The organism is Pseudomonas sp. 2957 (assembly GCF_031456345.1).
Taxonomy (GTDB): domain Bacteria; phylum Pseudomonadota; class Gammaproteobacteria; order Pseudomonadales; family Pseudomonadaceae; genus Aquipseudomonas; species Aquipseudomonas siliginis.
Genome location: NZ_JAVDUL010000004.1, coordinates 401,495 through 513,111 on the forward strand (window position 1 = coordinate 401,495; position 111,617 = coordinate 513,111).

General features: G+C 60.9%; 107 protein-coding genes, 1 other RNA gene and 2 pseudogenes (2 of these 110 running past the window's edge). 68 read left to right on the plus strand and 42 right to left on the minus strand.

Features of this window, described 5'->3' with window-relative positions:
• The 3 genes in view from dapF to lptM are tightly spaced (at most 9 nt apart) and all read right to left on the minus strand, a layout consistent with a single transcriptional unit that may run on beyond the window.
• Positions 1–609, minus strand: partial view of a diaminopimelate epimerase gene (gene dapF / locus J2Y39_RS16455; protein WP_056791632.1) — the 5' portion only. 222 nt of this gene lie to the left of the window's left edge; 609 of the gene's 831 nt are visible here — the first part of the coding sequence; the start codon lies at positions 607–609; the stop codon falls past the left edge of the window.
• A gap of 3 nt (positions 610–612) precedes the next feature.
• Positions 613–1,860 (minus strand): diaminopimelate decarboxylase, encoded by a 1,248-nt coding sequence (gene lysA / locus J2Y39_RS16460; RefSeq protein ID WP_056791636.1) that lies wholly within the window; start codon positions 1,858–1,860, stop codon positions 613–615.
• Positions 1,861–1,869: 9 nt separating this feature from the next.
• The gene (lptM, locus tag J2Y39_RS16465) at positions 1,870–2,040 is read right to left on the minus strand and encodes an LPS translocon maturation chaperone LptM (protein ID WP_016772589.1); all 171 of its coding nucleotides are present in this window, start codon (positions 2,038–2,040) and stop codon (positions 1,870–1,872) included.
• Between the two features lie 314 nt (positions 2,041–2,354).
• Between lptM and cyaY the strand changes: the two genes are divergently transcribed.
• The 3 genes from cyaY (at position 2,355) to rnk (ending at position 3,586) form a co-directional block, all read left to right on the plus strand.
• Complete coding sequence (cyaY, locus tag J2Y39_RS16470; RefSeq protein WP_056791639.1) at positions 2,355–2,687, plus strand: iron donor protein CyaY; 333 nt, start codon at positions 2,355–2,357, stop codon at positions 2,685–2,687.
• Positions 2,688–2,690: 3 nt separating this feature from the next.
• Positions 2,691–2,912 (plus strand): DUF1289 domain-containing protein, encoded by a 222-nt coding sequence (locus J2Y39_RS16475; protein WP_076564524.1) that lies wholly within the window; start codon positions 2,691–2,693, stop codon positions 2,910–2,912.
• A 254-nt stretch (positions 2,913–3,166) separates the two neighbouring features.
• Positions 3,167–3,586: a nucleoside diphosphate kinase regulator gene (gene rnk, locus J2Y39_RS16480; protein WP_024014769.1), complete on the plus strand. Its 420-nt coding sequence runs from the start codon at positions 3,167–3,169 to the stop codon at positions 3,584–3,586.
• A gap of 9 nt (positions 3,587–3,595) precedes the next feature.
• On the opposite strand, the gene J2Y39_RS16485 is transcribed toward rnk, so the two are convergent.
• From J2Y39_RS16485 to J2Y39_RS16495, 3 genes are all read right to left on the minus strand, one after another.
• Complete coding sequence (locus J2Y39_RS16485) at positions 3,596–6,439, minus strand: class I adenylate cyclase (protein WP_310218785.1); 2,844 nt, start codon at positions 6,437–6,439, stop codon at positions 3,596–3,598.
• Positions 6,440–6,621: 182 nt separating this feature from the next.
• The gene (locus tag J2Y39_RS16490; protein ID WP_003229392.1) at positions 6,622–6,867 is read right to left on the minus strand and encodes a TIGR02647 family protein; all 246 of its coding nucleotides are present in this window, start codon (positions 6,865–6,867) and stop codon (positions 6,622–6,624) included.
• A gap of 200 nt (positions 6,868–7,067) precedes the next feature.
• A complete protein-coding gene (locus tag J2Y39_RS16495) occupies positions 7,068–7,355 on the minus strand; it encodes a hypothetical protein (protein ID WP_310218787.1) in 288 nt (95 codons plus the stop codon).
• A gap of 123 nt (positions 7,356–7,478) precedes the next feature.
• On the opposite strand from J2Y39_RS16495, the gene J2Y39_RS16500 reads away from it, so the two are divergent.
• Positions 7,479–8,138 carry a glutathione S-transferase gene (locus J2Y39_RS16500; RefSeq protein WP_150742927.1) on the plus strand — a complete coding sequence of 220 codons (660 nt, stop codon included), beginning with the start codon at positions 7,479–7,481 and terminating at the stop codon, positions 8,136–8,138.
• 119 nt (positions 8,139–8,257) lie between these two features.
• On the opposite strand, the gene argH is transcribed toward J2Y39_RS16500, so the two are convergent.
• A complete protein-coding gene (gene argH / locus J2Y39_RS16505; RefSeq protein ID WP_039757402.1) occupies positions 8,258–9,652 on the minus strand; it encodes an argininosuccinate lyase in 1,395 nt (464 codons plus the stop codon).
• A gap of 317 nt (positions 9,653–9,969) precedes the next feature.
• Here argH and J2Y39_RS16510 point away from each other — a divergent pair.
• The 8 genes and pseudogenes from J2Y39_RS16510 to rsd form a co-directional block, all read left to right on the plus strand.
• Positions 9,970–10,125, plus strand: a pseudogene (locus tag J2Y39_RS16510) (sensor histidine kinase); the annotation flags it as partial.
• Positions 10,122–10,868, plus strand: coding sequence for a LytTR family DNA-binding domain-containing protein (locus J2Y39_RS16515; protein ID WP_016772598.1), 747 nt, complete (start codon positions 10,122–10,124; stop codon positions 10,866–10,868). The pseudogene J2Y39_RS16510 and the gene J2Y39_RS16515, both read left to right, overlap by 4 nt.
• A gap of 137 nt (positions 10,869–11,005) precedes the next feature.
• Positions 11,006–11,947 carry a hydroxymethylbilane synthase gene (gene hemC, locus J2Y39_RS16520; RefSeq protein ID WP_252882855.1) on the plus strand — a complete coding sequence of 314 codons (942 nt, stop codon included), beginning with the start codon at positions 11,006–11,008 and terminating at the stop codon, positions 11,945–11,947.
• Positions 11,944–12,690, plus strand: a pseudogene (locus J2Y39_RS16525) (uroporphyrinogen-III synthase); the annotation flags it as partial. The gene hemC and the pseudogene J2Y39_RS16525, both read left to right, overlap by 4 nt.
• Positions 12,691–12,726: 36 nt before the next feature.
• Positions 12,727–13,869: a uroporphyrinogen-III C-methyltransferase gene (locus J2Y39_RS16530; protein WP_056791721.1), complete on the plus strand. Its 1,143-nt coding sequence runs from the start codon at positions 12,727–12,729 to the stop codon at positions 13,867–13,869.
• The gene (locus tag J2Y39_RS16535; protein ID WP_041476923.1) at positions 13,866–15,104 is read left to right on the plus strand and encodes a heme biosynthesis protein HemY; all 1,239 of its coding nucleotides are present in this window, start codon (positions 13,866–13,868) and stop codon (positions 15,102–15,104) included. The genes J2Y39_RS16530 and J2Y39_RS16535 overlap by 4 nt, the downstream gene beginning before the upstream one ends.
• A 216-nt stretch (positions 15,105–15,320) precedes the next feature.
• A complete protein-coding gene (locus tag J2Y39_RS16540; protein WP_150637090.1) occupies positions 15,321–15,872 on the plus strand; it encodes a disulfide bond formation protein B in 552 nt (183 codons plus the stop codon).
• A 181-nt stretch (positions 15,873–16,053) separates the two neighbouring features.
• Entirely contained in the window at positions 16,054–16,512 is a 459-nt protein-coding gene (gene rsd, locus J2Y39_RS16545) for a sigma D regulator (protein WP_150637088.1), read from the plus strand.
• Between the two features lie 57 nt (positions 16,513–16,569).
• Here the strand turns inward: rsd and J2Y39_RS16550 are convergent, their stop codons facing one another.
• Entirely contained in the window at positions 16,570–17,235 is a 666-nt protein-coding gene (locus J2Y39_RS16550) for an FKBP-type peptidyl-prolyl cis-trans isomerase (protein WP_310218792.1), read from the minus strand.
• A gap of 192 nt (positions 17,236–17,427) precedes the next feature.
• Between J2Y39_RS16550 and J2Y39_RS16555 the strand changes: the two genes are divergently transcribed.
• Positions 17,428–18,606, plus strand: coding sequence for an AlgP family protein (locus tag J2Y39_RS16555; protein WP_310218794.1), 1,179 nt, complete (start codon positions 17,428–17,430; stop codon positions 18,604–18,606).
• Here J2Y39_RS16555 and J2Y39_RS16560 read toward each other — a convergent pair.
• On the minus strand, positions 18,603–19,064 hold the full coding sequence (locus J2Y39_RS16560; RefSeq protein ID WP_095181264.1) for a TIGR02444 family protein: 462 nt from the start codon (positions 19,062–19,064) through the stop codon (positions 18,603–18,605). The two genes, J2Y39_RS16555 and J2Y39_RS16560, sit on opposite strands and share 4 nt — an antisense overlap.
• Before the next feature lie 50 nt (positions 19,065–19,114).
• Between J2Y39_RS16560 and J2Y39_RS16565 the strand changes: the two genes are divergently transcribed.
• The 3 genes from J2Y39_RS16565 (at position 19,115) to J2Y39_RS16575 (ending at position 22,393) form a co-directional block, all read left to right on the plus strand.
• Positions 19,115–21,025, plus strand: coding sequence for an ATP-binding cassette domain-containing protein (locus J2Y39_RS16565; protein WP_016772606.1), 1,911 nt, complete (start codon positions 19,115–19,117; stop codon positions 21,023–21,025).
• Complete coding sequence (locus J2Y39_RS16570) at positions 21,025–21,606, plus strand: mechanosensitive ion channel family protein (RefSeq protein ID WP_056791670.1); 582 nt, start codon at positions 21,025–21,027, stop codon at positions 21,604–21,606. Before J2Y39_RS16565 ends, J2Y39_RS16570 begins: the two co-directional genes overlap by 1 nt.
• Before the next feature lie 154 nt (positions 21,607–21,760).
• On the plus strand, positions 21,761–22,393 hold the full coding sequence (locus tag J2Y39_RS16575; protein WP_076564511.1) for a LysE family transporter: 633 nt from the start codon (positions 21,761–21,763) through the stop codon (positions 22,391–22,393).
• A gap of 217 nt (positions 22,394–22,610) precedes the next feature.
• Here J2Y39_RS16575 and J2Y39_RS16580 read toward each other — a convergent pair whose 3' ends face one another.
• The 5 genes from J2Y39_RS16580 to J2Y39_RS16600 form a co-directional block, all read right to left on the minus strand.
• Positions 22,611–23,357, minus strand: coding sequence for a hypothetical protein (locus J2Y39_RS16580; RefSeq protein ID WP_016772609.1), 747 nt, complete (start codon positions 23,355–23,357; stop codon positions 22,611–22,613).
• Positions 23,358–23,360: 3 nt separating this feature from the next.
• Positions 23,361–23,948, minus strand: a complete 588-nt coding sequence (gene lpoB, locus J2Y39_RS16585) for a penicillin-binding protein activator LpoB (RefSeq protein ID WP_016772610.1) — start codon at positions 23,946–23,948, stop codon at positions 23,361–23,363.
• A 36-nt stretch (positions 23,949–23,984) separates the two neighbouring features.
• Entirely contained in the window at positions 23,985–24,356 is a 372-nt protein-coding gene (locus J2Y39_RS16590; protein WP_016772611.1) for a YcfL family protein, read from the minus strand.
• A gap of 16 nt (positions 24,357–24,372) precedes the next feature.
• Positions 24,373–25,767: a COG3014 family protein gene (locus tag J2Y39_RS16595; RefSeq protein WP_056791673.1), complete on the minus strand. Its 1,395-nt coding sequence runs from the start codon at positions 25,765–25,767 to the stop codon at positions 24,373–24,375.
• A 206-nt stretch (positions 25,768–25,973) separates the two neighbouring features.
• Entirely contained in the window at positions 25,974–27,380 is a 1,407-nt protein-coding gene (locus J2Y39_RS16600) for a hypothetical protein (RefSeq protein WP_310218800.1), read from the minus strand.
• 242 nt (positions 27,381–27,622) lie between these two features.
• Between J2Y39_RS16600 and J2Y39_RS16605 the strand changes: the two genes are divergently transcribed.
• Both J2Y39_RS16605 and J2Y39_RS16610 read left to right on the plus strand, forming a co-directional pair.
• Positions 27,623–29,521: an FTR1 family protein gene (locus J2Y39_RS16605; RefSeq protein WP_310218801.1), complete on the plus strand. Its 1,899-nt coding sequence runs from the start codon at positions 27,623–27,625 to the stop codon at positions 29,519–29,521.
• Positions 29,522–29,623: 102 nt separating this feature from the next.
• A complete protein-coding gene (locus J2Y39_RS16610; RefSeq protein WP_041476910.1) occupies positions 29,624–30,079 on the plus strand; it encodes a YaiI/YqxD family protein in 456 nt (151 codons plus the stop codon).
• A 104-nt stretch (positions 30,080–30,183) separates the two neighbouring features.
• Here the strand turns inward: J2Y39_RS16610 and elbB are convergent, their stop codons facing one another.
• Together elbB and J2Y39_RS16620 are read right to left on the minus strand one after the other, a co-directional pair.
• A complete protein-coding gene (gene elbB / locus J2Y39_RS16615; RefSeq protein ID WP_016772616.1) occupies positions 30,184–30,852 on the minus strand; it encodes an isoprenoid biosynthesis glyoxalase ElbB in 669 nt (222 codons plus the stop codon).
• Between the two features lie 167 nt (positions 30,853–31,019).
• Entirely contained in the window at positions 31,020–31,679 is a 660-nt protein-coding gene (locus J2Y39_RS16620; protein WP_095181269.1) for a DedA family protein, read from the minus strand.
• Between the two features lie 207 nt (positions 31,680–31,886).
• On the opposite strand from J2Y39_RS16620, the gene hemB reads away from it, so the two are divergent.
• A complete protein-coding gene (gene hemB / locus J2Y39_RS16625) occupies positions 31,887–32,900 on the plus strand; it encodes a porphobilinogen synthase (RefSeq protein WP_041476908.1) in 1,014 nt (337 codons plus the stop codon).
• 18 nt (positions 32,901–32,918) lie between these two features.
• Positions 32,919–35,144: a polyphosphate kinase 1 gene (ppk1, locus tag J2Y39_RS16630; protein WP_310218808.1), complete on the plus strand. Its 2,226-nt coding sequence runs from the start codon at positions 32,919–32,921 to the stop codon at positions 35,142–35,144.
• Between the two features lie 245 nt (positions 35,145–35,389).
• On the opposite strand, the gene ppx is transcribed toward ppk1, so the two are convergent.
• From ppx to J2Y39_RS16655, 5 genes are all read right to left on the minus strand, one after another.
• Positions 35,390–36,892, minus strand: coding sequence for an exopolyphosphatase (gene ppx, locus J2Y39_RS16635; RefSeq protein WP_041476907.1), 1,503 nt, complete (start codon positions 36,890–36,892; stop codon positions 35,390–35,392).
• Positions 36,893–37,099: 207 nt separating this feature from the next.
• Positions 37,100–37,837, minus strand: a complete 738-nt coding sequence (locus tag J2Y39_RS16640; RefSeq protein WP_310218810.1) for an amino acid ABC transporter ATP-binding protein — start codon at positions 37,835–37,837, stop codon at positions 37,100–37,102.
• The gene (locus tag J2Y39_RS16645; RefSeq protein ID WP_016772621.1) at positions 37,824–38,474 is read right to left on the minus strand and encodes an amino acid ABC transporter permease; all 651 of its coding nucleotides are present in this window, start codon (positions 38,472–38,474) and stop codon (positions 37,824–37,826) included. Before J2Y39_RS16645 ends, J2Y39_RS16640 begins: the two co-directional genes overlap by 14 nt.
• Entirely contained in the window at positions 38,471–39,139 is a 669-nt protein-coding gene (locus J2Y39_RS16650; RefSeq protein ID WP_024014752.1) for an amino acid ABC transporter permease, read from the minus strand. Before J2Y39_RS16650 ends, J2Y39_RS16645 begins: the two co-directional genes overlap by 4 nt.
• Positions 39,140–39,160: 21 nt before the next feature.
• Positions 39,161–39,946: a transporter substrate-binding domain-containing protein gene (locus tag J2Y39_RS16655; protein ID WP_016772623.1), complete on the minus strand. Its 786-nt coding sequence runs from the start codon at positions 39,944–39,946 to the stop codon at positions 39,161–39,163.
• A gap of 256 nt (positions 39,947–40,202) precedes the next feature.
• Between J2Y39_RS16655 and J2Y39_RS16660 the strand changes: the two genes are divergently transcribed.
• The 6 genes from J2Y39_RS16660 to J2Y39_RS16685 all read left to right on the plus strand — a co-directional run bounded on the left by J2Y39_RS16660 (position 40,203) and on the right by J2Y39_RS16685 (position 46,395).
• Positions 40,203–40,910, plus strand: a complete 708-nt coding sequence (locus J2Y39_RS16660) for an FCD domain-containing protein (RefSeq protein ID WP_310218812.1) — start codon at positions 40,203–40,205, stop codon at positions 40,908–40,910.
• A gap of 120 nt (positions 40,911–41,030) precedes the next feature.
• Entirely contained in the window at positions 41,031–41,360 is a 330-nt protein-coding gene (gene trxA / locus J2Y39_RS16665) for a thioredoxin TrxA (protein WP_003206727.1), read from the plus strand.
• 248 nt (positions 41,361–41,608) lie between these two features.
• A complete protein-coding gene (gene rho, locus J2Y39_RS16670) occupies positions 41,609–42,868 on the plus strand; it encodes a transcription termination factor Rho (RefSeq protein WP_003229334.1) in 1,260 nt (419 codons plus the stop codon).
• 239 nt (positions 42,869–43,107) lie between these two features.
• Positions 43,108–44,574, plus strand: coding sequence for a 4-hydroxy-3-polyprenylbenzoate decarboxylase (gene ubiD, locus J2Y39_RS16675; protein WP_039757427.1), 1,467 nt, complete (start codon positions 43,108–43,110; stop codon positions 44,572–44,574).
• Complete coding sequence (locus J2Y39_RS16680) at positions 44,574–45,542, plus strand: CDP-6-deoxy-delta-3,4-glucoseen reductase (RefSeq protein ID WP_056791686.1); 969 nt, start codon at positions 44,574–44,576, stop codon at positions 45,540–45,542. The genes ubiD and J2Y39_RS16680 overlap by 1 nt, the downstream gene beginning before the upstream one ends.
• 184 nt (positions 45,543–45,726) lie before the next feature.
• Positions 45,727–46,395 carry a gamma-glutamylcyclotransferase gene (locus J2Y39_RS16685; protein WP_024014748.1) on the plus strand — a complete coding sequence of 223 codons (669 nt, stop codon included), beginning with the start codon at positions 45,727–45,729 and terminating at the stop codon, positions 46,393–46,395.
• Here J2Y39_RS16685 and glpT read toward each other — a convergent pair.
• Together glpT and J2Y39_RS16695 are read right to left on the minus strand one after the other, a co-directional pair.
• A complete protein-coding gene (gene glpT, locus J2Y39_RS16690; protein ID WP_024014747.1) occupies positions 46,371–47,720 on the minus strand; it encodes a glycerol-3-phosphate transporter in 1,350 nt (449 codons plus the stop codon). The two genes, J2Y39_RS16685 and glpT, sit on opposite strands and share 25 nt — an antisense overlap.
• 257 nt (positions 47,721–47,977) lie before the next feature.
• Positions 47,978–48,955, minus strand: coding sequence for an NADPH:quinone oxidoreductase family protein (locus tag J2Y39_RS16695; RefSeq protein ID WP_056791691.1), 978 nt, complete (start codon positions 48,953–48,955; stop codon positions 47,978–47,980).
• A 150-nt stretch (positions 48,956–49,105) separates the two neighbouring features.
• On the opposite strand from J2Y39_RS16695, the gene J2Y39_RS16700 reads away from it, so the two are divergent.
• On the plus strand, positions 49,106–49,513 hold the full coding sequence (locus tag J2Y39_RS16700; protein ID WP_056791694.1) for a flagellar basal body-associated protein FliL: 408 nt from the start codon (positions 49,106–49,108) through the stop codon (positions 49,511–49,513).
• A 141-nt stretch (positions 49,514–49,654) separates the two neighbouring features.
• Here the strand turns inward: J2Y39_RS16700 and J2Y39_RS16705 are convergent, their stop codons facing one another.
• Positions 49,655–50,107: an EVE domain-containing protein gene (locus J2Y39_RS16705; protein WP_252868452.1), complete on the minus strand. Its 453-nt coding sequence runs from the start codon at positions 50,105–50,107 to the stop codon at positions 49,655–49,657.
• A 197-nt stretch (positions 50,108–50,304) separates the two neighbouring features.
• Here J2Y39_RS16705 and J2Y39_RS16710 point away from each other — a divergent pair, with 197 nt between their 5' ends.
• Complete coding sequence (locus tag J2Y39_RS16710; RefSeq protein WP_024014743.1) at positions 50,305–50,460, plus strand: hypothetical protein; 156 nt, start codon at positions 50,305–50,307, stop codon at positions 50,458–50,460.
• Positions 50,461–50,495: 35 nt separating this feature from the next.
• Here the strand turns inward: J2Y39_RS16710 and J2Y39_RS16715 are convergent, their stop codons facing one another.
• From J2Y39_RS16715 to J2Y39_RS16730, 4 genes are all read right to left on the minus strand, one after another.
• Positions 50,496–51,101, minus strand: coding sequence for a 5-formyltetrahydrofolate cyclo-ligase (locus J2Y39_RS16715; protein ID WP_024014742.1), 606 nt, complete (start codon positions 51,099–51,101; stop codon positions 50,496–50,498).
• An 80-nt stretch (positions 51,102–51,181) separates the two neighbouring features.
• Positions 51,182–51,360: non-coding RNA, 6S RNA (gene ssrS / locus J2Y39_RS16720), on the minus strand.
• Positions 51,361–51,390: 30 nt separating this feature from the next.
• Positions 51,391–51,708 (minus strand): cell division protein ZapA, encoded by a 318-nt coding sequence (locus tag J2Y39_RS16725; protein ID WP_016772632.1) that lies wholly within the window; start codon positions 51,706–51,708, stop codon positions 51,391–51,393.
• Positions 51,705–51,914 carry a TIGR02449 family protein gene (locus J2Y39_RS16730; RefSeq protein WP_007911197.1) on the minus strand — a complete coding sequence of 70 codons (210 nt, stop codon included), beginning with the start codon at positions 51,912–51,914 and terminating at the stop codon, positions 51,705–51,707. The genes J2Y39_RS16725 and J2Y39_RS16730 overlap by 4 nt, the downstream gene beginning before the upstream one ends.
• A 125-nt stretch (positions 51,915–52,039) precedes the next feature.
• Between J2Y39_RS16730 and J2Y39_RS16735 the strand changes: the two genes are divergently transcribed.
• From J2Y39_RS16735 to gcvP, 10 genes are all read left to right on the plus strand, one after another.
• Positions 52,040–52,600 (plus strand): YecA family protein, encoded by a 561-nt coding sequence (locus J2Y39_RS16735; RefSeq protein WP_041476897.1) that lies wholly within the window; start codon positions 52,040–52,042, stop codon positions 52,598–52,600.
• A 27-nt stretch (positions 52,601–52,627) separates the two neighbouring features.
• Positions 52,628–53,962 (plus strand): Xaa-Pro aminopeptidase, encoded by a 1,335-nt coding sequence (gene pepP, locus J2Y39_RS16740; protein WP_041476895.1) that lies wholly within the window; start codon positions 52,628–52,630, stop codon positions 53,960–53,962.
• Positions 53,959–55,146 (plus strand): 2-octaprenyl-6-methoxyphenyl hydroxylase, encoded by a 1,188-nt coding sequence (gene ubiH, locus J2Y39_RS16745; protein ID WP_095181278.1) that lies wholly within the window; start codon positions 53,959–53,961, stop codon positions 55,144–55,146. Before pepP ends, ubiH begins: the two co-directional genes overlap by 4 nt.
• Complete coding sequence (locus J2Y39_RS16750; protein ID WP_041476891.1) at positions 55,139–55,624, plus strand: DUF4442 domain-containing protein; 486 nt, start codon at positions 55,139–55,141, stop codon at positions 55,622–55,624. Before ubiH ends, J2Y39_RS16750 begins: the two co-directional genes overlap by 8 nt.
• A gap of 9 nt (positions 55,625–55,633) precedes the next feature.
• Complete coding sequence (locus tag J2Y39_RS16755; RefSeq protein WP_310219051.1) at positions 55,634–56,851, plus strand: 2-octaprenyl-3-methyl-6-methoxy-1,4-benzoquinol hydroxylase; 1,218 nt, start codon at positions 55,634–55,636, stop codon at positions 56,849–56,851.
• 220 nt (positions 56,852–57,071) lie between these two features.
• Positions 57,072–58,076 carry an extracellular solute-binding protein gene (locus tag J2Y39_RS16760; RefSeq protein ID WP_310218821.1) on the plus strand — a complete coding sequence of 335 codons (1,005 nt, stop codon included), beginning with the start codon at positions 57,072–57,074 and terminating at the stop codon, positions 58,074–58,076.
• A gap of 245 nt (positions 58,077–58,321) precedes the next feature.
• Positions 58,322–59,938: an iron ABC transporter permease gene (locus tag J2Y39_RS16765; protein WP_310218823.1), complete on the plus strand. Its 1,617-nt coding sequence runs from the start codon at positions 58,322–58,324 to the stop codon at positions 59,936–59,938.
• Between the two features lie 155 nt (positions 59,939–60,093).
• Entirely contained in the window at positions 60,094–61,176 is a 1,083-nt protein-coding gene (gcvT, locus tag J2Y39_RS16770) for a glycine cleavage system aminomethyltransferase GcvT (protein ID WP_310218825.1), read from the plus strand.
• Positions 61,177–61,223: 47 nt separating this feature from the next.
• The gene (gcvH, locus tag J2Y39_RS16775) at positions 61,224–61,607 is read left to right on the plus strand and encodes a glycine cleavage system protein GcvH (RefSeq protein WP_150742944.1); all 384 of its coding nucleotides are present in this window, start codon (positions 61,224–61,226) and stop codon (positions 61,605–61,607) included.
• A 236-nt stretch (positions 61,608–61,843) separates the two neighbouring features.
• Entirely contained in the window at positions 61,844–64,717 is a 2,874-nt protein-coding gene (gcvP, locus tag J2Y39_RS16780) for an aminomethyl-transferring glycine dehydrogenase (protein ID WP_310218827.1), read from the plus strand.
• Positions 64,718–64,903: 186 nt separating this feature from the next.
• Here the strand turns inward: gcvP and J2Y39_RS16785 are convergent, their stop codons facing one another.
• From J2Y39_RS16785 to J2Y39_RS16795, 3 genes are all read right to left on the minus strand, one after another.
• Positions 64,904–65,224, minus strand: coding sequence for a DUF2388 domain-containing protein (locus J2Y39_RS16785; RefSeq protein ID WP_172667868.1), 321 nt, complete (start codon positions 65,222–65,224; stop codon positions 64,904–64,906).
• A 65-nt stretch (positions 65,225–65,289) separates the two neighbouring features.
• A complete protein-coding gene (locus J2Y39_RS16790) occupies positions 65,290–67,074 on the minus strand; it encodes a GspE/PulE family protein (RefSeq protein ID WP_024014732.1) in 1,785 nt (594 codons plus the stop codon).
• 92 nt (positions 67,075–67,166) lie between these two features.
• Positions 67,167–67,505 (minus strand): hypothetical protein, encoded by a 339-nt coding sequence (locus J2Y39_RS16795; protein ID WP_310218830.1) that lies wholly within the window; start codon positions 67,503–67,505, stop codon positions 67,167–67,169.
• 125 nt (positions 67,506–67,630) lie between these two features.
• Here J2Y39_RS16795 and J2Y39_RS16800 point away from each other — a divergent pair, with 125 nt between their 5' ends.
• Positions 67,631–68,095: an Lrp/AsnC family transcriptional regulator gene (locus tag J2Y39_RS16800; protein ID WP_024014730.1), complete on the plus strand. Its 465-nt coding sequence runs from the start codon at positions 67,631–67,633 to the stop codon at positions 68,093–68,095.
• Between the two features lie 106 nt (positions 68,096–68,201).
• Here the strand turns inward: J2Y39_RS16800 and J2Y39_RS16805 are convergent, their stop codons facing one another.
• Complete coding sequence (locus J2Y39_RS16805; protein ID WP_236167740.1) at positions 68,202–69,572, minus strand: inorganic triphosphatase; 1,371 nt, start codon at positions 69,570–69,572, stop codon at positions 68,202–68,204.
• Positions 69,573–69,728: 156 nt separating this feature from the next.
• Between J2Y39_RS16805 and argE the strand changes: the two genes are divergently transcribed.
• Both argE and argA read left to right on the plus strand, forming a co-directional pair.
• Complete coding sequence (gene argE / locus J2Y39_RS16810; protein WP_095181289.1) at positions 69,729–70,883, plus strand: acetylornithine deacetylase; 1,155 nt, start codon at positions 69,729–69,731, stop codon at positions 70,881–70,883.
• 262 nt (positions 70,884–71,145) lie between these two features.
• Positions 71,146–72,447 carry an amino-acid N-acetyltransferase gene (argA, locus tag J2Y39_RS16815; RefSeq protein ID WP_016772647.1) on the plus strand — a complete coding sequence of 434 codons (1,302 nt, stop codon included), beginning with the start codon at positions 71,146–71,148 and terminating at the stop codon, positions 72,445–72,447.
• A 133-nt stretch (positions 72,448–72,580) separates the two neighbouring features.
• On the opposite strand, the gene tauA is transcribed toward argA, so the two are convergent.
• A complete protein-coding gene (tauA, locus tag J2Y39_RS16820) occupies positions 72,581–73,570 on the minus strand; it encodes a taurine ABC transporter substrate-binding protein (RefSeq protein ID WP_236167916.1) in 990 nt (329 codons plus the stop codon).
• Positions 73,571–73,934: 364 nt separating this feature from the next.
• Here tauA and J2Y39_RS16825 point away from each other — a divergent pair, with 364 nt between their 5' ends.
• From J2Y39_RS16825 to J2Y39_RS16860, 8 genes are all read left to right on the plus strand, one after another.
• On the plus strand, positions 73,935–75,308 hold the full coding sequence (locus J2Y39_RS16825) for an OprD family porin (protein WP_150637056.1): 1,374 nt from the start codon (positions 73,935–73,937) through the stop codon (positions 75,306–75,308).
• Positions 75,309–75,601: 293 nt separating this feature from the next.
• Positions 75,602–76,240, plus strand: coding sequence for a peroxiredoxin (locus J2Y39_RS16830; RefSeq protein ID WP_041476878.1), 639 nt, complete (start codon positions 75,602–75,604; stop codon positions 76,238–76,240).
• 315 nt (positions 76,241–76,555) lie between these two features.
• Complete coding sequence (gene ssuE / locus J2Y39_RS16835) at positions 76,556–77,149, plus strand: NADPH-dependent FMN reductase (RefSeq protein WP_016772651.1); 594 nt, start codon at positions 76,556–76,558, stop codon at positions 77,147–77,149.
• Between the two features lie 89 nt (positions 77,150–77,238).
• Positions 77,239–78,213, plus strand: coding sequence for a sulfonate ABC transporter substrate-binding protein (locus J2Y39_RS16840; RefSeq protein ID WP_041476876.1), 975 nt, complete (start codon positions 77,239–77,241; stop codon positions 78,211–78,213).
• 25 nt (positions 78,214–78,238) lie between these two features.
• Positions 78,239–79,387 carry an FMNH2-dependent alkanesulfonate monooxygenase gene (ssuD, locus tag J2Y39_RS16845; protein WP_133335804.1) on the plus strand — a complete coding sequence of 383 codons (1,149 nt, stop codon included), beginning with the start codon at positions 78,239–78,241 and terminating at the stop codon, positions 79,385–79,387.
• Positions 79,388–79,396: 9 nt separating this feature from the next.
• The gene (ssuC, locus tag J2Y39_RS16850) at positions 79,397–80,179 is read left to right on the plus strand and encodes an aliphatic sulfonate ABC transporter permease SsuC (RefSeq protein ID WP_027610511.1); all 783 of its coding nucleotides are present in this window, start codon (positions 79,397–79,399) and stop codon (positions 80,177–80,179) included.
• Complete coding sequence (gene ssuB / locus J2Y39_RS16855; protein ID WP_310218835.1) at positions 80,176–80,982, plus strand: aliphatic sulfonates ABC transporter ATP-binding protein; 807 nt, start codon at positions 80,176–80,178, stop codon at positions 80,980–80,982. The genes ssuC and ssuB overlap by 4 nt, the downstream gene beginning before the upstream one ends.
• 29 nt (positions 80,983–81,011) lie before the next feature.
• Positions 81,012–81,227, plus strand: a complete 216-nt coding sequence (locus J2Y39_RS16860) for a molybdopterin-binding protein (RefSeq protein ID WP_003229256.1) — start codon at positions 81,012–81,014, stop codon at positions 81,225–81,227.
• Positions 81,228–81,388: 161 nt separating this feature from the next.
• On the opposite strand, the gene J2Y39_RS16865 is transcribed toward J2Y39_RS16860, so the two are convergent.
• Positions 81,389–82,021: a TetR/AcrR family transcriptional regulator gene (locus J2Y39_RS16865; RefSeq protein WP_095181294.1), complete on the minus strand. Its 633-nt coding sequence runs from the start codon at positions 82,019–82,021 to the stop codon at positions 81,389–81,391.
• 282 nt (positions 82,022–82,303) lie between these two features.
• Positions 82,304–83,680: a glutamine synthetase family protein gene (locus tag J2Y39_RS16870; RefSeq protein ID WP_016772657.1), complete on the minus strand. Its 1,377-nt coding sequence runs from the start codon at positions 83,678–83,680 to the stop codon at positions 82,304–82,306.
• A 728-nt stretch (positions 83,681–84,408) separates the two neighbouring features.
• Here J2Y39_RS16870 and J2Y39_RS16875 point away from each other — a divergent pair.
• From J2Y39_RS16875 to J2Y39_RS16905, 7 genes are all read left to right on the plus strand, one after another.
• On the plus strand, positions 84,409–85,767 hold the full coding sequence (locus J2Y39_RS16875) for a glutamine synthetase family protein (RefSeq protein ID WP_016772658.1): 1,359 nt from the start codon (positions 84,409–84,411) through the stop codon (positions 85,765–85,767).
• Between the two features lie 56 nt (positions 85,768–85,823).
• A complete protein-coding gene (locus tag J2Y39_RS16880) occupies positions 85,824–87,188 on the plus strand; it encodes an aspartate aminotransferase family protein (protein ID WP_150637053.1) in 1,365 nt (454 codons plus the stop codon).
• A 171-nt stretch (positions 87,189–87,359) separates the two neighbouring features.
• The gene (locus J2Y39_RS16885; protein WP_039757472.1) at positions 87,360–88,472 is read left to right on the plus strand and encodes a polyamine ABC transporter substrate-binding protein; all 1,113 of its coding nucleotides are present in this window, start codon (positions 87,360–87,362) and stop codon (positions 88,470–88,472) included.
• A gap of 186 nt (positions 88,473–88,658) precedes the next feature.
• Positions 88,659–89,756, plus strand: a complete 1,098-nt coding sequence (locus J2Y39_RS16890) for a polyamine ABC transporter substrate-binding protein (RefSeq protein ID WP_150637051.1) — start codon at positions 88,659–88,661, stop codon at positions 89,754–89,756.
• 63 nt (positions 89,757–89,819) lie between these two features.
• Positions 89,820–90,962 (plus strand): ABC transporter ATP-binding protein, encoded by a 1,143-nt coding sequence (locus J2Y39_RS16895; protein WP_016772662.1) that lies wholly within the window; start codon positions 89,820–89,822, stop codon positions 90,960–90,962.
• A gap of 35 nt (positions 90,963–90,997) precedes the next feature.
• Positions 90,998–91,879, plus strand: a complete 882-nt coding sequence (locus J2Y39_RS16900) for an ABC transporter permease subunit (protein ID WP_177327003.1) — start codon at positions 90,998–91,000, stop codon at positions 91,877–91,879.
• Positions 91,876–92,766 carry an ABC transporter permease subunit gene (locus J2Y39_RS16905; RefSeq protein ID WP_041476870.1) on the plus strand — a complete coding sequence of 297 codons (891 nt, stop codon included), beginning with the start codon at positions 91,876–91,878 and terminating at the stop codon, positions 92,764–92,766. The genes J2Y39_RS16900 and J2Y39_RS16905 overlap by 4 nt, the downstream gene beginning before the upstream one ends.
• A 200-nt stretch (positions 92,767–92,966) precedes the next feature.
• On the opposite strand, the gene J2Y39_RS16910 is transcribed toward J2Y39_RS16905, so the two are convergent.
• The gene (locus J2Y39_RS16910; RefSeq protein ID WP_310218841.1) at positions 92,967–95,378 is read right to left on the minus strand and encodes a penicillin acylase family protein; all 2,412 of its coding nucleotides are present in this window, start codon (positions 95,376–95,378) and stop codon (positions 92,967–92,969) included.
• A gap of 102 nt (positions 95,379–95,480) precedes the next feature.
• Positions 95,481–96,059, minus strand: coding sequence for a DUF6436 domain-containing protein (locus J2Y39_RS16915; protein ID WP_056786241.1), 579 nt, complete (start codon positions 96,057–96,059; stop codon positions 95,481–95,483).
• A gap of 99 nt (positions 96,060–96,158) precedes the next feature.
• On the opposite strand from J2Y39_RS16915, the gene J2Y39_RS16920 reads away from it, so the two are divergent.
• Positions 96,159–97,106 carry an alpha/beta hydrolase gene (locus tag J2Y39_RS16920; protein ID WP_256807875.1) on the plus strand — a complete coding sequence of 316 codons (948 nt, stop codon included), beginning with the start codon at positions 96,159–96,161 and terminating at the stop codon, positions 97,104–97,106.
• A 132-nt stretch (positions 97,107–97,238) separates the two neighbouring features.
• On the opposite strand, the gene J2Y39_RS16925 is transcribed toward J2Y39_RS16920, so the two are convergent.
• The gene (locus J2Y39_RS16925; protein ID WP_024014712.1) at positions 97,239–97,970 is read right to left on the minus strand and encodes a DUF2059 domain-containing protein; all 732 of its coding nucleotides are present in this window, start codon (positions 97,968–97,970) and stop codon (positions 97,239–97,241) included.
• 108 nt (positions 97,971–98,078) lie between these two features.
• Between J2Y39_RS16925 and J2Y39_RS16930 the strand changes: the two genes are divergently transcribed.
• Both J2Y39_RS16930 and J2Y39_RS16935 read left to right on the plus strand, forming a co-directional pair.
• On the plus strand, positions 98,079–98,711 hold the full coding sequence (locus J2Y39_RS16930; protein WP_076564478.1) for a 2OG-Fe(II) oxygenase: 633 nt from the start codon (positions 98,079–98,081) through the stop codon (positions 98,709–98,711).
• A 2-nt stretch (positions 98,712–98,713) separates the two neighbouring features.
• Positions 98,714–99,199 carry a DUF523 domain-containing protein gene (locus tag J2Y39_RS16935; RefSeq protein WP_236167736.1) on the plus strand — a complete coding sequence of 162 codons (486 nt, stop codon included), beginning with the start codon at positions 98,714–98,716 and terminating at the stop codon, positions 99,197–99,199.
• 223 nt (positions 99,200–99,422) lie between these two features.
• On the opposite strand, the gene J2Y39_RS16940 is transcribed toward J2Y39_RS16935, so the two are convergent.
• Positions 99,423–99,986 carry a transporter substrate-binding domain-containing protein gene (locus J2Y39_RS16940; protein WP_125925409.1) on the minus strand — a complete coding sequence of 188 codons (564 nt, stop codon included), beginning with the start codon at positions 99,984–99,986 and terminating at the stop codon, positions 99,423–99,425.
• A 135-nt stretch (positions 99,987–100,121) separates the two neighbouring features.
• On the opposite strand from J2Y39_RS16940, the gene J2Y39_RS16945 reads away from it, so the two are divergent.
• Positions 100,122–100,547 (plus strand): DUF4399 domain-containing protein, encoded by a 426-nt coding sequence (locus tag J2Y39_RS16945; RefSeq protein ID WP_039757489.1) that lies wholly within the window; start codon positions 100,122–100,124, stop codon positions 100,545–100,547.
• A gap of 104 nt (positions 100,548–100,651) precedes the next feature.
• On the opposite strand, the gene serA is transcribed toward J2Y39_RS16945, so the two are convergent.
• A complete protein-coding gene (gene serA / locus J2Y39_RS16950) occupies positions 100,652–101,881 on the minus strand; it encodes a phosphoglycerate dehydrogenase (protein WP_024014707.1) in 1,230 nt (409 codons plus the stop codon).
• 205 nt (positions 101,882–102,086) lie between these two features.
• Between serA and J2Y39_RS16955 the strand changes: the two genes are divergently transcribed.
• From J2Y39_RS16955 to J2Y39_RS16970, 4 genes are all read left to right on the plus strand, one after another.
• Complete coding sequence (locus tag J2Y39_RS16955) at positions 102,087–103,481, plus strand: FAD-binding oxidoreductase (protein ID WP_024014706.1); 1,395 nt, start codon at positions 102,087–102,089, stop codon at positions 103,479–103,481.
• Positions 103,482–103,522: 41 nt separating this feature from the next.
• Positions 103,523–104,188, plus strand: coding sequence for a fumarylacetoacetate hydrolase family protein (locus J2Y39_RS16960; protein WP_310218846.1), 666 nt, complete (start codon positions 103,523–103,525; stop codon positions 104,186–104,188).
• Positions 104,189–104,486: 298 nt separating this feature from the next.
• On the plus strand, positions 104,487–105,410 hold the full coding sequence (locus tag J2Y39_RS16965) for an SdiA-regulated domain-containing protein (RefSeq protein ID WP_310218848.1): 924 nt from the start codon (positions 104,487–104,489) through the stop codon (positions 105,408–105,410).
• Positions 105,411–105,593: 183 nt separating this feature from the next.
• On the plus strand, positions 105,594–106,511 hold the full coding sequence (locus J2Y39_RS16970; protein ID WP_056786260.1) for an SdiA-regulated domain-containing protein: 918 nt from the start codon (positions 105,594–105,596) through the stop codon (positions 106,509–106,511).
• A gap of 142 nt (positions 106,512–106,653) precedes the next feature.
• Here the strand turns inward: J2Y39_RS16970 and rpiA are convergent, their stop codons facing one another.
• Positions 106,654–107,328, minus strand: coding sequence for a ribose-5-phosphate isomerase RpiA (gene rpiA / locus J2Y39_RS16975; RefSeq protein WP_007913886.1), 675 nt, complete (start codon positions 107,326–107,328; stop codon positions 106,654–106,656).
• A gap of 317 nt (positions 107,329–107,645) precedes the next feature.
• On the opposite strand from rpiA, the gene ilvA reads away from it, so the two are divergent.
• Both ilvA and J2Y39_RS16985 read left to right on the plus strand, forming a co-directional pair.
• Positions 107,646–109,160 carry a threonine ammonia-lyase, biosynthetic gene (gene ilvA / locus J2Y39_RS16980; protein WP_016772678.1) on the plus strand — a complete coding sequence of 505 codons (1,515 nt, stop codon included), beginning with the start codon at positions 107,646–107,648 and terminating at the stop codon, positions 109,158–109,160.
• Positions 109,161–109,201: 41 nt separating this feature from the next.
• Positions 109,202–109,615, plus strand: coding sequence for a DUF2269 family protein (locus J2Y39_RS16985; protein ID WP_076564472.1), 414 nt, complete (start codon positions 109,202–109,204; stop codon positions 109,613–109,615).
• 105 nt (positions 109,616–109,720) lie between these two features.
• Here the strand turns inward: J2Y39_RS16985 and J2Y39_RS16990 are convergent, their stop codons facing one another.
• The gene (locus J2Y39_RS16990) at positions 109,721–110,377 is read right to left on the minus strand and encodes an HAD family phosphatase (protein WP_150742961.1); all 657 of its coding nucleotides are present in this window, start codon (positions 110,375–110,377) and stop codon (positions 109,721–109,723) included.
• A 143-nt stretch (positions 110,378–110,520) separates the two neighbouring features.
• Here J2Y39_RS16990 and J2Y39_RS16995 point away from each other — a divergent pair, with 143 nt between their 5' ends.
• Both J2Y39_RS16995 and ptsP read left to right on the plus strand, forming a co-directional pair.
• A complete protein-coding gene (locus J2Y39_RS16995) occupies positions 110,521–111,000 on the plus strand; it encodes an RNA pyrophosphohydrolase (RefSeq protein ID WP_003229203.1) in 480 nt (159 codons plus the stop codon).
• Between the two features lie 22 nt (positions 111,001–111,022).
• On the plus strand, positions 111,023–111,617 hold the 5' end (the start) of the coding sequence (gene ptsP / locus J2Y39_RS17000; RefSeq protein WP_041476855.1) for a phosphoenolpyruvate--protein phosphotransferase. It continues 1,685 nt past the right edge of the window; 595 of the gene's 2,280 nt are visible here — the first part of the coding sequence; its start codon is at positions 111,023–111,025; the stop codon falls past the right edge of the window.

Sequence of the window (111,617 nt, forward strand, 5' to 3'; positions counted from 1 at the left end):
GCGATGGCGGTCGATGACCTGAAGGAAGCCGACATTGACCCGCGCCGGAAAGCGCGGGTGGTGTTCGATCTTCGGCCCCAGTTCATGCACCGGTGCGCTGTTGATGTCGTCCACGCGAATGACCGCATGGGGATTGCCCATCGACACGGCGGCCAGTTCGACCGTGGTGCCATCGACTTCCAGCGGATAGCTGCTGGCCTGGGCCGGCGCCTGGAATGGAATGTCTGCCGGCACCAGGCGCGGCGCGCCCATGTTCACGCCGATCTGGCCGTCGTTACGCACGTCCAGTTCAATGATGCCGCCCTTGGTCTCGACGCGGATCTGCCGTTTGGCGGTCAGACGCTTGTCGAGCACGAAGCGGGCGAAGCAGCGCGCACCGTTGCCGCACTGCTCCACTTCCGAACCGTCGGAGTTGAAGATCCGGTAGCGGAAATCCACATCCGGGTTGCTCGGCGCTTCGACGATCAGCAACTGGTCGAAACCGATACCGGTGTGGCGGTCGCCCCATTGCTTGGCGTGTTTGGGCTGAATGTGCGCGTGCTGGCTGACCAGGTCGAGGACCATGAAGTCGTTGCCCAGGCCGTGCATTTTGGTAAAACGCAGCAGCATGGGTTACTCCGGCAGCAGGCTTTCGCCGGCAAACAGCTCGGCCACGGTTTCGCGGCGACGCACTTCAAAAACCTGATCACCATCCACCAGCACCTCGGCGGCACGGCCACGGGTGTTGTAGTTGGAGCTCATCACAAAACCGTAGGCGCCGGCCGAATGCACCGCCAGCAGATCGCCTTCTTCCAGCGCCAGCTCGCGGTCCTTGGCGAGGAAGTCGCCGGTTTCGCAGATCGGGCCGACGATGTCGTACTTGCGTGCAGCGCTGTCGCGCGGTTTCACCGCCGTGACGTCCATCCACGCCTGATACAGCGCCGGACGGATCAGGTCGTTCATCGCCGCGTCGACGATGGCGAAATCCTTGTGCTCGGTGTGCTTGAGGTATTCGACCTGCGTCAGCAACACGCCGCCATTGGCAACGATGAAGCGACCCGGTTCGAACACCAGCGCCAGATCACGCCCGTCGAGACGCTCGCGCACGGCTTTGATGTAGTCGGCAGCCAGCGGCGGCTCCTCATCGCGGTAACGCACGCCCAGGCCGCCACCGAGATCGATGTGGCGCAGGTGAATGCCGCAATCGCCCAGACGGTCGACCAGATCGAGCAAGCGATCGAGGGCGTCAATGAATGGCGGCAGGGTGGTCAGTTGCGAACCGATGTGGCAGTCGACACCGACTACTTCCAGGTTCGGCAGATGCGCGGCGCGCACGTACACGTCTTCGGCATCGGCAATGGCGATGCCGAACTTGTTCTCTTTCAGACCGGTGGAAATGTACGGATGGGTGCCGGCATCGACGTCCGGGTTCACGCGCAGCGAAACCGGGGCGCGAACACCCAGCTCGGCGGCGACTACTTGCAGGCGCTCGAGCTCGTCGGTGGATTCGACGTTGAAGCAGTGCACGCCGACTTCGAGGGCGCGGCGCATGTCGTCACGGGTCTTGCCGACGCCGGAGAAAACGATCTTGTCGGCGCTGCCACCAGCGGCCAGTACACGTTCCAGCTCGCCACGGGAAACGATGTCGAAACCGGCGCCGAGACGGGCCAGGACATTCAGTACACCGAGGTTGGAGTTGGCTTTGACCGCGAAGCAGACCAGATGCGGCATGCCGGCCAGCGCATCGGCGTAGGCCAGATACTGCGCTTCGATGTGCGCGCGCGAGTAGACATAGGTGGGCGTGCCGAAGCGGTCGGCGATGGCGGACAGCGCCACACCTTCCGCGAACAGCTCCCCGCCACGGTAGTTAAAAGCGTCCATGGCGATCCCTTAGTAAACGTCGTGCTTGTGAGCCTTGGATGGCTGCTTCTGCGAAGACTGGGCTTGTTCGGCCGGGTCCTGATCGTCATCCGGCAGGTACAGCGGGCCTTTTTGACCACAGGCCGAAACGAGGCAGGCAACCGCGACGAGCGCAGCAAGGGAAGAGATCAGGCGCTTCATGGCGAAATCCTTGAAAATGCGTTAATTGCGCCGGAGTATACCGGCCACCCGGCAGCTTGCCTATGCGAGGGGGTTCCCGTCCGGCGGGGCTCCTGTGATGCGCATCATCCCTGTGGGAGCGAGCCTGCTCGCGAAGGCGTCGGCAAATTCAACAGGCTCGTTGCCTGACACACCGCTTTCGCGAGCAGGCTCGCTCCCACGGGGGCGGTGCTGGATGGGCCGACAGGTGCTTGGTCGTTAATCTTTGCAATCGGTCGGCAGCGTCCGTATCTTTCGGCGCTTGAGCCTGATCAGACATTTTTGAGGTTGCCGCAATGAGTTTGTCCGAAGCCCGTTTCCACGATCTGGTCGATGCTACCCAGCAGACGCTGGAAGATATCTTTGATGACAGCGACCTGGATATCGACCTGGAGAGCTCGGCAGGTGTCTTGACCGTCAAGTTCGAAAATGGCTCGCAGCTGATCTTCAGCCGCCAGGAGCCGTTGCGTCAGCTGTGGCTGGCGGCCGTGTCCGGTGGTTTCCACTTCGACTACGACGAAGAAAGCGAGCGCTGGATGTGCGACAAGAGCGAAGAGCAATTGGGCGAAATGCTTCAGCGCCTCGTAAAGCAGCAGGCTGGCGCCGAATTCGATTTCGAAGGTCTGTGATTCGTGACGGATGCCGCGCCTGTTCGCCCGCCGAAACCGCTCTACAGCAACGTCAGCCCGGCGGTGCCTTCGCCCTGCACGGGTGTGTGTCGACTGGACGAGCAGAAAGTCTGTCTCGGCTGTGCGCGCCACGTCGAGGACATTCGCGAGTGGCGCTCGGCGGATGATCAGCGGCGCCGGGTGATTTGCCAGCAGGCTACCGCACGAAAGTCCCAAGCCTGTTGATATTGTGGCGAGGGGATTTATCCCCGTTGGGTCGCGTAGCGGCCCCAAAATCTATACGGCTGCTGCGCAGCCGAACGGGGATAAATCCCCTCGCCACAAGGGTTTCACCCAGGCAAAAAAGGGCGTGACTTGTATATTTTTTGAGCTGTGATAGTGTCCGCGAACGCCTCAAACCACCGAGGCACGGTGAAAACCCCGTCTTTTTTGGCGGGGTTTTGCTTTTTTTGTGCAGAAGAAAGGAGTCTGCCTGGATCATGACCGCACCTTCCATCACCCTTACCCGTCTGGACGTGCAACGTCTGGAGCGCCTGATCGACAGCCTGAGCGACAAAGACCAGGCTGCGCCGGGCGTGATTGCGCTGCAAACCGAGCTGGACCGCGCCGATACCGTGGTCGGCCACGATGAAGTGCCCGCCGATGTCGTGACCATGAATTCCCGCGTGCATTGCCGCGAAGAAGGCAGTGGCAAGGATTACCACCTGACGCTGGTCTATCCCAAGGACGCCAACGCCGATGAAGGCAAGATTTCCATTCTCGCTCCGGTTGGCAGTGCGCTGCTGGGCCTGAAGGTCGGTCAGCACATCGATTGGCCGGCGCCGGGCGGCAAGTCGCTGAAACTGACCTTGCTGGAAGTGGAATCGCAACCGGTCAACGGCGGCGCCTTTCCCGAATAAATTCCTGCTTCAAACCTGTTCGAGCGCTTCATTCAACGAGCGCTCCAGGTCTGCCTTGTAGCGCAGATACAGATTGCTTGAACTGTGCCCGTCACCGAGCAGACCCGACAGGTCGAGGTCGGTGATGTAGCAGCGATAACGATCGGTCTCGCGACGCTGCTCGACGATCTCCCGGGCGACCACGCTGAACAACTGGTCGCCATGCTCCAGCTCGCTGAATTCCCGCTGATTGCAGTACAAGGTGACCTGCACTTCGCCGGGTGCGGCTTTGCCGATGATTGCCTGCACGTCGTAGAACGGTTTGTTCACCGGGGTCTGCGGTGCTGGTCGGGTTTCGACCCTGCGCGAGCGCCCCGGGCCTGACGGCAACAGCTGGTAATACAAAGTCTCGGGGCTGCCCGCAGGGCCACCGTCCATCGGCAATTGCGCTTCACGGCGGTACTGGATCGATTGCAGAAAACGTTGCAGCGGCACCAGCAGACTCTGCTCGTCGTGGTACGGCAGATGTTGTTGCCACAGCGCATTGAATTCATCCAGCACGTACAGCTCCGCCTGCTGTTCGCTGATGCGATAGAACACCTGAATGCACTCCGGCTGACCCATCGGCAGGATCAGCGCCAGATCGTGATCTTCCAGCGCCATCGGGTCGAGGTGCAGCGGGCTGTAGCGCGGTTGTTCTTCGCCCAGATAATCGAGCAGCGCCGGCAGGGTGGCGAGGGCGACATGGTTGACCTGACCCGGCACCAGCTCCAGCACGTGATAGTGCTGCTGCACCTGAATCAGGTAGCGATGATTCAAATCACTGAGCAACAGGGTCTGCGCGGTGTCGACGATTTCTTCGACGCGGCGGGCAATGAATTGCGCGCGGTTGTGGCAGAAGCAGCGCACTTTCAGCGACGGCTGCACAGGGCCGCGCGGCAGGTTGTTGAGGTAATCGCGCAGGCAGTCGAGCAGCGCATGCGGGCCGTCGAAACGATTGACCAGCACTTCGTTCCAGCTGTTGAGCGTGACCTGATCGAGGGTCAGCACCAGGTTCTCGCGCACGCCGGCATAGCTCAGCGAGTCGGTGCGTTCGGTGGTCATCAAAATATTCAGATCACGGTGATGCTTGAGCGGATCGACGCCGACGTTGATCAGCAGCAGCACTTCGCTGGGCACGGCGGCGCGCAGCAAGGGCTCTTCGGCGACGGTGGACAAGGGCAGGGCGATGCACTGCTGCAGGCTGCCGAGCAGGTTGAACAGCTCGAACTCGCTCAAGTCGCTGGTGCCCGGATGCAGGGCCAGGCGGGTGCTGCTGTCGATCACGCCGTTGCGGTGGCACCAGGTCAGCAGTTCGAGCAGTTCGCGACTGCGCTTGATCGGCGCGAAATGTTCCCACTCCAGCGCCGTCAGGCTGCCGTTGTACAAACCCCACTGGGTCTGCCCCGGCTCCTTTTTGTTCGGCGACTGCACAAGGGTCAGGGTGTCTTCGGCCAGATCCGGGGCGATGCCCGGATTGATGAACTCGACCTTGTCGGCCTTGCGCTCGAATGCCGCGTAGAGTCGACGGCCAAGCACATTGAGGTCGCGCTTGTTGATCAGGCTGACAGTCTGTTCGCTGCGGGCGAACTGGGTCAGGAAGCGATAGCTGTAGTTGAGTTCGTTGACCAGCGCGCGGCGCTCGGCGCTGACCTGGCGGACTTTCCACTGACTGCGGCTGTCGAGCAGCGCCAGTTGCCGCTGATCCCAGTGCCACTCGCCGGCCAGGCGTTCGAGCAGTGCGCGTTGCCAACCCTGACTGCGGCTGTTGCCGGTGAGCTTGCGGTTGACCTTCAGATACAGCGCGCGGCGCACCAGCTCAAGACGTTCCGGCTCGTTGCGGGCGATCAGGTATTCCTCGATACGCCGGTACACGACCATGTACGGGTCAAGCTCATCGAGATCGAGCTGATTGGCGAACACGGCTTTCTTGAAGCGCAGGCTCAGGCACTGCACCTGCGGATGTTCGCTGGCGTACACCTCGGTCAGCAGCAGTTTGAGCACCGACTTGTAGGGCGACTCGATGCCTTTGAACAACTGCCACAATCCGGCACCGATGAATTCCCCGGGCGGAATGGTCGCCATCGGCCCGAGATCCAGGGTTTCGTCGGCGCGAATAAAGCGTTTGGACAGCAGGGTGTGGGTGTAAGCGTCGTAGGCTGTTTCTTCATAGACTGGCACCAGCCACCAGATCGGCGTGCGCCCGGCCAGCCAGATCGCCGTGCGATAAAACTCGTCGAGCAGCAGATAGTGCTGGGTGCTGCCGCAGTTTTCCGAACTGAGCTGAGCATCACGTTCGCCTTTGACGAAGCGCGCCGGGTCGATCAGGAAGAAATGCGCCTCGGCACCCTGGCTCGCGGCCCAGGTTTCCAGCAACTGGCATTTCTTCCGTAGCTCGGCGAGTTCGCTTTCGCTCAGATCTGGGGCATGGCAGACCCACACATCCATGTCGCTCTGATCGGCCTGTGCCAGCGTGCCGAGGCTGCCCATCAGGAACAAACCGTGAATCGGTCGCGGCGGGTTGCTGCCATGGCGCGGTTTGTAAGAAAACGAGCGGGTCAGGCGCTGCGCCTCGGTCAGCGCATTGGCGTCCGGCTCATAATTCGAGAGACCGGCCGGCGTACTGCCCGAGACATAGCCGGGCAGCAACGGATGATTGACGTGAAAGAACAGCGGCAACAGCGTCAGCACGCTTTGCTGGCGCGTCGACAAACCTTCGAGGGCGCGGCCGAGGCGGCCTTCATTGAGTTTGAGAAAACGGGCGCGCAGTTGGCTGAGTACCTTGCGGTCGATGCCTTCGTCCAGGTCGGGGCGGATTTCGTGGGTGCGCGTCATGTCAGCTCAAACCGGCTTGCAGGCTCGGACGTAGAGGGTCTCGGAATGGCCGCAGTTTAGCCTCTGCGCAGCAGGAGGTTTAAGCTGAATTTGTTTTTTGACGTCAGATTTTCATCGGCAGTGATCAGGCTGGCCCGCGGAAATCCCGTGGCAGGAGTTTCCGTGGGCAAAGTCGGAAAAAGTCAGGCGGTTTCCTGCTCTCTCAGAATCGTCAGTACGGTCTGCACGTTTTGCGCGGCATCGCGGCCGAGGCTGGTCAGATAACCGCCATCGGGCTGGTCGGTTAGTTCTTTTTCGAAGAGGCGTTTGGCGGCGGCTATGTGTTTCGGGGCAGCGGTCTGATGAATTTTCAGACCTTCCTGGGAACTGTCCAGGTTGAAGAGTGCAAGGACTTCCAGTTCGGCAACCAACTCAGGGGTAAGCGACATAAGGACTCCAGACTTTCTAGGAATTGGACGACAGCGCCCCTAAGGTGAACCCGCTGGTGCAGCATGTCCAGTGCTCGGATCAGGGGATTTTGTCTTGAGGCGAATTCCAGTGTAGTCCGCATAAAAAAGATCGCAGCCTTCGGCAGCTCCTACAGGAGATTGGTGCAGGAGCTGCCGAAGGCTGCGATCTTTTGATTTTATTATTTTTCCGGTGGCAGCTCTGGCAGCTTGCGCAATGCCGTTTCGTACCATTCGGTGTCGAACGGGCGATCTTCATCGAGCATCGCGTCAATCTCATAGGCAAGCACGTGAGCCATGAGGTTGAGGATATCTTCGCGCTCCATACCGACCAGAGTCAGCTTGTTCAATGTCGCCTTGGCCGCTGGGGGGGTGTCGCTTTCGATCTGGTTCTCGATGGCTTCGATCAGCGTCGCTTCGGTGAATGCTTCTTCGTCGTCATCGTTGACGATATCTGTCGGCTCGCTCATGGCAGGCTCCTCAGGGAAAGGCGCCAGTTTACCCGCATTCAGCGGCGTGATGCTGCTGGCGGGAAACGTCGCGGCGATCTATAAACAGGCACTGCCCACCCCGCACGGCCTGGAGGCTCTGTGATGTTCAAGCTCTACGGATTTGCTGTCAGCAACTACTACAACATGGTCAAACTGGCGCTGCTGGAAAAAGGCCTGCCCTTCGAAGAGGTGACGTTCTACCCGGCGCAAACCCCGGAGTCACTGGCGATCAGCCCGCGCGGCAAGGTCCCGGTGCTGGGTGTCGACGCCGGTTATATCAACGAAACCGCGATCATTCTCGAATACCTCGAACAATCACAAAAGGGCACGCCGCTCCTGCCCAGCGATCCGTTCGAGCGCGCGCAGGTATTGGCGATTGCCAAGGAGATCGAGTTGTACATCGAGTTGCCGGGGCGTGCCTGCTATGGCGAGGCGTTTTTCGGTATGACATTGCCGGAGCCGATCAAAGAGAAAACCCGGACCGAGCTGCTGCTGGGCTTCGCCGCGCTGGGCCGTCATGGCCAGTTCGCCCCGTATGTGGCGGGTGACAGCCTGAGCATTGCCGATTTGTATTTCCTCTACAGCGTGCCGCTGGCCTGTGCGGTCGGGCAGAAGCTGTTCGGGATTGATCTGCTGGCCGAGATGCCGCAGGCGAAAGCGCTGCTGGAGCGGTTAGAGCAGAATCCGCATGTGCAGAAGATTGCGGCGGATAAAGACGCGGCCATGCCGGCGTTTTTGGCGATGATTGCTGCCAAGAAGTGAATTTTGTAGCGCTCAGAAGTCAGTCATCGCTGGCAAGCCAGCTCCCACAGGGCTATGGGTCGAACGCAAAATTGTGTTCCACGAAGAACCCTGTGGGAGCGGGCTTGCCCGCGATGCTTCTAGCGGCTGGCGATTAGGGCCTGACCGCGCGCCACCGCAGCCTTGACCTGCGCCGGCGCAGTCCCGCCGATATGATCGCGGGCATTCACCGAGCCTTCCAGGGTCAGCACGGCAAACACGTCCTGCTCGATCTGATCGCTGAACTGACGCAGTTCTTCGAGGCTCATCTCGGCCAGATCCTTGCCGGTGTCGACGCCGTATTTCACCGCGTGGCCAACGATTTCATGGCAATCACGGAACGGCAGGCCACGGCGCACCAGATAATCCGCTAAGTCAGTCGCAGTGGAGAAACCGCGCAGTGCCGCTTCACGCATGATCGCGTGTTTCGGCTTGATCGCCGGGATCATGTCGGCAAACGCGCGCAGCGAATCGCGCAGGGTGTCGGCGGCGTCGAACAGCGGCTCCTTGTCTTCCTGATTGTCCTTGTTGTAGGCCAGCGGCTGGCCCTTCATCAGGGTCAGCAGGCCCATCAGCGCGCCGAAGACGCGGCCGGTCTTGCCGCGTACCAGTTCGGGCACGTCAGGGTTTTTCTTCTGCGGCATGATCGAGCTGCCAGTGCAGAAACGATCCGGCAGATCGATGAACTGGAACTGCGCGCTGGTCCACAGCACCAGCTCTTCGGAGAAGCGCGACAGGTGCATCATCGCGATGCTCGCGGCCGAGCAGAATTCGATGGCGAAGTCGCGATCGGAAACGTTGTCCAGCGAGTTGCCGCCGACGGCGTCGAAGCCGAGCAGTTGCGCGGTGTATTCGCGGTCGATCGGGTAGGTGGTGCCGGCCAGCGCGGCGCTGCCCAATGGCATGCGGTTGGTGCGCTTGCGGCAGTCGACCAGACGCTCGTAGTCGCGGCTGAGCATTTCGAACCAGGCCAGCATGTGGTGCCCGAAAGTTACCGGCTGCGCGGTCTGCAAGTGGGTGAAGCCCGGCATGATGCTTGCGGCCTCACGCTCGGCTTGCTCCAGCAGGCCTTTTTGCAGGCGGGTGATCTCGGCGAGGATCAGGTCGATTTCATCGCGCAGCCACAGGCGGATGTCGGTGGCGACCTGGTCGTTGCGGCTGCGCCCGGTGTGGAGCTTTTTACCGGTGACGCCGATGCGGTCGGTCAGGCGTGCTTCGATGTTCATGTGCACGTCTTCGAGGTCGACGCGCCAGTCGAACTGGCCGGCCTCGATTTCGCCCTGAATGGTCTTCAGGCCATCGATGATGCTGTCGCGCTCGGCATCGGTCAGCACGCCGACCTTGGCCAGCATGGTGGCGTGGGCGATCGAGCCCATGATGTCGTGGCGATACAGGCGCTGGTCGAAAGTGACGGAGGCGGTGAAGCGGGCGACGAAGGCGTCGACGGGTTCACTGAAGCGGCCGCCCCAGGACTGATTGGTCTTGTCAGTGCTCATGAATTCGCTCGTATCGGCTTGAAGAAATGGCGTGAAACGCTGGCGCGGATAATAACAGGGTTGCCAATCCTGTCGCTGACACCGGTCGATACGTTTTTTCGCGGATGTGTCAGGCATGTCCGGCGCGGTCTGCAAGGAATTTACAAAAGGATATTTTTTGATTGAGCAATATCGTTCCGACGAACGTCTACAGTGGACATAAGGGTCGGTGCGAATGCGGATCATGCAAAGGTCCGGCCACTGGCTATAAGAAGAGGGGGCGGGTGAGTTGTACAACGGTCACCCTCCGCGAGAAACGCAGGAAACACTGGGCTCTGAGCCGTTCGACCCGGACGCTGGCAAATATTGCTGGCCGACGTACGGCACTTTTTGGCGCTCGGGCTAGTCTTAGCGTGGATCGCGGTGACGGAGGTCACTACACCTGTCTACGCTATCCTTGTGCGAGACTCACGCAGGAATCCAGCGCAATATGAATGTCCTGATCGTTGATGACGAACCCCTGGCTCGCGAGCGCCTAAGCCGTATGGTGAGCGAGCTCGAGGGTTACACAGTCCTGGAGCCCAGTGCCACGAATGGCGAGGAGGCGTTAGCGCTGATCGACAGCCACAAGCCGGATATCGTGCTGCTCGATATCCGCATGCCGGGCCTCGATGGCCTGCAGGTTGCTGCCCGACTGTGCGAACGAGAGACGCCGCCGGCCGTGGTGTTTTGCACCAGTCCCGATGAATTTGCCGTGGAAGCCCTGCAGGCCAGCGCCGTGGGCTATGTGGTGAAACCTGTGCGAACCGAACACTTGAATGAAGCCCTGAAGCGGGCTGAACGTCCCAACCGGGCGCAACTCTCGGCCCTGACCCGTCCCGCTGCCGAAAGTGGCAACGGCCCACGCAGCCACATCAGCGCACGGACCCGTAAAGGCATCGAGCTGATTCCGCTGGATCAGGTGGTCTACTTCATCGCCGACCACAAATACGTGACCCTGCGTCATGAAGCCGGCGAGGTGCTGCTCGACGAACCCCTCAAAGCCCTCGAAGACGAATTCGGCGAACGCTTTGTGCGTATCCACCGCAACGCGCTGGTCGCTCGCGACCGCATCGAGCGCTTGCAACGCACACCACTGGGACATTTCCAGTTGTTCCTCAAAGGCCTCAATGGCGATGCGCTGATTGTCAGTCGGCGGCATGTTGCCGGTGTGCGCAAGATGATGCAGGGGCTGTGACCCGGTCTTCGCCGGGCCTTTCGAGTTCTTTTACCCGGCATGGCAGGCCAGGGAGGCCGCGCCGGTTCTGATTCAGGTCAAAGTGAAATTGGCTGAGCTGTTATTATCCGCCGTATCTATTCAGTACGGATTGTTCCATGTCCCCTCGCGAAATCCGCATCGCCACCCGTAAAAGTGCGCTGGCCCTCTGGCAGGCCGAATACGTCAAAGCCCGTCTCGAGGCGGCCCACCCGGGCCTGCTGGTGACGCTGGTGCCCATGGTCAGTCGCGGTGACAAGCTGCTCGACTCGCCACTGTCGAAGATCGGCGGCAAGGGCCTGTTCGTCAAGGAACTGGAAACCGCGCTGCTGGAAAACGAAGCTGATATCGCCGTGCATTCGATGAAAGACGTGCCGATGGACTTCCCGCAAGGCTTGGGTCTGTTTTGCATCTGCGAGCGTGAAGACCCGCGCGATGCTTTCGTCTCCAACACCTACGCCAGTCTTGAAGGGCTGCCTGCCGGTGCCATCGTCGGCACCTCGAGCCTGCGTCGGCAGACGCAATTGCTGGCGCGTCGCCCGGATCTGCAGATCCGGTTCCTGCGTGGCAACGTCAACACCCGTCTGGCCAAGCTCGACGCCGGCGAGTACGACGCGATCATCCTCGCCGCTGCCGGCCTGATCCGCCTGGGTTTCGAAGAGCGCATCACATCGGCGATCAGTGTCGATGACAGCCTGCCGGCCGGTGGCCAGGGCGCGGTCGGCATCGAATGCCGCAGCGCCGACCACGAAATCCACGCCTTGCTCGCGCCTTTGCATCACGCCGATACCGCTTCGCGGGTGAATGCGGAACGCGCCCTCAACAAACATTTGAACGGCGGCTGCCAAGTGCCGATCGCCTGCTACGCCGTGCTTGAAGGCGAGCAGTTGTGGTTGCGCGGTCTGGTCGGTGAGCCGAGCGGTGGCAAGCTTCTCAGTGCCCAAGCCCGGGCGCCGCGTGCCGACGCGGAAACCTTGGGTGTGCAGGTCGCTGAAGACTTGCTCAAGCAAGGCGCTGACGACATTCTCAAAGCTGTCTACGGCGAGGCGGGTCACGAGTGACAGCCTGGCGCCTGCTGCTGACGCGCCCGGCAGACGACTGCGCGGCGCTGGCCGAACAGCTGGCCGGGCACGGGATTTTCAGCAGTTGTCTGCCGCTTTTGGACATTGCTCCGCTGCCGGTCTCTGACACTATTCGCCAAGCGATTTCGCGATTGCCCGCTTGCAGCGCAGTGATCGTGGTCAGCAAACCGGCGGCGCGGATCGCGGTGGACTTGCTCAAGTCTGAAGGCGCGCCGCCATTGAGCATGCCGTGGTTCAGCGTCGGCGCGGCGACCGCAGGCATTCTTCGCGAACACGGTCTCGATGTGAGCTTTCCGGTTGACGGCGATGACAGTGAAGCCTTGCTGCAATTGCCGCGTCTGCGCGAGGCGCTCGACCAGTCTGGTGCGCAGGTGATGATCCTGCGCGGCGAGGGCGGTCGTGAACTGCTCGCCGAGCGCCTGCGCGCGCTTGGTGCTAGTGTCGAGTATCTGGAGTTGTATCGCCGCGATCTGCCAGTCTACCCGCCAAACGAGCTGCCACGGCGGATCGAAGCGGAACGCTTGAACGGGCTGGTGGTCAGCAGTGGACAGGGTTTCGAGCACCTGCGGCAGATGGCCGGCGATGCCTGGCCGAGGATCGCGCAGTTGCCGTTGTTTGTTCCAAGCCCGAGGGTCGCCGAGCTGGCACGTGCCGCCGGGGCTCAAACAGTTGTGGATTGCCGCGGCGCGAGTGCCGCGGCTTTGCTGACGGCGTTACGGGAATTTCCCGTGCCGTTTTCTAATGCAAAGGATGGATACGTGAGCGAAACAGCCTTGCCAAAAGATGACGTCCAGCCTGCGCTTGATGCCCAGGTTGAAACTCCACCACCGGCCAAAGAGCCGCGCCGAGGCAATGGACTGGCAATTGTCGCCCTGCTGCTCGGCGCCGCCGGTGTCGCCATCGGTGGTTGGGGTGTCTGGCAGGTGCGCCACCTGCAGAACAACACGCAGCAACAGTCGAGTCAGGTGCAGGCGTTGAACGATCAGGCGCAGAGTCTGAAGCTCAACGAACAGCGTCTGACCGAACGACTGGCGCAGTTGCCCGGTGCGGACGAACTCGCCGAGCGCCAGCGTCTGGTCACGCAACTGCAGGGCGATCAGCAGCGCCTCAATCAACGTCTGGAAACCGTCCTCGGCGCCAGCCGAAAGGACTGGCGTCTGGCCGAGGCCGAGCACTTGCTGCGTCTGGCCAGCCTGCGCCTTTCAGCGTTGCAGGACATCAGCAGCGCCCAGGCGCTGGTGCAGGGCGCCGATGAAATCCTCCGTGAACAGAACGATCCGGGTTCCTTCGCCGCGCGCGAGCAAGTGGCGAAAACCCTGGTCGCCTTGCGCAGCACTGAACAGCCGGATCGTACCGGGCTGTTCCTGCGCCTTGGCGCTTTGCGCGATCAGGTCATCGACCTCACCGAGCTGGCGCCGGAGTACAAGGATCGCGGCGAGTCGCTGCTGGGGCTGACCGCCGACGGCGATGGCGCCGGTCGCTGGGCGCAGTGGTGGGACAAGGTGTCGCGCTATATCCGCATCGATTTCAACGCTGACAAAAACGTCAAACCGCTACTCGCCGGACAGAGCCTGAGCCAGGTGCGCCTGGCCCTGAGTCTGGCGCTGGAGCAGGCGCAGTGGGCGGCGCTCAACGGTCAGGCGGCGGTGTACACCCAGGCGCTGGCCGAGGCACGCGATGTGCTCAAGGGCAATTTCAACCCGGACAATCCGCAAAGCAAAGTCATGCTGGAACAGGTCTCTGAGCTGAGCAAGGAACCGGTCACCGTCAAGACGCCGGATCTGACTGGCACCTTGAGTGCGGTGCAGGGGTATCTGGAGCGGCGTAACGTCAATGCCGAGGAATCGGTGAAACCGTTTGCCAAACCGGCCGCCAATGCTGCGCAGGAGGCGACCCCATGAAGCGCCTCTATGTAATCGTGTTTCTGGTCATCGCCGCGACGGCAGCGCTGGGCCTGGCGATTGCCGAGCATTCCGGTTACGTGCTGGTGGCGTACAAGAGCTTCCGCTACGAATCGAGCCTGTGGGCGACCTTGGCGGTGATAGCGGTGCTGTGGCTGCTGTTCTGGGGCATCAAGGTGCTGGTCGAGCTGGTGATGACCTCCACCGGCGTGGTCAATCCGTGGTCGCGACGCAATCGCAGCCGCCGCGTGCAAGTGGCGATCGAGCACGGGCAGCTGGATCTGGCTGAAGGTCGCTGGGCCAGTGCGCAACGGCATCTGACCCGCGCGGCGGAAGCCGAGCGCCAACCATTGCTTTATTACCTCGGCGCCGCACGTGCGGCGAACGAGCAGGGCCAGTACGAAGAAAGTGATCGTTTGCTCGAACGCGCGCTGGAGCGTCAGCCGCAAGCCGAATTGGCAATTGCCCTCAGTCACGCCCAACTGCAAACCGACCGTGGCGACACCGACGGTGCGCTGGTGACCTTGCAGGCAATGCATGAACGGCATCCGCGCAGCGCGCAGACGTTGCGTCAATTGCAACGTCTGCATCAGCAGCGTGGCGAATGGTCGGCGGTGATTCGTTTGCTGCCTGAGTTGCGCAAGGACAAAGTGCTGCCGCCGGCAGAACTGGCCGAGCTCGAACGGCGCGCCTGGGGTGAGAATCTCTCGCTGGCAGCGCATCGTGAAGAAGACGGTACGGTGGGTCTGCAATCGCTCAAGCGGGCGTGGGAACAGCTGACTTCGGCGCAGCGTCAGGAAGCACCTTTGGTACTGGCCTATGCCGAGCAATTGCGCCAGCTGGGCGCTCAGGTCGAGGCCGAAGAGGTCCTGCGAGCAGCGCTCAAGCGCAAATACGACAGCCATCTGGCGCGGCTTTATGGTCTGGTTCGTGGCAGTGATCCTGCGCGTCAGTTGCAGACGGCCGAAGGCTGGCTCAAGGAGCACCCGGCCGATCCGAGCCTGCTGCTGACCCTTGGACGCCTGTGTCTGCAAACCAGCCTTTGGGGCAAGGCCCGTGACTATCTGGAAAGCAGTCTGCGCGTGCAGCGCAATCCGGAGACCTGTGCGGAGTTGGCCCGTCTGCTTGCACAGCTTGGCGATACCGAGCGCAGCAATCAGTTGTTCCAGGAAGGTCTGGGGCTGCTTGATGAGCGCCTGCTGGCGGCGCCTCTGCCAGTCCCGGCGAAGGTCTGAAAAGCGAGGGAGGATGCTCCCTCGTGAACTTCGATGACCGAAAATTCCCCTTCTTTGCGCTCGAGAGACAAAGTCCTACAAAGCGCTTCACCGTTTCCTATCGAGCCTGTCGGGTTTTCCCTACACCTGTGGTGAACTGTCGGCAGGCCCTTGCCTTGAAAGGCTGACACGCTTTCCTCTACCGTAACCGTCTGTCTCTACTGTTACGGAAAAGCCATGTCGTTGGCCTGCTCACGCTCCTTGTTCTTCATGGCTTTCATTGCGGGGGCCTTTGCTCTGGGAGCTTCCTATTACCTCGAATACGCGGTCGGACTGACGCCTTGCAGTCTGTGCCTGGTGCAGCGGTTGTTCCTCACATTGCTGTGCATCGGCTGCGGCGTGGCGGCGGTGCATGGCCCCCGGCGCGTTGGCTTATGGTGGTACTGGCTGTTTGCGCTCGGCGCCAGTCTGGGTGGAACCACCGCCGCGTGGCGGCAGGTGTTGATCCAGAGTGATTCGATGCTGCAACTGGTCAAATGCTCGCCAACCGTGGAGTCAATGTTCAGCGACCTGCCGTGGATCTGCGCCCTGCAACGGATGTTCAACGGCGGCGCCGATTGTGCGGACATCTCCTGGACGCTGTTCGATCTGAGCATCCCCGAATGGAGCCTGCTGTTTTTTGTCGGTGTGTCGATCCTTGCGGTTTATCAGTTGTTGCGTCTGATCTGGAGCGCTCTGCAACGACCGGTCAGCGACGAAGCGTCGCACCACCTGCTGGTCAGGGATTAAACACTTGTATGAACTTTATCTCCTGCGTACCTTGAAGCCATAGGCGTGCGGGCATAATCTGGCCGGCACGTGTCATTGGATTTATGTTGCTCGATGACGCTCTGCCCGATCGTCCACCAGTCAAATCAGAACAGGGGCGCGGGTGTAGAGCAGCATGACCCACAAGGGAAGAGAGATCGCCATGCTCGAAAGTTGTCAGAATGCTCAGGAACGTTGGGGTGGAGTTCATCTGCTGATCGACCGCTGGTTGCAGGAGCGTGAAGAGCTGATTGGCGCCTACGACAAGCTCGGTGCTAAGCCTGATTCGCTGTCCGAGAGCCGCAAGCCTTTGCAGGAGTTCTGCGGAGTGCTGGTCGATTACGTATCGGCGGGGCACTTCGAAATCTATGAACAGCTGACTGGCGAAGCCAAGGCGTTCAACGACAAGCGCGGTCTGGAACTCGCCGAGACCATCTACCCGCGCATCGACGTCATTACCGAGAAGCTGCTGGCCTTCAATGATCTGTGCGATGAAGGCAAATGCGTTGCGGAGAAATTCAAGGAATTGGGCGGCTTGCTGCATGAGCGCTTTGAACTTGAGGATTGCCTGATCGAAGTGCTGCACACGGCACACAAGGAAGAATATTCGGTTCAGGCCTGATCCACGTCCTTCATGAAAAACGGTGCGCCCGCAAGCGCACCGTTTTTTTATGCCTGATCAGCTCGTCGCACCACGCAACTCCACTTCAAAGACCAGTGGTGTGAATGGCGCAATCAGGTCGCCGGCACCGTCGGCGCCATAGGCTTGATCCGATGGAATCACCAGCCGCCATTTCGCCCCCACCGGCATGTTCTGCAAGGCGGTGCGCCAACCGGCAATCACGCTGTCGAGGTTGAACCATTGCGGCTGGGTGTTCTGATCGAACACAGTGCCGTCCGGCAGCTTGCCGACATACAGCACTTGCACTTTGCCGTCAGGGCCGGCCTTGGCACCGTTGCCTGGAACCAGTTCAGTCAGGAGGATGCCATCGGCCAGTTCCTTCACCCCCGGTTTGGCTTTTTCTGTGCTGAGAAAGCGTTGCTCGTTTTCCATCGCAGCATCGCTCGACTGCCGTGAAGCCTGCTCGGCATTTTGCGATTCATGGTCGGCCAGAATCTGTTCAATGCGCGCTTCACTCAACGCCAGTGGCTTGCCCTGATACGCCTGTTGCAGACCTTCGATCAGCGCCTGGATCTGCAACTGCGGCACCTCCTGGCGCAGTCGTTCGCCGAGGCTGGCACCGAGGCTGTAAGCCAGATCATGAGCATCGTTCGCCGTGTTTTTTTCATCGGCATACGCCGTCGAAAAAAACACGCAGAGGGACAAAATAAAGTAGCGCGACATGGGCACTCTCCGACCTGAGATGCGGGGGATTATGCCAGTGCAAACGTCTGCATCGGTGAACTGCTTTTTCCTCGGCGCAGAACATTTCGGCTGCGGTGCAACGCAACGGTGCAGATACTGTCAACATGCCCTAGCGGCGGTATCAGCAGAGGTCTAGTATGAGCCGCACTCACGTCAGCCAGGAGGTAAACCATGTCGGCCACCAAGAAGCCTGTAAATACTCCGTTGCACTTACTCCAACAATTGTCGGGCAGCCTGCTCGAGCATTTGGAAAACGCTTGCTCGCAAGCCTTGGCTGATGCTGAAAAACTGCTCGCCAAGCTGGAAAAACAGCGTGGCAAGGCGCAGGAAAAACTGCACAAATCGCGCACCAAGTTGCAGGACGCCGCCACTGCCGGCAAAGCCAAGGCTCAGAACAAAGCCAAGTCTTCCGTGAAAGAGCTCGAAGACTTGCTGGACGCTTTGAAAGATCGTCAGTCCGAAACCCGCAGCTACATTCTGCAGCTCAAGCGCGATGCCCAGGAAAGCCTGAAACTGGCCCAGGGTGTTGGCCGCGTTCAGGAAGCAGTGGGCAAAGTTCTGTCGTCGCGTTCGGCCAAACCGGCAGCAGCACCAGTGAAGAAAGTCGCTGCTAAACCTGCTGCAAGCAAAGCCCCGGCGAAGACCGCTGCGGCGAAACCTGCTGTTGCGAAAACCGCCACCAAACCTGCGGCCAAGGCGCCAGTGAAAGCGGCTGCCAAACCAGCGGCGAAAACTGCAGCGAAGAAGCCGGCGGCGAGCGCGGCAAAACCGGCGGCTAAAACCACCGCAGCCAAACCTGCTGCAGCCAGGCCAGCAGTGAAAGCCACCCCTGCCAAAGCCGCTGCAAAACCGGCCGCGAGCAAAGCTGCACCGGCGAAAACCGCAGCCGCCAAACCTGCTGCCAAAGCAGCAGCGAAACCAGCAGCAAAACCTGCTGCCAAGACTGCCGCTGCGAAGCCTGCTGCCAGGACTGCGGCCAAGCCGGCCGCCGCCAAACCTGCTGCGAAAGTGGCGGTAAAACCGGCTGCCAAACCAGCCGCAACATCGGCAGCAAAACCTGCGGCAAAAACCGCTGTGAAACCGGCCGCCAAGCCTGCTGCCAAGCCTGCGACCGCTGCTGCAAAACCGGCCGCCAAGCCAGCCGCAAAACCAGCGGTGAAAAAGCCTGCAGCTGCCAAGCCAGCCGCGACCAAACCGGCCACCGCTCCAGCGGCCAAGCCTGCCACTGCCGCTACCCCGGCTGCTCCAGCTGCGTCGGCACCGTCGTCCGCCGCCCACTCGACCCCTTCGACTGCGCCAGCACCAGCCGCTTCGTCGAACGTCAGCAGCACCCCGACCAGCGCTTCCTAAGTGCCGGTTGCCGCGACGCGCAGCACTTGCAGCGCGTCGCGGTTCAGGCTGGCGGCATTGCCGGCCAGGTCTTCAAGCCAGGTCACCGAACCTGCATCGTTGCGCGTCCACTCCTGCGCCACACCTTCAAGGCGTGAAAGCAAGGTGCGCTCAGCTTCAAGCTCCAGTGATTTGATCTGCTCGCGCATGCCGGCCACCACCGCATCGTCGACGGCCCGCGCTTTCCATTGCAGGCGCAGGGTTCGCAGCGGCTGCACCACTTCGATATCCCATGGCGCGGTCAAGGCCTTGAGCAAGCGTACGCGCGGCTGATCGCAGGCCACCGCGCGCTGCTCCAGCCACAAACCGCACAGCAGCAGGCAGACATTGGCGCCCGCCGTTTGCAATTGCAGGCAGGCATCTTCCACACCCGGGCGGGCGTAGACATCAAGGGCAAAGCTCCACAGGTCAGAGGACATCGTGCTACTCGCGCCAGTTGTGAGCGAAGCTGGTAGACTCCGCCGCCATTATGATCCGACTTCAGAACCTGACTTTACAGCGTGGCCCGCAACGTCTGCTAGAAGACGCCGAGCTGACCCTGCACGCCGGCCACAAAGCCGGCCTCATCGGCGCCAACGGTGCCGGCAAATCCAGCCTGTTCGCCCTGCTGCGCGGCGAGTTGCACCCGGATTCGGGCGACTGCCTGCTGCCGGCCGACTGGCGCATCGCGCACATGCGTCAGGAGGTCGACACCCTCGAGCGCCTGGCGGTCGATTATGTGCTCGATGGCGACCTGCGTCTGCGCGAGGTGCAACGCGAGCTTGCCGCCGCCGAGGAGGCCCATGACGGCACCGCACTGGCGCGCCTGCACGCTGAACTCGACAGCGCCGACGGTTACACCGCCGATGCGCGGGCGCGCAAGCTGCTCGCCGGTCTTGGGTTCACCAATGAGCAGATGGATCGTCAGGTAGGAGATTTCTCCGGTGGCTGGCGGATGCGTCTGAATCTGGCGCAGGCACTGATGTGCCCGTCGGATCTGCTGCTGCTCGATGAACCGACCAACCACTTGGATCTCGACGCGATCATCTGGCTCGAAGAGTGGCTGAAGAGTTATCCGGGCACCTTGCTGCTGATTTCCCACGACCGGGATTTCCTCGACGAAGTGGTCGATCACGTCGCCCATGTCGATCAGCGCAAACTGACCCTCTACCGGGGCGGCTACACCGCGTTTGAGCGCGCCCGCGCCGAGCGTCTGGCCCAGCAACAACAGGCCTACGAGAAGCAGCAGGCGCAGCGTGCGCACATGGAAAGCTACATAGCCCGCTTCAAGGCGCAAGCGACCAAGGCCCGTCAGGCGCAGAGCCGGATCAAGGCGCTGGAGCGCATGGAAGAATTGTCGGCGGCCCACGTCGATTCGCCGTTCGACTTCGTCTTCCGCGAGTCGACCAAGATCTCCAGTCCGCTGATCGACCTGTCCGATGCACGCCTGGGTTATGGCGACAAGACCATCCTCGAGAAGGTCAAGCTGCAACTGACCCCGGGTGCGCGGATCGGTCTGCTTGGGCCGAACGGTGCGGGTAAATCGACGCTGATCAAGAACCTCGCCGGCGAGCTCGAACCGCTGGCCGGGCGCCTGACCCGTGGCGAAAACACCGTGGTCGGCTACTTCGCCCAGCATCAGCTCGACTCGCTGGACTCCAAGGCCAGCCCGTTGCTGCATTTGCAGCGCCTCGCGCCGGGTGAGCGCGAGCAGACCTTGCGCGATTTCCTCGGCGGCTTCGACTTCCGGGGCGCGCGCATTGATGAGCCGGTGCTGAATTTCTCCGGTGGCGAGAAGGCCCGTCTGGCCCTCGCGCTGATCGCCTGGGAGCGGCCGAACCTGCTGCTGCTCGACGAACCGACCAACCACCTCGATCTGGAAATGCGTCTGGCGCTGACCATGGCCCTGCAGGAATTCAGCGGTGCGGTGCTGGTGGTCTCTCACGATCGGCACTTGCTCAAGAGCACCACCGACAACTTCTATCTGGTCGCCGACGGCAAGGTCGAAGAGTTCGATGGCGATCTCGAAGACTACGCGCGCTGGCTGGTGGAATACCGTCAGCGCAATGCGCCGGTCAGCAACACGCCGGTCAACCCGGACAAGACCGACAAGAAGGCTCAGCGCCAGGCGGCGGCAGCGTTGCGTCAGCAACTGGCGCCGCACAAGCGCGAGGCCGACAAGCTTGAAGCCGAGCTGGGCAAGCTCCACGAGAAACTGGCCAAGGTCGATGCCAGCCTCGGTGACAGCGATATCTACGAGCCGGCGCGCAAGAATGAATTGCGTGATCTGCTCGCCGAACAGGCCAAGTTGAAGGTGCGTGAAGCCGAGCTGGAAGAAGCCTGGATGGAAGCGCTGGAAACCCTGGAAAGCATGCAGGCGGAGCTGGAGGCGTTGTCCTGATGGAAGCCTTCAAGCTGCCTTTCTCGGCGGTGTGGGTCGAACCGTTGTGGTTCACCGCGCAGATTCTGCTGATTCTGCTGGCCGGTTACCTGACCCAGCGTTTCGTCGCCAAAGGCCTCACTCGCCTGGGTGAGCGCTATCCGTTTCCGCCGCAGTTGCTGATGCCGCTACGCGGCGTGTTGCGCTGGCTGATCATGGGCAGCGCGCTGCTTTTCGTGCTTGAGCGCCTCGGCGTTTCGGCCACGGTGCTGTGGACGGCGCTGTCGGGATTTGTCGCGGTGGCGGCGGTGGCGTTCTTCGCCATGTGGAGCGTGCTGTCGAACCTGCTCTGCGCGATTCTCATCTTCACCGTCGGGCCGTTCCGCCTCGGCGACGTAGTCGAGCTGGTGGATACCACCGACAAGCCTGGCGTCAAAGGCCGGGTGATCGCGATCAATCTGCTCTACACCACGCTGGTCGAGGCCGAAGAGTTGGGCACCGGCAGCGCCATGGTGCAGGTGCCGAACAGCCTGTTCTTCCAGCGTTCGGTGCGGCGTTGGCGCGGGACAGATGTGTTTCCGTCGAGTGGCTTTGAGAAGTAGCTTTTCCAGCAAGATCAAAAGATCGCAGCCTTCGGCAGCTCCTACATTTGGAATACGATCCCTGTAGGAGCTGCCGAAGGCTGCGATCTTTTGCTTTTAGCCCCAAACAGCATTAGTTTTGACGACTTGTCACAAGCATCAGCCGAGGTGTGCGATGGAGCTTCAAACATGGCTGGCATTTTTTGCCGCCTGCTGGGTGATCAGCCTGTCCCCGGGCGCGGGCGCCATCGCGTCGATGTCCAGTGGTCTGCAATACGGGTTCTGGCGCGGTTATTGGAACGCGCTTGGCCTGCAGATCGGTCTGGCGATGCAGATCGCGATTGTCGGCGCGGGTGTTGGCGCTGTGCTCACCGCTTCGGCCACAGCATTCCATGCGATCAAATGGTTCGGTGTCGCCTATCTGGTCTACCTGGCGATCAAGCAATGGCGGGCGCTGCCCATGGACATGAGTGATGACGCCGCGGTGCGACCGATCGGCAAGCCGCTGGCCCTGGTGTTCCGTGGCTTTCTGGTGAACATCAGCAACCCCAAGGCGTTGGTGTTCATGCTCGCGGTGTTGCCGCAGTTCATCAATCCCCATGCACCGCTGCTGATTCAGTATGTGGTGATCGGCGTGACCATGGTGTTCGTCGATCTGATTGTCATGGCCGGCTACACCGGACTGGCGTCGAAGGTGCTGCGCCTGTTGCGCACGCCCAAGCAGCAGAAGCGCATGAACCGCACCTTTGCCGGATTGTTCATTGGCGCGGCGGCGTTCATGGCGACGTTGCGCAAAGCGGCGGCGTAAACCGTCCGGGGAGAAAAAAGGCGACCTCAAGAGGTCGCCTTTTTCATTTCTACCGAGACATCGGGGCAAGCGAGCTTTTGTGGCGAGGGGATTTATCCCCGTTGGACTGCGCAGCAGTCCCAATCGTCTTGAATCAATAGCGAGGGCCGCTTCGCGACCCAACGGGGATAAATCCCCTCGCCACAGAGCCCTTCGCCACAAAAGTCCTCAGATCGGCTCAGCGTAAAATCACCGGCGCCGTATCACGCGGCAGATTATTGCGCTGCGGCGCTTCACGCGGCTGCTCATAACCGTCACCGCCACCGAGTTGCATGCTCAGTTGCCCGGCCACGTCTTCGCCCAAGGCCTTCGACACCTCACGCACCACCCGCGGACGGTTCAGCGAGATCTTGATGTCGCGATGGTTCACCAGTTTGGTGTCCTGCGCTTCGCCCATCGCCGTGAAGGCCGAGGTGATCTCGTAGGTCTTGGTGTTGATCAGGCTGAAATCCGCCACCAGCGTCAGGCCCAGCACTGCCGAGTAGCTGTCGGTGTGCGCCAGCTCGTTGATGTCCTGGGTGAAATCGATGTCGGACACGGTGCCGAACAGCACGTAGTCGGCGCCTTTGAAGTTGCCGGCCTTGATGCGCTTGATCACGTCATACACGTCGCCTTTGGATGAGGCGGTATACGGCGTGCCCTGCACCAGCTGGAACATGCCGGTACGCAGGATTTCACCCTTGATGTCGCCGGTGAATTTGCGCAACTCGCCCTGTTCGATATAGCTGGTGGTCGCTTCGATCTCGTTGTAGCTCGAAGAACCGCTGGCGCTGTAGTAACTCTCACGATGATTGCTCTGCGCCGAAACGATGTGGATGTATTGCTCCACGCGCTCCTGATACGCCAGATCCGTCACCGCCACTTTCGGGGCCGCCTGCGCGCTGAACGCGCAAGCCAGGGCCATCATGCCAATCCATGTGCGCATCGATTAACGCTCCGTGGTTTTGCGGATCTCTTTTTCGTCCATCCACTCGGCCAGACCGCTTTCGACGTCGATCAACTGCAGGCTGAATTTGTAGAAGACGTCCTTGTAGTCGCTGCTGCGCTTGACGATCGAGCTGATCGAGCCTTCGATGCGGTACTTGGCGGCAACCATGTTGCCGGTCTTGGCCACGGTGCTTTTCTTGTACAGGCCGCTCTGGTTTTGCAGCTTGAGCTGGTCGACCTGGCTCTGCATTGCATTGTTGTCGCTGGCGAAGCGCGCGACACCGGTCTTCATCAGCTGGGTCTTGATGCTGGTGGTGATTTCGCGGGTGTCGATGTACTCGCTGGTCTTGTTCTTCACATCGTAGACCTGAACCACCGGACGGCCCTGCAGAATGCCGGACTGCGCCAGCGAGCGGGTCATCGACTCGGCGATCATTTGCAGGTCGGTCGAACCGAATTCGTTGGTCACGGTTTCAACAGCCTTGGTGTCGCCGTAGCTGATGTTCTTGCTGCCCAGGGTCGGCGAGGTGTTGGCGCAACCGGAGGCGAGCAGGGCGATGACGGCGATGCAGGAAAAGCGTGCAAACATGAGAAAGCTCTCTCAATCAGAAATAGGGTGGCGGGTTTACGGCGTCTTGATTTCCAGACGGAAATCCACGGCTTTCGGGGTCGGGGCGATGGCCTGAATGAAGCTGGTCTGGGCGCCGTACATCATCTGGCTTTTCCACACTTCTTCTTCGGCAACCGGGAAACCTTCGGCGCCGAGCCAGGCGAAGCGGTAGTAGAAAATCTTGTTGCTGTTGAGGGTGTTGCTCAACTGCACGTTGACGGTCATGAAGCCGTTTTCACGAGCCACGCGCATGGCGCCGACGACGATGTGTTTCTGCGGGCCCATGGCCACGACTTTGCTCGCGGCGCTGCCCGGCTCAGGTGGTGGCGGGGTGGCGCAGCCTGCCAGCAAGGCGAGGGCGGCGACGGCGATGATCTTCAAGCGCATTGCAAAGACTCCGTTCTTAAGGTTGTTTGAGGCTGGCGACGTTGGTCGCGGCAGCGCTCGGCATTACGTGAGCAGCGATGCCGCCAGCGAATACCTGGTTGCCCACGGCACGCAGGCTGATCACTTGGTAGCGCTGGTCGACAGTGACCTTGACCACCGAGCCGCCGACGGCGCTCGGCAGGGTAACCTGATGCTCACCTTTTTTCAGGCGCAGACGCACCACTTGGGTGTTGTCCGGCAGGGTGCGCCATGTACGGGTATCGGCACCTTCGAGCACTGCTGAAGAAATACCCACAGCGAGACCGGCCAGCGGATTGGTTTCGTTGATCTGCTTCTGCGCCACGCCTTTGGTGATCGCGCGCACGGTGGTGCGCACGATGATCCCCGGCATGTCATCGCGCAGGGCGCGGCGGGACATGGCGGTGGTGCTGTTCAGTGCGGTCAGGTCGACCTGCTTGCCGTCGACGCCGATCTGCGCAAAAGGCGCGGTGGAGGTGTCCGGTTTGATGATCGGGAACGACAACGGGGTGATCACCACGTTGTTGGAAATCGGCAGCGGCAGCGGTACGCGAATCGAGTCACGGGCCGGGGCCAGACCGCTCTGCACGACGATGAGAATGTCGCTGTCATCGGATTTGGAAGGCTTGTCGAGGTTGACCAGCGCCTGCTCGAGCAGCGGCGTGTTCGGGCGCAGTTCGGCAGCCTTGCGATAACCCGGCGCGGCCAGATCCTTCTCGCCCAGGGCTTCGTAAACGAAACCGGCCAGGTAATGGCTGAACGCACTCTGGTAGCTGTTTTTCAGGCCGACCACTTCCGGCGCGTCGAGGCTGGCCACCGGATAACCCTGCAGATCCTTGTACTGGGTCTTGATGCCTTCTTTCTCGGCCTGTTCTTCGCTCTTGAGGTATTCCTTGTCGCGCAGGTCAGCGATCACCGCTTCGCGTTCGTGGGTCTTTTTGATCGCAGTGCGGGCGCCATCGAAATCGTTGACCGCCAACAGGTTCAAGGCCATCTGCGTGGTCAGCATGACTTTCTCGTAGTCATAGCCTTCGTAGCGACGCACCTTGTCGTTGACGATGAAGCTGCCGAACTGCGCCAGGTACTTGGCCGAGTCGAGCTTGACCGCGTCTTCCCACTGGCCGACCACCTGATCGGCGCTGCCCCAGGCGTTCTGGCTGCCCGACAGGTCGCCCTTGGCGCGCAGCAGTTCGCCTTTCTCGAAGTAATAGAGCAGGTCTTTGTCGGTACCGGTGTTGTTCTTTTCCAGCAGGGTCAGCGCCGCGTCGACGTTGCCGGATGCCAGTTGCTGATTGGTCTGGGCCAGTTCGGAATCGTAGTTGCGAAACGCTGCGCAGCCGGACAACAGCGTGACGGCGCTGAGCGCGAGCAGCATGGGAGCGCGGAATGCCATGGGTACTTCTTCCCTGAGTAACAAAACTTGCAGCCGCGTGTGCTGGTCGGGCTGGTGTGACCTATCGACGGTGGCGCTGGCCTCCTGCCAATTCCTCATGGGTGAGGAGCTTTTGATGCCGGCTCGCTGGGCGAGGGCGCGGCATTATAAACGTGGGGTGATGGCTATGTAATAGCTTTTTGGGTGCATTTCTAGATGTTGTGCCATCACTTCTCCGCAGAAGCGGGTTTATCCGACGCGGGTTTTTGATTCGGTACAAAGGCTGATCCGACGGTATAGACCTGATCCCGGAATACCCGCAGGTGCAGAATCTGGCGGTCCTGGTCGACGCGCATTTCAAAAGGGTGGTCGATGGACGCAGGCGCAAAACGGAAGGTATGCAGGCCTTTCTTCAAGCGCAGGCGGGCGACCAGCGTCTTGTCCGGCAACGCTCGCCAGGTGCGGGTGTCGGCTTCTTCGAACGGATCATGCTGAGTGACGATCAACGAGGCTTTCGCCGGGTTGCGCTCGTTTTCCTGCGCTTGGCCGATGGCGGCCATGTTGGCGCGGAACATCGCCCGCGAGATGATTTGCGGCATGTCGTCGCGCAGTGTGCGCATGGACATATCGGTCACGCTGTTGATCACTACCAACGGCTGTTTGCGACCGTCTACGGTGATATGGCTGAAGTTGGGCGTGACCGCGTCCGGCACCATCACCGGGAATGAAATGGGCGCGATGATGACCAGCGTTTCGTTCAGACGAACCGGGATCGGCACTTGCACTGAGCTGCGAGCCGGGGCCAGGCCACTCTGGATAATCAGCAACACATCGCTTTCATCGGCTTTCGCTGGCGGTTTGTCGAGATTGCGCAGGGCCTTTTGCAGCAAGGGCATATCCGGCCGCAGTTCGATCGCCTGACGATAACCGGCCGCCGCGAGGGCGCGTTCGCCGAGGGCTTCATAGGTGAATCCGGCCAGATAGTGGCTGAACGCACTCTGATAGCCGTTTTTCAGCTCAACGACCTGCGGCGCATCAAGCAAGGCGACCGGGTAGCCTTCCAGTTCCTTGTAATGGAGAACTTTGCCTTGAGCTTTTGCCTGTTCCTCGGCCGCTTCGTATTGCTTTTCACGCTGGCGGGCGATCAATGCTTCGCGTTCGTGGGTTTTCCTGATGTCTGCGCGGGCGCCGGCAAAGTCATTGACGGATAGCTGGTTCAAGGCCATTTGCGTAGTCAACATGACCTTTTCGTAATCGTAGCCTTCATAGCGCCGCAGCTTGTCGTTGACCAGCATCGTGCCCATTTCATCACCGAAACGGGCCAGTAATTTCATCGCGCCGGACGGGTTGGCTTCCTCGCGCTGGAAGATCATGCGGTCGGCATTGCGCCAGGCGTCCTGGCTGTCGGGCAGGGCACTGCCAGCGCTGAGGATCGCGCCTTTTTCCAGGTAATACAGCAGATCCTTGTCTTCCCACGGGTTGTTCATTTCCACCAGTGCCAGAGCCCCGGTCAGATTGCCCCGGGTCATTTGCTCGGTGGTCTGCTGCATTTCAAGATCGTAGTTGCGATAGGCGGCACAACCGCTCAACTGAACAGCGACGCAAAGCAGCAAAACGAACGGAAGACTCCGCATTGAGGTTGATTCCTTGCGCGCAAATGCTCTGGGGCGGGCAGTATAAAGTGGATGGTGGCAAATGGCTGCGATCTTGATCGAGCGTCAATCGGCAGCGGGCAGTGCGGCAATACTCGGCGACAAACGCTGCTGCCGTCTGCCGGGTATTTCCTGCCAATCAAAGCGAAACGCCGACAAAGCTTGAGAGAAATGTCTTCGAAGTGAACAATATGTAACTTCGCATTTCCATTTGAGATTCGTTCATGACTGCCTCGTCCCGATTGCTGGCCTGGCTGCTGTTCCCGTTATTGTCCCTGAGCAGCCTGCCGCTGCTGGCCGATACCGTGGAAGGCGCGCCGCAAGCGTTGCACCTGCTCGATTACATCAGTGCCGATTACCCGCCGACGGTCGCGGCAGGCAAAGTCATCGACGATGGCGAATACCGCGAGCAGCTGGAATTCACCCAGGTTCTGCAAGGCTTGATCACTGCATTGCCAGCCAAACCGGAAAAAGCCGCGCTGGAACAGGGCGTCGAATCTTTGCACGCCGCCATCACTGCGAAGCAGGACGGTGCTGATGTCGCCCGTCAGGCCCGACAGCTGGGGGCGAAACTGGCGGTGGCTTATGAAGTCAGCCAGGCACCGATCATCACTCCGGACCCGACACGCGGTGCGCCGCTGTATGCGCAAAATTGCTCGGTGTGCCACGGCGACACTGGTGCTGGCGACGGCCCGGCCGGTGTCGGTCTGACCCCTGAGCCAGCCAACCTGCGCGACGCTGCGCGGATGGATCACCTGAGTCTGTACGCGATCTACAGCACCCTCGGCCAGGGCGTCGAAGGCACCGACATGCCGGCGTTTGCCGATCAGCTCGATGATCGCCAGCGCTGGGATCTGGCCACCTACATCGCCGGCTTCAGTGCCGATGCGGCGGCCGCCAAGTCCGACAAGGTCTACAACATCGCTGACCTGGCCCGGCAGACCCCGGCCGAGGTGCAGGCTGCCGAGGGCGCAGAGGTCGCGGCGACGTTCCGTGCCCAGCGCGCACAACCGCCGCAGGTCAAGCGCGGGCCGGCGCAGTTGCTTGATTACACTGCCGCCACGCTGGACAAGAGCCTCGCGGCCTACCGCGCCGGGGAACATGATCAGGCCTATGACCTGTCGGTGGCGGCGTATCTGGAAGGCTTCGAACTGGTCGAAAGCTCGCTGGACAACGTCGATGCCAACGTGCGCAAGGACACCGAAAAATCGCTGATGGCGTATCGGCAGTCATTGCAGGATGGTCTGCCGGTCGAGCAGGCCGAGCAGCGTCTGGATGCGGCCAAGGCCAAGCTCAAGGAATCCGCCGGCCTGCTGGGCAGCGACGGCCTGAGCTGGTCGCTGAGCTACATCTCCGGCCTGCTGATTCTGCTGCGCGAAGGCCTGGAAGCGATTCTGGTGCTGGCGGCGATTCTTGCCTTCCTGCGTAATACCGGTCAGCAATCGGCAGTACGCAGTGTCAACGTTGGCTGGGGTTTGGCGTTGCTGGCGGGGCTGGGCACTTGGGCACTGGCGGCGTACGTCATCGACGTCAGCGGTTCGCAGCGTGAGTTGCTGGAAGGCGCCACCGCGCTGTTTGCCAGCGTCATGGTGTTGTGGCTCGGCGTGTGGATGCATGACCGCCGTCATGCGGCGGCCTGGCAGGATTACATCAAAAGCAGTCTGGTCGGCGGCGGTGGACGTTTCGGCTTTGCGATCCTGGCGTTCTTCTCGGTCTATCGCGAGTTGTTTGAAGTGATCCTGTTCTACGAAACCCTGTGGCTGCAGGCCGGTCCTGCCGGGCACAACGCCGTGCTGGCTGGCGGTGCCACGGCGCTGGTGCTGCTGGTCGGCCTGGCGTGGGTGATTCTGCGCGGCTCGGCGAAACTGCCGCTGACCTTGTTCTTCAGCATTAACGCCGCGCTGTTGTGCGCGTTGTCGGTGGTATTTGCCGGGCATGGCGTCAAGGCCTTGCAGGAAGCCGGGATCTTCGGCACACGGCCGGTCGCGTTCTTTGAATTCGACTGGCTGGGGATCCATGCCGATGCCTATTCGCTGACCGCGCAGGTGGTGGCGATTGTGGCGATTGCTGTGCTGTATGGGCGTAGTTGGGTGGCGGAGAAGCGTCGGGTTTCGGCTGCATAAAGGCATTCGCTGCGCTCATATTCGCGAGCAGGCTCGCTCCCACAGGTTCGGTATGTATCCTGTGGGAGCGAGCCTGCTCGCGAATTTTTTGGAGGCAAGAACATGCGTGTATGGATCGATGCCGACGCCTGTCCACGGGCGGCGAAGGATCTTGTAGTGAAATTCGCCCTCAAGCGCCAGTTCGAAGTGGTGCTGGTAGCCGGGCAGCCGCAGACCAAGCCGGGGCTGGCCATCGTCAAACTGATCGTGGTGCCGAGCGGGCCGGATGCGGCGGATGATTATCTGGTCGAGCACGCCGTGCCGGGCGAGCTGGTGATCTGCAGCGATATTCCGCTGGCCGATCGGCTGGTCAAGAAGGGCGTGGCGGCACTGGATCCGCGCGGCAAGGAGTTCGATGCGCAGAACATGGGCGAGCGGCTGGCGGTGCGGAATCTGTTCACCGATCTCAGGGAGCAGGGCCAGATGAGCGGCGGCCCGGCGCCGTTTGGCGAGCGCGAGAAGCAGGCGTTTGCCAATGCGCTGGATCGGATTCTCACCCGGCTCACCCGCAAGCCCTGAAAAGATCGCAGCCTGCGGCAACTCCTACAGGGGCGGTGTATGCCGCAATATCACGGCGCGACACGAAACCTGTAGGAGCTGCCGAAGGCTGCGATCTTTTGATTTCAAGCGTCGTTTTCGTGAGTCAGTTCGAGCACGCGGTCGACCAGTTTGTTGATCCCCGAAGCCGCTTCACTGATGGTCTGCGCCAGCATGTACGCCGGGGTGGTGACCAGTTTGCGCGCCTTGTCTTCGACGATTTCCGTCACGGCGCACTCTTCGTGGGTGGCGCCCATTTTGTTCATGGCCGCAGCGGTGTCGGCGTCGTTGCCGATGGTGCAAGTCACCCCCGGGCCATAGATTTTCGCCGCCAGCGCCGGTGAGATGCAGATCAGCCCGACCGGTTTGCCCGCTTCGGCAAATGCTTCGGCCAGGGCTAGCACTTCAGGTTGTACGGTGCAGCCGGCGCCTTCGATGGCGAAGTTCGACAGGTTCTTTGCCGCGCCGAAACCGCCGGGCACGATCAGTGCGTCGAAATCCTCGACATCGGCGTCGCGGATATCCTTGACGTTGCCCCGGGCAATCCGCGCCGATTCCACCAGTACGTTGCGCGATTCCGGCATTTCTTCGCCGGTCAGGTGGTTGATCACATGCAATTGCGCGATGTTTGGCGCGAAGCACTGCACCTGTGCGCCGCGCTGGTCGAGGCGCAGCAGGGTGATGACACTTTCCTGGATTTCGGCGCCGTCGTACACGCCACTGCCGGACAGGATCACTGCAACTTTTTTGCTCATGGGCTTCTCTCCAGATTCATGGCGCTCAATGTCCCTTAAATCGTCGCGCGTGGCCATAGGGGCATGGCTGGCGCGCGCGGGAACAGAGCGCTCTCTCAATGGATCGCAACGGCGGCGGGGTGTTCATTATTTGCCTGGAATGCGCGTGGCAGCCGCCAGCGAATGGCTTATTCGGCTGGCGTTTTCGGCCCGGCAGGAGGGGGCGCTTCGGCCTGGCGCAACTGCTCTGCCTCGGCGGCCTTGGCGAGCTGCTCGTCCTGATAGATTTTCTTTGCCAGTTGCGCATTCTTGAAGCGGCGCCGCAGCCACAGGCCCAGCCCGAGGATCAGCAAGGCGCCGAGCACCCATAGCTCGTACTTCTTGATGCTGCCGAGCATGCCTTCCAGCACTGCGCCGAAGTGGTAAGCCGCCGCAGCCAGTGCGGTGGCCCAGATCGCCGCGCCGATACCGTTGAGCAGCAGGTAACGTCCCGGTGGATAACCGGACAGGCCGATCGCCACCGGCATCACGGTGCGCAGGCCATAAACGAAGCGGAAGCTCAGGACCCAGATGTCCGGATGTTTGCGGATGTGCTCCAGCGCGCGGTCGCCCATCATCTGCCAGCGCGGCTTGCGCGCAAGCAATTTGCGCCCGTGCTTGCGCCCCAGGAAGTACCACAGCTGATCGCCGGCATAGCTGCCGAAGAACGCCACAACCACCACCAGGTTGATGTCCATGTATCCACGGAACGCAAGGAAGCCTGCGAGCACCAGAATGGTTTCGCCTTCGAAGAACGTGCCGAGGAACAAGGCAAAGTAGCCAAAGTCGTGCAGAAATTGTTGGAGCATTGTCTGGGTGCTGGCGAAATGAACGCGCAGCCTAACCCTTCGGGCACATTCATGAAAGTGTCCAAATGTGTCTCGACGTGAACATTTCCTACATCGACAATGGATTGCGGCTACCTGTCACAGAGCACACATAACTGTCATCTGTTAGTCATAATGGCCGTCTATAACTGTCACGCTCGCCCGTTTGCCCGGGCTCAGGAGTCTGCCGTGAGCTTTACCCCCGCCAATCGTCTGTTCCCAGCCACTCGTCTGCGTCGCAATCGTCGTGATGATTTTTCGCGGCGGCTGGTGCGTGAAAACGTATTGACGGTCGATGACCTGATCCTGCCGGTGTTCGTGCTCGACGGTGAAAACCGCCGCGAAGCCGTGGCCTCGATGCCGGGCGTCGAGCGACTGACCATTGATCTGCTGCTTGAAGAAGCGGCGAAATGGGTCGAGCTGGGCATTCCGGCGCTGGCGCTGTTCCCGGTCACGCCGCCTGAACTGAAATCCCTCGATGCTGCCGAAGCGTGGAATCCCGAAGGCATCGCCCAGCGCGCCACTCGCGCCCTGCGTGAGCGGTTCCCGGAGCTGGGCGTGATCACTGACGTGGCGCTGGACCCGTTCACCACCCACGGTCAGGACGGCATTCTCGACGAAGACGGCTACGTGCAGAACGACATCACCGTCGATGCGCTGGTGCGTCAGGCGCTGTCCCATGCTGAAGCCGGCGCGCAGGTGGTGGCGCCATCGGACATGATGGACGGCCGCATCCAGGCGATTCGTGAGGCGCTGGAAATTGCCGGTCACGTCAACGTGCGCATCATGGCCTACTCGGCCAAATACGCCAGCGCCTACTACGGCCCTTTCCGCGATGCCGTGGGTTCGGCGTCGAACCTCGGCAAGGCCAACAAGGCCTCTTATCAGATGGACCCGGCCAACAGCGACGAAGCGCTGCACGAAGTCGGTGCCGACTTGTCCGAAGGCGCGGACATGGTCATGGTCAAGCCGGGCATGCCCTACCTGGACATTCTTTTTCGCGTCAAAGATGCCTTCAAGGTGCCGACCTTCGTCTATCAGGTCAGTGGCGAATACGCCATGCACATGGCCGCTATCCAGAATGGCTGGTTGAGCGAAGCGGTGATCCTCGAGTCACTGACCGCCTTTAAACGTGCCGGTGCAGATGGCATCCTGACTTACTTTGCCGTTCGTGCCGCTCAATTGTTACGAGAGCAGAAATAGCCCTCCCAGGAACATTCCATGAATACCGAAGGACTCACTGAAGTTGCCGTAAAAGAAGCTCAGCCGGTGGTCGAGCAAATCACCGAGACCCCGCCGGAACTGGAGCCTGCGCCACCCGCGCCGGTTGCCGAAACCGCTGCGGCGGTGCCGGCGATCGCCATCCCCGGCCTGGATGACAGCAGCCTGTACATCCACCGCGAGCTTTCGCAATTGCAGTTCAACATCCGCGTGCTGGAACAGGCGCTGGACGAGTCCTACCCGTTGCTGGAGCGGCTGAAGTTCCTGCTGATCTTCTCCAGCAACCTCGACGAATTCTTCGAGATCCGCGTCGCCGGGCTGAAAAAACAGATCACCTTCGCCCGTGAACAGGCCGGTGCTGACGGCTTGCAGCCGCATCAGGCGCTGGCGCGGATCAGCGAGCTGGTCCACGGTCACGTCGACCGCCAGTACGCGATCCTTAACGATATTCTGCTGCCCGAGCTGGAAAAGCATCAGGTGCGCTTCATCCGTCGGCGCAACTGGACAACCAAGCTCAAGACTTGGGTACGCCGCTATTTCCGCGACGAGATCGCGCCGATCATCACCCCGATCGGCCTCGACCCGACGCACCCGTTTCCGCTGCTGGTGAACAAGAGCCTGAACTTCATCGTCGAGCTCGAAGGTATCGACGCCTTCGGTCGCGACTCCGGTCTGGCGATCATTCCGGCCCCGCGTCTGCTGCCCCGGATCATCAAGGTCCCGGAAGAAGTCGGCGGTGCCGGCGACAACTATGTGTTCCTGTCGTCGATGATCCACGCCCACGCCGATGACCTGTTCCAGGGCATGAAGGTCAAAGGCTGCTACCAGTTCCGTCTGACCCGAAACGCCGACCTGGCGCTCGACTCCGAAGACGTCGAAGACCTCGCCCGCGCCCTGCGTGGCGAGTTGTTCTCGCGGCGCTACGGTGACGCGGTGCGTCTGGAAGTTGCCGACACCTGCCCGAAACACCTCTCGGACTATCTGCTCAAGCAGTTCAACCTGAGCGAGACCGAGCTGTATCAGGTCAACGGCCCGGTCAACCTGACTCGCCTGTTCAGCATCACCGGTCTGGACAGCCATCCAGAGCTGCAATACACGCCGTTCACCCCGCAGATCCCGAAACTGCTGCAGAACAGCGAAAACATCTTCAGTGTGGTCAGCAAGCAGGACATCCTCTTGCTGCACCCGTTCGAGTCGTTCACGCCGGTGGTCGACCTGCTGCGTCAGGCCGCGAAAGACCCGCATGTATTGGCCGTACGGCAAACGCTGTACCGCTCCGGCGCCAACTCGGAGATCGTCGATGCGCTGGTCGACGCCGCGCGTAACGGCAAGGAGGTCACCGCCGTGATCGAGCTGCGCGCGCGCTTCGACGAAGAATCCAACCTGCAACTGGCCAGCCGTCTGCAAGCGGCGGGCGCAGTGGTGATCTACGGCGTGGTCGGCTTCAAGACCCACGCCAAGATGATGCTGATCCTGCGCCGTGAGGCTGGCGAAATCGTCCGTTATGCGCACCTCGGCACCGGCAACTATCACGCCGGCAACGCCAAGCTCTACACCGACTACAGCCTGCTCACCTCCGACGACGCCTTGTGCGAGGACGTCGGCAAACTGTTCAGCCAGTTGATCGGCATGGGCAAGACGCTGCGCATGAAAAAGCTGCTGCATGCGCCGTTCACCCTGAAGAAGGGCATGCTCGACATGATTGCCCGCGAAACCCAGTTTGCCCTCGAAGGCAAACCGGCGCACATCATCGCCAAGTTCAACTCGCTGACCGATCCGAAGATCATCCGCGCGCTGTACAAGGCCAGCCAGTCCGGCGTGCGCATCGATCTGGTGGTGCGCGGCATGTGCTGCCTGCGTCCGGGCATCGCCGGGGTCTCGCACAACATTCATGTGCGCTCGATCATTGGCCGCTTCCTTGAGCACACGCGGGTGTTCTACTTCCTCAACGGCGGCGACGAGCAGATGTTCCTCTCCAGCGCCGACTGGATGGAGCGCAACCTCGACAAGCGCGTCGAGACCTGCTTCCCGGTGGAAGGCAAGAAACTGCTGACTCGGGTCAAGAAGGAGCTGGAGCTGTACCTGACCGACAACACCCACAGCTGGAGTTTGCAGTCGGACGGCCGCTACATCCGCAACACACCCACCGGCAACCAGAACCCGCGCAGTGCCCAGGCGGCGTTGCTGGAGCGGCTGGGCAGCCCGATATTGCCGGTGAGCAGCTGAGAGCTGAAAGTCAAAAGCCCCTCACCCTAACCCTCTCCCGGAGGGAGAGGGGACTGACCGAGGTGTCTTGCGTCATACACTGACCTGAAATACCTGATCGAACTCTGGCCTCAACGCTAGTACAAATCGGCTCCCTCTCCCTCGGGAGAGGGCTGGGGTGAGGGGAGAGCTACACCGCCGCTCTCAAGCCAAACCCAATAAAAAGGCGATCCTAACGGATCGCCTTTTTTGTGCCAGCCAGTTACTCAGTGCACCGTGAGGACAATTCCAACCCGCGTCAGCCAATCCGCTTCCAGGCCGAAATCCGCCTGAGTCAGCTGATTTTCATCCAGCCAGTTCTCCGGGAATTCCACATCGAGATGGTCGCCATTGGCATGCAGCGCCACCTGCGGCATCGCCTGGGTTCCGCGAATGTGATGGAACAGAATGGCAAACCGCAGCAGCACGCACAGGCGAATCAGTTTGATGCCGTCATCGCCGAATTCGGCAAACTTGTCCTTGGGAATATTGCGCCGGTGCCCGCGCACCAATAGCGCGAGCATCTGCTGGTCTTCTCGCGAGAAGCCTGCCAGGTCGGAGTGCTCGATGAGGTAGGCGCCATGCTTGTGGTAGTGATAGTGAGCGATGTCGAGGCCGACTTCGTGGACCTTCGCCGCCCAGCCGAGCAGTTCGCGCCAGATGCCGTCATCCAGTTCCCAGTCGACAGCAACCTGATCGAACGCGTGCAGGGCCTTGCGCTCGACCCGCGCTGCCTGTTCCAGGTCGACGTGATAGCGCTCCATCAGCGAGGTCAGGGTGCGTTCGCGCACGTCTTCATGGTGATGACGGCCGAGCAGGTCGTAGAGCACGCCTTCACGCAGTGCGCCTTCGCAATGGTCCATGCGTTGCAGTTCAAGGGCGTCGAAGATCGCTTCGAGAATCGCCAGGCCCGCCGGGAAGATCGCCCGACGGTCAGGCTTGATGCCTTCGAAATCGATCTTGTCGGCGTCGCCCAGCTTGAACAATTTGCGCTTGAGCCACGCCAGGCCTTCGGCGTTGACCTCGCCGCTGCCGTGGCCGCCAGCCTTCAGGGCCAGGCCGATGGCGCGAATCGTACCGGAGGAGCCGATGGCTTCATCCCAGGTCAGGCGATGCAGGGCGTGCTCGATGCTCATGATTTCCAGGCGCGCCGCCGTGTAGGCCTGGGCGTAGCGGGCCGGGGTGATCTTGCCGTCCTTGAAATAACGCTGAGTGAAACTCACGCAGCCCATTTGCAGGCTTTCGCGCAATAAAGGCTCGAAGCGCTGGCCGATGATGAATTCGGTACTGCCGCCGCCGATGTCGGCGACCAAACGTTTGCCCGGGGTGTCGGCGAGTGTGTGCGAAACGCCGAGATAGATCAGGCGCGCTTCTTCACGGCCGGAGATGACTTCAACCGTGTGGCCGAGGATTTCCTCGGCGCGGCGGATGAACTCGCCACGGTTGCGCGCTTCACGCAGGGCGTTGGTGCCGACGATGCGCACGGCGCCGAGCGGCATACCGTTGATCAGTTGGGCAAAGCGCTTGAGGCAATCGAGGCCGCGCTGCATCGATTCTTCGTTGAGCTGGCGCGCGTCGTCGATGCCGGCGGCCAGTTGCACCTTCTCGCCGAGGCGCTCGAGGATGCGGATTTCGCCGTTCTGGGCCTTGGCCACGACCATGTGAAAGCTGTTGGAGCCCAGGTCGATTGCGGCGATCAGGGACAGATTCTTGGCTTGGGATTGCGGCATGGTCAGGGGGTCTCGGTCGATAACCCCGACATCGTGCCACGATCAAACGCTGGCGCCAACGCGCATGGTTCAAACCGTTGATTCAGCGCAGAAAGTCTGGGGATCGCGACGCGGCCATTCGCGAGCAGGCTCGCTCCCACAGGTGAACGCATTCCCATGTGGGAGCGAGCCTGCTCGCGAAGAGGGCATCACTGCTTCAGAAAATCTTCAGGCTGTCGCTTCCACCGTGCCAATAAAGTTCGTCAGCTCGGCCGTCTGCGGATTGGCAAACAACACCTTTGGATCGCCCACCTCATGCACCTTGCCATGGTGCATGAACACCAGTTTGTCGCCGACTTCCCGGGCAAAGCGCATCTCGTGGGTGACCATGATCAGCGTCATGCCTTCCTTGGCCAATTGCCGCACCACGCTGAGCACTTCATTGACCAGCTCAGGGTCCAGCGCCGAGGTGATTTCATCGCACAGCAGCACCTTCGGCGACATCGCCAAAGCCCGGGCGATCGCCACCCGTTGCTGCTGACCACCGGACAAACGGTCCGGGAAGGCATCGAATTTCTCCCCGAGCCCGACTCGCTCGAGCATTTCGCGCGCCAGTTCGGCTGCCTTGGCCTTGGGTACTTTCTGCACCACTTGCGGCGCGAGCATGACGTTTTCGCCGACGGTCAGGTGCGGGAACAGGTTGAACTGCTGGAAGACCATGCCGACCTTCTGTCGCAGGCTGCGCAGATCGGCGCGGGCGGCGTCGAGGTATTCGCCGTCGACTTCGATCACGCCGTCGTTGATCGACTCCAGGCCGTTGAGTGTGCGCAATAGAGTCGATTTGCCCGAGCCGCTGCGGCCGATGATCGCCACGACCTGGCCTTCCTCGACGCTGAGGTCGATGCCTTTGAGTACGTGGTGATCGCCGTAGTATTTATGCAGGGCGGAAATTCTAAGCAGAGGCATGCAGTCTCCTTTCCAGGTAGCGCGCACTGAGGGACAAGGGGTAGCAGAGCAGGAAGTAGCCGAGGGCGACGAGGCCGTAGACCATGAACGGTTCGAACGTGGCATTGGCGAGCATGCCGCCGGTCTTGGTCAGTTCGGTGAAGCCGATGATCGAAGTCACCGCTGTGCCTTTGACCACTTGCACCGAGAAGCCCACGGTCGGCGCCACGGCGATGCGCAGCGCTTGCGGCAGGATCACGTAGCGCAACTGCTCAAGCGGATTGAGCGCCAGGCTCGACGAGGCTTCCCACTGACCGTGGGGAATGGCCTCGACGCAACCGCGCCAGATCTCCGCCAGATAGGCGCTGGTGAACAAGGTCAAAGCGATCGCCGCGGCCATCCACGGCGAAATCTCGATCCCGGCCAGCGCCACGCCGAAGAACACCAGAAACAGTTGCATCAACAGTGGCGTGCCCTGAAACAGCTCGATCCAGGTGCGGGCGATGCTGCTTGGCAGCGTGTTCTTGGAGATGCGCATCACCAGAATCAGCAGGCCGACGAGGCCGCCGCCAATGAACGCCACCAGTGACAGCGCCAGGGTCCATTGCAGGCCGGTGAGCAGGTTGCGCAGGATGTCCCAGAAAGTGAAATCGCTCATTGGCTGCTCCTCGCAATGAACCGACGCCCGAACCAGTTGAGCAACTGGCGGATCAGCAGCGCCATGCACAGATAGATCAGGGTGGTCAGCGCATAGGTTTCAAAGGCGCGGAAGTTGCGCGACTGAATGAAGTTGGCGGCGAAGCTCAATTCTTCCGTGGCGATCTGCGAACACACCGCCGAACCGAGCATGACGATGATGATCTGGCTGCTCAGCGCCGGCCAGACCTTGCCCAGCGCGGGCAGCAGGACGACGTGGCGGAACGCTTCGAAGCGCGTCATCGCCAATGCCGCAGCCGCTTCCAGCTGCCCGCGCGGAATCGCCTGGATGCCGGCGCGGATGATCTCGGTCGAATAGGCGCCAAGGTTGATCACCATCGCCAGCACTGCCGCCTGCCACTCGGAAATCTGCACGCCGAGCGACGGCAGGCCGAAGAAGATGAAGAACAGTTGCACCAGAAACGGCGTGTTGCGGATCAACTCGACGTAGACGCCGAAGATCGCTGAGAACGGGCGGATCTGCCACGCTCGCACCAGCGCGCCGACAATGCCCACGCCGACCCCGAGCAGCGCGCCGATGGCGGTCAGCTCCAGCGTGAACAGTGCGCCGCGCAGCAGCAGGTCGGTGTTTTCCACCACCGGCATAAAATCGAACTGATAAGCCATGAACGTCTCCCGCGCAGTCGATCAGAGATCGGCCGGCAGCGGCTCTTTCAGCCAGGTCTGCGAGTTCTTTTCCAGTGCGCCGTCAGCCTTGGCGGTGTTGAGGATGTCGTTGACCTTGGCCAGCAACGCCGCTTCGTTCTTGTTCACGCCCACGTAGACCGGGGAATCCTTGAGCTTCACCTTCAGCGCCGGCACGCGCTTGGGGTTCTTCTCGCTGATGGCCACCATCACCACGTTGCCGCTGGCAATCAGATCGACCTGGCCTGCCAGATAAGCAGCGATGGTCGAGTTGTTGTCTTCGAAACGTTTGATGGTCACGCCTTCGGGGGCGACTTTGCTCAGCTCGATGTCTTCGATGGCGCCCCGGGTTACGCTGATGGTCTTGCCCTTGAGGTCGTCGAGGCTGGTGATCGCGGCGTCTGGCGGACCGAACACGGCGAGGTAGAACGGCGCATAGGCGCGGGAGAAGTCGATGACTTTCTCACGCTCGGCGTTTTTGCCGAGGCTGGAGATCACCAGATCGACTTTGCCGGTGGTGAGGAACGGGATGCGGTTGGTGCTGTTGACCGGGGTCAGTTCGAGTTTGACCTTGAGTTGGTCAGCGAGCAGCTTCGCCGTGTCGATATCCAGGCCGCGCGGCTTCATGTCCGGGCCGACCGAGCCGAACGGCGGGAAGTCCTGGGGCACGGCGACTTTCAGCGTGCCGCGTTTGACCACGTCGTCCAGACCGTCGGCGTGAGCGGGGGCCTGGCACAGCAGCAGGCCGGCAAACAGGGAAGCGAGGAGGGCGCTGTAACGCTGGGTCATGGACAATCTCCGGATCGGCGGGAAGTGGTTGCTGCGATCGGACAGAGCATGGGCCGTGCCAACAGGCGGATTTCGCCCCGGCAGGCCGCGGCATCAGCGGCTTGGTTCGGTCTTACTGGTCTGAACAGTCAACTCGGTTTTCGCACTGCGATGGCGCATCGGCAGTGCGCGCCGAACCCCGCTGGGGCACGACTTGCCGGACTCGACGAATAGCTTTACAACTAGCCGCACCTTGGCCCTGACGCGTCCGCACATCATGAATTCGATCTCCCGCGCCGTACCCGAAGTGGCGCTGCAAGCGATCCGCAAACTGATCACCGAACAGGGCTTCGGTGCCGGCGACGCGTTGCCTTCGCAACGGGATCTGGCGCTGCAACTGGGCGTCAGTCGGGCATCGTTGCGTGAAGCGCTGTCGTCGCTCAGTGCACTGGGCGTGGTCAGCATTCAGCCGGGCAAGGGCGTGTTCGTGCAGTCGCCGGTCGAATTGTCGCGCGGCGACAACGCGCCAGGCTGGTCGTTTGCGGCGCAGGCATCGCCGCTGGATATCTTTCAATTGCGCTATGCGCTCGAAGGGTTTGCAGCAGGGCTGGCGGCGGTGACGTTGAGCACGTTCGATCTGGATGCGCTGGAAGACAACGTTGCGGCCATGCGCGAGCAATTGAAGTTCGGCGACTTTGAGGCGGCGGCGAAACTCGACTTCGAATTCCACCGGCGCATCCTTCTCGCCAGCGGCAATCAGGCGATGCTGAGCATCCTCACCGCCAGCGCCGAGATCTTTCTCGAGAGCCAGAAACTGCCGTTCATCCGCGCCGAGCGCGCCATGGAAACCTGGCAGGAACACCGCAAGATCCTCCGCGCACTGGCGCGCCGCGCCTCGGCGGCGGCGCAGAAAGCCATGCAGGAACACGTGCGCAACGCCGCCCTGCGCACTGGAATCGCCTTCATCGCTCCCGCCACGGCGTGACTTGAGCTATACCCAAACTCATCAAGGGCCATAGCAACACTCAATCATCTGCGGCTTCCTGAACAAGGGAAGGGCGGCTATGATGGGCCACGTTTTTTTGCTTACAACCTGGAGAATTCCATGAGCAGCGATCTGATCAAACACGTTAGCGACGCTAGTTTCGAAGCCGACGTACTCAAGGCCGAAGGCGCTGTCCTGGTCGACTACTGGGCTGAATGGTGCGGCCCTTGCAAAATGATCGCACCGGTTCTGGACGAGATTGCCGAGACTTACAAAGGCAAGCTGACCGTCGCCAAACTGAACATCGACGAAAACCAGGAAACCCCGGCCAAGCATGGCGTGCGTGGTATCCCGACGCTGATGCTGTTCAAGAACGGCAACGTTGAAGCGACCAAGGTCGGCGCACTGTCGAAGTCGCAGCTGGCGGCTTTCCTCGACGCCAACATCTGAGCGTCGCAGTAAAACGCTAAAAAAAAGCCCCGCAAATCGCGGGGCTTTTTGCGTATTCAGGGCTAGACGCTCCGAAACTCAGGTGGTACATTCGGCCCCGCACTGGTTTCTCCAATGCCCCCTGCTAGCCGTCGCCGACGCACTCCTTTTCGAATTAGTTCGCGATCCTGTCGCCTTCTCCGCGGCGCGGCCTCATTAAGCCAAAAGCTTAATTTCCCCCCCTCCATAAATGATTACGTCATTCCTATATGAATCTGACTGAACTCAAGCAAAAGCCGATTACCGAACTGCTCGAATTGGCCGAACAGATGGGCATAGAAAATATGGCCCGTTCGCGCAAGCAGGACGTGATTTTCTCCCTGCTGAAAAAGCACGCGAAAAGCGGCGAGGAAATCTCCGGTGATGGCGTGCTGGAGATTCTCCAGGACGGCTTCGGCTTCCTGCGCTCCGCAGACGCTTCCTACCTCGCCGGCCCTGACGACATCTACGTCTCGCCGAGCCAGATCCGCCGCTTCAACTTGCGCACCGGTGACACCATCGTTGGCAAGATCCGCCCTCCGAAGGAAGGCGAGCGGTACTTCGCCCTGCTCAAGGTCGACACGATCAACTTCGATCGTCCGGAGAACGCGAAAAACAAGATTCTCTTCGAGAACCTGACGCCGCTGTTCCCGACGGTGCGCATGAAGATGGAAGCCGGCAACGGTTCCACCGAAGACCTCACCGGTCGCGTGATCGACCTGTGTGCACCGATCGGCAAAGGCCAGCGTGGTCTGATCGTCGCACCGCCGAAAGCCGGTAAAACGATCATGCTGCAGAACATCGCAGCGAACATCGCCCGTAACAATCCTGAAGTTCACCTGATCGTGCTGTTGATCGACGAGCGTCCGGAAGAAGTGACCGAAATGCAGCGCACCGTGCGCGGCGAAGTGGTTGCCTCGACCTTCGACGAGCCGCCGACCCGTCACGTGCAGGTTGCTGAAATGGTGATCGAGAAGGCCAAGCGCCTGGTCGAGCACAAGAAAGACGTGGTGATCCTGCTCGACTCCATCACCCGTCTGGCCCGTGCCTACAACACCGTGATCCCGAGCTCCGGCAAGGTATTGACCGGTGGTGTCGATGCCCACGCCCTGGAGAAGCCGAAGCGTTTCTTCGGTGCCGCGCGTAACATCGAAGAAGGCGGCTCGCTGACCATTATCGCCACCGCGCTGGTTGAAACCGGCTCGAAGATGGACGAAGTGATCTACGAAGAGTTCAAGGGTACCGGCAACATGGAACTGCCTCTGGATCGCAAGATCGCCGAGAAGCGTGTGTTCCCGGCCATCAACATCAACCGCTCCGGCACCCGCCGCGAAGAGTTGCTGACCGCCGACGACGAACTGCAGCGCATGTGGATTCTGCGCAAGCTGCTGCACCCGATGGACGAAGTCGCCGCCATCGAGTTCCTGGTCGACAAGCTGAAAACGACCAAGACCAACGACGAGTTCTTCTTGTCGATGAAACGCAAGTAATACGCTGGCGTTTCAGCAAAGGACGCTCCCGCGAGGGGGCGTTTTTTTTTGCCCCGAAAAATCTCGCGGCCATCACAGATATCTGTTGATGGGCCGATATTGCGGCGTCGGCAGCGCACTCCCGAGTTCGAGGCCTGCGCCTTCGCCGCAGCGCGGGGACCACAATCGAGCAATGACGGGCTGCTGTTTGCCCCTCAGAGCAGGTAGGATGTACGCCTATTTTGAGGGTGCCATCGTCAATGAAATTCAAGGATCTTCGGGATTTCGTGCAGCAGCTTGAGCAGCGCGGAGAGTTGAAACGCATCCAGATTCCCGTCTCGCCGGTGCTGGAGATGACTGAGGTGTGCGACCGCACGTTGCGGGCCAAAGGCCCGGCACTGCTGTTCGAGAAGCCTACCGGTTACGACATTCCGGTGCTCGGCAACCTGTTCGGCACCCCCGAGCGCGTGGCCATGGGCATGGGCGCCGAGTCGGTCAGCGAGCTGCGCGAAATCGGCAAGCTGCTGGCCTTCCTCAAGGAGCCGGAGCCGCCGAAGGGCTTGAAGGACGCGTGGTCGAAACTGCCGATCTTCCGCAAGATCATTTCGATGGCGCCGAAAGTCGTCAAAGACGCGGTATGCCAGGAAGTGGTCATCGAAGGCGACGATGTCGATCTGGCGATGTTGCCGGTGCAGACCTGCTGGCCCGGCGACGTCGGCCCGCTGATCACTTGGGGCCTGACGGTCACCAAAGGCCCGAACAAGGAACGCCAGAACCTCGGTATCTACCGCCAGCAAGTGATCGGCCGCAACAAGGTGATCATGCGCTGGCTCAGCCATCGTGGCGGCGCTCTCGACTTCCGCGAGTGGTGCGAGAAGCACCCGGGCCAGCCGTTCCCGGTGTCCGTGGCCCTTGGCGCCGATCCGGCGACGATTCTCGGTGCCGTAACGCCGGTGCCGGACAGCCTCTCCGAATATGCTTTCGCAGGGCTCTTGCGCGGCAACCGTACCGAACTGGTCAAGTGCCGTGGCAACGATCTGCAAGTACCGGCCACCGCCGAAATCATCCTTGAAGGCGTGATTCATCCGGGCGAAATGGCCGACGAAGGCCCTTATGGCGACCACACCGGTTACTACAACGAAGTCGACAGCTTCCCGGTGTTCACCGTCGAGCGCATCACCCACCGGATCAAGCCGATCTATCACAGCACCTACACCGGGCGGCCGCCGGATGAGCCGGCGATTCTCGGCGTGGCGCTGAACGAAGTGTTCGTGCCGATCCTGCAGAAGCAGTTCCCGGAAATCACCGACTTCTACCTGCCGCCGGAAGGCTGCTCGTACCGCATGGCCGTGGTGACGATGAAGAAGTCGTATCCGGGGCATGCCAAGCGCGTGATGCTCGGTGTCTGGTCGTTTTTGCGACAGTTCATGTACACCAAGTTCGTTATCGTCACTGACGACGATATCAACGCCCGCGACTGGAACGACGTGATCTGGGCTATCACCACGCGCATGGATCCCAAGCGCGATACGGTGATGATCGATAACACGCCGATCGACTACCTCGACTTCGCCTCGCCGATCTCCGGCCTGGGCTCGAAAATGGGCCTGGATGCCACCCACAAGTGGCCGGGCGAAACCACTCGCGAGTGGGGCCGCGTGATCGTCAAGGACGACGCCGTCACCCAACGGATCGATGCCATCTGGAATCAGTTAGGAATAGATTGATGCGTGTAACCCTGCAGCCTTCCGGAGCAGTGCTCGAGATACAGCCCGGTGAGCGGATTCTCGACGGTGCGCGGCGCCTGGGCTATGACTGCCCGCAAAGCTGCCGCAACGGCAATTGCCACGTGTGTGCAGCGCTGCTGGTGGAGGGCCGCGTCGAGCAGGCCGGCAAAGTCCACGACCATGGCGAGTTCTACACCTGCATCGCCGCACCGCTGGAAGACTGCGTGCTGTTGTGGGATGGCGTGCTCGCACTCGGTGAATTGCCGGTGCGCAGCCTATCGTGTCAGGTCATCGAGTGCCGCGAGGTCGGCGGCGACACCTGGCGCGTGCGTCTGCGTGCACCGGCGGGCAAGCCGCCGCGCTATCACGCCGGGCAATATTTGATGATCGAGCGTGAGAACGGCGAGAAATCGGCGTTCTCCATGGCTTCGGCGCCCCACGGCGGACGTGATCTGGAAATCCATGTGCTGGCGCGCGAAACCAGTGCGTTGAGCCTGATCGAGCAGCTGCAACGCAACCCGCTGGTGCGTGTCGAGCTGCCGTTCGGTGACACACATCTTGCGGAACTACCCGACGGTCCGCTGGTGTTGATCGCCGCCGGCACCGGCATGGGCCAGATTCACAGCCTGATCGAACATTGCCGCGCCGAAGGCTTCAAGCATCCAGTGCATCTGTATTGGGGCGTACGCCGTCCAGAAGACTTTTATCAGATCGAGCACTGGGACGAATGGCTGAAGCTGCCCAATCTGTTCCTGCACAAAGTGGTCAGCGACCAGTGCGGCTGGGAAGGGCGCTGCGGGATGTTGCACGAAGCGGTTTGCGAGGATTTCCCCGATCTGAAGCCGCTGCATGTCTATGCCAGCGGTTCGCCGGCGATGGTCTACGGCACGCTGGACGCGCTGGTCGAGGCGGGGATGGATGCGCATCAGATGCGCGCTGATGTGTTCGCCTACGCGCCGCGCTCCTGAGACTTATAACTTGGTATATAGCCGATCGGTATTTACCCTAAACAGTAAATATCGCTAGGTTATATATGAATCAGGCAATTAATCAGTGGCACTTAATTTGCCTTAAAACATATGTGCCTTATTGTTACAACGGTGCGTTCTATTAAGTAATTCTTCACCCGCGGGGAGCTGAACGCTATTCGCCATGAGCGCCATTGAAAACGCAATTCTGAACCTGGCTTACCCTCCGCGGCTCGATCTTGGGCCGCAGCTGACGCACGAACAACTTCTCGCTTCCATGCAATCGACCATGGCACGCCACAAGGGCGGGCCGGTGTGGCTGTTCGCCTATGGCTCGCTGATCTGGCGGCCGGAATGCACGGCGGTCGAGCGCATGCGCGGTCGCGTGCATGGCTATCATCGCGGCTTGTACCTGTGGTCCCACGAGCATCGGGGTACCCCGGAAATGCCCGGTCTGGTGTTCGGTCTGGATCGCGGCGGTTCATGCAGCGGTTTTGCCTACCGCTTGCCGGAAGACAATCTCGATACCGCGCTGTACGCCCTGTGGAAACGTGAGATGCCGTTTCCGTCGTATCGTCCGCACTGGCTCAATTGCCGGCTCGAAGATGGCACTCAGGTGCAGGCCTTGGGCTTCGTTCTTGAGCGCCACCTGCCGAGCTACGCCGGCAACTTGCCGGATCATGTGCTCAGCCAGGTGTTCGCCAGCGCGAGCGGGCGTTACGGCACCACTCGCGATTATGTCGAGCAGACCGCGCACGCCCTGCGCAGCCACGCCATGCCGGATCGAAATCTGGAGGCGCGGCTCAAGCGCTGTAAATCACACAGCGATCAGGCGACCGCTTCACGGCTCTGACTGGCGACTTGCTTGTGCCACAGCGTTGGCGCAAGGAAGGCCATCGCCAGCAGGCAAGCGCCGACCAGCAGCACGAAACCGCCATCCCAGCCGAAGTGGTCAACGGTGTAGCCCATCGCCGCACTGGCCGCGACCGAACCCCCCAGATAACCGAACAGACCGGTGAAGCCCGCTGCAGTACCGGCGGCTTTCTTCGGCGCCAGTTCCAGCGCTTGCAGGCCGATCAGCATCACCGGGCCGTAGATCAGGAAGCCGATCGACAGCAGGGCGATCATGTCGACCATCGGATTGCCGGCCGGATTGAGCCAGTAAACCAGGGTCGCGACAGTCACCAGGGCCATGAACACCATGCCGGTCAAACCACGGTTGCCACGGAAGATCTTGTCTGACATCCAGCCGCACAGCAGCGTGCCCGGAATGCCTGCCCACTCGTAGAAGAAATAGGCCCACGACGTTTTATCCACGGTGAAGCCCTTGGCTTCCTTCAGGTACGTCGGCGCCCAGTCCAGCACGCCGTAGCGCAGCAAGTAGACGAAGACGTTGGCCAGAGCGATGTACCAGAGCATTTTGTTGCGCAGCACGTACTTGACGAAGATTTCCTTGGCGCTGAATTCGTCTTCGTGGCTGGCGTCGTAGCCTTCCGGGTAGTCGTTCTTGTACTGCTCGATCGGCGGCAGGCCGACCGATTGCGGGGTGTCACGCATGGTGATGAAGGCGAACACCGCCACGCCCAGCGCGACCGCTGCCGGTACGTAGAACGCCGCGTGCCAGTCGTTGAACAGACCCATGCCGATCAGGAACAGCGGGCCGATCAGACCGCCGCCGACGTTATGCGCCACGTTCCACACCGACACCACGCCACCGCGTTCCTTCTGCGACCACCAGTGCACCATGGTCCGCCCGCTCGGCGGCCAGCCCATGCCCTGCGCCCAGCCGTTGATGAACAGGAGGATGAACATCATCGTCACGCTGGACGTTGCCCACGGCGCGAAACCGAAAATGAACATCACCCCGGCCGAGACCAGCAGACCGAACGGCAGGAAGAAGCGCGGGTTGGAACGGTCGGACACCAGGCCCATGAGGAACTTCGACAAACCATACGCAATGGCGATCGCCGACATCGCCAGGCCGAGGTCGCCACGGCTGTAGCCTTCATCGATCAGGTACGGCATGGCGAGGGAGAAGTTCTTGCGCAGCAGGTAGTAACCGGCGTAGCCGATAAAGATACCGGCGAAGATCTGCCAGCGCAGGCGGCGGTAGGTGCTGTCTATTTTTTCTTCAGGCAATGGAGCCTGATGTGCGGCAGGACGAAAGAAAGCAAACATTCAAGAGCTCCAGTTTTCTTGTTTTGACTGCGGATGCGAATGTTACAGTTTCGTTACCGAAAATAGCATCGCTTCACGTCGGCAAAACAGCGGAAATTTGGGCAGATGAACGTTCCTTTATGAACATGTCGCTCTGAGACAAGTACGCGGCGCTGAGGGAATGGTGGCTCGGGTGGGTTTCTGCGGTTTTGCGCATGGGAGAGGCAGACCTCAACGCTAAAGCGATCCGGATGGTTGCTCCGGATCGCTCCATGTTGTTAACGAACCTGAACGACAACCTTGCCCACAGCCTTGCGCTGACCGAGATCATCGATTGCCTGCGCGGCATTGCTCAGCGGATACACCTGCGACACCAGCGGTTTGAGCTTGCCCTCGGCAAACCAGGCGAACAGCTGCTGGAAGTTGGCTGCATTGTCCTGTGGCTGGCGTTGGGCAAAAGAACCCCAGAACACGCCGAGCACCGCCGCGCCTTTGAGCAGGGCGAGGTTGACCGGCAGTTCCGGGATGCGTCCGCTGGCGAAGCCGACTACGAGCAGGCGGCCGTTCCAGGCGATGGCGCGGATGGCTTGGTCGAACAGGTCGCCGCCGACCGGGTCGTAGATCACGTCGGCGCCCTGGCCGTCGGTGAGGCGTTTGATCTCCTCCTTGAGGCTGGCTTCGCTGTAATTGATCAGCTCATCGGCGCCGGCAGCCTTGGCCACCGCGAGTTTTTCGGCGCTGCTGGCGGCGGCGATCACGCGGGCGCCCATGGCTTTGCCAATCTCCACGGCGGCGAGGCCGACGCCGCCCGATGCGCCGAGCACCAGCAGGGTTTCGCCCGGTTGCAGGTTGGCGCGTTGCTTGAGCGCGTGCATCGAGGTGCCGTAGGTCATGCTGAATGCAGCGGCGATGTTGAAATCCATCGACGGCGGAATCGGCAGGACGTTGTAGCCCGGCACCGCCACCTGCTCGGCAAAACTGCCCCAGCCAGTCAGGGCCATGACCCGGTCGCCGACTTTCAGATGGCTGACCTTTTCCCCGACTTCACGCACCACGCCCGCCGCTTCACCGCCCGGCGAAAACGGGAAGGGCGGTTTGAACTGGTATTTGCCCTCGATGATCAGCGTGTCCGGGAAATTGACTCCGGCAGCGTGCACGTCCAGCAGGATTTCATTCTTCTTCGCGACAGGACTGGCGACGTCTTCCAGCACCAGCGATTCGGCAGGGCCGAAGGCTTTGCACAGCACGGCTTTCATCAGGGCTATTCCTTTGGGAGTGATGGCCGATAAGTGTAGGTGTGTGAATCAACGGGTCAACGAGCATGCCCGGCCCTGATAGTCAGCCATAAGCTTGTGCTTGCGCGGCGGGTCGTTATGCTAGGCCGCAAACCGGATAAGGAGCGAATTGTGAAAGCGTGGATCATGTTATTGCTGGCCCTGTCTCTGCCTGTGGCAGCACTGGCCGAAGAAGCCAAAGAAGGCGAGGCGCCGAAGGTCAATTACATCACCCTGAGCCCGCCGTTCGTCGGCAACTATGGCCTGGACGGCACCGCCAAGCTCAAGGTCTACAAGGCCGATGTGGCATTGCGTGTGACTGGTGAGGAGGCGACCAAACTGGTCAAGGCCAACGAGCCGCTGATCCGCAATCAGCTGGTGGCGCTGTTCACTCAGCAGTCGACCGAGGCGATGGGCAGCATCGAGGGCAAGGAAAAGCTGCGTCAGGAAGCGTTGAAGCAGACCCAGCAGGTCATGAATGACGAGACCGGCAAACCGGTGGTTGAGGATCTGTTGTTCAACAACCTGATCATTCAGTAAGTCATTCGCTGTCCGGGCAGGCCCCTTCGCGAGCAGGCTCGCTCCCACAGGGTTATTCGGTGAATGCAAAAATGTGCATCACCACCAATCCACTGTGGGAGCGAGCCTGCTCGCGAAAGCTATTTATCAGGCAAAAATGAATCAGGGTTTGAGCGCGATAACTGCCGCCCACTGCTCCGTCGTCACCGGCATCACCGACAACCGCGAGCCTTTCTGCACCAGTGGCATTTCTGCCAGCGCGGTCTGCTGTTTCAGGTAGTCGAGCTTCAAGACTCGCGCAAAGGTTTCGACGTGCGCCACGTCGATGGCGCTCCAGGCATTCTTCTGCGCTGTGGCCTTCGGATCGAAGTAATGGCTCTGCGGCTCCAGCGCCGTCGGATCGGGATACGCTGCTTGGATAATTTTGCCAATCCCGGCAATCCCCGGCTCCGGGCAGCTGGAATGGTAGAAAAAGAACTCGTCACCGACCGCCATCGCCCGCAGGAAATTGCGCGCCTGATAGTTGCGAACCCCGTCCCAGCGCGCCTTGCCGAGCTTTTCCAGACCCTTGATCGAGAGTTCGTCGGGCTCTGATTTCATCAGCCAGTAGGCCATGTCGTGTGCTCCTGAAGCGGTCATTGGGCAGGTTGTCGGGCAATTTTATGACAAACCGACAGTCGGTTGACGTCAGCGTTTGCGCACAGGTTCACGTTGCCGCAAAATGCCGGCCTTTAAAGCTTGACGCTGCTGCACGGCCTACGAACGGAAACCGCTGCTGTCATCGTGATGATGTGCCTTGAGGGGGGCAATCGATGAAACGCAAACCGGATTTGCTATGGACTTTGGTAATTTTGTTTGGCCTGGGCGTGGTAACCACCGGTTACGCGCAGAGCCTGTGGGCGAACAAGACCGACGCGCCGATTGAAGTGGCGCAACAGGTGCAACAGTCGACCGCTTTCAAACGCTGAACCTGTCTCTTCGACGCCGCTGTTCCATGCGGCGTCTACTCTGCGAAATACCACGCCTTGTCGGTGACCGTGCCTTGTAACGGAACATCCCAGCTCGCCTGCGCCAGACGTTCGACCTTCTGACACTCATGGGCCAGGCCCAGCAGCGTCGGCTTGCGCCAGTTCTTGCGCCGGGCCAGATAGGCGAGGCTGCGATCATAAAATCCGCCGCCCATGCCCAGGCGCCCGCCGACATCGTCAAACCCTACCAGCGGCAACAGCACCAGATCCAGCGCCCAGACCTTGCGTTGCCGAGCCAGATTGGCCCGGGGCTCGAGGATGCGGAAGCGATTGGGGGTGAGCTTTTCGCCGGGGCGGATGCGCTGGAAGACCATTTTCGTTCGTGGCCACGCGCTGAGTACCGGCAGATAAGTCGCCTTGCCGCGACGCTGGGCTTCGCGCAGGAGCAGGCGCGGATCGATTTCACCGTCGGTGGGCAAATACAGAGAGATATGTTTCGCCCGGCGAAAGTGCGGGTCTTGCGCCAATTGGCGGAACAGGCCTTTGGCCGCCTGGCGTTGTTCGCCTGGCGTCAGTGCGCGGCGTGCCTTGCGCAGCAGACGGCGGAGTTGCGGACGGGGCAGCAGCGCGGGTTCGGTCATGGTTCGGCTTCGGCAGGTGGATGCAAAAACGTACGCATAAAAAATCCGATGTCGGCATACACCGACATCGGATTCGAATCAGGCTCCCCGGATGAACCGCTGTCAACTCAGCCCTTGAACCCGAAAGTTCAAGGTGGAAGAAGCAGTAGACTTTAAGGCTTTCCGTCTAGCGGACATGCACACCAGCCCAACGTGCAACTTCCAGGGTAGTGCGAATCGGCTCCGGGACATCGTCAACTGGCAAGCACCCCAGGGAGTGCCGCGAGTATACCTCAAGCTGCCAGGCGAATCAGCCCTTGGCGGTGTTCTGATCGTCGGCCAGGACCAGATCGACACGATCGAGCAAGTCGCGCACCTGTTCGCGGGTCGAACCGCTGGCCTGGATGTCCGGGCGCTCTTCTTTGTGCAACAGGTCGTGGGTGATGTTCAGCGCGGCCATCACGGCAATGCGGTCGGCACCGATGACTTTGCCGCTGCTGCGGATCTCGCGCATCTTGCCGTCCAGGTAGCGCGCGGCACTGACCAGATTGCTGCGTTCTTCCGGCGGGCAGATGATCGAATACTCTTTGTCGAGGATCTGCACGGTAACGCTATTGCTTGAACTCATGAGTCTTGCTCCAGGGCCTTGAGGCGCGAAATCATCGATTCGACCTTACGCCGGGCGATTTCGTTTTTTTCAATGAGGTGAGCGCGTTCCTCGCGCCAGGTTTTTTCCTGAGCTAGTAAGAGTGCGTTTTGACTCTTAAGTTGCTCGACTCGGCCAATCAGCAGTTCGAGTCTGGCCATCAGCGCTTGCAGGTCGGTGTCTTCCATTGGGTCCACGTGTTCGTCTGATGGGTGGTGACTGGCGGACAGCCTTTAATGGTCTTGGCGGGGCTGTCGATGTAGGATACAAGGCCTTCATTCTAGACATAGCGCCGTCTGGCGCCTAGCTGCCCATGACCATTGCGAATTCCCCGTACCAAGCCTTTGCCACCCTGCTGACTGCCAGCGGCCACAACGTCTCGCCTGCCGAACTGCACGGCGTGCTGCTCGGGCGCAGTTGCGCCGGGGCCGGCTTCGATCACGAAGGCTGGCTGATCGACGCCGCCGAACTGCTCGAAGGCGACATCCAGGACAACGTCCGCAACGCTCTGATCGGCCTGCAGGAGATGGTCAAAGGCGAGCTGACCGGCGACGACGTCACTGTCGTGCTGCTGCTGCCGACCGACGATGCGCCGCTGGCCGACCGCGCTGCTGCACTGGGCGAATGGTGCCAGGGCTTCCTCAGCGGTTTCGGCCTGAACTGCCGCGACAGCAGCATGCTCAGCACCGAAGCCACCGAAGTGCTGCAGGATCTGGCCGCCATTTCCCAGGTGCAGGACGCGCTGGAAGAATCCGAAGACGGCGAATCCGACTACATGGAAGTCATGGAATACCTGCGCGTCGCGCCTCTGCTGCTGTTCTCGGAAACCAAGAAGTCCGATGTGCCGCCAGCGGCCAAACCTTCGCTGCATTAATCGCGTGCCAGGGAAAGCCATCTGCCCATGACCCATATCCCCAAAGCGGAATACAGCCGTCGCCGCAAGGCCCTGATGGCGCAGATGGAACCCAACAGCATCGCGATCCTGCCCGCCGCCGCGGTGGCCATCCGCAACCGCGACGTCGAGCACGTCTACCGTCAGGACAGCGACTTCCAGTACCTCAGCGGTTTTCCCGAGCCCCAGGCCGTCATCGTCCTGATGCCCGGCCGCGAGCACGGCGAGTACATCCTGTTCTGCCGTGAACGCAATGCCGAGCGCGAATTGTGGGATGGCCTGCGCGCCGGGCAGGAAGGCGCGATCCGCGAGTACGGCGCCGACGACGCCTTTCCGATTACCGACATCGACGACATCCTCCCGGGCCTGATCGAAGGCCGCGACCGGGTGTATTCGGCGATGGGCAGCAACCCTGAATTCGATCGGCATTTGATGGACTGGATCAACGTGATCCGCTCCAAGGCGCACCTCGGCGCGCAGCCGCCGAATGAATTCGTTGCCCTGGATCACCTCCTGCACGACATGCGCCTGTATAAATCGGCGGCAGAAGTGAAGGTGATGCGCGAAGCCGCGCGGATTTCGGCGCAGGCGCATATCCGCGCGATGCAGGCCAGTCGTCCGGGGCTGTATGAATACAGCCTCGAAGCCGAGCTGGATTACGAATTCCGCAAGGGCGGGGCGAAGATGCCGGCCTACGGTTCGATTGTCGCCGCCGGGCGCAACAGCTGCATCCTGCATTACCAGCAAAATGACGCGCTGCTCAAGGACGGCGATCTGGTGTTGATAGACGCTGGTTGCGAGATCGACTGCTACGCCAGCGACATCACCCGCACCTGGCCGGTCAATGGCAGGTTCTCGCCGGAGCAGAAGGCGATCTACGAGTTGGTGCTGGCTTCGCAGGAAGCGGCATTCGCCGAGATTGCCCCCAACAAGCACTGGAACCAGGCGCACGAAGCCACGGTGCGGGTGATCACCGCAGGTCTGGTCAAGCTTGGCTTGTTGCAGGGCGAGGTTGACGAGTTGATCGCCAGCGAAGCCTACAAGGCTTTCTATATGCACCGCGCCGGCCACTGGCTGGGCATGGATGTGCATGACGTTGGCGAGTACAAGGTCGGCGGCGAATGGCGTGTGCTGGAGGTCGGCATGGCGCTGACCGTGGAGCCCGGCATCTACATCGCGGCGGACAATCAGAACGTGGCGAAGAAATGGCGCGGTATTGGCGTGCGTATCGAGGATGACGTGGTCGTGACCCGATCCGGTTGTGAAATCCTCACCAGCGGCGTGCCGAAAACCGTCGCCGAGATCGAGGCGCTGATGGCACAAGCAAGGACACACGCAGCATGAGTCGAGTCAATCTGGCAATCATCGGTGGCGGTCTGGTCGGCGCCAGTCTGGCGTTGGCGTTGCAGGCCGGGGCCAAGGCGCAGGGCTGGAAAATCGTCCTGATCGAACCGTTCGCCCCCGGCGACAGCTGGCAACCGAGCTACGACGCTCGCTCCTCGGCGCTGTCCTTCGGCTCGCGGCAGATTTATCAGCGCCTGGGCGTGTGGCAGGAAATCTCCCGCCGCGCCGAGCCGATCAAACAGATTCACGTCTCTGACCGTGGCCGCTTCTCCACCGCGCGCTTGTCGGCGATGGAAGAGGGTGTGCCAGCGCTCGGTTACGTGGTGGAAAACGCCTGGCTCGGCCAGTGCCTGTGGCAGCACCTCGACAAAGACGTGATCACGTGGCGCTGCCCGGCGGAAGTCACGCGCATGGAGCCGTTGGCCGATGGCTATCGTCTGACCCTCAACGATGAAACCACGCTGGAATGCGACCTCGCGGTGCTCGCCGATGGCGGCCGCTCCGGCTTGCGCGAACAGTTGGGCATCAACGTGCGCAAGCGCCCGTACAACCAGAGCGCGCTGATTGCCAACATCACCCCGAGTGAAGCGCACAACGGCATGGCCTTCGAGCGCTTTACCGATGAGGGGCCGATGGCCCTGCTGCCGCTGCCGGATAATCGCTGCGCGCTGGTGTGGACGCGGCTGGGCATGGACGCGCAGCGTCTGACTGAATTGAGCGAGCGTGATTTTCTCAGCGAGCTGCAAGGCGTATTCGGTTACCGCCTCGGCACTTTGAAACAGGTCGGCGCACGGCATCTTTATCCGCTGTCACTGATCGAAGCTGAAGAACAGGTGCGCTCGCATCTGGCCGTGCTCGGCAACGCCGCACACAGCCTGCACCCGATCGCCGGCCAGGGCTTCAACTTGTCGCTGCGTGACGCCGACGCCTTGGCTGCCGCGCTGCTGGCCAGCGACAAGCCGCTGGGCGACTTCGCCACGTTGCAGGCCTATCGCGAACGGCAGCGCCTCGATCAGGACCTGACGGTGGGCTTCTCCGATCAGGTCACGCGTCTGTTCGGCAGCACCCAGCCGCTGGTGTCGCTGGGGCGCAACCTCGGCCTGCTCGGCCTCGACCTGCTGCCGCCAGCCAAACGCTGGTTCGCCCGGCAGGCGATGGGTCTGGGAACCCGTCCGGATGCTTGAGTGGCTGAGCAACACATTCGGCAAGGCGCGATTGATGCGTTGGGTAATGACCTGCTACCCGCCATATCTCGGCGCGGGTGTGCGGGTGCGGCACATCAGCGATGACTTTCGCGACGTCCAAGTGTCCATGGGGTTGGGCTGGTACAACCGCAACTATGTCGGCACCCAGTTTGGCGGCAGTCTGTATTCGATGGTCGACCCGTTCTTCATGTTGATGCTCATGGAAAACCTCGGCCCGAAGTACATCGTCTGGGACAAGGCCGCCGACATCGATTTCATTGCGCCGGGCAAAGGCCCGGTGTTCGCCCGGTTCAACATCGACCAGACCCTGCTCGACGAGATCCGCCGGCAGACCGCCAACGGCGAGAAATACCTGCCGCAGTTGCAGGTCGACATTCATGACGGCGCCGGCAACCTTGTGGCGCGGGTCGGTAAAACCCTTTACGTGCGGCTCAAGCCGCAAGCGAGACAGGCCTAAAGCATGGAAATGCGCGCAGATCTGCTGATTGTCGGAGCCGGAATGGTCGGCAGCGCCCTGGCGCTGGCGTTACAGGACAGTGGGCTGGAAGTGCTGTTGCTCGACGGTAGCCCGCTGAGTGTCAAACCCTTCGCTGCCGAAGCGGCGTTCGAACCGCGCGTCAGTGCATTGTCGGCGGCGAGCCAGCGCATTCTCGAGCGCCTTGGCGTCTGGGACGGCATCGCCCAGCGGCGCAGCAGCCCGTACACCGACATGCACGTTTGGGACGGCAGCGGCACCGGGCAGATTCATTTCTCGGCGAGCAGCGTGCATGCCGATGTGCTCGGCCACATCGTCGAAAATCGCGTGGTCCAGGATGCCTTGCTCGAGCGTTTGCATGACTGCGACCTGGGCATGCTGGCCAATGCACGGCTGGAGCAGATGCGTCGCTCCGGCGATGACTGGCTGCTGACCCTGGCCGACGGCCGCACCTTGCGCGCGCCGCTGGTAATCGCGGCCGATGGCGCCAATTCTGCTGTGCGCCGTCTGACCGGCGTGGCGACTCGCGAGTGGGATTATCTGCATCACGCCATCGTCACCAGCGTGCGCTGCAGCCAGCCGCACCGCAAAACCGCCTGGCAGCGCTTTACCGATCACGGGCCATTGGCGTTTTTGCCGCTGGAGCGTGATGGTCAGCAGGACTGGTGCTCGATCGTCTGGTCGACCACACCGGCTGAAGCCGAGCGCTTGATGGCGCTCGAGGAGACTGCGTTTTGCGCTGAGCTGGAGCGAGCGTTCGAAGGGCGCCTCGGTGAAGTGATCAGCGCCGATCCGCGTCTGTGCGTGCCGCTGCGTCAGCGCCATGCCAAGCGCTACGTCGCTGAGGGCCTGGCCTTGATCGGTGATGCGGCGCACACCATTCACCCCTTGGCGGGGCAGGGTGTGAACCTTGGATTCCTCGATGCCGCCGTGCTGGCGGAAGTGCTCCTGCAAGCGCATCAGCGCGGTGAGCGACTGGCGGACGTGAAGGTGCTGAGCCGCTACGAGCGTCGGCGCATGCCGCACAATCTGGCGCTGATGGCGGCGATGGAAGGCTTCGAGCGGTTGTTCCAGGCCGATCCGCTGCCGCTGCGCTGGTTGCGCAATGCCGGATTGAAACTGGTCGAGCAGATGCCCGAGGCGAAGGCGTTGTTTGTGCGCGAGGCGCTGGGGTTGACTGGGGATCTTCCAACTCTGGCAAAGCCCTGACCGCCTCATTGAGGCTGATGGCCCCTTCGCGAGCAGGCTCGCTCCCACTGTTGAGATGCATTCCAATGTGGGAGCGAGCCTGCTCGCGAAAGCGTCCGCCCACTTACCGCAGTTTTGAGCCGTGCAACATCTGGTAACGCCTTCCCCCAGTGTTCGATTGTGGTGGTAAATGTGAGTCCTTATCATTTGGCCCACCTTTCCCGACCGTGAGACCACTCCCATGTTGGCACCCAAGCGTCTTCTGACCGCACTGGCCTTGACCCTGATCGGCAGCACCACTGCCCAGGCCGCCGATGAGGTGGTGGTGTACTCGTCGCGCATCGATGAGCTGATCAAACCGGTATTCGATGCCTACACCGCCAAGACCGGGGTGAAGATCAAGTTCATCACCGACAAGGAAGCGCCGCTGATGCAGCGCATCAAGGCCGAGGGCGAAAACGCCACCGCCGACCTGCTGCTCACGGTCGATGCCGGTAACCTGTGGCAGGCCGAGCAGATGGGCATTCTGCAGCCTTTCACCTCGAAAACCATCGACGCCAATATTCCTCAGCAATATCGCTCGTCCACCCACGCCTGGACCGGCCTGAGCCTGCGCGCGCGGACCATCGCCTATTCCACCGAGCGGGTGAAGCCGGGCGAACTGACCACCTATGAAGCGCTGGCCGACAAGAGTTGGGAAGGCCGCCTGTGCCTGCGCACGGCGAAGAAGGTCTACAACCAGTCGCTGACTGCGACCATGATCGAAGTTCACGGCGCCGAGAAGACCGAGAAAATCCTCAAGGGCTGGGTCAACAACCTGTCCACTGACGTGTTCTCCGATGACGTTGCGGTGCTGGAAGCGATCAACGCCGGGCAGTGTGACGTTGGCATCGTCAACACCTACTACTACGGTCGCCTGCACAAGCAGAAGCCTGAACTGCCGGTGAAGCTGTTCTGGCCGAATCAGGCCGATCGTGGTGTGCACGTAAACCTGTCGGGCATCGGCCTGACCAAACATGCGCCGCACCCGGAAGCGGCCAAGGCGCTGGTCGAATGGATGACCACGCCTGAGGCACAGAAGATTTTTGCTGATGTGAACCAGGAATTCCCGGCCAACCCGGCGGTGGCGCCATCGGAAGAAGTGGCGGCGTGGGGCAAGTTCATTGCTGATACCTTGCCGGTAGAAGTGGCGGGCAAACGTCAGGCTGAGGCGATCCGGATGATGGATCGGGCGGGGTGGAATTGAGGCGTTTCGTGTAACTGTTGATCTTTCAAGATCGCTCCCTCACCCCAGCCCTCTCCCGGAGGGAGAGGGAGCCAACTTGTGTTGTTTTCGAAACTTGAGTTCGACTCAATATCTCAGGTCGATGTAGTTTGCATGAGCACCTCGGTCAGTTCCCTCTCCCTCCGGGAGAGGGCTAGGGTGAGGGCAGCAATCCCAACCTGAAATACGCAATCCAAGAACACCCCAATCCCACCAGAGACCCAAAAGTGGCCCACCCCGCCCAACGCCGCTGGTACCCCATCGTCTTCGCCATCGCCGCGCTGGTGTTGTTGCCCCTGAGCGTGTTGCTGCTGTCGTGGCAGACCATCGATCAGCAGATCTGGTCGCACCTGTGGCAAACCCAGATGCCGCGTCTGCTCGGCAATACCCTGACGCTGATCCTCGGCGTCGGTGTCGGCGTGACTCTGCTGGGTGTCAGCCTGGCCTGGCTGACCAGCCTCTGCGAATTTCCCGGTCGGCGCTGGCTCGACTGGGCGCTGATGCTGCCCTTCGCCATTCCAGCGTATGTACTGGCGTTCGTTTTCGTCGGCCTGCTGGATTTCGCCGGGCCCGTGCAGTCCCTGTTGCGCGAATGGTTCGGCAGCGGCCTGCGCCTGCCACGGGTGCGTTCCACCGGCGGGGTGATCGTGGTGCTGGTGCTGGTTTTTTATCCCTACGTTTATCTGCTGGCGCGTACCGCGTTTCTGGCTCAGGGCAAAGGTTTGATGGAAGCGGCGCGGGTGCTGGGCCAGTCGCCGTGGCAGGCGTTCTGGCGGGTTGCGCTGCCGATGGCGCGTCCGGCGATTGGCGCGGGCGTGGCGCTGGCGCTGATGGAAACCCTCGCCGATTTTGGCGCGGTATCGGTGTTCAATTTCGACACCTTCACCACGGCAATCTACAAGACCTGGTACGGCTTCTTCAGCCTGCCCAGCGCCGCGCAACTGGCCAGTCTGTTGCTGCTGGTGGTGATGCTGGTGCTGTACGGTGAACGCCGTGCACGCGGGGCGAATCGAGCCGCCAACGAGCGGCCACGGGTGAAAGCGCTGTATCACCTGCGGGGAATCAAGGCCTTCGCGGCGACGGGCTGGTGTGGATTGGTGTTCGCCTGCGCCTTCGTCATCCCGGTGCTGCAACTGATCGTGTGGTTCTGGCAGCGTGGACGCTTCGATCTGGATGAGCGCTACGCCGGACTGATTCTGCACACGCTGTACCTGGGTGCCATGGCGGCGCTAATCACCGTCAGCGTTGCACTGTTGCTGGCGTTTGCCCGGCGTCTGGCGCCGACCCCAGCCATCAACTCTGGCGTCGGTCTGGCCAATCTCGGCTACGCCTTGCCCGGTTCGGTGCTGGCGGTGTCGATCATGCTTGCCTTCAGTTATCTGGATCGTGAACTGGTGATTCCGCTCTCCGCCTGGCTCGGTGGTGCCGGCAAACCGTTGCTGCTCGGCAGCCTCGCGGCGTTGCTCATGGCGTATCTGGTGCGCTTCATTGCCGTCGCCTATGGGCCGCTGGAAAGCAGTCTGGCGCGTATACGGCCATCTTTGCCTGAAGCGGCACGCAGCCTGGGTGTCAGTGGGCCGCGACTGTTTTTCAAAGTGTATCTGCCGCTCTTGCTGCCCGGCACGTTGAGCGCCGCGTTGCTGGTGTTCGTCGATGTGCTCAAGGAAATGCCCGCGACCCTGCTGATGCGCCCGTTTGGCTGGGACACGCTAGCGGTGCGCATCTTTGAAATGACCAGCGAAGGCGAATGGGCGCGCGCCTCATTGCCGGCATTGACGCTGGTGCTGGTCGGGTTGTTGCCGGTGATCGGATTGATTCGACGTTCGGCGCATCGAAACACTTAGTCGTCAGTCCTACATCATGCGGCTACAATGCGCGGCATTCGGTGCGGTTCGTCTGACAGACCCGTGCGCTGGAATCGGCTGCAAGCCTTATCCATCAAGGCTTTCAGCCGTATAGCGGCGGTCCGCACCCTCGCCACGCCCGGAAGGAGAAACCCATGGGACAGCGTACGCCTCTGTATGACCTGCACCTCGCGCTCGGCGCGAAGATGGTGGATTTTGGCGGTTGGGACATGCCACTGCATTACGGCTCGCAGGTCGAGGAGCACCACGAAGTGCGCCGCGATTGCGGGGTGTTCGATGTTTCCCATATGACCGTGATCGATGTCACCGGCGCCCAGGCCAAGGCCTGGCTCCAGCATCTGCTGGCCAACGACGTCGAACGTCTGCACCGCCCCGGCCGGGCGTTGTACAGCACCATGCTCAATGAGCGCGGCGGCATCGTCGACGACATGATCGTCTATCGCCTCGACGACGCGTACCGGCTGGTGTTCAACGCCTCGACCCGCGATCAGGATCTGGCCTGGATGAGCGCCCAGCTCGGCGCCTACGACGTGCAACTGCACGAGCGCGCCGAGCTGGCGATGCTCGCCATCCAGGGCCCGCAGGCCCGGCACAAGATTGCGGAACTGGTGACCCAGTCGCGCGCCACGCTGATCCAGCAACTCAAACCTTTCGAAGGCGCCATCGACGGCGACTGGTTCATCGCGCGTACCGGTTACACCGGCGAGGATGGCCTGGAAATCTGCCTGCCGGCCAATCAGGCGCCGGGTTTCTTCAACGACCTGGTCGGTGCCGGTATTTCGCCGATCGGCCTTGGCGCTCGCGACACCTTGCGTGTCGAGGCCGGAATGAACCTGTACGGTCAGGACATTCATCAGGACGTTTCACCGCTGGCCTCGAACATGGCCTGGAGCATCGCCTGGGAGCCGGCCTCGCGGCAGTTCATCGGCCGCGCGGCGCTGGAGGCGGAAAAAACCGCCGGCGTGGCGCACAAACTGGTCGGTCTGGTGCTGGAAGAGCGCGGGGTTTTGCGCGCTCACCAAGTGGTTCGCATCGCCGATGTTGGCGAAGGGGAGATCACCAGTGGTAGTTTCTCTCCTACGCTGAGCAAATCGATTGCCCTGGCGCGTGTACCGATGGCGACTGCCGACCGCGCCGAAGTGGAAATCCGTGGCAAGTGGTATCCGGTGCGAGTGGTCAAACCGACCTTCGTGCGCCATGGCAAAACCTTGATCTAACCTTTTCTGGCGGGTATGACCGCTGACCAATTTCCGAGGAACCGAAGATGAGCGATATCCCTGCCGAACTGCGTTTTGCCGAAAGTCATGAATGGGCGCGTCTGGAAGCCGACGGCACCGTCACCGTGGGCATCAGCGATCACGCGCAGGAAGCGCTGGGCGACGTGGTGTTCGTCGAGTTGACCGAAGTCGGCAAGGTGTTCGCCGCCGGTGATCAATCCGGCGTGGTCGAGTCGGTGAAAGCCGCCTCCGACATCTACGCCCCGGTCAGCGGTGAAGTCATCGCGATCAACGAGGCGCTGACCGACTCGCCAGAAGAGCTGAATAATGACCCGTACGGCGCGTGGATCTTCAAGCTCCAGCCAAGCGACAAGGCCGAGCTGGACAAGCTGCTGGATGCTGCTGGGTACAAGGCTGCAATCGGCGAGTAAGTTGCCGGCAACACCCAAAGCCCCGATTCGTCGGGGCTTTTTTATGGGCGACGAATATCCCTTTGTGGGAGCGAGCCTGCTCGCGAAAGCGCCATATCAGTCAATGCCAAGGTTTCTGAAACACCGCTTTCGCGAGCAGGCTCGCTCCCACAGGGGCGGCGTGATCTTGAAAATTCGCCTGCTATGCTGGTTTGACCGTGTCGATTGACGCCAAGCGCCAGCCAGGAGAGCCCGTCATGTCCCAGTCGCCGTCCCTGAGCCAGTTACGCGATCCCGAAGCCTTCCTGCGCCGCCACCTTGGCCCGGATGCCGCCGAGCAGCAGGCGATGCTCGACAGCCTGGGCCTGGGCAGTCGTGCCGAGCTGATCGAGCAGACCGTGCCGCCGGGCATTCGCTTCAATCGCGCACTGGATCTGCCGCCGGCACTCGACGAACAGGCTGCGCTGGCGAAACTGCGCGGTTATGCCGAGCAGAATCAGCTGTTCACCAGCCTGATCGGCATGGGTTATCACGGCACCGTGACGCCGACCGTCATTCTGCGTAACGTGCTGGAAAATCCCGGCTGGTACACCGCGTACACCCCATATCAACCAGAGATCGCCCAGGGCCGGCTCGAAGCCCTGCTGAATTTTCAGCAGCTGACCATCGACCTCACCGGCCTGGAACTGGCCAACGCCTCGCTGCTCGATGAGGCTACCGCAGCGGCCGAAGCCATGGCTTTGGCCAAGCGCGTGGCGAAGTCGAAGAGCAATCTGTTTTTTGTGGATGAAAATTGCCATCCGCAAACTCTCTCCGTGGTACAGACCCGCGCCGAAGGTTTCGGCTTCGAGCTGATCGTCGACGCGGTGGATAACCTGGCGCAGCACGAGGTGTTCGGCGCGCTGCTGCAATACCCCGACACCCACGGCGAAATCCGCGATCTCGAACCCTTGATCAACCACCTGCACGCACAACAGGCCCTGGCCTGCGTCGCCACCGATTTGCTCAGCCTGCTGGTGCTGACGCCGCCGGGTGAGTTGGGTGCCGATGTGGTGTTCGGTTCGTCCCAGCGTTTCGGTGTGCCGATGGGTTATGGCGGCCCGCACGCGGCGTTCTTCGCCAGCCGCGAGGAATACAAACGGGCGATTCCGGGGCGGATCATCGGTGTGTCGAAAGATGCTCGCGGCAACGTCGCGCTGCGTATGGCCCTGCAAACCCGCGAGCAACATATCCGCCGCGAGAAAGCCAATTCGAACATCTGCACAGCGCAGGTGCTGCTGGCCAATATCGCCAGTTGTTATGCGGTGTATCACGGCCCGGAGGGTTTGAAGCGTATCGCCCAGCGCGTGCATCGCCTGACCTGCCTCCTTGCGGCGGGACTCGAGCGCAACGGCATCAAACGGCTCAACAGGCAGTTCTTCGACACGCTGACTCTGGAGGTCGGCGGCGCACAAACCGCAATCATCGAGAGTGCTCAGGCAGCGCAGATCAACCTGCGCATTCTTGGGCGCGGCCGCGTCGGTCTGAGTCTGGACGAGACCTGTGATGAACACACCGTGGCGAAACTGTTTGACGTGCTGCTCGGCGCCGATCACGGCCTGAGCGTGGATGCGCTTGATGCGCAGGACATTGCCTCGGGAATTCCCGACGAACTCCAGCGCAGTACGCCGTATCTGCAACATCCGGTGTTCAACGCTCACCACAGCGAAACCGAGATGCTGCGTTACCTCAAACAGCTGGAAAACAAGGATCTGGCGCTCAACCAATCGATGATCCCGCTGGGCTCGTGCACGATGAAGCTCAACGCCACCAGCGAGATGATCCCGATTACCTGGCCGCAGTTCGCCCATCTGCATCCCTTCGTGCCGAGGGAGCAGGCTGTCGGTTACACACTGATGATCGAAGAATTTGAGGGTTGGCTCTGCGCGATTACCGGTTTCGATGCTATCTGCATGCAGCCCAATTCCGGCGCCCAGGGCGAATACGCCGGGCTTTTGGCGATCCGTAAATATCACGAGAGCCGGGGGGAGGGCGCGCGGGATATCTGCCTGATTCCGTCATCGGCCCATGGCACCAACCCGGCCTCGGCGCAGATGGCTGGGATGCGTGTGGTGATTGTCGAATGCGATGAGGCGGGCAATGTCGATCTGGATGATTTGCAGCTGAAAGCCGCCGAGGCCGGGAACAAGTTGTCGTGCCTGATGGCGACTTATCCGTCGACCCATGGGGTTTACGAGGAAGGCATCAGCGAAATCTGCGCAGTGATCCATCAGCACGGCGGCCAGGTGTATATGGATGGCGCCAATCTCAATGCCCAGGTCGGCCTGGCCAGACCGGCGGACATTGGCGCCGACGTCTCGCACATGAACCTGCACAAGACCTTCTGCATTCCCCATGGCGGCGGCGGGCCGGGCATGGGCCCTATCGGGGTTCGCGCGCATCTGGCGCCGTTCGTCGCCAATCATCCGGTGGTGCCGATTGACGGGCCGCTGGCACAGAACGGCGCAGTCAGCGCAGCGCCGTGGGGCAGTGCGAGCATTTTGCCGATCAGCTGGATGTACATCGCCATGATGGGCCCGCAACTGGCGGACGCCAGCGAGGTGGCGATTCTGGCGGCAAATTATCTGGCGCAGCATCTATCCGGGGCATTCCCGGTGCTTTACGCCGGGCGCAACGGCCGGGTGGCGCATGAATGCATTCTTGATCTGCGCCCACTGAAGGCGCAGACCGGCATCAGCGAGGAGGACGTCGCCAAGCGTCTGATGGATTACGGCTTCCACGCGCCGACCATGTCCTTCCCGGTGCCAGGGACGTTGATGGTCGAGCCGACCGAGAGCGAATCCAAGGCTGAGCTCGACCGCTTCATCGCGGCGATGCTGAGCATTCGCGCCGAGATCAATGAAGTGCAGAAGGGCAACTGGCCGGGCGAAGACAATCCGCTCAAACGCGCGCCGCATACCTTGGCCGATGTCACTGGGATCTGGGAACGGCCTTACAGCATCGAACAGGCCATCACCCCGGATGCGCACACTCGATTGCACAAATATTGGCCGGCGGTGAATCGGGTGGATAACGTCTACGGCGATCGCAATCTGTATTGCGCGTGTGTGCCGGTGGATGATTACCGCTGATCTCTAAATCCACCGCCGTCCCTGTGGGAGCGAGCCTGCTTGCGAAAGCAATCGTCCAGCCAGCATTTTCGGTGACTGGCTCACCGCTTTCGCGAGCAGGCTCGCTCCCACAGGGTTTTGTATCGGTTTCAGAAGACGGGCAAAAAAATGCCGCTCGATCGAGCGGCATTTTCATCGGCGCAACGTTTACTCGGAAGCCACGGCGTTCTTCGCCAGAATCGCGTTCGCCAGTTCCATGTCCGAAGCCTGCAGGCCCGGGTTGTCGGCGCGGACTTTCTGCATGGCTGCTTCCAGGTACGGGCCACGGATGCCGCCGTCGCTGGCGACGAAGCTGCCGGCGTCGTCCTGGGCGGCGACGATCAGCTTGTGATCCTTGAACGTCAGGTAGGTCGAGCCGGTGGTGGCACCGGAGGAGATGACGTTACGCCAAAAGCTGTCCGCCATGGCCGAACCAACGGGAAGCGACAGCAGGGCCAAGGTGGCGACAGCAAGTTTGAGACGCATGATGAGGTGACTCCTGGGATTGACTACGGCGTTGGATAGCCGATCCCCCGATCCAGTTCCGTGCTGAATTATTTCAACTCACTTTGCGGCGTCACCCGCAGCACTTCTTCCACCGTGGTCAGCCCCGCCGCGACTTTCTGCGCGCCGGACAGGCGCAGGCTGCGCATGCCTTCCTTGAATGCCTGACGCCTGATCGCGGTGAGGTCGGTATCCGGGGTGATCAGCGCTTTGAGGCTGTCGCTCAGTTGCATGATTTCGTAGACCCCGGCGCGGCCGCGATAGCCGGTGTCGCGGCATTCCAGGCAACCGATCGCTCGCTGCGCATTGCTCGGCAGCGGCGCTTGCCAGGGCCGGGTCAGGGTTTGCCAGTCTTCATCCTCGAGCGTCAGTGGCGCCTTGCAGTGCGGGCATAACGTGCGCACCAGACGCTGAGCCATAACGCCGAGCACGGTGGCTTTGATCAGGTAATGCGGCACACCGAGTTCGAGCAAACGGCTGATGGCGCTAGGTGCATCGTTGGTGTGCAGGGTGGACAAGACCAAGTGGCCGGTGAGTGCGGCCTGAATCGCCATTTCCGCAGTTTCCAGATCGCGGATCTCGCCGATCATGATGATGTCCGGGTCCTGCCGCATCAGTGCGCGCACCCCGGCGGCGAAAGTCAGCTCAATGTTGTGCTGCACCTGCATCTGGTTGAAGGCCGGCTCGACCATTTCGATCGGGTCTTCGATGGTGCAGAGGTTGACCTCCGGCGTCGCCAGTTTTTTCAGCGTGGTGTACAGAGTGGTGGTCTTGCCCGAACCGGTCGGCCCGGTGACCAGAATGATGCCATTGGGCTGGCGGGTCATGTCCTGCCAGCGGCGCAGGTCGTCGGCGCTGAAACCCAACTGGTCGAAATTCTTCAGCAGCACTTCCGGGTCGAAAATCCGCATGACCATTTTTTCGCCGAACGCCGTCGGCAGGGTCGACAGACGCAATTCCACTTCGCCGCCGTCCGGGGTCTTGGTCTTGACCCGGCCATCCTGGGGTTTGCGCTTTTCCGCGACGTTCATGCGACCGAGGCTTTTCAGGCGGCTGACGATCGCCATGGTCACCTGCGGCGGGAATTGATAGACGTTATGCAGCACGCCGTCGATGCGAAAGCGCACGGTGCCGTGCTCGCGGCGCGGTTCGATGTGGATGTCGCTGGCGCGCTGCTGGAAGGCGTATTGGAACAGCCAGTCGACGATGTTGACGATGTGCGCGTCGTTGGCGTCCGGTTCCTGGTCGCTGGCGCCGAGATTGAGCAGTTGTTCGAAATTGCCGAGGTTGCCGCCCTGGGCGTCGGCATTGCTGGCGCCGCTGACCGATTTGGCCAGACGAAAGAATTCGACGCTGAAGCGCTGGATGTCGACCGGGTTGGCCACAACGCGTTTGATCGGCAGCTTCAACACGTGGGTCAGGTCGGCTTCCCAACCGCTGACGTAGGGCTGAGCGCTGGCCACGGTGACCGAATCGCGGTCCACGGCGACGGCGAGAATCTTGTGGCGCTGGGCGAAGGCATAGGACATCAGCGGCGTGATCGCCGCGACATTGATTTTCAGCGGATCAATGCGCAAATACGGCTGACCGGCCTGTTGCGCCAGCCACAGGGTCAGGCTTTCCAGATCCAGATGTTTGCCCGGACGGCTGAGGTCGTCGAGTTGCTGGCTGGCGATGAATTCCAGCGGATGCATCTGCCCGTGAGCAGCATGGCGACGGCGGGCATTGAGCGCCTGTTCCGCCGCGTCCTGGCAGATGAAGCCTTGGGCGACCAGTTCCCGTAATACATCGTTGAGGTCCAGCCAGCGGTCCTGAGTGACAAATTGAACGGACATGCGGCTTTCCTTTTTAAGCGTCATGCGCAAAAGGATAGTCGTGGCTCTGCTGACCGTTGGGCCACTACCCGACGAAGCCGTTGCCGGATTTGTCAGCCGGCAGCCTGTGCGGGCGCCTGCCACGCTGCGTCGGCGTTGTGCAGGTCCACTGTGCAGACGCTGATCAGGTTGCGCAGTTTTTCCGCGATCACTTGCGCGCGATGCCAGCTCAGGCCGCTCATGAGCAGATCGATCGACAGCAGATCGTCCTGGCGCTGGACGTTGACCTGCTCCGGGGTCAGAAACTGCAAGGCGAACAGATTCAGCACGCGCACCAGCAGGTCCGGCTCGGCCTCGGCAAGGATTCGGTACTGCGCCAGGCAGTGAGCGTTGTTGACGTTCCAGACATCGACGCGGGTGGGGGTGCTGTTCACGGCTTCAAGGTGCGGCATGGCAAATCTCCAGATCAGTGGAGAAATTTTTACATTCGGTGCGGGGTATTTCTTGGCTATGATCGGCGCCTGTACAGATTTATCGAAAGAATTGATTCGTGAAAGCTGATCTTTGAGGATTTTTTATGCACAGCGAGCTGGACGCCTACGACCGCAAGATCCTCGCCTTGCTGCAGGAAGACGCTTCGCTGTCGAGCGCGCAGATCGCCGAGCAGGTCGGCTTGTCGCAATCGCCGTGCTGGCGGCGGATTCAGCGGATGAAGGAGGAGGGCATCATTCGCGGCCAAGTGACCTTGCTGGATCGCAAGAAGATCGGCCTGAACACGCAGATTTTTGCCGAGATCAAACTCAACGCTCATGGGCGTTCGAACTTCACTGAATTCACCGAGGCGATTCGCGGCTTTCCGGAAGTGCTGGAGTGTTATGTGCTGATGGGCGCAGTGGACTTCATGTTGCGCATAGTCGCGGCAGACATTGAGGCGTACGAGCGGTTCTTTTTCGAAAAGCTGTCGCTGGTGCCGGGGATACAGGAAGTGAATTCGATCGTGGCATTGTCGGAGATCAAGTCCACCACCAGCCTGCCGGTCTAGTGCGGATGGCCTTTGTGGCGAGGGGATTTATCCCCGCTTGGCTGTGCAGCAGTCCCCGCTTGATCGTTCCCACGCAGAGCGTGGGAACGATCAGGTGGGAAGGTGTTTAGCTGCGCAGGAGGATTTTCCAGGCGCGATTCTGGTACACCGCAATCGCCTGATGCTTGCGTGCATCGAGCAGTTCGTCGGTGATGGTCGGCTCGTTGGCCAGTTGCGCCAGTTTGTTCAGCTCACCGTACAGGCGATCCATTTCCGGGATGTCCAGCACGTTGCGCGCATGGTGCAACCAGACCTGAATGCGCTCGATACGCGGCAGTTGTTCAGCGAGATCTTCCGGCTGCTGCTGATAGCGTTGCAGCTGCAGAGCAGTGGCTTCTTCGCCGAGCAGACGCGGCAGCCAGCTGTGCAGTTGCGCGTCACCCTGACGATTACCGCGAGTGTTGCGGTCGGCGGTCCAGGTGCGGGCCAGCAGCCAGCGTGAAGCGTTCAGCGAGAACTGGCCCCAGCGCGGGTCTTCCAGTTCTTCGAGGAACTGCTCCGGCGCGGCCTTGCGCACGTCTTCGTCTTCGATACCGACCTGTACCAGCGGACGCCAGTCTTCCAGCAAGGCATCGAGGGCCACGCGCAAATCGTGGGTCGACTGACGCGGCGCAGCCTGGCCGAGGCTGCTGAGCAGGGCGCGCATTTCCGCGAGGTTCTCGACCCAGTCCTGCAGCAGACGCCAGTGGCCGTTGAAGCGATATTGTTCGGCCAGACGCTGGCTGCTGCCGAGCAGATGCCAGCTCAGCGCGGCGAAGGCGTCGTCGAGACGGGTTTCGGTGGTCAGCTGCGGCGCTGGCAGGCTCAGCGAGTAGCTGTTGGCGTCGTGCAGGCGATAACCACGCTCGGCCTTGCTGATATCGCATGGCATCAGCGCCAGGGTTTCGGCCAGTTCGGCAGCCAGTTCCAGCAACGCAGCAGGCGCGCCTTCGCGCAGCTCCAGTTCCAGCTCGCAGATTTCTTCTTTCTGCTTGCCGACCACCACGTGACCGAGATCCAGCGCGGCCTCGATAACCACTTTGGTCTTGCCACGGCCCCAGGCGATTTCGGCGCGCTCGCGGACGAAATCGGTGGTGAAGATCGGCTTGAGGGTTTTCTTGTCCAGCTCGGCGAGCGACTCTGGCCAGCATTCGCCGTCGAGTTTCTTCACGTCGAGCTTGGCTTTCGGCAGTTTCCAGTCGTACTCGTTACGCTCGGACAGACCGGCGACGCTCTGGCCACGGGTCTTGAGAGTTTGAATCACTTCGTCACCGTCCTTGCGCAGGCGCAGGGCGACCTTGGCCTGGGCGAGGTCGCGCTCGGGGGTGTCGAAGTACTGGTTCATCAACTCACGGCGTTCCCAGCCACTTTTGTTGCGTTTCTTCAGCAGCGGGTGCTCGCGCAGGGCAGCGAGGGTTTCGCGGCTGACGCGGAGTTTGATTTCAGTTTCTTTTTGCATGGCCGGAACATCCAGAATCGGGAGCGCAGCCGGGGGAATGTGTGGCTGCCAAGGCCGTGCAGTGTACAGGAGTCAAACTTCCTACGCCCTGCGGCGGTTTATTCCGCGCGCCGGATGGTTCTATAGTGGGCCTCAATCCGGGACCTGGAGTCAGTGATGCCATTGCCGTCCATGCAAGACCAGTTCGCCGCGCTGATTGCCGCGCCATCGGTCAGCTGTACCCAACCGAACCTGGACCAGTCCAACCGCGCCGTCATCGATCTGCTGGCGTGCTGGCTCGGTGACCTGGGTTTCAGCTGCGATATACAGCAGGTCAGCCCCGGCAAATTCAATCTGCTTGCCAGTATCGGCAGCGGCCCCGGCGGCCTGGTGCTGGCCGGGCACAGCGACACCGTACCTTATGACGACGCGTTGTGGCAGACCGACCCGCTGAAGCTCACCGAAGTCGACGGTCGCTGGGTCGGGCTGGGCAGTTGTGACATGAAGGGCTTCTTCGCGCTGATCATCGAAGCCGTGCGGCCGCTGCTCGATCAGCCGTTCAAGCAACCGCTGCTGATCCTCGCCACCTGCGACGAAGAAAGCTCGATGTCCGGCGCCCGCGCACTGGCCGAGGCCGGGCAGCCGCTGGGCCGCGCGGCGGTGATCGGCGAGCCGACCGGGCTCAAGCCGGTTCGCATGCACAAAGGCATCATGATGGAGCGCATCGACATCCTCGGGCAGAGCGGCCATTCGTCGGATCCGCGCCTGGGCCACAGCGCCCTTGAAGCGATGCACGATGCCATCGGCGAACTGCGCGGTCTGCGTCTGTTGTGGCAGCGTGAATTCAGCAACCCACAGTTCAGCGTGCCGCAACCGACGATGAACTTCGGCTGCATTCATGGCGGCGACAATCCCAATCGCATCTGCGGCCAGTGCTCGCTGGAATTCGACCTGCGGCCGCTGCCGGGCATGGACCCGAGCCTGCTGCGCGCGGAAATCCTGCGCAAGCTCAACCCGGTGGCCGAGCGGCATAAGGTGAAAATCGATTACAAACCGCTGTTCCCGGAAGTGCCGCCGTTCGAGCAGTCCGAAGATGCCGAACTGGTGCGCATCGCTGAAAAGCTCACCGGCCATCGCGCCGAAGCAGTAGCGTTCGGCACCGAAGCGCCTTATCTTCAGCGCCTCGGCTGCGAAACCATCGTCCTCGGCCCCGGCGACATTGCCTGCGCGCATCAACCCGGCGAGTACCTTGAAATGTCACGTTTGCAGCCTACCGTGCATCTGATTCGGCAGTTGATTGAACATTACTGCCTGACGACAGACGAACGATGACGGCCCTGTGTGGGAGCGAGCCTGCTCGCGAAAGCGTTTTGTCAGTCGCCATTGATGAACCTGATCCACCGCTTTCGCGAGCAGGCTCGCTCCCACAGGGTTAAATGTCTTGCATCAACCCGGTAAATTGCCTGCACCACAACCCGTATTCATGAGGAGAGCGCGCGTGTCGCCAAGCCTGTTCCGACGATAACCATCAGCCCGCTGTGCGTTTTTCGTTTCGCCCCTTTTTTCGGCTGCTCTTTATTACAGGCCCAGGTTCATGCCCGAATACGTCAATTGGCTTCGCCACGCGTCTCCTTACATCAATGCCCACCGCGATTGCACCTTCGTCGTCATGCTTCCCGGCGACGGCGTCGAGCATCCGAATTTCGGCAATATCGTCCACGACCTGGTCTTGCTGCACAGTCTGGGCGTGCGTCTGGTGCTGGTGCACGGCTCGCGCCCGCAGATCGAAACCCGCCTCGCCGCCCGTGGCCTGACCCCGCATTACCATCACGGCATGCGCATCACCGATGCCGCGACGCTTGAGTGTGTGATCGATGCGGTCGGCCAGTTGCGCATCGCCATCGAAGCACGGCTGTCGATGGACATGGCCTCGTCGCCGATGCAGGGCTCGCGTCTGCGCGTGGCCAGCGGCAACCTCGTCACCGCGCGGCCGATCGGTGTGCTGGAAGGTGTCGACTATCACCACACCGGCGAAGTGCGTCGGGTCGACCGCAAGGGCATCAATCGCCTGCTCGATGAGCGCTCGATCGTGCTGTTGTCGCCGCTGGGCTATTCGCCGACCGGCGAGATCTTCAACCTTGCCTGCGAAGACGTCGCCACCCGCGCTGCGATTGATCTGGGCGCGGACAAGCTGCTGTTGTTTGGCGCCGAGCTCGGCCTGATCGACGAAAACGGCAAACTGGTGCGCGAACTGCGCCCGCAACAAGTGCCGGCACATTTGCAGCGTCTGGGCATGAGCAACTATCAAGCGGAATTGCTCGATGCCGCCGCCGAAGCCTGTCGAGGCGGCGTTGCGCGCAGCCATATCGTCAGTTACGCCGAAGATGGTGCGCTGCTGACCGAGCTGTTCACCCGTGACGGTGGCGGTACGCTGGTGGCGCAGGAGCAGTTCGAACTGGTGCGCGAAGCGGCGATTGAAGACGTCGGCGGTTTGCTCGACCTGATCAGTCCGCTGGAAGAGCAGGGCATTCTGGTACGCCGCTCGCGGGAAGTGCTGGAGCGCGAGATCGAGCAGTTCAGCGTGGTCGAGCGCGAAGGCATGATCATCGCCTGTGCGGCGCTGTATCAGATTGCCGATTCCGATGCTGGCGAACTGGCGTGTCTGGCGGTGAATCCGGAATACCGCCACGGCGGACGCGGCGACGAGTTGCTCGAACGCATCGAAACCCGCGCGCGGGCGCAGGGTTTGAAAACCCTGTTCGTACTCACCACGCGCACCGCGCACTGGTTCCGCGAGCGCGGTTTCGAGCCAAGCAGCGTCGAACGCCTGCCAGCGGCGCGGGCGTCGCTGTACAACTATCAGCGTAATTCGAAGATCTTCGAAAAGACCCTCTGAACAACAGCGAGGTCTGTGGCGAGGGGATTTATCCCCGCTGGGTCGCGTAGCGGCCCCCTGTGGTTTCACTTGGAATCGCTGGGGCACTGCTGTGCAGTCCAACGGGGATAAATCCCCTCGCCACTTTCTGCATTCAGTCAGTGATGAATTTGGCGCTGACGTACGGCGAATAATCCGCCAGCACTGTCTCGACCTTGCCCTGTTCCTTCAAGAATTTCGCCGTTTCGGCAATGGCCTCGGCGGTGCCGCCGTCCAGCAGCGCCGTGCTTTGCTGCGCCTTGGCATCCGGGAACGCCGAACCGGCCAGCAGTTCCGGTACATCTGCTGCGTTGGCACCGGTCAATTTGGCGATTTTCTGCACAGGCACCGAGTCGGCCGTCCAGCTGTCTTTGTGTGCCGCGTAATCAGCGAACGATTCCAGGGTGACCTTGGCAAACTTGGCCACCACTTCGGGATGCTTCTCGGCAAAGTCTTTGCGCGCCACCCACACCTCGAAGGTTGGCGCACCCCACTGGCCGACCTGGGCGGCGTCGGTCAGGGTCTTGCCGGTCTTGCGGATCTCGCCTAGCGCCGGCGACCAGACAAACGCACCATCAATGTCGCCACGCTTCCACGCGGCGGCGATTTCCGCCGGTTGCAGGTTGACCACTTTGACTTGCGAGGTATTCAGGCCCCAGTGCTTCAGCGCCCCAAGCAGACTGTAGTGCGAGGTGGACACGAACGGTGTGGCGATGGTTTTACCGATCAGGTCCTGCGGTTTGTCGATGCCGCTGCCGTTGCGCACCACCAATGCTTCGGCGGCATTGATCTGTGCCGAAACGATGAACGCCACGATCGGCAGATTGCGTGAAGCAGCTGCTGCCAGGGGACTTGAGCCAAGGTTGCCTATCTGTACGTCGCCAGAAGCAATGGCAGTGACGACTTCCGGGCCGCTGTTGAAACGACGCCAGTCGATCTTCTCGCCGATGGTTTTTTCATAGACACCATCGGCCTGCGGCACTTTGCTCGGATCGATCCCGGTCTGGTAGCCGACCGTCAGACCGGCGGCATGTGCGGAAAAAGAAAACAGTGCCGACACACAAACTGTAACAAATTGACTTGATAGTGCGCGTTTCGCCATGATGCGTCGCCTTTTCGATGGGATTTGCCGTGTTGGGAGTACGGCAAAGCTAATCGATCTAAAAAAAGGTCAGCAAATACCATTTAGGAATGAGCTTAGGCGCCGATACGCTGTTTCCCGGCGCGGATGGCCATTAATGGGCCATATGCCTGAATGGCATGAAAAAGGACGAATAAATTCTTTTTGGGATTATCAGGAAGTCTTTACGCTGCAGGGACCAAATCACTCGCGATTAGACGATGGTCGTAGACATACAAGGTTACGATTGACTTGGCAGTCACGGTCTGGCGCTAATCGCGAATCTTAGGATTCAGGGCAAATCGACCCCGAACCAGGAACACAAGAATTAGAACGAGAGGAGCGATACATGAACAAGTCCACCTTGGCCCTGGCTGTGGCCGTTGGGGTTATGGCGCAGCAGGCAGGCGCTGCCGGTTTCATCGAAGACAGCAAGGCTACTCTGGGTCTGCGTAACTTCTATATCAACACTGACAACCGTGACGGCGATACCAAAGCTGCCGGCGCTCAGAACAAGCAAGAAGAATGGGGCCAAGGCTTCGATCTGCGGTTTATCTCCGGTTATACCCAAGGCACCGTAGGCTTCGGTATCGATGCCATCGGCCTGTTGGGTGTGCGTCTGGATTCGGGTGGCGGCACCAACGGTGCTACCTCGACTTCCTACGGCGGTACTGTATTCCCGAGCAAATCCAACGGCGAAGCGGTCGACAACTTCTCCAGCCTGGGTTTGACTGCCAAAGCCAAGATCTCTCAGACCGAACTGAAATTGGGCACCCTGCAGCCAAAACTGCCGGTCATCGTGACCAACGACGGTCGTCTGCTGCCGCAAACCTTCCAGGGTGGCCAGATCACTTCGAGCGAGATCAAGGATCTGACGCTGGTTGCTGGTCAAATCGAGCACGCCAAGGGCCGTAACTCCAGCAACAACGAAGAGTTGTCGATTGCGGGCTCCAACGCTCACACCGCTGCCGGTCGTGACAGTAACAAGTTCATCTACGGTGGCGGTGACTACAAAATCACCAAAGACCTGACTGCTCAGTACTACTACGGCAACCTGCAGGATTACTACAAGCAGCACTTCCTGGGTCTGGTGCACAACTGGGCAATCGGCCCGGGTGTATTGAAGTCGGATTTGCGTTACTTCAATAGCCGTGACGATGGCGCCAACGGTAATGATCCGGCGTACTACACCACTGGTGACTACGGTACCGGCATCACCAAAGGGAAAGTCGACAACAACCTGTACAGTGGTTTGTTCCTGTACACCGTTGAAGGTCACACCTTCGGTGGCGGTTATCAGGTCAGTAACGGCAACAGCGACTTCCCTTGGCTGAACCAGGGTGACGGCTCGTCGGCTTACATCACTACCGACATGCAAATTGCCAAATTCGCTCGCGCTGGCGAACGTACTTGGCAAGCTCGCTACTCGTACGACTTCGCGAAGGTAGGCGTACCTGGCCTTACCGCCGGTGTGGTTTACCTGCGTGGCGATAACATCGACACTACTGGTCGTGTTGGCAGTAGCGTGCCACAAGTCAGCACCAATGCCACTGGCCGTTCCGAGTGGGAGCGTGACCTCACTGTTGCTTACGTCGTACCGGAAGGCCCGCTGAAAAACGTTGGCGTAATGTGGAAAAACGCAACCTGGCGCAACGACATCCCGGGTCAACGCGACCAGGACGAAAACCGCCTGATCCTCAGCTACTCGATCCCGCTGCTGTAACAGCTCGACCAAGTAACTGAAGCAAAAAAAAGCCCCGTCCGGCATCGCGCCGGACGGGGCTTTTGCGTTTCGAGTCAGGCTCACCCCCGTAAGCCTTTCTCGATTTCCCTCTTTGCTGCAACTCAAGGCCTTCTCGAACCTTGGTTGGATGTTCGTCGCGATGCCGTCTGGTGTCCAATGAACAGATGTTTAATATTCACTAATGATCTAGATATCTAGTTATTTATTCTTTTTCACACTGATTGATCCCGAGCTACAGTTGTTGTCTCCCATCCCTCATCAGGAGCAGCACCATGAGCCTCAGACTCGGCGACATCGCCCCCGATTTCGAACAGGATTCCAGCGCCGGCAAGATTCGTTTCCACGAATGGCTGGGCGATAGCTGGGGTGTGCTGTTTTCCCATCCGGCGGACTTCACTCCTGTGTGCACCACCGAGCTGGGTTTCACCGCCAAGCTCAAGGATGAATTCAGCCGACGCGGCGTCAAGGCCATCGCGCTGTCGGTTGACCCGGTGGACTCGCACCACAAGTGGATCGAGGACATCAACGAAACCCAGAACACTATCGTCAATTTCCCGATCCTGGCCGATGCCGATCGCAAGGTCTCCGATCTCTACGACCTGATCCACCCGAACGCCAATGACACGCTGACTGTGCGTTCACTGTTCGTCATCGATCCGAACAAGAAGATTCGCCTGACCATCACCTACCCGGCGAGTACCGGGCGCAACTTCCACGAGATCCTGCGGGTGATCGACTCGCTGCAGCTCACCGACAATTACAAAGTCGCCACCCCGGCCAACTGGCAGGACGGTGAAGAAGTGGTGATCGTGCCGTCGCTCAAGGACGAAGACGAGATCAAGCAGCGCTTCCCAAAAGGCTATCGCGCGGTGAAGCCCTACCTGCGCCTGACGCCGCAGCCGAACAAATAAGATTTGTGGTGCAGTCACCGCCGCTTTCGCGAGCAGGCTCGCTCCCACATTTGCAATGCATTCCCCTGTGGGAGCGAGCCTGCTCGCGAAGGCGTCAGTCCAGGCACTTGAGAATCCAGAATCACAACGCAGGGGAATTTCGGCCGTTTCGACGGCCTTTTTTTTCGCCTGGATTCTGCTTATCTTCATATTTCTTAAACGCATAACCAAATGAATAAATATGATTTATGGATATATAAATCAGCTGGTAAGGTCACTGCCATTGAAGCGAGATCGCAGCCTGCGAATCGCCTGTAACGCTTAAAGGAATCTGCAATGCTGGTCGTCTCACTCGGTGGCAGCCCCAGCCTGCGCTCCCGTTCCGGGGTGCTGCTGGAGCGTTCGCAACGCTGGTTGCAACAGCAAGGGGTGGAAGTGGTGAGTTATCAGGTGCGGGACTTCCCGGCCGAGGATCTGCTCCACGCGCGCTTCGACAGTCCGAAGGTCCTCGACCTGCTGCAACAGATCGCAAACGCCGATGGCCTGCTGATCGCCACGCCGGTGTACAAGGCCTCGTTTTCCGGAGCGCTGAAGACCCTGCTGGATCTGCTCCCCGAGCGTGCTTTGAACCACAAGGTTGTCTTGCCGATGGCCACGGGCGGCAGCATCGCCCACATGCTGGTGGTCGATTACGCCCTCAAGCCTGTGCTGTCGGCACTCAAGGCCCAAGAGATGCTTCAGGGCATTTTCGCCGAGGACAGCCAGATCGCTTACGGCGAAGGCAGTGCCGCCGCGCAACTGGCGCCGGCCCTGGAGCAACGGTTACACGAGGCCCTGGACCAGTTCATCGGCGCCATGGCGCGCCGGCCGAAACCGCTGGAGCCAGGCCTGCTGAACGAACGTTTGTTGAGTGCTCGCTGGAGCATTTAAGCCTTATCGAAATTTGAAGTACTGGCCTTACTCGCCCGCCAACGGGCAAGCAGGTGCAGCCACAACCCAACAGCAAAAAGGAGAGCGCTATGCGCACTGTATTTTTGCGTCGTGGTCTGGTCGCTCTGTTTGCTGCGGCTGTCACCTTCGGCGCCATCACCCAAGCTCAAGCCGAGACATTGCGGATCGGTTATCAGAAGTACGGCACGCTGGTGCTGCTGAAAGCCAAAGGCACGCTCGAAAAACGTCTGGCGGCGCAAGGCGTCGACGTGCAATGGACGGAATTCCCCGGCGGCCCGCAGCTGCTCGAAGGCCTCAACGTCGGCTCGATCGATTTCGGCGTGACCGGCGAAACTCCACCGGTTTTCGCCCAGGCCGCTGGCGCGGATCTGCTCTACGTCGCCTATGAACCGCCAGCGCCGAACAGCGAAGCGATCCTCGTGCCGAAAGACTCGCCGATCAAATCGGTGGCCGACCTCAAAGGCAAGAAAGTCGCCCTGAACAAAGGCTCCAACGTGCACTACCTGCTGGTGCGTGCACTGGAAGACGCCGGCCTCAAGTACAGCGATATTCAGACCGTGTTCCTGCCGCCGGCCGATGCTCGCGCTGCGTTCGAACGTGGCAGTGTCGACGCCTGGGTCATCTGGGATCCGTATCAGGCCGCTGCCGAGAAACAACTGCAAGCGCACACCCTGCGCGACGGCAAAGGCATCGTCGACAACCATCAGTTCTATCTGGCCACAAAACCTTACGCGCAGAAAAATCCCGAGGTGATCAAGACCCTCGTCGAAGAGGTGCGCGCGGTTGGTGAATGGTCGAAAGCCAATCCCGAAGACGTGACGCAACAGGTCGCGCCGCTGCTCGGCCTGCCGGCGGACATCACCCTGACCTCGGTGAAACGCCAGGGCTACGGCGCGCTGTTCCTGACCCCGGAAGTGGTCGCTGCGCAACAGAAAATCGCCGACACGTTCTTCCAGCTCAAGCTGATTCCCAAGCCGTTGAGCATCAAGGATGTGATCTGGACCCCGCCGGCCGCTGTGGCCCAAAGCTCCCAAGCCCAGTAATTCGAATCCACAAGGAGACCACTCCATGAGCCTCAATATCTTCTGGTTCCTGCCGACCCACGGCGACGGCCATTACCTTGGCACCGCCGAAGGCGCCCGCGCGGTTGATCACGGTTATCTGCAACAGGTCGCGCAAGCGGCGGATCGTCTGGGGTTTGGCGGTGTGCTGATACCCACCGGGCGTTCCTGCGAAGACTCATGGCTGGTCGCGGCCTCGCTGATTCCGGTGACCCAGCGTCTGAAATTCCTCGTCGCCCTGCGCCCCGGGATCATTTCCCCGACGGTCGCGGCGCGCCAGGCTGCGACGCTGGATCGTCTGTCCGGCGGGCGTGCCCTGTTCAATCTGGTCACCGGTGGTGACCCGGAAGAACTGGCCGGTGACGGGCTGTTCCTCAACCACGAAGAGCGCTATCAGGCCTCAGTGGAATTCACCCGCATCTGGCGTCGCGTGCTGGAAGGCGAAACCGTCGATTATGACGGCGAGCACATAAGCGTGAAGGGCGCGAAGCTGCTCTATCCGCCGATCCAGCAACCGCGTCCGCCGCTGTATTTCGGTGGCTCTTCGGAAGCGGCGCAAGATCTGGCCGCCGAGCAAGTGGAAATGGTCCTGACCTGGGGCGAGCCGCCGGCAGCGGTGGCCGAGAAGATCGCACAAGTGCGCGCCAAAGCTGCCAGGCTCGGCCGCACCGTACGCTTCGGCATTCGCCTGCATGTGATCGTCCGCGAAACCAATGCCGAAGCCTGGCAAGCGGCGGATCGGCTGATTTCGCATCTGGACGATGACACCATCCAACGTGCGCAGGCTTCGCTGGCGCGCTTCGATTCGGTCGGCCAGCAACGCATGGCCGCGCTGCACGGTGGCAGCCGCGACAACCTCGAAGTCAGCCCGAATCTCTGGGCTGGCGTCGGTCTGGTGCGCGGCGGTGCCGGTACCGCACTGGTCGGCGATGGCCCGACCGTGGCAGCGCGGGTCAAGGAATATGCGGATCTGGGCATCGATACCTTCATCTTCTCCGGTTATCCACACCTCGAAGAATCGTATCGGGTAGCCGAGCTGCTGTTCCCGCATCTTGACGTTGAACGCCCGGAACTGCCGAAGAGCGCCGGTTATGTCAGCCCGTTCGGCGAGATGGTCGCCAACGACATCCTGCCCAAAGCCGCGTCGCAGAGCTGAGGCGCGGCCATGAACAAATTTATCCACAGCCTCGCGCCCTGGGCGTTGCCGGTGTTGCTGCTGGCGGTGTGGCAGTTGTCGGTGTCGGCCGGTTGGTTGTCGACGCGGATTCTGCCGGCACCGGTGGCGGTGATCGAAGCCGGTGTCAGTCTGGTGCGCAGCGGCGAGATCTGGACACACCTGGCGATCAGCGGCTGGCGCGCAGCACTCGGTTTCACCATCGGCGGCAGCATCGGTCTGGTGCTGGGTTTCATCACCGGCCTGTCGAAGTGGGGCGAACGCCTGCTCGACAGCTCGGTGCAGATGATCCGCAACGTGCCGCACCTGGCGCTGATTCCGCTGGTGATCCTGTGGTTCGGCATTGACGAGTCAGCGAAGATTTTCCTCGTGGCGCTGGGCACTTTGTTCCCGATTTACCTCAATACTTACCACGGCATCCGCAACGTCGACCCGGCGTTGGTGGAGATGGCGCGCAGTTATGGTCTGAGCGGTTTCAGCCTGTTCTGGCAGGTGATTCTGCCGGGTGCGTTGCCGTCGATTCTGGTTGGCGTGCGCTTCGCCCTGGGCTTTATGTGGCTGACGCTGATCGTCGCTGAAACCATCTCGGCCAGCTCCGGTATCGGCTATCTGGCGATGAACGCCCGCGAGTTCTTGCAGACCGATGTGGTGGTGCTGGCGATCCTGCTTTACGCGGTGCTCGGCAAACTCGCCGACCTCGCCGCCCGTGGTCTTGAACGTGTGTGGCTGCGCTGGCACCCGGCCTATCAGGTTGCCAAGGGAGGTGCGGCATGACTGCTCAACAACCTCCACGCCTGTTGCGCGGGATTCCGTTGGCAGTGCGCAACCTGCAGAAGACCTTCGGCTCACGCCAGGTGTTGCGCGACATCGATCTGCACATTCCGGCGGGGCAGTTTGTCGCCGTGGTCGGGCGCAGCGGTTGTGGCAAGAGCACGTTCTTGCGCTTGCTCGCCGGCCTCGATCAACCCTCTGGCGGCGAGCTGCTGGCCGGCTCCGCACCGCTCAGCCAGGCGCGCGACGATACGCGGCTGATGTTCCAGGAAGCGCGGCTGCTGCCGTGGAAAAAGATCATCGACAACGTCGGTCTTGGCCTCAAGGGCAACTGGCGCCAGCAAGCGCTGGATGCATTGGAAGCAGTGGGCCTGGCCGATCGCGCCAATGAATGGCCGGCGGCGTTGTCCGGCGGCCAGAAGCAGCGTGTCGCGCTGGCCCGGGCGCTGATTCACCAGCCGCGTCTGCTGCTGCTCGACGAACCGCTCGGCGCACTGGATGCCCTGACCCGCATCGAGATGCAGCAACTGATCGAACGGCTCTGGCAGCAACACGGTTTTACCGTGCTGCTGGTGACCCATGACGTCAGTGAAGCGGTGGCGATCGCCGATCGGGTGATCCTGATCGAGGACGGCGAAGTTGGCCTCGACCTGCACGTCGAACTGCCGCGCCCCAAGGTGCGTGGCTCGCATCGCCTCGCCGCACTGGAAACCGAAGTGCTCAACCGTGTTCTGTCCCTGCCCGGCGAACCGCCGGCGCCGGAACCCGTTTCACCCCTGCCTACGCAATTGCGCTGGGCGCAATAACACCTTTATCAACGACAGGAATCAATGCCATGACTATCAAAGCCATCAACGTGCGCAACCAGTTCAAAGGCTCGATCAAGGAAATCGTCCTCGGCGACGTGCTGTCGGAAATCGACGTGCAGACCGCTTCGGGCATCGTCACTTCGGTGATCACCACCCGTTCTGTGAAAGAGTTGGAGCTGGTGGTCGGCAGTGAGGTGATCGCCTTTGTGAAATCCACCGAGGTGTCCATCGCCAAGTTGTGAGCCGGTGAGCAAAAAACAACCCCGGAGGGTGTGAGCCCTGCGGGGTTTTTTGTGCCTGTCGCGGATTCGGCGGCGCGGCTTTCGCGAGCAGGCTCGCTCCCACAGGGGAACGCATTTCAAATGTGGGAGCGAGCCTGCTCGCGAAAGGGCCGGTGCATGCGCTAGAGATTTCTTTTGGGTAGATACGGCGGAAGGTACAACCCGATATAGGCATCAAACACGCGCATCCCTTCCTCGGCCATGCGCGGGGTGATCTGCCCGTGCTGCTGCACCGAACGTGCATAGACCCGGTCGCCCAGTTCCATCGCCAGGGCAAACACATCGACATCGTCCGGCAGCCTCGGCAACTCGAAATGCTGGTCGAACAGCTTGTGCATCAGGTCGCCCAGTTCCAGATCGTGCTGGCGGTCGGCCTGGGTGACTTCGGTCAGGCCATGTTGCGCCAGAATCAATTGCCGTGCGGCGGCATCCTGATCGTAGATCTCGAGCATGCGCTGTTCGACCAGTCGCGACAGATCTCGCCAGTCGCGCAAGGCATCATGATCGATCGGTGCTTGCAGGCAGGCGCGGAAGGCTGCGTGGACATCGGCGGTCAGCGCTTCGAGCAGCGCCGGGACGCTGGCGAAAAAGTGATACACGGAGGAGGGCGGAATCTGCGCGCGCTCGGCGACGCTGTAGATCGACAGACTGGCCACGCCCTCGGCCGCCAGCAGGGTGCGCGCGGCATCGAGGATCGAATCGATCCGCGCCTGACTGCGGGCACGGGGTTTGCGGACGGTGGCGGGACGCGTCATGGAAGTCTCCTGCGGGGCAGCGGGCATTGTACGAGGCGGCTTGTGCGTTGTCTGCCAGTACCCTGTGGCGAGGGGATTTAGCGAAACGTCGCACCGCCCCGTTCGGCTGCGCAGCAGTCGTAAACCCTGAGAGCCGGGTATTCCTGACACACCGAGTGGGATGGATTTGGGGCTGCTTCGCAACCCAACGGGGATAAATCCCCTCGCCACAGGTTTTGTGTTCGGCCATAAAAAAACGCCGTGGGCGCGAAGCCAACGGCGTTTCTTTGGACGTTACAACGCTTAAACGGTATGCAGATACCAGTTGTACTCAAGGTCGGAGATGGAGTGTTCGAACTCCTCCAGCTCGCTTTCCTTGCAGGCAACGAAGATATCGATGTACTTCGGATCGATGTACTTGGCCATCACCTCGCTGTCGTCCAGCTCGCGCAGGGCATCGCGCAAGTTGTTCGGCAGGCTCTGTTCGTTCTGCTCGTAGCTGTTGCCTTCGACAGGCGCGCCCGGTTCGATCTTGTTGACCAGGCCGTGGTGCACGCCGGCCAGTACCGAAGCCATCAGCAGGTACGGGTTGGCGTCGGCGCCGGCCACGCGGTGCTCGATACGTACGGCATCGGCAGAACCGGTTGGTACGCGAATCGCCACGGTGCGGTTGTCCAGGCCCCAGCACGGCGAGTTCGGTACGTAGAACTGCGCGCCGAAGCGACGGTAGGAGTTGACGTTCGGGCAGAGAAAAGCCATCTGCGCCGGCAGGGTCTCGAGCACACCGCCGATCGCGTGACGCAGCGCGGCGTTCTGCTCGGGATCCTCGCTGGCAAAAATGTTTTTGCCGGCTTTGTCCAGAATCGAAATATGTACGTGCAGACCATTGCCCGCCTGGCCCGGATACGGCTTGGCCATGAAGGTGGTGTCCATTTCATGGTCGTAGGCGATGTTCTTGATCAGACGCTTGAGCAGGACCGCGTAGTCGCAGGCCTTGATCGGGTCGGCGACGTGGTGCAGGTTCACTTCGAACTGCGCCGGGGCACTTTCCTTGACGATCGCGTCGGCCGGGATGCCTTGCTCTTTGGCACCTTCCAGAATGTCCTGGAGGCAGTCGACGTATTCGTCGAGGTCGTCGATCAGGTAGACCTGAGTCGAGTGCGGGCGTTTGCCGGAGATCGGCGAGCGTGGCGGCTGTGGACGGCCGTTCACGTTTTCCTGGTCGATCAGGTAGAACTCGAGTTCGAAGGCGGCGCAGATGGTCAGGCCGAGCTCGTCGAACTTGGTCACCACCTGGCGCAGCACCTCACGGGGATCGGCGAAGAACGGATCGCCTTCGAGTTCGTGCATGGTCATCAACAGCTGCGCGGTCGGGCGCTTCTGCCATGGCTCGTTGCACAGGGTATCGGGGATCGGATAGCAGATACGATCGGCGTCGCCGATGTCCAGGCCCAGCCCGGTGCTTTCCACCGTGGAGCCGTTGATATCCAGAGCAAATAGAGAGGCCGGCAGGTTGATGCCTTTCTCGTAAACCTTGTGGAGGCTGGTGCGTTCGATGCGCTTGCCGCGCACCACACCATTCATATCCGCAATCAGAAGGTCAACGTACAGAACCTCAGGATGTTCCTTAAGGAACGCGTTCGCTTCGTTAAGCTGAACGGCACGCGGGGGTACCGACATGATGCAACACCTTTGTTGTTAAAAATATCAATCATTGATCTTTTCTGGTTTCAGTCAACCCGAACGGCCTGCCGAAGTCAAGCGAGGCCTTTTTTGCCCCGAAAAAGCGCTTGAAGGGCATTTATGGGGCACTTTGGGGCGTTTTTTCAAACCTTGAACGTTGCTCAGCTGCGGGCTTGAGCAGGCCGTGTTGTATTTTTTACGGGGGTGTTGTGTAAAAAAATGAACAAGGCTAAGCTCCGGTCAAACCCATAACAGCAATAATACCGGGGTGCTTCATGTCTCGCCTGCCGTTAATCGGCATCACCGACTGCTCGCAACAGTCCGGTCTGCATGCTCATCACATCAGTGGCGATCAATCCGTCCGTAGCGCAGCCAGCAAGGCGCGCAGCCTGTTGACGAGACTCTCGTCAACATCCGGCAAAACGGCAGCGTCCGATATTCTGGACGTCGGGCACAGCATCCGCTTTATGGCGTCTCCTTTCACTATAGAACTCTTTCCCTCCCAAAGCCCGTGCCGCACTCAGCGTCATGCTTGTGATTCTGCACGTTTGCAAAGTGCACGGGAAATGCAACGCCAGCGTCAAGGGCAGGTAAGCTCCTCTTTCATTGTCTATGCGCGGTGCCAGGCGTAAGCCGGCACTGCGCGAGCAAGCCCCCTTTAACGCGACGCCGCAAGCGTCAAAATTGCCTGACATCGCGTCAGGAGACTCAGCCCAGAGGCATTTATGAGTAACAACCTCGACCAGCTCACCGATTGGTTGAAAGACCGCAAGATCACAGAAGTCGAATGCATGATCGGCGACTTGACCGGTATTACCCGGGGCAAGATTTCGCCGACCAACAAGTTCATCGCCGAGAAAGGCATGCGTCTGCCGGAGAGCGTGCTGCTGCAGACCGTGACCGGCGACTACGTCGAAGACGACATCTATTACGAACTGCTCGACCCGGCCGACATCGACATGATCTGCCGCCCCGACCAGAACGCCGTGTACCTGGTGCCGTGGGCGATCGAGCCGACCGCGCAGGTGATCCACGACACCTACGACAAGCAAGGCAACCCGATCGAGCTGTCGCCGCGCAACGTCCTCAAGAAAGTCTTGAAGCTGTATGCCGACAAGGGCTGGCAGCCAATCGTGGCGCCGGAAATGGAGTTCTACCTGACCAAGCGCAGCGACGACCCCGACTATCCGTTACAGCCGCCGATCGGCCGCTCGGGCCGTCCGGAAATTGGCCGGCAGTCGTTCTCCATTGAAGCGGCCAACGAATTCGACCCGCTGTTCGAAGACGTCTACGACTGGTGCGAATTACAGGAGCTGGACCTCGACACGCTGATCCACGAAGACGGCACCGCGCAGATGGAAATCAACTTCCGTCACGGTGACGCCCTGTCGCTGGCCGATCAGATTCTGGTGTTCAAGCGCACCATGCGCGAGGCCGCGCTCAAGCACGATGTCGCTGCGACATTCATGGCCAAGCCGATGACCGGCGAGCCGGGCAGCGCCATGCACCTGCACCAGAGCATCATCGACATTCAGACCGGCAAGAACGTTTTCTCCAACGAAGACGGGACCATGAGCCAGTTGTTCCTGCACCACATCGGTGGCTTGCAGAAGCTGATCCCCGAGCTGTTGCCGCTGTTCGCGCCGAACGTCAACTCGTTCCGCCGCTTCCTTCCGGACACTTCGGCACCGGTAAACGTCGAGTGGGGCGAAGAGAACCGCACCGTCGGCCTACGCGTACCGGATGCCGGCCCGCAGAACCGGCGCGTGGAAAACCGTCTGCCGGGCGCCGACGCCAACCCGTACCTGGCGATCGCCGCGAGCCTGCTCTGCGGTTACATCGGCATGGTCGAGGGCCTGAACCCGAGCGCGCCAGTGGTTGGCCGTGGTTACGAGCGCCGCAACCTGCGCCTGCCGCTGACCATTGAAGACGCGCTGGAGCGTATGGAAAACAGCGCGACCATCGAGAAGTATCTCGGCAAGACCTTCATCACCGGCTACGTCGCGGTCAAGCGCGCCGAGCATGAAAACTTCAAGCGCGTGATCAGTTCCTGGGAGCGTGAGTACCTGCTCTTCGCCGTCTGATACGCCGGGCGCGGCGGCCAGCCGTCGCGCCTTCACCGATAACAAGGAGAATTGGCATGACCAGCAACAACCCGCAAACCCGTGAGTGGCAAGCGCTGAGCAGCGATCACCACCTGGCCCCGTTCAGCGACTTCAAGCAACTGAAAGAGAAGGGCCCGCGGATCATCACCAACGCCAAGGGCGTTTATCTGTGGGACAGCGAAGGCAACAAGATCCTCGACGGCATGGCTGGCCTCTGGTGCGTGGCGATCGGTTACGGTCGCGATGAACTGGCCGATGCCGCCGCCAAACAGATGCGCGAGCTGCCGTACTACAACCTGTTCTTCCAGACCGCACACCCGCCGGCACTGGAACTGGCCAAGGCGATTGCCGACGTGGCGCCAGAAGGCATGAACCACGTGTTCTTCACCGGCTCCGGCTCTGAAGGCAACGACACCATGTTGCGCATGGTCCGTCACTACTGGGCGATCAAAGGCCAGCCGAACAAGAAAGTCATCATCAGCCGCAAGAACGGTTATCACGGTTCGACCGTGGCCGGCGCGAGCCTCGGCGGCATGACTTATATGCACGAGCAGGGCGACCTGCCGATTCCGGGCATCGTCCACATCGCCCAGCCGTATTGGTTCGCCGAGGGTGGTGACATGTCGCCGGAAGAGTTCGGCATCTGGGCGGCCAATCAGCTCGAAGAGAAGATTCTCGAAGTCGGCGTCGACAACGTCGGTGCCTTTATTGCCGAGCCGATCCAGGGTGCCGGCGGCGTGATCATTCCGCCCGACACCTACTGGCCGCGCATCAAGGAAATCCTCGCCAAGTACGACATCCTTTTCGTTGCCGATGAAGTGATCTGCGGTTTTGGCCGTACCGGTGAGTGGTTCGGTAGCGATTTCTACGACCTCAAGCCGCACATGATGACCATCGCCAAAGGCCTGACCTCCGGCTACATCCCGATGGGCGGATTGATCGTGCGTGACTCGGTGGTGGCCGTGCTCAACGAAGGCGGCGATTTCAACCACGGCTTCACTTACTCCGGGCACCCGGTGGCAGCCGCGGTGGGCCTGGAAAACATCCGCATCCTGCGCGACGAAAAAATTATCGAGAACGCCCACAACGAAACGGCACCGTATTTGCAGAAACGTCTGCGCGAGCTGAACGATCACCCGTTGGTGGGTGAAGTTCGCGGCGTCGGTCTGCTGGGGGCGATCGAGCTGGTGCAGGACAAGGCCACGCGCAAGCGTTACGAAGGCAAGGGCGTGGGCATGATCTGCCGGCAGTTCTGCTTCGACAATGGCCTGATCATGCGCGCGGTGGGCGACACCATGATCATCGCGCCGCCGCTGGTGATCAGCAAAGCCGAAATCGATGAGCTGGTTACAAAAGCACGCAAGTGTCTGGACCTGACCCTCAATGCGCTGCAGGCCTAGGTGCTAGGCTTTGGGCGGGGGAGCTGCGGCGCACTCGCTCAAAGCTGTCAGAAAGGCTGGTCTTTTGTTGAAAGACCGCCTCGGATCTTGCCAGACTAGCCGCGGTTCCAGTTGTCCGGGTTCGGCCGCTGAACAAAGTGGTTCAAAAAAGAAAAATTTGGAGCATGACGCATGAAGGCATTAGGTAAAAAGCTAGCTGGCAAGACTCTGCTCGCGCTGTCCATGGCGGGCATGATGGCGGGTGCGGTGCACGCGGACGACAAGGTGCTGCACGTCTACAACTGGTCCGACTATATCGCGCCGGACACCGTGGCCAACTTCGAAAAAGCCACCGGGATCAAAGTCGTCTACGACGTCTTCGACAGTAACGAAACCCTGGAAGCCAAGCTGCTGGCCGGCAAGTCCGGTTACGACATCGTGGTGCCTTCCAACAACTTCCTCGCCAAGCAGATCAAGGCCGGCGTTTACCAGGAGCTGGACAAGTCCAAGCTGCCTAACTGGAAAAACCTCGACGAAGACCTGCTCAAGGCCGTTGGCGACGCCAGCGACCAGGGCAACAAACACGCCTTCCCGTACATGTGGGGCTCGATCGGCATCGGCTACAACCCGGCCAAGGTCAAGGCTGCGCTGGGTATCGACAAGATCGATTCGTGGGACGTGGTGTTCAAGCCGGAAAACATCGAGAAACTCAAAAGCTGCGGCGTGAGCTTCCTCGATGCCCCGACCGAAATGATTCCGGCGGCATTGCACTATCTGGGCAAGCCGACCAACAGCAAGGACAAGGCTGATCTGAAAGCTGCCGAAGACCTGTTCCTGAAGATCCGTCCTTCGGTCGCCTACTTCCACTCTTCCAAGTACATCTCGGACCTGGCCAACGGCAACATCTGCGTCGCCGTCGGTTACTCGGGTGACCTGGAGCAATCCAAGACCCGCGCTCAGGAAGCCGGTGACAAGGTCAAGCTGGCCTACACCATTCCGAAAGAAGGCGCCGGTACTTTCTACGACATGGTCGCCATTCCCAAGGATGCCGAAAACGTCGAAGCCGCCTACAAGTTCATGAACTACCTGCTGGAGCCGCAAGTGATGGCCGGCATCACCAACGCCGTGCGTTTCCCGAACGGCAACAAGGCGGCAACGCCTCTGGTGGACAAGGACATCACCAGCGACCCGAGCATCTATCCTTCGGCTGAAGTGAAGAAGCAACTCTATGCGATCAGCGATCTGGACGCCGCCACGCTGCGTCTGATCACCCGCAGCTGGACCAAGATCAAATCGGGCAAATAAGCCGGTTTGTCGCCACAACCACTGGCCGTCGTCGTCGCGACGGCGGCCAGCGGATAATTAAATGACAGAAAGTTTTGCTGGATCGGTTTTTCGAGGGTAAGTTGCGCGCCGGTTTTGTTGTCGGGCAGCCATGGCTGTCATGCAGCGCGGGGCAACTTGGGCCCAATCAATTTAGAGGACCTCCACTTGCCTGTATTTTCTTCTTTGCGCAAAGCCCTGCTGGCCGCTGCCGGCCTGACAATCGCTGTCGGAGCCCAGGCCGCCGGTACGGTGCATATTTATAACTGGTCCGATTACATCGGCGAATCGACCCTGGCCGACTTCGAGAAAGAGACCGGGATCAAACCGGTCTACGACGTTTTCGACTCCAACGAAACCCTGGAAGGCAAGCTGCTCGCCGGGCGCACCGGTTATGACGTGGTCGTGCCGTCGAACCACTTCCTTGGCAAGCAGATCAAGGCGGGCGCGTTCCAGAAGCTCGACAAGGCGCAGCTGCCCAATTATTCCAACCTCGACCCGGTGCTGCTCAAGCGCCTGGAGCAGAACGATCCCGGCAACCTCTACGCCGTACCGTATCTGTGGGGCACCAACGGCATCGGCTACAACGTCGACAAGGTCAAAGCTGTGCTGGGCGTCGACAAGATCGATTCCTGGGCCGTGCTGTTCGAGCCGGAAAACATCAAGAAGCTGCACAGCTGCGGTGTCGCGTTCCTCGATTCGGCTGACGAAATGATGCCGACCATGCTCAATTACCTGGGCCTGAACGCCAACAGCACCAACACCAAGGACTACGAAAAGGCCACCGCCAAGCTGCTCGCGGTGCGTCCCTACGTGACCTATTTCCATTCGTCGAAGTACATCGGCGATCTGGCCAACGGCGACATCTGCGTGGCCATCGGTTTCTCCGGCGATATCTTCCAGGCGAAGAACCGTGCCGAGGAAGCCAAGAAGGGCGTCAACATCGCCTATTCGATTCCGAAAGAGGGCGGCGCGCTGTGGTTCGACATGCTGGCGATCCCCAAGGATTCGTCCAACGTCAAAGAGGCCCACGCCTTCATCAACTATTTGCTGAAACCTGAGGTGATCGCCCAGGTCAGTGATTACGTCGGTTACGCCAACCCCAATCCGGGTTCGGACAAGCTGATGGAACAATCCATTCGCACCGATGAAGCGGTTTACCCACCGCAAGCAGTCCTCGACAAGACCTACGTGTCGACCGAGTTGCCAGCCAATATTCAGCGTTTGATGACCCGTAGCTGGACCAAGGTCAAGTCGGGCAAATAACGCACAAACTATCCAGGGTTCGTCTTGCGGGGCGAACTGCTGCTTCTGTTGGGAGTTTCGTAAATGGCAGTTGCCTCCGGCGCCTACAAGAAAGCCCTCGAGGGCGACCAGACACCAAAACAGGTGCTGGTCAAAATCGACCGGGTCACGAAGAAGTTCGACGAGACGATTGCCGTGGACGACGTGTCCCTGGAAATCAAGAAGGGCGAAATTTTTGCTCTGCTCGGCGGTTCGGGATCGGGCAAATCCACCTTGCTACGGATGCTGGCAGGCTTCGAACGGCCCACGGAAGGGCGGATTTTCCTCGACGGCGTCGACATCACCGACATGCCGCCGTACGACCGTCCGATCAACATGATGTTCCAGTCCTACGCTTTGTTCCCGCACATGACCGTGGCGCAGAACATTGCCTTCGGCTTGCAGCAGGACAAGATCCCCAAGGCCGAGATCGACGCCCGCGTGGCCGAGATGCTCAAGCTGGTGCAGATGAGCCAGTACGCCAAGCGCAAGCCGCATCAACTGTCCGGCGGCCAGCGTCAACGCGTGGCCCTGGCCCGTTCGCTGGCCAAGCGGCCGAAGCTGTTGCTGCTCGACGAACCGATGGGCGCACTGGACAAAAAGCTGCGTTCGCAGATGCAGCTGGAACTGGTGGAAATCATCGAGCGCGTCGGCGTGACCTGCGTGATGGTGACCCACGACCAGGAAGAGGCCATGACCATGGCCGAGCGCATCGCGATCATGCACCTGGGCTGGATTGCGCAGATTGGTAGCCCGATTGACATCTACGAAACCCCGACCAGCCGTCTGGTCTGCGAATTCATCGGCAACGTCAACATCTTCGAAGGCGAAGTGATCGACGACGCCGAAGGCCACGCGACCATCACCTGCAAGGACCTCGACCGGCAGATCTACGTCGGCCACGGCATCAGTACCTCGGTGCAGGACAAGTCGGTCACCTACGCGATTCGCCCGGAAAAACTGCTGGTCACCGCCGACATGCCGACCTGCGAGTACAACTGGTCGAGCGGCAAGGTCCACGACATCGCTTATCTGGGCGGGCACTCGGTGTTCTACGTCGAATTGCCGAGCGGCAAACTGGTGCAGTCGTTCGTCGCCAACGCCGAACGTCGCGGCGCGCGTCCGACCTGGGGCGATCAGGTCTACGTGTGGTGGGAAGACGATAGCGGCGTGGTACTTCGCTCATGAACATGCGCAAATTCAAACGCCGTATAAACCGAATCATCCCCAATGGCCGGCAGCTGGTCATCGGGGTGCCGTTCATCTGGCTGTTCCTGTTCTTCATGCTGCCGTTCTTCATCGTTCTGAAGATCAGCTTCGCCGAAGCCGACGTGGCGATCCCGCCGTACACCGAGATCTACACCTACGCCGAGCAGAAGCTGCAACTGCTGCTGAACCTGGGCAACTACGCGTTGCTTGGCGACGACGAACTGTACATCGCCGCCTATCTCGGCTCGCTGAAAATGGCCTTTATCAGCACCGTGCTCTGCCTGCTGATCGGTTACCCGATGGCCTACGCCATCGCCAGCGCGCGCAAGGAGCTGCAAACGGTGCTGGTGCTGCTGATCATGATGCCGACCTGGACGGCGATCCTGATCCGCGTGTACGCGTGGATGGGCATCCTCAGCAACAACGGCCTGCTCAACGGCTTCCTGATGAGCATGGGCCTGATCGACGAGCCGCTGCAGATCCTCAACACCAACCTGGCGGTGTACATCGGGATTGTCTATTCGTACCTGCCGTTCATGATCCTGCCGCTGTACGCCAACCTGGTGAAGCACGATCAGAGTCTGCTGGAAGCCGCGTCGGATCTGGGTTCGAGCACCTTCAACAGCTTCTGGAAAATCACCATTCCGCTGTCCAAGAACGGCATCATTGCCGGCTGCATGCTGGTGTTCATTCCGGTGGTCGGCGAGTTCGTGATCCCGGAACTGCTCGGCGGCCCGGAAACCCTGATGATCGGTAAGGTGCTGTGGCAAGAATTCTTCAACAACCGCGACTGGCCGGTGGCGTCCGCGCTGGCGGTGGTGATGCTGGCGATCCTGATTGTGCCGATCATTCTGTTCAACCGCAGTCAGGCCAAGGAAATGGAGGGTAAAGAATGAAGCGCTTCCGTTTCTCCAGCCTGATGCTGGTACTGGGTCTGATCTTCATCTATCTGCCGATGCTGATCCTGGTGATCTACTCGTTCAACGCCTCGAAACTGGTGACGGTGTGGGGCGGCTGGTCGATCAAGTGGTATGTCGGCCTGCTCGACAACTCGCAACTGATGGGCTCGGTGCTGCGCTCGCTGGAAATCGCCTGTTACACCGCGGTTGCTGCGGTGGCGCTGGGTACCCTGGCAGCGTTCGTGCTGACCCGTATCACGCGCTTCAAGGGCCGTACGCTGTTCGGTGGCCTGGTGACTGCGCCGTTGGTGATGCCGGAAGTGATCACCGGTCTGTCGCTGTTGCTGCTGTTCGTGGCCATGGCCCAAATGATCGGCTGGCCGCAGGAGCGCGGCATCGTCACCATCTGGATCGCCCACACCACGTTCTGCGCGGCGTATGTGGCGGTGGTGGTGTCGGCGCGTTTGCGTGAGCTGGACCTGTCGATCGAAGAAGCGGCGATGGATTTGGGTGCACGGCCGTGGAAGGTGTTCTTCCTGATCACCATCCCGATGATCGCGCCGTCGCTGGCGGCGGGCGGGATGATGTCGTTCGCGCTGTCGCTGGATGACCTGGTGCTGGCGAGCTTCGTGTCCGGCCCGGGTTCGACGACCCTGCCGATGGAAGTGTTCTCGGCGGTGCGCCTGGGCGTGAAGCCGGAGATCAACGCCGTGGCCAGCCTGATTCTGCTGGCGGTGTCGCTGGTGACCTTCCTCGTCTGGTTCTTCAGCCGCCGCGCCGAAGAAGCACGCAAGAAAGCCATCCAGCAAGCCATCGAAGAAAGCGCCGCCGATTCGTGGAAACAACCGGACGCACGCCGCGCGCCAGCGCCGCAATCGGCCTAAGCAATATCAGGTTGGCCTCAAACTCGAGGCCAACCCGGTTGTAAATGTGGGAGCGAGCCTGCTCGCGAAGACGGAGTGTCAGTCGACTCCGATGCCGGCTGACACAGCGCTTTCGCGAGCAGGCTCGCTCCCACATTTGGAATGCAATCTCCTGTGGGAGCGAGCTTGCTCGCGAAAGGGCCGGTGCAGATTGCATCAATCTATTGCGCAGCCCGCGCAGGCAACAGCTTCAACGTACTGCGCGTATTCGCCAGCACCTCTTCCTCGCTGAAATGCGCCTGCACATAAATCCCCTCCACATACGCCTCGGCCTGATCGTCATAGTGACTGTCCAGTGGCACGCCACTCTGGCCGACCGGATTGATCGTCAGGCTATGGACCGGATCGGCGAAGTCCACCAGGCGTCGGGTCGACGGGCCATAGGTCACCGGCCATGGCGCCGGGCCGATTTTTGCCGAGAGGTTGTTCGGCACTTCATGACTGCCCGGCGCCGTGAACGGGCCGACGTTGAACAGGCGATCCAGCGGCTTCTGCTGCCCCAGCGGATGGCCGTGAGTCAGGGTGTGCGCCGCGCCCCACTGCCAACCGGCCACGTTATCGCCGAGGGTCAGTTTCAGATGCGCCATGCTTGCCGCCCACGCCGTGCGCACGACATCGGCGCGGGTTTCCTTGGCCGGCGTGCTGCGATTGTCCCACCACGGTGAGTCCGCCTTGGCCGCCAGGCGTGGCAACGCCGAATCGATTACCCGCGTCGACAGCAGTGTCTCGAAGAAGTCATTGCCCAACTCATCGCGCATCGACGCGTCGGCAAGGTCGTAGAGGAATTGGTTGAACACCGTCGCGCTGATCGAATTCAGCGGATAGTCGCCGGGCCACTGCGCCAATTGCTCGACCAGTTTCAGCTGCGCCGGATCACTCACCACCTCGCGCAACACCGGCAACAGCGGCGCCAACAGACGCGGGCCGTAACCGGTCGCGGTGCCCAGTTGCAGTTGCTGGTTGGCCTCGTTGTTCCACTTCACCCGGTTGTCGCTGAGCTGACGGTCAAGCTGCTGACCGCGATCGGCAAGGTTGTAATAACCGGGAATCTCCATGCCGGTCGGCGACACGGGCTGGAAGTTGGCCGAGACGATATAGCCGCGCGCCGGGTTTTCTTCCTGCGGGTTGGCGCTGAACGGGTAGTAGCCGTCCTTGTCCGCTTCGGGCGTGCTGCCGTCGAGGATGAAGCCCGGTTGCACCCCGGCCGGACGTTTGGGCAGCAAGGCCGAGGCCCACCAGGCGATATCGCCTTTGGCGTTGGCGTACACCAGATTCAGGCCCGGCGCCTGCACCTTGGCCGCTGCCGCGCGGGCCTTGGCCAACGTGTCGGCGCGGTTGAGCTGGTAGAAGCAGTCGAGGATCGGGTTAGGTGTTTCGAGGAAGGCCCACCACATCGCGATCGGGGTCTTGCCGGCGGCGCTGCCAAGAGCATCGTTGACGATTGGCCCGTGCGGGGACTGGCGCAAGGTGAGAGTCACCGGCGCCTGACCCTTTACATTGATCTGTTGTTCGCTGACGAGCATCTCGGTCCACTGGCCGCGATACCAGACCTGATTGGGATTGTCCGGGTTGACCTTCTCGGCGATCAGATCGAGGTCATCGTTCTGGAACATGGTCAGGCTCCAGCCGAAATCGAGGTTGTGCCCCAGAAACGCGAACGGCACCAGTGCCTGATGATGGCCGTACAACTCGAAACCCGGCGCCGACAACTGCGCCTCGTACCACACCGACGGCACCGAGAAACGAATATGCGGATCGCCGGCCAGCAACGGCTTACCACTCTGGCTGCGGCTGCCGGCAATCACCCAGGCGTTGCTGCCCTCGAACTGCGGCAGGCCGTTGTCGAGCAGCGCCTGTTCGCTGAGGCGGGCGAGGGCGGTGAGGTCCTGCCAGTCGCCGGCGGCGAGGGCCGGTGCGTGCCGGGTGTGATCGGTGGCCAGAACGCCTTTGGCCTGCCAGTCGAGATCGAAGACATTGAGGTAATCGGCGCCGAGCTGATCGCGCACATAGGTCAGCAGCGGCTCGGTGCGAAACGCGGCGGCAAAGCTGTAGGCCATGTAGCCGGCGACGCTGATGCTGTCTTCGGCAGTGAACGGCCGCTTGGGGATGCCCAGCACGTCGAACTCGATCGGCGCGGCGTGGCTGTCCTGATATTGGTTGATGCCATCCAGATAGGCTTGCAGGCCCTTCCATGCCGGCGACTGCTTGTCGAGGCTGGCGACGTAACTGGCCGCGCGCTCGCGGATGCGCAGGCTGCGAAACAGTTTGTCGGTGTCGAGCAGTTTCGGCCCGAGCACTTCGGCCAGCTCGCCCCGGGCGAGGCGGCGCATGGCTTCCATCTGGAACAGACGATCCTGCGCGTGCACATAACCGAGGGCGCGATAGAGGTCGGTTTCGTTCTCGGCGCGGATATGCGGCACACCGCGCTCGTCATAGCGCACGGTCACCGAGCCTTGCAGATTGCGCAACTCGACCTGGCCCTGGCGCGTCGGCTGCTTGCTGTAGATATACCCGCCGGCGGCGCCGAGCAGGACAACGATGAGCAAGGCAACGACGATCAACGCACGCTTCATGGTGACTCCTTGTGCAGGCGGGAGGGCCGCCCATCGGGCTGCAAACATTTATCACAGAGCATCTGTGCGCTGCAGCGCTGTCCTTGAAAAGTCCGGAATGCCTTACTTCGCGTCCGCCGGCCATGGGCAATAACAACCCACCGCCAAGGTGTGCGTAGCATTGACCGGGCGATCTTCCGTCAGGGCATGCAGGATCGGTTCGATAAAGCTGTTGCTGGAGTTGCAGGTCAAGCCTTCGCTGTACGGGCCGAAGTAGGCGAGTTTGCCGCTGCGATCCCAGATCGCCACGGCAGGGCTGGCGGGGATCTGTTCGGCGCCGGGCAGGACGATGATGGTTTTCAGGCTGGCGAGGGTGGCGGGCAACTGGCCGTGGCTGCCGGGCTTTTGCACGGCGAAGAACTCCACGCCACGCGCGCCGAACTGTTCGACCATCTCGCTCAGGTGCTGTTGATTGCCGACGTTGCACGGGCAGGCCGGATCCCAAAAGTGCACGAGGCGGATATTGCCCGGCCCGGCGAGGTTGTCCGGCAGGCGCAGCGGGTCACCGGAAAATACCGCCGTATGTTCGCTGAACGCGCGCAGATAGCGGCCCTGAAACCAGTCATATGCCGCCCACAGCACCCCGGCGCAGATCAGCGCGAGCAGGCTGGCGAACAGTGCGGTGCGGTAGGGCGAACGCATGATTTCGGAATCTGAAAAGGTTGGCTAGCTTGCCATGCTTGCTCCGACAGATGAATATCGCAGGCCGATAAAGTCCGTTTACCGCTTTGGAATGTCCGCATGCCTGATACTTTCGACCCCGATCATTTACGCGCGAGCCTCAAGCCATTGGCCGAGTGGCAGCCGTTATCGGATGAGGCGAAGGCTTATCAGCGCTTCTACAAGACCGACTTCGCCGAGCGCGATGTCTGGCGCGGCATGGGTCGTTTCGAAGTCGATGGCTACGAGCTGGTCAGCCATTGCTGGTGGCCGGAGAAGGTCAAGGCGACGCTGTTTCTGCTCCACGGTTATTACGACCACATCGGCCTGTACCGGCATGTGATCGAGTGGGCGCTGGATCAGGATTTCGCCGTGATCGCCTGCGACTTGCCGGGCCATGGTCTGTCGAGCGGGCCACGGGCAAGCATTCGTGATTTCTCTGAATACCAGGACGTGTTGCAGGCGCTGTTCGCTGAAGCGAACTCGATCGCGCTGCCGCAGCCTTGGCATTTGTGCGGGCAAAGCACCGGTGGCGCGATTGTCGTCGATCACCTGCTCAACCATGGCGAGAACAGCCCGGCGCAGGGGCAGGTGATTCTGCTGGCGCCGTTGGTGCGGCCGAGGGCGTGGGGCTGGTCTCAGTTGAGTTATTACCTGCTGCGGCCGTTTGTGCGCGGGGTGGTGCGACGCTTTAGCGAGAATTCCAACGATCCGGATTTTCTGCCGTTTCTGCAGGCCGACCCGTTACAGCCAAGACGTCTGCCAACGAAATGGGTGGGCGCGCTGTCGCGCTGGATCATCCGCGTCGAGCACGCGAAAAAAAGTCCGCGACGGCCGCTGATCATTCAGGGGCAGGCGGACATGACTGTCGACTGGCAGCACAATCTGCAGGTGTTGAAATGGAAGTTCGACCGGCCGCAGATACTGCTGTTGGCCGAGGCACGGCATCACCTGGCCAATGAAACGGCGGAGATGCGTGAGGAGTATTTCGAATTCTTGAGCAAGCGGATCAGGGGCCGGAATCTGTAGCGGCTGTGCGGGTCTCTTCGCGAGCAGGCTCGCTCCCACAGGGAATTCGGGATGCTCACACATTTTGTGTCCACTGATGATCCAATGTGGGAGCGAGCCTGCTCGCGAATGCGATCTTTCAGGCAACGAAGATTATTGGCCGACCGCCAACCCCGCCCGAATCGCCGCCAGTGCCGCCTGGTAGTAAGCCTTGCCCTCGGTCGACTCGGCAAACGTCGCAAACTCTTCCAGCTCTTCATCCGACAAATCGCGATAGACGTAGAGCAACGTGTTGTTCAGATCGGCGCCAATCTGATCCATCAGCCGCTGGCGCTGACCATTCAACATGCCCTGCGCCTGACCGCCGCCAAGCAATCCCGGAATCATCGAACTCAAGCTGTCCGCTGCCACGCCGGCAATCGCCAGGCTGACCTCGGCGCCAGCCTCACGGGCCGGCAGGGCCTGAGCGAGATGGCCGATGATCAGCAAGCGACTGTCGCTGGCCTGCATCTTCGGCAGGCCCTGGGCATTTTTTGCCAGTTGATCGCGACGGGTTGCGAGCAATTCGGCGGCGACGATTTTCTTGCCCAGCGGTGACTGGAAGAAGGTCAGCGCTGGTTTCGGGTCGGCGAGTTTCTGCCGCAGTTGCGCTTCGGCACGCTGATCCATGGCCTGCGCGGCAAAGCGTTGATTGCTGTTGTTGACCAGCGCCTGAAATACCGCAGGCGGCAGGCTGTTCTGATAGCGCTGCTGGGCGGCGCTCAGGGCATCGTTGAAATGCGCGCGTTGTTCTGGCCAGCCGGCGACCTTGTACAACTGATCGTGGCCGTCCGCCCAGGCGGGCAATACGCAGAACATCAACAGTGAAAAAAGCAAACGGCGCATAGGGACTCCTGTCAGCAGCGGACTATTGTCCGTGCGGTGCCGGTACTTGTCGAGAATTCCTAGCAAGGCGCTGCGTGGCTCTGTCGGATTTGTTGCCGTCGGCATACTATGCGCGCCATGCCGATATCCTCTGAACACCCGCTGCTGTTACGCATTGTCGACGACCTGGCCGAACACGGCTGGTCGCAGCAGAACATCTTCCTGCCCGCCGATCTGACCCGGGCGCTGGCGGCCGAGTGCCGTAAACGTGAAGCCGAGGGTGAGCTGGCGCCGGCGGCGGTCGGTCGCGGGCCGTTTTCGGAGATTCGCGAGGGTATTCGCGGCGATCACATCCAGTGGATCGACCCGGGTCAGGCCGACGCCACTGACCGCTACCTGAGCCTGATGGACAGTCTGCGCGAGGCGCTCAATCGTGGCTTGTTTCTGGGGCTTGAAGATTTCGAATGCCATTTCGCCCTGTACCCGCCCGGCGCGTTTTACCTCAAGCACCTCGACCGCTTTCGCGATGATGACCGGCGCATGGTCTCGGCCGTCATCTACCTCAACGAGGCCTGGTTGCCGGAGGACGGTGGCCAGTTGCGCATGTACCTGGGCGAGGAACGTGTGCACGACGTGCAGCCGACCGGCGGCTGCCTGGTGGTGTTTCTCTCCGGCGAAGTGCCCCACGAAGTGTTGCCGGCCCATCGCGAGCGCCTGTCGCTGACTGGCTGGTTCCGTCGCCGTGGCAACGAGCCGTTCTGAACATGGAAAAGATCCTGGTCAGTCGCTGCCTGCTGGGCCATCGCGTGCGCTATGACGGTGGCGCGAGCGGGCCGTTTGATCTGCTCGAGCAGTGGATCGAAGAAGGGCGGGTAGTGCCGTTGTGTCCGGAGGTGGCCGGTGGATTGCCGACGCCGCGGGCGGCGGCGGAGATTCCCGGCGGGCAGGGCGGTGAGGTGCTGGATGGCATTGCCGCAGTCATCACTACTGAGGGCGAGGATGTCAGCGCGCAATTTCTCGAGGGGGCGCGGCAAGCGCTGGAACTGGTGCAAAAGCACGGCATTCGGGTGGCGGTGCTCAAGGCCAACAGCCCCTCTTGCGGGAATCTGTTGACGTATGACGGCACGTTCAGTGGGGTCAAAGTCAGTGGCGAAGGGGTGACGGCGGCGTTGCTCAAGCGTCATGGGGTTCGGGTTTTCAGTGAACTTGAGCTGGTTGAGGCGGCGGTGACTCTGGCGGCTTTGGACTGATCCGCCATCGTTGCCCTCACCCCAGCCCTCTCCCGGGGGGAGAGGGGGCCGACCGAGGTGTCTGGCGCTGTCCATCGACCTGAAGACCTTGGCGACCAGAGATTCGACAAAGCCATGATCAGTCGATTTCGGATTCGTTATAGCAATCCCAAGTCGGCGTACCTCTAAAGCATCCCCGGATCAGTTCCCTCTCCCTCCGGGAGAGGGTTAGGGTGAGGGGCTCTTACGGTTTCAACCACTTCTCGGACAGCGCCGCCAACCGCCCATCCGCCTTGATCCGTTCCAGCGCGCTCTTGAGGCTGGCCTGAAATGCCGGATTACCCTTCTGAAACGGGATCGCCAACTCGACCGGCGCTGCCGCTTTCGGCTTCGCTTCGGTCAACGCCTGCACCAGCACCATCGGTCGCGGCGTCTCGTCCTTCTTCGCCAACAACTGCCCGTCGACCTCGCCGTACGGCTCGCTGAAGTCGAAACGATCCTTGAGTTCGGGTGTCAGTGCTATGTGGTTGAGCGCGACATCGTATTTGCCGCTTTCAACGCCCTGGAGCAGGTCGCCCTCGTCGGTGACGATGAAGTCGGCGCGTACATCCAGCTCCTGGGCCAGAAGTTGCCCAAGCTCGACCTCGAACCCCGTGAGGGTGTCGCCTTCCTTGTAATTGAAGGGCGGTGTATTAGCCTCAAGGGCTATGCGCAGCTCGCCACGGTCGTTGACGTCATCAATCAGTTCGGCGTGAGCCAGCGGGCTCAGAAGGGGTAGCAGGCAGATCAGGCCAGGCAGCAGGCGCATGGTCACTCCTTTGAAATCATTATCGCGACGCTCTGATTCAGGCTCGCTTTGCTATGGTTGTCGAGTGCCTTCGACAACGAATGGTCATGAAGTTGTCATGGCCGTGCGGATTTTACGGAAAAACTGGAGAAGAAAATGAAAAGCTTTATGTCTCGTGCAGCGTTGGCCGGTGTGCTGATGGGTGTTTCGGTGCTGGCCAGTGCGGCGACACCGGCGCCGAAGGATGCTGAAGTGTTCATCGTTTCTCCCGAGGACGGCGCCACCGTCTCGCAGGAATTCAAGGTCAAGTTCGGCGTCAAGAACATCGCGCTGGCCCCGGCGGGTGACACCACCAAGAACACCGGCCACCATCACCTGCTGATCGACGTCGACGACCTGCCGGCCGAAGGCGCGCCGATCCCGACTGACGCTCACCACATGCATTTCGGCAAGGCGCAGACCGAAGCCACGATCAAACTGGCCCCCGGCAAGCACACCTTGCAACTGATCCTCGGCGACAGCGGCCACATGCCGTTCGACCCATCGATCGTTTCCGAAAAAATCACCGTAAACGTGAAATAAAAAAAGGGAGCCCTGCGGGGCTCCCTTTTTTATTCAGCTTCAAGTGGCTAGCTGCAAGCGGCAAGTAAAGGCAAAGCGCTTTCACTTGCCGCTTGCAGCTGCTTTTAGAAAAGCACCCGACTACGGATAGTACCGTTGACGTGTTGCAGCTTCTCTTGCGCCAGCTCCGAGTATTCGGCGTCGACGTCGATCACCACGTAACCGACCTTCTCGTTGGTCTGCAGGAACTGACCGGAGATGTTGATGCCGTTTTCGGCGAAGACCTTGTTGATCTCGCTCATCACACCCGGGATGTTCTCGTGGATGTGCAGCAGGCGGTGCTTGCCAGGGTGAGCCGGCAGGGCCACTTCCGGGAAGTTGACCGACGACACCGAAGTACCGTTGTCGCTGTACTTGACCAGTTTCTCCGCCACTTCCAGACCGATGTTGGCTTGCGCTTCGGCGGTCGAGCCGCCGATGTGCGGGGTCAGGATCACGTTGTCGAGGCCACGCAGCGGGCTTTCGAACTCTTCGTCGTTGGAGCGGGGCTCCACCGGGAACACGTCGATGGCCGCGCCGATCAGGTGCTTGTCCTTGATCGCGTCCGCCAGGGCGTCGAGCTCGACCACGGTGCCACGTGCAGCGTTGATCAGGATGCCGCCCTTCTTGATGGCGCGGATTTCCTTCTCGCCGATCATCCACTGAGTGGCGGCGGTTTCCGGTACGTGCAGGGTGACGATGTCGGACATGCCCAGCAGCTCGTGCAGATTGTTGACCTGCGTAGCGTTGCCCAGCGGCAGCTTGGTCACGGTGTCATAGAAGAACACCTGCATGCCCAGACCTTCAGCCAGCACCGACAACTGCGTGCCGATCGAGCCGTAGCCGACGATGCCCAGCTTCTTGCCACGGATCTCGAACGAGTTGGCAGCGGACTTGATCCAGCCGCCACGGTGGCAGGAGGCATTTTTCTCAGGGATGCCGCGCAGCAGCAGGATCGCTTCGGCCAGTACCAGCTCGGCTACGGAACGGGTGTTGGAGTACGGTGCGTTGAACACGGCGATACCGCGCTCGCGGGCCGCACTGAGGTCAACCTGGTTGGTGCCGATGCAGAAACAGCCGACCGCGACCAGTTTCTTCGCGTGATCGAAGATCTCTTCGGTCAGTTGCGTGCGCGAGCGGATGCCGATGAAGTGAGCGTCAGCAATCTTTTCCTTGAGCTGGGCTTCCGGCAAGGAACCAGTCAGGTATTCGATGCTGGTGTAGCCCGCCGCCTTGAGGACGTCGACAGCCGATTGGTGGACGCCTTCGAGAAGAAGGAACTTGATCTTGCTCTTATCGAGAGAAGTCTTGCTCATCTGCGTAAACCTGTATCCCGGAGAAAAATGGCAGGGAGGGAGCAGCCTGGAGCTGACCCGCACGGCAACAAAGCCGTCACCGCGGATCTGGCCTTGGGCACTGTCCTGCGGGGTCGGTATGCTAGCATAGCCACCCCGCTAAACACTCATTCCTGCGACGTGAAGCGTTCTCAGGATGACCATGAATTGTTCGAGAGTTCTGTCGATGACCAATCCTGCGCTGATTGATGAACTGAAGACCCTGGTTGAGCCTGGCAAAGTCCTCACCGACGCCGACTCCCTGAACACTTACGGCAAGGATTGGACCAAGCACTTCGCCCCGGCACCGAGCGCCATCGTGTTTCCCAAGACCATCGAGCAAGTGCAGGCCGTGGTGCGTTGGGCCAACACTCACAAGGTTGCGCTGGTGCCATCCGGCGGGCGCACCGGGTTGTCCGCCGCTGCGGTGGCGGCCAATGGCGAAGTGGTGGTTTCGTTCGATTACATGAACCAGATTCTCGACGTCAACCTCACCGACCGCACTGCCGTGTGCCAACCGGGCGTGGTCACTGAGCATCTGCAGAACGTCGCCGAAGAAAACGGCCTGTACTATCCGGTCGACTTCGCCTCGGCAGGTTCCAGCCAGATTGGCGGCAATATCGGCACCAATGCCGGCGGGATCAAAGTGATTCGCTACGGCATGACCCGCAACTGGGTGGCCGGCATGAAAGTCGTCACCGGCAAGGGCGATGTGCTCGAACTGAACAAGGACCTGATCAAGAACGCCACCGGTTACGACTTGCGTCAGCTGTTCATCGGCGCCGAGGGCACCCTCGGTTTCGTCGTCGAAGCGACCATGCGCCTTGATCGCGCGCCGAAAAACCTCACGGCGATGGTCCTCGGCACCGCCGATTTCGATTCGATCATGCCGGTGCTGCATGCCTTCCAGGGCAAACTCGACCTGACGGCGTTCGAATTCTTCTCCGACAAGGCCCTGGCCAAGGTCATGGGCCGTGGCGACGTGCCGGCGCCATTCGACACCGAGTGCCCGTTCTACGCCCTGCTGGAATTCGAAGCGACCACCGAAGAAGTGGCCAACAGCGCGCTGGAAACCTTCGAACACTGCGTAGAACAGGGCTGGGTGCTCGACGGCGTGATGAGCCAGAGCGAAACCCAGCTGCACAATCTGTGGAAGCTGCGCGAGTACATCTCCGAAACCATCTCCCACTGGACGCCGTACAAGAACGACATCTCGGTTACCGTCTCGAAAGTGCCGGCGTTCCTGCGCGAAATCGACGCGATCGTTGGCGAGCACTACCCGGATTTCGAAATCGTCTGGTTCGGCCACATCGGCGACGGCAATCTGCACCTGAACATTCTCAAGCCGGAAAACCTGAGCAAGGACGAGTTCTTTGCCAAGTGCGCCACCGTCAACAAGTGGGTGTTCGAAACCGTCGAGAAGTACAACGGCTCGATCTCGGCCGAGCACGGCGTGGGCATGACCAAGCGTGATTACCTGACCTACAGCCGCTCGCCGGCCGAGATCGAGTACATGAAAGCGGTCAAGGCAGTGTTCGACCCGAACGGCATCATGAACCCGGGCAAGATTTTCCCGGTTTGATCGGTAATCTCTGTTGAATCAATAAAGGCAGGAGTCGGTAAATGAGCTATCAGCACCAGTACGTCGACGGCACGCGCATTCACTTCCCGATCGGGAAAGTCGTGTGCATTGGCCGCAATTACGCCGAACACGCCAAGGAACTGGATAACCCGGTGCCGACCGAGCCGCTGCTGTTCCTCAAGCCGGGCAGTTGCGTGGTGCCGCTGGAAGGCGGGTTCAGCATTCCGACCGAGCGTGGTTCAGTGCACTACGAAGCGGAAATCGCCGTGTTGATCGGCAAGCCGCTGTCGACCAAACCAAGCCGTGAAGAAGTCCTTGATGCGATCTCCGGTTTCGCCCCGGCGCTGGACCTGACCCTGCGCGACAAGCAAGCCGAGCTGAAAGCCAAGGGCCTGCCGTGGGAAATCGCCAAGTCGTTCGACGGCGCGGCGGTGATCGCGCCGTTCGTGGTCGGCAGCACCTTCGCTGACCTGACCGACATCGGCATCCGCCTGACCATCAACGGCGAAGTGCGTCAGGACGGCAACAGCAGCGCGATGCTCAACCCGATCGTGCCGATGATCCAGCACATGGCCGGCTGCTTCTCGCTGCAGGCCGGCGACGTGATCCTTACGGGTACGCCAGTGGGCGTCGGCCCGCTGAACGTCGGCGATGAAATCGTCCTCGAGCTGCCGGGGGCGAGCAGCTTCAGCAGCAGCGTGCGCTAACCGCGGAAGCCCTTGCAGGGGGTGAGCTTTGTGGTGAGGGGATTTACCCCGGTGGCGCGCGAAGCGGGTCCCTCTTGATCTTAAAGAGGGGCCTGCTGCGCAGTCCAACGGGGATAAATCCCCTCGCCACAAGGGCCATTCCATATCTGTAATGTGTTGCTGCTGGCAAATGCACACGCCAATCCCGCCATTTCCCGTTTTTTTCACATCCTCTCTGGATAATTCCCGCGATTCTGGCGTCTCAGCCGGCCTCTTTGTGCTATTACCCTTGGCCTGAATTAACGGAACGCATCCCTCGATGGCATCTCGAACTCAGCAGAAACCCTCCCTCCGTTCGCGTTTTTTCCTGCGCTGGTATGTCTGGCTGTTGCTGGTCATCGCCGCAGCCTATGGGCTGGCGTTCGCCATGCATTGGGATGATCGCGGCGTGCTGTGGGTGCTGGAGCGCTTCGAGAGCAAGGCCGAGCAAAAGGAGAGTGTGTGGCTGCCGGATTATCAGGTGGTGATCGATGCCAAACCGCTGCCGGGTATGGAAAAGGACGAAGCTTCGGATCTGGCCTATAACCCGCAGACCAAGACCCTGTTCGCGGTGATGGGCAAGAATGCCTTCCTGGTCGAGCTGACGCTTGAGGGCGACGTGTTGCGCAAGATGCCGTTGGTGGGCTGGAGCAATCCGGAAGGCCTGACGGTCATGGAAAACGGCTTGCTGGCCATTGTCGATGAGCGTGAGCATACCTTGTCGATCGTCAAGATCGACGCCGCGACTCGTGAGCTGAACATCGCCGATTTCCCCAAATACGACCTCGGGCCGTCGAAAGATCAGAACAAGGCGTTTGAGGCCATCACGTGGGATCCGCGCAATCAGCGATTGATTCTGGGGGAGGAACGCCCACCGGCGCTGTTCACCTGGAAAAGCGATGGCGGCCAGACCCTGGAGGGCGACAAGCAGAAGCTGGCCAGCGATCAGCTGGATCTGCGCAACCTGTCGGCGCTGGCTGTCGATCCGCGCACTGGCCATCTGCTGGTGCTGTCGGCGGATTCACACCTGTTGCTTGAACTCGACGAGGATGGCAAGCAAGTCAGCTTCATGACGTTGCTTGGGAATTTCAACGGTCTGAAAGACACCATTCCCCGCGCCGAAGGCATGACCATGGATGCGGACGGCACGCTGTACATGGTCAGCGAACCGAACCTGTTCTACCGATTCGAAAAACACCGGTGATGCCTTCCCTGTAGGAGCTGCCGCAGGCTGCGATCTTTTGATCTTGCTTATGAAAGTCAAAAAATCGCAGCCTTCGGCAGCTCCTACGGCGCTTGGCTTGTGATCTGAGGCAAGTGGCCATTAAGCTTCAATTCAGACGGGCGTGATATTTCATCGGCCTGTCATGAATCCGAGCCTGCCTGAATGCGTCGACTTGCCCGCCCCAAACCGCTGATTCTCGTCCTGTTGATGATTGTCCTGATTGCGTTGATCGCGATCGGCCAATACCTGCGTCTGTTCGAGCGCGCCTGGTTCAACCTGCACACGCTGTGGCAACCGGTGAGCAGCGAGGCGATCGGGCTCGACCAGTATCGGGTGACGATCGAGGCGCGGCCGATCGAGGGGCTCGACGATGACGTCTCGGCGCTGACCTACGATCCGGTGCGTAAAAGCCTGTTCACCGTGACCAACAAGAATTCCGAACTGGTCGAATTGTCCCTGGAAGGCAAGATTCTGCGGCGCATCGCTCTGGTGGGGTTTGGCGATCCGGAAGCCGTCGAGTACATCAGTGCCGACACCTACGTGATCACCGACGAGCGTCAGCAACGCCTGATCAAGATCCACCTCGAGGCCGACACCACTTTTCTCGATGCCGAGGATGCCGAGCAAATGACCCTTGGCGTGCACATGTCCGGCAACAAGGGTTTCGAAGGGCTTGCTTATGATTCTGTGGGCAAGCGGCTATTCGTGGCGAAAGAACGCGACCCGATGCTGATCTACGAAGTCCACGGCTTCCCGCATTTCAAACCGGACAAGACCTACGCGGTGCACGTGATCAACAACCCCAAGCGCGATGCCGGAATGTTTGTGCGTGATCTGTCGAGTCTGCAGTACGACGAGCGCAGCGGGCACTTGCTGGCGCTGTCGGACGAGTCGCGCTTGATCATCGAACTGGATGTCGACGGGCGCCCGTTGAGCACCATGTCGATCAGCGGCGGGCGCCAGGGTTTGCAGAAAACCGTGCCGCAGGCGGAGGGAATTGCAATGGATGATGACGGCACGTTGTACCTGGTGAGCGAGCCGAATCTGTTTTACGTCTTCAAAAAACCCACACCAAACTAACTGACATCACAAAACACTGTGGGAGCGAGCCTGCTCGCGAAGGCGGTTGATCAGTCTCTGAATATGTTGACTGACCCGACGCTTTCGCGAGCAGGCTCGCTCCCACAGGTTACTTATCAGCCCATGGCAAGTGGGCAGTCTGTTACTCAGCCTTGAGGGTTTTCACGCCTTCACTGGTGCCCAGCAACAACAGATCCGCCGGACGCGCGGCGAACAGGCCGTTGGTGACCACGCCGACGATGGCATTGATCTGCGCTTCCAGCTCCACCGGGTTGGTGATCTGCAGGTTGAACACGTCGAGGATGATATTGCCATTGTCGGTCAGCACGCCTTCGCGGTAGACCGGGTCGCCACCGAGTTTCACCAGTTGGCGGGCTACGTGGCTGCGGGCCATCGGGATGACTTCCACCGGCAGCGGGAACTCGCCGAGCACCGGCACCAGTTTGCTGGCGTCGGCGATGCAGATGAAGGTCTTGGCCACGGCGGCGACAATCTTCTCGCGGGTCAGGGCGGCGCCGCCGCCCTTGATCAGGTTCAGGTGCGCATCGCTCTCATCGGCGCCGTCGACGTAGAACTCCAGATCGCTGACGGTATTCAGCTCATATACCGGAATCCCATGGCCCTTGAGGCGCGCGGCAGTGGCTTCGGAGCTGGCGACCGCGCCATCGAACGCGCCCTTGTGCTGGGCCAGGGCATCGATGAAGCAGTTGGCGGTGGAGCCGGTGCCGACGCCGACGATGCTCTTGTCGTCGAGTTTCGGCAGGATGAAGTCGACGGCGGCCTGGGCCACGGCCTGTTTGAGTTGATCCTGGGTCATGCGGGCTCCGGAAGCGGGCAAGGGTTGGGCAGAAAGGCCGGCATTATAGGCCTCGCGGTGGTACAGGGGGAAACAAGCTGTGGCGAGGGGATTTATCCCCGTTCGGCGACGCAGTCGTCGTAAAACCCAGGAACGCGGTGTGACTGAAAAAAAGCAGGGGAGCGCTTCGCACTCCAGCGGGGATAAATCCCCTCACCACAACGGTGCTCACTCAAGATTGGGTTTCCAGACCTTAAAACCACCTGTTTAGTGTGGTCGCCTCGGCAAAAGGCGGGTTAGACTCGCTGGTCCCGCCCAATCGCCAGTGATGCTTTCCGATGCTCGAACAGTACGTCAAAAAGATCCTCACCTCGCGCGTTTATGACGTTGCCGTAGAAACCCCGCTGCAGAACGCCCGCCAGCTCTCCGAGCGGCTGGGCAATGACATCTGGCTCAAGCGCGAAGACTTGCAGCCAGTGTTCTCGTTCAAGATTCGCGGCGCCTACAACAAGCTGACGCAATTGAGCGACGAAGAGCGCGCTCGTGGCGTGGTCACCGCGTCGGCGGGCAATCATGCGCAGGGTCTGGCTCTGGCGGCGAAAGTGTTGGGCGTCAAAGCCACCATCGTCATGCCCAAGACCACCCCGGAAATCAAAGTCGAAGGCGTGCGTTCGCGCGGCGGCAAAGTGGTGCTGCACGGTGACTCGTTTCCGGAAGCGCTGGCCTATTCGCTGAAACTGGTCGATGAAAAAGGCTACGTCTACATCCACCCGTACGACGATCCGCACACCATTGCCGGGCAGGGCACCGTGGCGATGGAAATCCTGCGTCAGCACCCGCAACCGCTGGATGCGATTTTCGTCCCGGTCGGCGGGGGCGGGCTGATCGCCGGTATCGCGGCTTACGTGAAATACCTGCGTCCGGACATCAAGGTAATTGGCGTCGAGCCGGACGATTCCAACTGCCTGCAAGCGGCAATGGCAGCGGGCGAGCGCGTGGTTCTGCCGACCGTGGGCATTTTCGCCGACGGCGTGGCGGTGGCGCAGATCGGCCAGTACACCTTCGAAATCTGCAAGGATTACGTCGATGAAGTGATTACTGTCAGCACCGACGAGATCTGCGCAGCAATCAAGGATATCTACGACGATACCCGCTCGATCACCGAGCCTGCCGGCGCGCTGGGCGTGGCCGGGATCAAGAAGTATGTTGAGCAGCGTGGCGTCAGCGGCCAGACTTTCGTCGCCATCGACTCCGGTGCCAACGTCAACTTCGACCGCCTGCGCCACGTCGCCGAACGCGCCGAACTGGGCGAAGGGCGCGAGGCGATCATCGCCGTGACCATTCCGGAAAAAGCCGGCAGCTTCAAGGCGTTCTGCGAAGCCATCGGCAAGCGCCAGATCACTGAATTCAACTACCGCTACAACACCGGCAGCGAAGCGCACATCTTCGTCGGCGTACAGACCCACCCGGACAACGATCCGCGCAGCGCCCTGCTGGCGAGCCTGACCGAACAGGGGTTTCCGGTGCTCGACCTGACCGACAACGAGCTGGCCAAGCTGCACATTCGCCACATGGTCGGTGGCCGCGCCGCGCAGGTGGTCGATGAAGTGGTGCTGCGTTTCGAATTCCCGGAGCGTCCGGGCGCCTTGTTCAACTTCCTCAACAAGCTCGGCGGGCGCTGGAATATCTCGATGTTCCACTACCGCAACCACGGCGCAGCGGACGGCCGCGTGGTCGCCGGCCTGCAAGTGCCCCATGACGAACGTCATCTGGTGCCGGCGGCACTGGCGGAAATCGGCTACCCGTATTGGGATGAAAGCGACAACCCGGCCTATCAGCTGTTTCTTGGCTAAGCGGCTACGCTGATGGGCATGGATCTACGGAAGAGAACGACATGGAAACCCTGACCACCCTGAAAGTCCTCCACGTCGCTGCGACCGTGGTCATCCTCGCGAGCGGGCTGGGGCTCGCCGCCCTGACCTGGCGAAATCGCAGCGAAGGGCCGGCCAGTACGATGCGCCGTCCCTGGCTGTTCATCTGGTGTCTGATGCTGATCGGCATGCTCAGCATGCCTTTCACCGGCTGGTGGCTGGTGCACCTGGTGGGCTGGCCGTTGGGCCAATTGTGGATTCTGGGATCCAGCGTGATCTACGCCGTGGCCACGTTCAGTGCGGTCTGGCTGCTGGTCCGGCTGGATCGGCTGTGGACAAGCGGGGTGGGCAATCGCAAGTTCAATCTGGCGCTGGCGATTGTCAGCGGCGTCGGATTTGTCGCCATCGCGGCGTTGATGGGGGCCAAGCCGGTTTAAGGCTTGAGGCCCGGTTGCGGCCATTCGCGAGCAGGCTCGCTCCCACAGGGGATTTGTGAATGACACAGGTCCAATGTGGGAGCGAGCCTGCTCGCGAAGGCGATATCAGTCGCGCAACGAAATCACCGGCCAGCCACGCTTCTCGGCCTCGGCCCGCAGATTCGGATCCGGGTCCACCGCCACCGGATTCGTCACCTGCTCCAGCAGCGGCAGATCATTCATCGAATCGCTATAGAAATAGCTGTCCTCAAGCGAATAGCCGGTCTCTTCCAGCCAGCGATTGAGGCGCGTGACCTTGCCTTCGCGGAAGCACGGGATGTCGGTGCTGCGCCCGCTGTAGCGGCCGTCGATCATTTCGCATTCGGTGGCAATCAGGGTTTCCACGCCCAGGCGCACGGCGATCGGTGCCGTCACGAAACGGTTGGTGGCGGTGATGATCACTAGTTTGTCGCCGGCATCGCGGTGCTTCTTCAGCAGCTCCAGTGCCTTGGGCAGCACGATCGGCTCGATGCAGTCGCGCATGTAATCGCTGTGCCATTGCTCAAGCACGGCCATTTCCGTGCGGCCGAGAATTTCCAGGCAGAAGTTCAGGTAGGCGGCGTTGTCCAGCTTGCCGGCCAGGTAATCCTGATAGAACTCGTCGTTGCGCGCCTTGTAGGCGATCGGGTCGAGGAAGCCGCGCTCGCACAGATAATCGCCCCAAGCGTGATCGCTGTCGCCGCCCAGTAGGGTGTTGTCCAAATCGAATAAAGCCAGGCGCATTGCAGTTACCCGCTGAAAAGTCAGTAAAAAGGCGACAAGAATACGGTCTTTTCACAAGAGTGCACATAAGGTAGGAACCTTCGTTGCCGCCTGATCAAGCTTTGTGGAACAATGCGGCGACATGCGTTTGCGAGGTTGTTGCCGTGATCGACCCCGATGGTTTCCGCCCCAATGTCGGGATCATTCTGACGAATGACGCCGGCCAGGTGCTATGGGCTCGCCGTATCAATCAGGACGCCTGGCAGTTTCCGCAAGGGGGGATCAACCCCGAGGAGACGCCGGAAGACGCCTTGTACCGCGAGCTGAACGAAGAAGTTGGCCTGGAACGTGAAGATGTTGAAATACTGGCCTGTACCCGGGGCTGGTTGCGCTATCGTTTGCCGCAACGCCTGGTGCGTACCCACAGCCAACCGCTGTGCATCGGCCAGAAACAGAAATGGTTCCTCCTGCGCCTGATCTCCAACGAGCAGCGGGTGCGGATGGATCTGACCGGTAAACCGGAGTTCGATGGCTGGCGCTGGGTCAGCTATTGGTATCCGTTGGGCCAGGTGGTGACATTCAAGCGCGAGGTGTATCGACGCGCTCTCAAAGAGCTTGCCCCGCGCCTTTTAGCGCGCGACTGACGACGGAGTTCGACCCCGAGCCATGCTCAATACGCTGCGCAAGATCGTCCAGGAAGTTAACTCCGCCAAGGATCTCAAGGCGGCGTTGGGGATTATTGTGTTGCGCGTCAAAGAGGCCATGGGCAGCCAGGTCTGCTCGGTCTACCTGCTTGATCCGGAAACCAATCGCTTCGTCCTGATGGCCACCGAGGGCTTGAACAAGCGCTCGATCGGCAAGGTCAGCATGGCCCCCAACGAGGGTCTGGTCGGTCTGGTCGGCACGCGTGAAGAACCCCTGAACCTGGAAAACGCGTCGGTTCACCCGCGTTATCGCTACTTCGCCGAAACCGGTGAAGAGCGTTACGCCTCGTTCCTCGGTGCACCGATCATTCACCACCGCCGCGTCGTCGGCGTGTTGGTCATCCAGCAGAAAGAACGCCGCCAGTTCGACGAAGGTGAAGAAGCCTTCCTCGTGACCATGAGCGCGCAGCTTGCTGGTGTAATCGCCCACGCCGAGGCCACCGGTTCGATCCGTGGTCTGGGCCGGCAGGGCAAGGGCATTCAGGAAGCCAAGTTCGTCGGCGTACCGGGTTCGCCGGGTGCTGCCGTCGGTACCGCCGTGGTCATGCTGCCGCCGG

Bases quoted from the DNA above. Each gene is read 5' to 3' on its own strand.
- lysA (WP_056791636.1), bottom strand. From the start codon at position 1,860: ATGGACGCTTTTAACTACCGTGGCGGGGAGCTGTTCGCGGAAGGTGTG.
- lptM (WP_016772589.1), bottom strand. From the start codon at position 2,040: ATGAAGCGCCTGATCTCTTCCCTTGCTGCGCTCGTCGCGGTTGCCTGC.
- cyaY (WP_056791639.1), top strand. From the start codon at position 2,355: ATGAGTTTGTCCGAAGCCCGTTTCCACGATCTGGTCGATGCTACCCAG.
- rnk (WP_024014769.1), top strand. From the start codon at position 3,167: ATGACCGCACCTTCCATCACCCTTACCCGTCTGGACGTGCAACGTCTG.
- J2Y39_RS16485 (WP_310218785.1), bottom strand. From the start codon at position 6,439: ATGACGCGCACCCACGAAATCCGCCCCGACCTGGACGAAGGCATCGAC.
- J2Y39_RS16490 (WP_003229392.1), bottom strand. From the start codon at position 6,867: ATGTCGCTTACCCCTGAGTTGGTTGCCGAACTGGAAGTCCTTGCACTC.
- J2Y39_RS16495 (WP_310218787.1), bottom strand. From the start codon at position 7,355: ATGAGCGAGCCGACAGATATCGTCAACGATGACGACGAAGAAGCATTC.
- J2Y39_RS16500 (WP_150742927.1), top strand. From the start codon at position 7,479: ATGTTCAAGCTCTACGGATTTGCTGTCAGCAACTACTACAACATGGTC.
- argH (WP_039757402.1), bottom strand. From the start codon at position 9,652: ATGAGCACTGACAAGACCAATCAGTCCTGGGGCGGCCGCTTCAGTGAA.
- J2Y39_RS16515 (WP_016772598.1), top strand. From the start codon at position 10,122: ATGAATGTCCTGATCGTTGATGACGAACCCCTGGCTCGCGAGCGCCTA.
- hemC (WP_252882855.1), top strand. From the start codon at position 11,006: ATGTCCCCTCGCGAAATCCGCATCGCCACCCGTAAAAGTGCGCTGGCC.
- J2Y39_RS16535 (WP_041476923.1), top strand. From the start codon at position 13,866: ATGAAGCGCCTCTATGTAATCGTGTTTCTGGTCATCGCCGCGACGGCA.
- J2Y39_RS16540 (WP_150637090.1), top strand. From the start codon at position 15,321: ATGTCGTTGGCCTGCTCACGCTCCTTGTTCTTCATGGCTTTCATTGCG.
- rsd (WP_150637088.1), top strand. From the start codon at position 16,054: ATGCTCGAAAGTTGTCAGAATGCTCAGGAACGTTGGGGTGGAGTTCAT.
- J2Y39_RS16550 (WP_310218792.1), bottom strand. From the start codon at position 17,235: ATGTCGCGCTACTTTATTTTGTCCCTCTGCGTGTTTTTTTCGACGGCG.
- J2Y39_RS16555 (WP_310218794.1), top strand. From the start codon at position 17,428: ATGTCGGCCACCAAGAAGCCTGTAAATACTCCGTTGCACTTACTCCAA.
- J2Y39_RS16560 (WP_095181264.1), bottom strand. From the start codon at position 19,064: ATGTCCTCTGACCTGTGGAGCTTTGCCCTTGATGTCTACGCCCGCCCG.
- J2Y39_RS16565 (WP_016772606.1), top strand. From the start codon at position 19,115: ATGATCCGACTTCAGAACCTGACTTTACAGCGTGGCCCGCAACGTCTG.
- J2Y39_RS16570 (WP_056791670.1), top strand. From the start codon at position 21,025: ATGGAAGCCTTCAAGCTGCCTTTCTCGGCGGTGTGGGTCGAACCGTTG.
- J2Y39_RS16575 (WP_076564511.1), top strand. From the start codon at position 21,761: ATGGAGCTTCAAACATGGCTGGCATTTTTTGCCGCCTGCTGGGTGATC.
- J2Y39_RS16580 (WP_016772609.1), bottom strand. From the start codon at position 23,357: ATGCGCACATGGATTGGCATGATGGCCCTGGCTTGCGCGTTCAGCGCG.
- lpoB (WP_016772610.1), bottom strand. From the start codon at position 23,948: ATGTTTGCACGCTTTTCCTGCATCGCCGTCATCGCCCTGCTCGCCTCC.
- J2Y39_RS16590 (WP_016772611.1), bottom strand. From the start codon at position 24,356: ATGCGCTTGAAGATCATCGCCGTCGCCGCCCTCGCCTTGCTGGCAGGC.
- J2Y39_RS16595 (WP_056791673.1), bottom strand. From the start codon at position 25,767: ATGGCATTCCGCGCTCCCATGCTGCTCGCGCTCAGCGCCGTCACGCTG.
- J2Y39_RS16600 (WP_310218800.1), bottom strand. From the start codon at position 27,380: ATGCGGAGTCTTCCGTTCGTTTTGCTGCTTTGCGTCGCTGTTCAGTTG.
- J2Y39_RS16605 (WP_310218801.1), top strand. From the start codon at position 27,623: ATGACTGCCTCGTCCCGATTGCTGGCCTGGCTGCTGTTCCCGTTATTG.
- J2Y39_RS16610 (WP_041476910.1), top strand. From the start codon at position 29,624: ATGCGTGTATGGATCGATGCCGACGCCTGTCCACGGGCGGCGAAGGAT.
- elbB (WP_016772616.1), bottom strand. From the start codon at position 30,852: ATGAGCAAAAAAGTTGCAGTGATCCTGTCCGGCAGTGGCGTGTACGAC.
- J2Y39_RS16620 (WP_095181269.1), bottom strand. From the start codon at position 31,679: ATGCTCCAACAATTTCTGCACGACTTTGGCTACTTTGCCTTGTTCCTC.
- ppk1 (WP_310218808.1), top strand. From the start codon at position 32,919: ATGAATACCGAAGGACTCACTGAAGTTGCCGTAAAAGAAGCTCAGCCG.
- ppx (WP_041476907.1), bottom strand. From the start codon at position 36,892: ATGCCGCAATCCCAAGCCAAGAATCTGTCCCTGATCGCCGCAATCGAC.
- J2Y39_RS16640 (WP_310218810.1), bottom strand. From the start codon at position 37,837: ATGCCTCTGCTTAGAATTTCCGCCCTGCATAAATACTACGGCGATCAC.
- J2Y39_RS16645 (WP_016772621.1), bottom strand. From the start codon at position 38,474: ATGAGCGATTTCACTTTCTGGGACATCCTGCGCAACCTGCTCACCGGC.
- J2Y39_RS16650 (WP_024014752.1), bottom strand. From the start codon at position 39,139: ATGGCTTATCAGTTCGATTTTATGCCGGTGGTGGAAAACACCGACCTG.
- J2Y39_RS16655 (WP_016772623.1), bottom strand. From the start codon at position 39,946: ATGACCCAGCGTTACAGCGCCCTCCTCGCTTCCCTGTTTGCCGGCCTG.
- J2Y39_RS16660 (WP_310218812.1), top strand. From the start codon at position 40,203: ATGAATTCGATCTCCCGCGCCGTACCCGAAGTGGCGCTGCAAGCGATC.
- trxA (WP_003206727.1), top strand. From the start codon at position 41,031: ATGAGCAGCGATCTGATCAAACACGTTAGCGACGCTAGTTTCGAAGCC.
- rho (WP_003229334.1), top strand. From the start codon at position 41,609: ATGAATCTGACTGAACTCAAGCAAAAGCCGATTACCGAACTGCTCGAA.
- ubiD (WP_039757427.1), top strand. From the start codon at position 43,108: ATGAAATTCAAGGATCTTCGGGATTTCGTGCAGCAGCTTGAGCAGCGC.
- J2Y39_RS16680 (WP_056791686.1), top strand. From the start codon at position 44,574: ATGCGTGTAACCCTGCAGCCTTCCGGAGCAGTGCTCGAGATACAGCCC.
- J2Y39_RS16685 (WP_024014748.1), top strand. From the start codon at position 45,727: ATGAGCGCCATTGAAAACGCAATTCTGAACCTGGCTTACCCTCCGCGG.
- glpT (WP_024014747.1), bottom strand. From the start codon at position 47,720: ATGTTTGCTTTCTTTCGTCCTGCCGCACATCAGGCTCCATTGCCTGAA.
- J2Y39_RS16695 (WP_056791691.1), bottom strand. From the start codon at position 48,955: ATGAAAGCCGTGCTGTGCAAAGCCTTCGGCCCTGCCGAATCGCTGGTG.
- J2Y39_RS16705 (WP_252868452.1), bottom strand. From the start codon at position 50,107: ATGGCCTACTGGCTGATGAAATCAGAGCCCGACGAACTCTCGATCAAG.
- J2Y39_RS16710 (WP_024014743.1), top strand. From the start codon at position 50,305: ATGAAACGCAAACCGGATTTGCTATGGACTTTGGTAATTTTGTTTGGC.
- J2Y39_RS16715 (WP_024014742.1), bottom strand. From the start codon at position 51,101: ATGACCGAACCCGCGCTGCTGCCCCGTCCGCAACTCCGCCGTCTGCTG.
- J2Y39_RS16725 (WP_016772632.1), bottom strand. From the start codon at position 51,708: ATGAGTTCAAGCAATAGCGTTACCGTGCAGATCCTCGACAAAGAGTAT.
- J2Y39_RS16730 (WP_007911197.1), bottom strand. From the start codon at position 51,914: ATGGAAGACACCGACCTGCAAGCGCTGATGGCCAGACTCGAACTGCTG.
- J2Y39_RS16735 (WP_041476897.1), top strand. From the start codon at position 52,040: ATGACCATTGCGAATTCCCCGTACCAAGCCTTTGCCACCCTGCTGACT.
- pepP (WP_041476895.1), top strand. From the start codon at position 52,628: ATGACCCATATCCCCAAAGCGGAATACAGCCGTCGCCGCAAGGCCCTG.
- ubiH (WP_095181278.1), top strand. From the start codon at position 53,959: ATGAGTCGAGTCAATCTGGCAATCATCGGTGGCGGTCTGGTCGGCGCC.
- J2Y39_RS16750 (WP_041476891.1), top strand. From the start codon at position 55,139: ATGCTTGAGTGGCTGAGCAACACATTCGGCAAGGCGCGATTGATGCGT.
- J2Y39_RS16755 (WP_310219051.1), top strand. From the start codon at position 55,634: ATGCGCGCAGATCTGCTGATTGTCGGAGCCGGAATGGTCGGCAGCGCC.
- J2Y39_RS16760 (WP_310218821.1), top strand. From the start codon at position 57,072: ATGTTGGCACCCAAGCGTCTTCTGACCGCACTGGCCTTGACCCTGATC.
- gcvT (WP_310218825.1), top strand. From the start codon at position 60,094: ATGGGACAGCGTACGCCTCTGTATGACCTGCACCTCGCGCTCGGCGCG.
- gcvH (WP_150742944.1), top strand. From the start codon at position 61,224: ATGAGCGATATCCCTGCCGAACTGCGTTTTGCCGAAAGTCATGAATGG.
- gcvP (WP_310218827.1), top strand. From the start codon at position 61,844: ATGTCCCAGTCGCCGTCCCTGAGCCAGTTACGCGATCCCGAAGCCTTC.
- J2Y39_RS16790 (WP_024014732.1), bottom strand. From the start codon at position 67,074: ATGTCCGTTCAATTTGTCACTCAGGACCGCTGGCTGGACCTCAACGAT.
- J2Y39_RS16795 (WP_310218830.1), bottom strand. From the start codon at position 67,505: ATGCCGCACCTTGAAGCCGTGAACAGCACCCCCACCCGCGTCGATGTC.
- J2Y39_RS16800 (WP_024014730.1), top strand. From the start codon at position 67,631: ATGCACAGCGAGCTGGACGCCTACGACCGCAAGATCCTCGCCTTGCTG.
- J2Y39_RS16805 (WP_236167740.1), bottom strand. From the start codon at position 69,572: ATGCAAAAAGAAACTGAAATCAAACTCCGCGTCAGCCGCGAAACCCTC.
- argE (WP_095181289.1), top strand. From the start codon at position 69,729: ATGCCATTGCCGTCCATGCAAGACCAGTTCGCCGCGCTGATTGCCGCG.
- argA (WP_016772647.1), top strand. From the start codon at position 71,146: ATGCCCGAATACGTCAATTGGCTTCGCCACGCGTCTCCTTACATCAAT.
- J2Y39_RS16825 (WP_150637056.1), top strand. From the start codon at position 73,935: ATGAACAAGTCCACCTTGGCCCTGGCTGTGGCCGTTGGGGTTATGGCG.
- J2Y39_RS16830 (WP_041476878.1), top strand. From the start codon at position 75,602: ATGAGCCTCAGACTCGGCGACATCGCCCCCGATTTCGAACAGGATTCC.
- ssuE (WP_016772651.1), top strand. From the start codon at position 76,556: ATGCTGGTCGTCTCACTCGGTGGCAGCCCCAGCCTGCGCTCCCGTTCC.
- J2Y39_RS16840 (WP_041476876.1), top strand. From the start codon at position 77,239: ATGCGCACTGTATTTTTGCGTCGTGGTCTGGTCGCTCTGTTTGCTGCG.
- ssuD (WP_133335804.1), top strand. From the start codon at position 78,239: ATGAGCCTCAATATCTTCTGGTTCCTGCCGACCCACGGCGACGGCCAT.
- ssuC (WP_027610511.1), top strand. From the start codon at position 79,397: ATGAACAAATTTATCCACAGCCTCGCGCCCTGGGCGTTGCCGGTGTTG.
- ssuB (WP_310218835.1), top strand. From the start codon at position 80,176: ATGACTGCTCAACAACCTCCACGCCTGTTGCGCGGGATTCCGTTGGCA.
- J2Y39_RS16860 (WP_003229256.1), top strand. From the start codon at position 81,012: ATGACTATCAAAGCCATCAACGTGCGCAACCAGTTCAAAGGCTCGATC.
- J2Y39_RS16865 (WP_095181294.1), bottom strand. From the start codon at position 82,021: ATGACGCGTCCCGCCACCGTCCGCAAACCCCGTGCCCGCAGTCAGGCG.
- J2Y39_RS16870 (WP_016772657.1), bottom strand. From the start codon at position 83,680: ATGTCGGTACCCCCGCGTGCCGTTCAGCTTAACGAAGCGAACGCGTTC.
- J2Y39_RS16875 (WP_016772658.1), top strand. From the start codon at position 84,409: ATGAGTAACAACCTCGACCAGCTCACCGATTGGTTGAAAGACCGCAAG.
- J2Y39_RS16880 (WP_150637053.1), top strand. From the start codon at position 85,824: ATGACCAGCAACAACCCGCAAACCCGTGAGTGGCAAGCGCTGAGCAGC.
- J2Y39_RS16885 (WP_039757472.1), top strand. From the start codon at position 87,360: ATGAAGGCATTAGGTAAAAAGCTAGCTGGCAAGACTCTGCTCGCGCTG.
- J2Y39_RS16895 (WP_016772662.1), top strand. From the start codon at position 89,820: ATGGCAGTTGCCTCCGGCGCCTACAAGAAAGCCCTCGAGGGCGACCAG.
- J2Y39_RS16905 (WP_041476870.1), top strand. From the start codon at position 91,876: ATGAAGCGCTTCCGTTTCTCCAGCCTGATGCTGGTACTGGGTCTGATC.
- J2Y39_RS16910 (WP_310218841.1), bottom strand. From the start codon at position 95,378: ATGAAGCGTGCGTTGATCGTCGTTGCCTTGCTCATCGTTGTCCTGCTC.
- J2Y39_RS16915 (WP_056786241.1), bottom strand. From the start codon at position 96,059: ATGCGTTCGCCCTACCGCACCGCACTGTTCGCCAGCCTGCTCGCGCTG.
- J2Y39_RS16920 (WP_256807875.1), top strand. From the start codon at position 96,159: ATGCCTGATACTTTCGACCCCGATCATTTACGCGCGAGCCTCAAGCCA.
- J2Y39_RS16925 (WP_024014712.1), bottom strand. From the start codon at position 97,970: ATGCGCCGTTTGCTTTTTTCACTGTTGATGTTCTGCGTATTGCCCGCC.
- J2Y39_RS16930 (WP_076564478.1), top strand. From the start codon at position 98,079: ATGCGCGCCATGCCGATATCCTCTGAACACCCGCTGCTGTTACGCATT.
- J2Y39_RS16935 (WP_236167736.1), top strand. From the start codon at position 98,714: ATGGAAAAGATCCTGGTCAGTCGCTGCCTGCTGGGCCATCGCGTGCGC.
- J2Y39_RS16940 (WP_125925409.1), bottom strand. From the start codon at position 99,986: ATGCGCCTGCTGCCTGGCCTGATCTGCCTGCTACCCCTTCTGAGCCCG.
- J2Y39_RS16945 (WP_039757489.1), top strand. From the start codon at position 100,122: ATGAAAAGCTTTATGTCTCGTGCAGCGTTGGCCGGTGTGCTGATGGGT.
- serA (WP_024014707.1), bottom strand. From the start codon at position 101,881: ATGAGCAAGACTTCTCTCGATAAGAGCAAGATCAAGTTCCTTCTTCTC.
- J2Y39_RS16955 (WP_024014706.1), top strand. From the start codon at position 102,087: ATGACCAATCCTGCGCTGATTGATGAACTGAAGACCCTGGTTGAGCCT.
- J2Y39_RS16960 (WP_310218846.1), top strand. From the start codon at position 103,523: ATGAGCTATCAGCACCAGTACGTCGACGGCACGCGCATTCACTTCCCG.
- J2Y39_RS16965 (WP_310218848.1), top strand. From the start codon at position 104,487: ATGGCATCTCGAACTCAGCAGAAACCCTCCCTCCGTTCGCGTTTTTTC.
- J2Y39_RS16970 (WP_056786260.1), top strand. From the start codon at position 105,594: ATGCGTCGACTTGCCCGCCCCAAACCGCTGATTCTCGTCCTGTTGATG.
- rpiA (WP_007913886.1), bottom strand. From the start codon at position 107,328: ATGACCCAGGATCAACTCAAACAGGCCGTGGCCCAGGCCGCCGTCGAC.
- ilvA (WP_016772678.1), top strand. From the start codon at position 107,646: ATGCTCGAACAGTACGTCAAAAAGATCCTCACCTCGCGCGTTTATGAC.
- J2Y39_RS16985 (WP_076564472.1), top strand. From the start codon at position 109,202: ATGGAAACCCTGACCACCCTGAAAGTCCTCCACGTCGCTGCGACCGTG.
- J2Y39_RS16990 (WP_150742961.1), bottom strand. From the start codon at position 110,377: ATGCGCCTGGCTTTATTCGATTTGGACAACACCCTACTGGGCGGCGAC.